Source organism: Amphritea balenae, from assembly GCF_003858655.1.
Taxonomy (GTDB): domain Bacteria; phylum Pseudomonadota; class Gammaproteobacteria; order Pseudomonadales; family Balneatricaceae; genus Amphritea; species Amphritea balenae.
This window is the reverse complement of record NZ_RQXV01000001.1, coordinates 574,626-689,968: the sequence shown is the minus strand read 5'-3', so window position 1 is coordinate 689,968 and position 115,343 is coordinate 574,626. Positions and strand designations below refer to the sequence as shown.

General features: G+C 48.7%; 93 protein-coding genes and 4 pseudogenes (1 of these 97 only partly in view). 48 read left to right on the top strand and 49 right to left on the bottom strand.

What is annotated here, in order from left to right; all coding sequences use genetic code 11:
- Positions 1–125: 125 nt before the first annotated feature.
- The 8 genes from EHS89_RS03110 to EHS89_RS03075 form a co-directional block, all read right to left on the bottom strand.
- Complete coding sequence (locus EHS89_RS03110; RefSeq protein ID WP_124924632.1) at positions 126–803, bottom strand: TorF family putative porin; 678 nt, start codon at positions 801–803, stop codon at positions 126–128.
- A gap of 447 nt (positions 804–1,250) precedes the next feature.
- A complete protein-coding gene (locus EHS89_RS03105) occupies positions 1,251–2,645 on the bottom strand; it encodes an aminotransferase (protein ID WP_124924631.1) in 1,395 nt (464 codons plus the stop codon).
- Between the two features lie 497 nt (positions 2,646–3,142).
- Positions 3,143–4,567 carry an APC family permease gene (locus EHS89_RS03100; RefSeq protein WP_124924630.1) on the bottom strand — a complete coding sequence of 475 codons (1,425 nt, stop codon included), beginning with the start codon at positions 4,565–4,567 and terminating at the stop codon, positions 3,143–3,145.
- A gap of 92 nt (positions 4,568–4,659) precedes the next feature.
- Complete coding sequence (argE, locus tag EHS89_RS03095; protein ID WP_124924629.1) at positions 4,660–5,835, bottom strand: acetylornithine deacetylase; 1,176 nt, start codon at positions 5,833–5,835, stop codon at positions 4,660–4,662.
- Positions 5,836–6,186: 351 nt separating this feature from the next.
- Positions 6,187–7,881 (bottom strand): DEAD/DEAH box helicase family protein, encoded by a 1,695-nt coding sequence (locus tag EHS89_RS03090; protein ID WP_124924628.1) that lies wholly within the window; start codon positions 7,879–7,881, stop codon positions 6,187–6,189.
- A gap of 166 nt (positions 7,882–8,047) precedes the next feature.
- Positions 8,048–8,719, bottom strand: a complete 672-nt coding sequence (locus EHS89_RS03085; RefSeq protein WP_124924627.1) for a DUF1028 domain-containing protein — start codon at positions 8,717–8,719, stop codon at positions 8,048–8,050.
- A gap of 3 nt (positions 8,720–8,722) precedes the next feature.
- Entirely contained in the window at positions 8,723–9,142 is a 420-nt protein-coding gene (locus EHS89_RS03080; protein ID WP_124924626.1) for a RidA family protein, read from the bottom strand.
- Between the two features lie 82 nt (positions 9,143–9,224).
- The gene (locus EHS89_RS03075; protein WP_124924625.1) at positions 9,225–10,499 is read right to left on the bottom strand and encodes a flavin-containing monooxygenase; all 1,275 of its coding nucleotides are present in this window, start codon (positions 10,497–10,499) and stop codon (positions 9,225–9,227) included.
- A 454-nt stretch (positions 10,500–10,953) separates the two neighbouring features.
- Here EHS89_RS03075 and EHS89_RS03070 point away from each other — a divergent pair, with 454 nt between their 5' ends.
- The gene (locus EHS89_RS03070) at positions 10,954–11,448 is read left to right on the top strand and encodes a cyclic nucleotide-binding domain-containing protein (protein ID WP_124924624.1); all 495 of its coding nucleotides are present in this window, start codon (positions 10,954–10,956) and stop codon (positions 11,446–11,448) included.
- A 250-nt stretch (positions 11,449–11,698) separates the two neighbouring features.
- Here the strand turns inward: EHS89_RS03070 and EHS89_RS03065 are convergent, their stop codons facing one another.
- The 4 genes from EHS89_RS03065 to EHS89_RS03050 form a co-directional block, all read right to left on the bottom strand.
- A complete protein-coding gene (locus EHS89_RS03065; protein WP_124924623.1) occupies positions 11,699–12,481 on the bottom strand; it encodes a 3-hydroxybutyrate dehydrogenase in 783 nt (260 codons plus the stop codon).
- Positions 12,482–12,904: 423 nt separating this feature from the next.
- A complete protein-coding gene (locus EHS89_RS03060; RefSeq protein WP_124924622.1) occupies positions 12,905–14,119 on the bottom strand; it encodes a glycine C-acetyltransferase in 1,215 nt (404 codons plus the stop codon).
- A 21-nt stretch (positions 14,120–14,140) separates the two neighbouring features.
- Complete coding sequence (gene tdh / locus EHS89_RS03055; RefSeq protein WP_124924913.1) at positions 14,141–15,166, bottom strand: L-threonine 3-dehydrogenase; 1,026 nt, start codon at positions 15,164–15,166, stop codon at positions 14,141–14,143.
- 2 nt (positions 15,167–15,168) lie between these two features.
- Positions 15,169–15,495 (bottom strand): hypothetical protein, encoded by a 327-nt coding sequence (locus EHS89_RS03050; protein ID WP_124924621.1) that lies wholly within the window; start codon positions 15,493–15,495, stop codon positions 15,169–15,171.
- 334 nt (positions 15,496–15,829) lie between these two features.
- Here EHS89_RS03050 and EHS89_RS03045 point away from each other — a divergent pair, with 334 nt between their 5' ends.
- Complete coding sequence (locus EHS89_RS03045) at positions 15,830–16,426, top strand: helix-turn-helix domain-containing protein (protein WP_124924620.1); 597 nt, start codon at positions 15,830–15,832, stop codon at positions 16,424–16,426.
- 149 nt (positions 16,427–16,575) lie between these two features.
- Here EHS89_RS03045 and speB read toward each other — a convergent pair whose 3' ends face one another.
- The 3 genes from speB to EHS89_RS03030 form a co-directional block, all read right to left on the bottom strand.
- Positions 16,576–17,553 (bottom strand): agmatinase, encoded by a 978-nt coding sequence (speB, locus tag EHS89_RS03040; protein ID WP_124924619.1) that lies wholly within the window; start codon positions 17,551–17,553, stop codon positions 16,576–16,578.
- A 135-nt stretch (positions 17,554–17,688) separates the two neighbouring features.
- Positions 17,689–18,615 (bottom strand): LysR family transcriptional regulator, encoded by a 927-nt coding sequence (locus EHS89_RS03035; RefSeq protein ID WP_124924618.1) that lies wholly within the window; start codon positions 18,613–18,615, stop codon positions 17,689–17,691.
- 113 nt (positions 18,616–18,728) lie between these two features.
- On the bottom strand, positions 18,729–19,739 hold the full coding sequence (locus EHS89_RS03030) for a TRAP transporter substrate-binding protein (protein WP_124924617.1): 1,011 nt from the start codon (positions 19,737–19,739) through the stop codon (positions 18,729–18,731).
- Positions 19,740–20,119: 380 nt separating this feature from the next.
- On the opposite strand from EHS89_RS03030, the gene mnmL reads away from it, so the two are divergent.
- On the top strand, positions 20,120–21,028 hold the full coding sequence (gene mnmL, locus EHS89_RS03025) for a tRNA modification radical SAM protein MnmL/YtqA (RefSeq protein WP_124924616.1): 909 nt from the start codon (positions 20,120–20,122) through the stop codon (positions 21,026–21,028).
- 151 nt (positions 21,029–21,179) lie between these two features.
- Positions 21,180–21,794, top strand: a complete 615-nt coding sequence (locus EHS89_RS03020) for a hypothetical protein (RefSeq protein ID WP_124924615.1) — start codon at positions 21,180–21,182, stop codon at positions 21,792–21,794.
- A gap of 240 nt (positions 21,795–22,034) precedes the next feature.
- On the opposite strand, the gene EHS89_RS03015 is transcribed toward EHS89_RS03020, so the two are convergent.
- On the bottom strand, positions 22,035–22,409 hold the full coding sequence (locus EHS89_RS03015) for a nuclear transport factor 2 family protein (RefSeq protein ID WP_124924614.1): 375 nt from the start codon (positions 22,407–22,409) through the stop codon (positions 22,035–22,037).
- A 147-nt stretch (positions 22,410–22,556) separates the two neighbouring features.
- Here EHS89_RS03015 and EHS89_RS03010 point away from each other — a divergent pair, with 147 nt between their 5' ends.
- Positions 22,557–23,456, top strand: coding sequence for a LysR family transcriptional regulator (locus EHS89_RS03010; protein ID WP_124924613.1), 900 nt, complete (start codon positions 22,557–22,559; stop codon positions 23,454–23,456).
- A 494-nt stretch (positions 23,457–23,950) separates the two neighbouring features.
- On the opposite strand, the gene EHS89_RS03005 is transcribed toward EHS89_RS03010, so the two are convergent.
- Positions 23,951–25,012: an alpha/beta hydrolase gene (locus EHS89_RS03005; protein ID WP_124924612.1), complete on the bottom strand. Its 1,062-nt coding sequence runs from the start codon at positions 25,010–25,012 to the stop codon at positions 23,951–23,953.
- 195 nt (positions 25,013–25,207) lie between these two features.
- On the opposite strand from EHS89_RS03005, the gene EHS89_RS03000 reads away from it, so the two are divergent.
- Both EHS89_RS03000 and EHS89_RS02995 read left to right on the top strand, forming a co-directional pair.
- The gene (locus tag EHS89_RS03000; RefSeq protein ID WP_211340276.1) at positions 25,208–26,260 is read left to right on the top strand and encodes an agmatine deiminase family protein; all 1,053 of its coding nucleotides are present in this window, start codon (positions 25,208–25,210) and stop codon (positions 26,258–26,260) included.
- 729 nt (positions 26,261–26,989) lie between these two features.
- Positions 26,990–27,925, top strand: a complete 936-nt coding sequence (locus EHS89_RS02995) for a DUF4917 family protein (protein WP_124924611.1) — start codon at positions 26,990–26,992, stop codon at positions 27,923–27,925.
- A gap of 374 nt (positions 27,926–28,299) precedes the next feature.
- On the opposite strand, the gene EHS89_RS02990 is transcribed toward EHS89_RS02995, so the two are convergent.
- On the bottom strand, positions 28,300–29,340 hold the full coding sequence (locus EHS89_RS02990; protein ID WP_124924610.1) for a GlxA family transcriptional regulator: 1,041 nt from the start codon (positions 29,338–29,340) through the stop codon (positions 28,300–28,302).
- A gap of 715 nt (positions 29,341–30,055) precedes the next feature.
- Here EHS89_RS02990 and glyA point away from each other — a divergent pair.
- From glyA to EHS89_RS02945, 9 genes are all read left to right on the top strand, one after another.
- On the top strand, positions 30,056–31,318 hold the full coding sequence (gene glyA / locus EHS89_RS02985) for a serine hydroxymethyltransferase (protein WP_124924609.1): 1,263 nt from the start codon (positions 30,056–30,058) through the stop codon (positions 31,316–31,318).
- Between the two features lie 138 nt (positions 31,319–31,456).
- Entirely contained in the window at positions 31,457–32,710 is a 1,254-nt protein-coding gene (locus tag EHS89_RS02980) for a sarcosine oxidase subunit beta family protein (RefSeq protein ID WP_124924608.1), read from the top strand.
- Between the two features lie 15 nt (positions 32,711–32,725).
- Positions 32,726–33,010 (top strand): sarcosine oxidase subunit delta, encoded by a 285-nt coding sequence (locus EHS89_RS02975; RefSeq protein WP_019620202.1) that lies wholly within the window; start codon positions 32,726–32,728, stop codon positions 33,008–33,010.
- 13 nt (positions 33,011–33,023) lie between these two features.
- The gene (locus tag EHS89_RS02970) at positions 33,024–36,041 is read left to right on the top strand and encodes a sarcosine oxidase subunit alpha (protein WP_124924607.1); all 3,018 of its coding nucleotides are present in this window, start codon (positions 33,024–33,026) and stop codon (positions 36,039–36,041) included.
- Entirely contained in the window at positions 36,034–36,705 is a 672-nt protein-coding gene (locus EHS89_RS02965; RefSeq protein ID WP_211340275.1) for a sarcosine oxidase subunit gamma, read from the top strand. Before EHS89_RS02970 ends, EHS89_RS02965 begins: the two co-directional genes overlap by 8 nt.
- 115 nt (positions 36,706–36,820) lie before the next feature.
- A complete protein-coding gene (gene purU / locus EHS89_RS02960; RefSeq protein WP_124924606.1) occupies positions 36,821–37,693 on the top strand; it encodes a formyltetrahydrofolate deformylase in 873 nt (290 codons plus the stop codon).
- Positions 37,694–38,171: 478 nt separating this feature from the next.
- Positions 38,172–39,551: an L-serine ammonia-lyase gene (locus EHS89_RS02955; RefSeq protein WP_124924605.1), complete on the top strand. Its 1,380-nt coding sequence runs from the start codon at positions 38,172–38,174 to the stop codon at positions 39,549–39,551.
- Between the two features lie 312 nt (positions 39,552–39,863).
- Positions 39,864–40,997, top strand: coding sequence for a choline metabolism transcriptional regulator GbdR (gene gbdR / locus EHS89_RS02950; RefSeq protein WP_124924604.1), 1,134 nt, complete (start codon positions 39,864–39,866; stop codon positions 40,995–40,997).
- A gap of 281 nt (positions 40,998–41,278) precedes the next feature.
- On the top strand, positions 41,279–45,664 hold the full coding sequence (locus EHS89_RS02945) for a hypothetical protein (RefSeq protein ID WP_124924603.1): 4,386 nt from the start codon (positions 41,279–41,281) through the stop codon (positions 45,662–45,664).
- A gap of 61 nt (positions 45,665–45,725) precedes the next feature.
- Here the strand turns inward: EHS89_RS02945 and EHS89_RS02940 are convergent, their stop codons facing one another.
- Positions 45,726–46,802, bottom strand: a complete 1,077-nt coding sequence (locus EHS89_RS02940) for a hypothetical protein (protein WP_124924602.1) — start codon at positions 46,800–46,802, stop codon at positions 45,726–45,728.
- 333 nt (positions 46,803–47,135) lie between these two features.
- On the opposite strand from EHS89_RS02940, the gene EHS89_RS02935 reads away from it, so the two are divergent.
- Positions 47,136–47,669 carry an NADPH-dependent FMN reductase gene (locus EHS89_RS02935; RefSeq protein ID WP_124924601.1) on the top strand — a complete coding sequence of 178 codons (534 nt, stop codon included), beginning with the start codon at positions 47,136–47,138 and terminating at the stop codon, positions 47,667–47,669.
- 44 nt (positions 47,670–47,713) lie between these two features.
- On the opposite strand, the gene EHS89_RS02930 is transcribed toward EHS89_RS02935, so the two are convergent.
- On the bottom strand, positions 47,714–48,652 hold the full coding sequence (locus EHS89_RS02930; RefSeq protein ID WP_124924600.1) for a DMT family transporter: 939 nt from the start codon (positions 48,650–48,652) through the stop codon (positions 47,714–47,716).
- Positions 48,653–48,797: 145 nt separating this feature from the next.
- Here EHS89_RS02930 and EHS89_RS02925 point away from each other — a divergent pair, with 145 nt between their 5' ends.
- Positions 48,798–49,787 carry an AraC family transcriptional regulator gene (locus EHS89_RS02925; protein ID WP_124924599.1) on the top strand — a complete coding sequence of 330 codons (990 nt, stop codon included), beginning with the start codon at positions 48,798–48,800 and terminating at the stop codon, positions 49,785–49,787.
- Between the two features lie 30 nt (positions 49,788–49,817).
- Here EHS89_RS02925 and EHS89_RS02920 read toward each other — a convergent pair whose 3' ends face one another.
- From EHS89_RS02920 to EHS89_RS02910, 3 genes are all read right to left on the bottom strand, one after another.
- Positions 49,818–50,471, bottom strand: a complete 654-nt coding sequence (locus EHS89_RS02920) for a protein-L-isoaspartate(D-aspartate) O-methyltransferase (protein ID WP_124924598.1) — start codon at positions 50,469–50,471, stop codon at positions 49,818–49,820.
- Positions 50,472–50,635: 164 nt separating this feature from the next.
- A complete protein-coding gene (locus EHS89_RS02915) occupies positions 50,636–52,000 on the bottom strand; it encodes a surface lipoprotein assembly modifier (protein ID WP_124924597.1) in 1,365 nt (454 codons plus the stop codon).
- The gene (locus tag EHS89_RS02910) at positions 51,987–52,937 is read right to left on the bottom strand and encodes a transferrin-binding protein-like solute binding protein (protein WP_124924596.1); all 951 of its coding nucleotides are present in this window, start codon (positions 52,935–52,937) and stop codon (positions 51,987–51,989) included. The genes EHS89_RS02915 and EHS89_RS02910 overlap by 14 nt, the downstream gene beginning before the upstream one ends.
- Before the next feature lie 339 nt (positions 52,938–53,276).
- Here EHS89_RS02910 and EHS89_RS02905 point away from each other — a divergent pair, with 339 nt between their 5' ends.
- The 12 genes from EHS89_RS02905 (at position 53,277) to EHS89_RS02850 (ending at position 67,040) form a co-directional block, all read left to right on the top strand.
- Positions 53,277–53,591: a DUF4389 domain-containing protein gene (locus EHS89_RS02905; RefSeq protein ID WP_124924595.1), complete on the top strand. Its 315-nt coding sequence runs from the start codon at positions 53,277–53,279 to the stop codon at positions 53,589–53,591.
- Between the two features lie 329 nt (positions 53,592–53,920).
- Positions 53,921–54,898 (top strand): dipeptidase, encoded by a 978-nt coding sequence (locus EHS89_RS02900; RefSeq protein WP_124924594.1) that lies wholly within the window; start codon positions 53,921–53,923, stop codon positions 54,896–54,898.
- Positions 54,899–55,077: 179 nt separating this feature from the next.
- Positions 55,078–55,608, top strand: a complete 531-nt coding sequence (locus tag EHS89_RS02895; RefSeq protein ID WP_124924593.1) for a 4-vinyl reductase — start codon at positions 55,078–55,080, stop codon at positions 55,606–55,608.
- A gap of 374 nt (positions 55,609–55,982) precedes the next feature.
- Entirely contained in the window at positions 55,983–58,046 is a 2,064-nt protein-coding gene (dgcA, locus tag EHS89_RS02890) for a dimethylglycine demethylation protein DgcA (protein WP_124924592.1), read from the top strand.
- 218 nt (positions 58,047–58,264) lie between these two features.
- Complete coding sequence (locus tag EHS89_RS02885; RefSeq protein ID WP_124924591.1) at positions 58,265–60,190, top strand: (Fe-S)-binding protein; 1,926 nt, start codon at positions 58,265–58,267, stop codon at positions 60,188–60,190.
- Positions 60,190–60,318: a hypothetical protein gene (locus tag EHS89_RS21450; protein WP_268239384.1), complete on the top strand. Its 129-nt coding sequence runs from the start codon at positions 60,190–60,192 to the stop codon at positions 60,316–60,318. The genes EHS89_RS02885 and EHS89_RS21450 overlap by 1 nt, the downstream gene beginning before the upstream one ends.
- Positions 60,318–61,580: an electron transfer flavoprotein subunit alpha gene (gene etfA / locus EHS89_RS02880; RefSeq protein ID WP_124924590.1), complete on the top strand. Its 1,263-nt coding sequence runs from the start codon at positions 60,318–60,320 to the stop codon at positions 61,578–61,580. Before EHS89_RS21450 ends, etfA begins: the two co-directional genes overlap by 1 nt.
- The gene (gene etfB, locus EHS89_RS02875; RefSeq protein ID WP_124924589.1) at positions 61,570–62,373 is read left to right on the top strand and encodes an electron transfer flavoprotein subunit beta; all 804 of its coding nucleotides are present in this window, start codon (positions 61,570–61,572) and stop codon (positions 62,371–62,373) included. The genes etfA and etfB overlap by 11 nt, the downstream gene beginning before the upstream one ends.
- Before the next feature lie 155 nt (positions 62,374–62,528).
- Positions 62,529–63,650 (top strand): S-(hydroxymethyl)glutathione dehydrogenase/class III alcohol dehydrogenase, encoded by a 1,122-nt coding sequence (locus tag EHS89_RS02865; protein ID WP_188885236.1) that lies wholly within the window; start codon positions 62,529–62,531, stop codon positions 63,648–63,650.
- A gap of 4 nt (positions 63,651–63,654) precedes the next feature.
- Positions 63,655–64,518, top strand: a complete 864-nt coding sequence (gene fghA / locus EHS89_RS02860) for an S-formylglutathione hydrolase (RefSeq protein ID WP_124924587.1) — start codon at positions 63,655–63,657, stop codon at positions 64,516–64,518.
- Positions 64,519–65,100: 582 nt separating this feature from the next.
- Positions 65,101–66,675, top strand: coding sequence for a BCCT family transporter (locus EHS89_RS02855; protein ID WP_124924586.1), 1,575 nt, complete (start codon positions 65,101–65,103; stop codon positions 66,673–66,675).
- A gap of 125 nt (positions 66,676–66,800) precedes the next feature.
- Entirely contained in the window at positions 66,801–67,040 is a 240-nt protein-coding gene (locus EHS89_RS02850; protein ID WP_124924585.1) for a hypothetical protein, read from the top strand.
- A 65-nt stretch (positions 67,041–67,105) separates the two neighbouring features.
- On the opposite strand, the gene EHS89_RS21555 is transcribed toward EHS89_RS02850, so the two are convergent.
- From EHS89_RS21555 to EHS89_RS02775, 18 genes and pseudogenes are all read right to left on the bottom strand, one after another.
- On the bottom strand, positions 67,106–67,201 hold the full coding sequence (locus EHS89_RS21555) for a hypothetical protein (RefSeq protein ID WP_420808873.1): 96 nt from the start codon (positions 67,199–67,201) through the stop codon (positions 67,106–67,108).
- A gap of 61 nt (positions 67,202–67,262) precedes the next feature.
- A pseudogene (locus EHS89_RS21550) lies at positions 67,263–67,433 on the bottom strand (TetR/AcrR family transcriptional regulator C-terminal domain-containing protein); the annotation flags it as partial.
- Between the two features lie 90 nt (positions 67,434–67,523).
- Positions 67,524–67,631 (bottom strand): annotated as a pseudogene (locus tag EHS89_RS21445) (DUF4399 domain-containing protein); the annotation flags it as partial.
- Between the two features lie 53 nt (positions 67,632–67,684).
- Positions 67,685–67,774 (bottom strand): DUF4399 domain-containing protein, encoded by a 90-nt coding sequence (locus EHS89_RS21440; protein WP_268239385.1) that lies wholly within the window; start codon positions 67,772–67,774, stop codon positions 67,685–67,687.
- A 711-nt stretch (positions 67,775–68,485) separates the two neighbouring features.
- Positions 68,486–71,188 carry a cation-transporting P-type ATPase gene (locus EHS89_RS02835; RefSeq protein ID WP_229753484.1) on the bottom strand — a complete coding sequence of 901 codons (2,703 nt, stop codon included), beginning with the start codon at positions 71,186–71,188 and terminating at the stop codon, positions 68,486–68,488.
- Positions 71,189–71,425: 237 nt separating this feature from the next.
- Positions 71,426–71,890 carry a hypothetical protein gene (locus tag EHS89_RS02830; protein WP_124924583.1) on the bottom strand — a complete coding sequence of 155 codons (465 nt, stop codon included), beginning with the start codon at positions 71,888–71,890 and terminating at the stop codon, positions 71,426–71,428.
- Entirely contained in the window at positions 71,887–72,213 is a 327-nt protein-coding gene (locus EHS89_RS02825; RefSeq protein WP_124924582.1) for a V-type proton ATPase subunit G, read from the bottom strand. The genes EHS89_RS02830 and EHS89_RS02825 overlap by 4 nt, the downstream gene beginning before the upstream one ends.
- The gene (locus EHS89_RS02820; RefSeq protein WP_124924581.1) at positions 72,210–72,830 is read right to left on the bottom strand and encodes a V-type ATP synthase subunit D; all 621 of its coding nucleotides are present in this window, start codon (positions 72,828–72,830) and stop codon (positions 72,210–72,212) included. The genes EHS89_RS02825 and EHS89_RS02820 overlap by 4 nt, the downstream gene beginning before the upstream one ends.
- On the bottom strand, positions 72,830–74,254 hold the full coding sequence (locus tag EHS89_RS02815) for a V-type ATP synthase subunit B (protein ID WP_211340288.1): 1,425 nt from the start codon (positions 74,252–74,254) through the stop codon (positions 72,830–72,832). Before EHS89_RS02815 ends, EHS89_RS02820 begins: the two co-directional genes overlap by 1 nt.
- On the bottom strand, positions 74,251–75,963 hold the full coding sequence (locus tag EHS89_RS02810) for a V-type ATP synthase subunit A (RefSeq protein WP_124924579.1): 1,713 nt from the start codon (positions 75,961–75,963) through the stop codon (positions 74,251–74,253). The genes EHS89_RS02815 and EHS89_RS02810 overlap by 4 nt, the downstream gene beginning before the upstream one ends.
- Positions 75,938–76,558 carry a hypothetical protein gene (locus EHS89_RS02805; RefSeq protein ID WP_124924578.1) on the bottom strand — a complete coding sequence of 207 codons (621 nt, stop codon included), beginning with the start codon at positions 76,556–76,558 and terminating at the stop codon, positions 75,938–75,940. Before EHS89_RS02805 ends, EHS89_RS02810 begins: the two co-directional genes overlap by 26 nt.
- A gap of 238 nt (positions 76,559–76,796) precedes the next feature.
- Positions 76,797–77,150 (bottom strand): ATP synthase subunit C, encoded by a 354-nt coding sequence (locus tag EHS89_RS02800; RefSeq protein WP_211340274.1) that lies wholly within the window; start codon positions 77,148–77,150, stop codon positions 76,797–76,799.
- A complete protein-coding gene (locus EHS89_RS02795) occupies positions 77,125–78,672 on the bottom strand; it encodes a V-type ATPase 116kDa subunit family protein (protein WP_124924577.1) in 1,548 nt (515 codons plus the stop codon). Before EHS89_RS02795 ends, EHS89_RS02800 begins: the two co-directional genes overlap by 26 nt.
- Positions 78,673–79,109: 437 nt before the next feature.
- Positions 79,110–79,388, bottom strand: coding sequence for a hypothetical protein (locus tag EHS89_RS02790; protein ID WP_124924576.1), 279 nt, complete (start codon positions 79,386–79,388; stop codon positions 79,110–79,112).
- Between the two features lie 84 nt (positions 79,389–79,472).
- A pseudogene (locus tag EHS89_RS21300) lies at positions 79,473–79,652 on the bottom strand (IS5/IS1182 family transposase); the annotation flags it as partial.
- A gap of 4 nt (positions 79,653–79,656) precedes the next feature.
- A pseudogene (locus EHS89_RS21295) lies at positions 79,657–79,892 on the bottom strand (transposase); the annotation flags it as partial.
- 137 nt (positions 79,893–80,029) lie between these two features.
- The gene (locus EHS89_RS02780; RefSeq protein ID WP_124924575.1) at positions 80,030–80,794 is read right to left on the bottom strand and encodes an NAD(P)-binding domain-containing protein; all 765 of its coding nucleotides are present in this window, start codon (positions 80,792–80,794) and stop codon (positions 80,030–80,032) included.
- Between the two features lie 177 nt (positions 80,795–80,971).
- Positions 80,972–82,246, bottom strand: coding sequence for an aromatic ring-hydroxylating oxygenase subunit alpha (locus EHS89_RS02775; protein ID WP_124924574.1), 1,275 nt, complete (start codon positions 82,244–82,246; stop codon positions 80,972–80,974).
- Between the two features lie 450 nt (positions 82,247–82,696).
- Here EHS89_RS02775 and EHS89_RS02770 point away from each other — a divergent pair, with 450 nt between their 5' ends.
- The 4 genes from EHS89_RS02770 (at position 82,697) to EHS89_RS02755 (ending at position 86,907) form a co-directional block, all read left to right on the top strand.
- Positions 82,697–83,824 (top strand): FAD-binding oxidoreductase, encoded by a 1,128-nt coding sequence (locus tag EHS89_RS02770; protein WP_124924573.1) that lies wholly within the window; start codon positions 82,697–82,699, stop codon positions 83,822–83,824.
- Between the two features lie 98 nt (positions 83,825–83,922).
- Positions 83,923–85,806: a putative nucleotidyltransferase substrate binding domain-containing protein gene (locus tag EHS89_RS02765; protein WP_124924572.1), complete on the top strand. Its 1,884-nt coding sequence runs from the start codon at positions 83,923–83,925 to the stop codon at positions 85,804–85,806.
- An 8-nt stretch (positions 85,807–85,814) separates the two neighbouring features.
- A complete protein-coding gene (locus tag EHS89_RS02760) occupies positions 85,815–86,522 on the top strand; it encodes a 3'-5' exonuclease (protein WP_229753486.1) in 708 nt (235 codons plus the stop codon).
- A 172-nt stretch (positions 86,523–86,694) separates the two neighbouring features.
- Complete coding sequence (locus tag EHS89_RS02755; RefSeq protein WP_124924570.1) at positions 86,695–86,907, top strand: cold shock domain-containing protein; 213 nt, start codon at positions 86,695–86,697, stop codon at positions 86,905–86,907.
- Positions 86,908–86,984: 77 nt separating this feature from the next.
- Here the strand turns inward: EHS89_RS02755 and EHS89_RS02750 are convergent, their stop codons facing one another.
- The 5 genes from EHS89_RS02750 to EHS89_RS02735 all read right to left on the bottom strand — a co-directional run bounded on the left by EHS89_RS02750 (position 86,985) and on the right by EHS89_RS02735 (position 94,366).
- Entirely contained in the window at positions 86,985–89,462 is a 2,478-nt protein-coding gene (locus tag EHS89_RS02750; protein WP_124924569.1) for a putative bifunctional diguanylate cyclase/phosphodiesterase, read from the bottom strand.
- A 4-nt stretch (positions 89,463–89,466) separates the two neighbouring features.
- The gene (locus EHS89_RS02745; RefSeq protein ID WP_229753487.1) at positions 89,467–91,101 is read right to left on the bottom strand and encodes a FecR family protein; all 1,635 of its coding nucleotides are present in this window, start codon (positions 91,099–91,101) and stop codon (positions 89,467–89,469) included.
- 400 nt (positions 91,102–91,501) lie between these two features.
- Positions 91,502–92,701 carry a formaldehyde dehydrogenase, glutathione-independent gene (gene fdhA / locus EHS89_RS02740; protein ID WP_124924567.1) on the bottom strand — a complete coding sequence of 400 codons (1,200 nt, stop codon included), beginning with the start codon at positions 92,699–92,701 and terminating at the stop codon, positions 91,502–91,504.
- Positions 92,702–92,950: 249 nt separating this feature from the next.
- A complete protein-coding gene (locus tag EHS89_RS21000; RefSeq protein WP_170167392.1) occupies positions 92,951–93,109 on the bottom strand; it encodes a hypothetical protein in 159 nt (52 codons plus the stop codon).
- Between the two features lie 9 nt (positions 93,110–93,118).
- Positions 93,119–94,366: a porin gene (locus tag EHS89_RS02735; protein WP_124924566.1), complete on the bottom strand. Its 1,248-nt coding sequence runs from the start codon at positions 94,364–94,366 to the stop codon at positions 93,119–93,121.
- 627 nt (positions 94,367–94,993) lie between these two features.
- On the opposite strand from EHS89_RS02735, the gene gbdR (EHS89_RS02730) reads away from it, so the two are divergent.
- The 4 genes from gbdR (EHS89_RS02730) to EHS89_RS02715 all read left to right on the top strand — a co-directional run bounded on the left by gbdR (EHS89_RS02730) (position 94,994) and on the right by EHS89_RS02715 (position 99,511).
- Positions 94,994–96,115, top strand: coding sequence for a choline metabolism transcriptional regulator GbdR (gene gbdR, locus EHS89_RS02730; protein WP_124924565.1), 1,122 nt, complete (start codon positions 94,994–94,996; stop codon positions 96,113–96,115).
- A 547-nt stretch (positions 96,116–96,662) separates the two neighbouring features.
- Complete coding sequence (gene dctP, locus EHS89_RS02725) at positions 96,663–97,607, top strand: TRAP transporter substrate-binding protein DctP (protein ID WP_229753488.1); 945 nt, start codon at positions 96,663–96,665, stop codon at positions 97,605–97,607.
- A 69-nt stretch (positions 97,608–97,676) separates the two neighbouring features.
- On the top strand, positions 97,677–98,213 hold the full coding sequence (locus EHS89_RS02720; RefSeq protein WP_124924563.1) for a TRAP transporter small permease: 537 nt from the start codon (positions 97,677–97,679) through the stop codon (positions 98,211–98,213).
- Positions 98,213–99,511: a TRAP transporter large permease gene (locus EHS89_RS02715; protein WP_124924562.1), complete on the top strand. Its 1,299-nt coding sequence runs from the start codon at positions 98,213–98,215 to the stop codon at positions 99,509–99,511. The genes EHS89_RS02720 and EHS89_RS02715 overlap by 1 nt, the downstream gene beginning before the upstream one ends.
- Positions 99,512–99,808: 297 nt before the next feature.
- Here the strand turns inward: EHS89_RS02715 and EHS89_RS02710 are convergent, their stop codons facing one another.
- Entirely contained in the window at positions 99,809–101,194 is a 1,386-nt protein-coding gene (locus tag EHS89_RS02710) for an aminotransferase (RefSeq protein WP_124924561.1), read from the bottom strand.
- 251 nt (positions 101,195–101,445) lie between these two features.
- Here EHS89_RS02710 and EHS89_RS02705 point away from each other — a divergent pair, with 251 nt between their 5' ends.
- The 9 genes from EHS89_RS02705 (at position 101,446) to EHS89_RS02665 (ending at position 112,446) form a co-directional block, all read left to right on the top strand.
- Positions 101,446–102,267, top strand: coding sequence for a helix-turn-helix transcriptional regulator (locus tag EHS89_RS02705; RefSeq protein WP_124924560.1), 822 nt, complete (start codon positions 101,446–101,448; stop codon positions 102,265–102,267).
- Between the two features lie 255 nt (positions 102,268–102,522).
- Positions 102,523–103,878 carry a Na+/H+ antiporter NhaC family protein gene (locus EHS89_RS02700; RefSeq protein WP_124924559.1) on the top strand — a complete coding sequence of 452 codons (1,356 nt, stop codon included), beginning with the start codon at positions 102,523–102,525 and terminating at the stop codon, positions 103,876–103,878.
- Between the two features lie 187 nt (positions 103,879–104,065).
- On the top strand, positions 104,066–105,340 hold the full coding sequence (locus EHS89_RS02695) for a Zn-dependent hydrolase (protein WP_229753489.1): 1,275 nt from the start codon (positions 104,066–104,068) through the stop codon (positions 105,338–105,340).
- A gap of 395 nt (positions 105,341–105,735) precedes the next feature.
- Positions 105,736–106,947, top strand: a complete 1,212-nt coding sequence (locus tag EHS89_RS02690; RefSeq protein WP_124924558.1) for a M24 family metallopeptidase — start codon at positions 105,736–105,738, stop codon at positions 106,945–106,947.
- 161 nt (positions 106,948–107,108) lie between these two features.
- On the top strand, positions 107,109–108,134 hold the full coding sequence (gene dctP, locus EHS89_RS02685) for a TRAP transporter substrate-binding protein DctP (protein WP_124924557.1): 1,026 nt from the start codon (positions 107,109–107,111) through the stop codon (positions 108,132–108,134).
- Positions 108,135–108,494: 360 nt separating this feature from the next.
- Positions 108,495–109,091: a TRAP transporter small permease gene (locus tag EHS89_RS02680; protein ID WP_211340273.1), complete on the top strand. Its 597-nt coding sequence runs from the start codon at positions 108,495–108,497 to the stop codon at positions 109,089–109,091.
- 95 nt (positions 109,092–109,186) lie between these two features.
- Positions 109,187–110,482 (top strand): TRAP transporter large permease, encoded by a 1,296-nt coding sequence (locus EHS89_RS02675; protein WP_124924556.1) that lies wholly within the window; start codon positions 109,187–109,189, stop codon positions 110,480–110,482.
- A 139-nt stretch (positions 110,483–110,621) separates the two neighbouring features.
- The gene (locus tag EHS89_RS02670; protein ID WP_124924555.1) at positions 110,622–111,188 is read left to right on the top strand and encodes an ACT domain-containing protein; all 567 of its coding nucleotides are present in this window, start codon (positions 110,622–110,624) and stop codon (positions 111,186–111,188) included.
- 13 nt (positions 111,189–111,201) lie between these two features.
- Complete coding sequence (locus tag EHS89_RS02665) at positions 111,202–112,446, top strand: MFS transporter (RefSeq protein WP_124924554.1); 1,245 nt, start codon at positions 111,202–111,204, stop codon at positions 112,444–112,446.
- Here the strand turns inward: EHS89_RS02665 and EHS89_RS02660 are convergent.
- Positions 112,411–113,331: a LysR substrate-binding domain-containing protein gene (locus EHS89_RS02660; RefSeq protein WP_124924553.1), complete on the bottom strand. Its 921-nt coding sequence runs from the start codon at positions 113,329–113,331 to the stop codon at positions 112,411–112,413. The two genes, EHS89_RS02665 and EHS89_RS02660, sit on opposite strands and share 36 nt — an antisense overlap.
- Before the next feature lie 219 nt (positions 113,332–113,550).
- On the opposite strand from EHS89_RS02660, the gene EHS89_RS02655 reads away from it, so the two are divergent.
- A complete protein-coding gene (locus EHS89_RS02655; RefSeq protein ID WP_124924552.1) occupies positions 113,551–114,666 on the top strand; it encodes a GlxA family transcriptional regulator in 1,116 nt (371 codons plus the stop codon).
- A 112-nt stretch (positions 114,667–114,778) separates the two neighbouring features.
- On the opposite strand, the gene EHS89_RS02650 is transcribed toward EHS89_RS02655, so the two are convergent.
- Positions 114,779–115,343, bottom strand: the 3' portion of a protein-coding gene (locus tag EHS89_RS02650; protein WP_124924551.1) for a GlxA family transcriptional regulator. Its footprint extends 476 nt past the window's final position; the window shows 565 of its 1,041 coding nt (coding positions 477–1,041); its start codon lies beyond the right edge, outside the window; the stop codon is at positions 114,779–114,781.

The following is a 115,343-nucleotide window of genomic DNA, read 5'->3' as shown; positions in this document are numbered from 1 at the left end:
CTGAATCATAAGAACAACCATAAGAATAAAGTATATCGGATATTTTAGTTTTAATTAGCTTTACTAATAATAAAAAACCGGTCAATAGACCGGCTTTTTATCTGTCCCGAAGGGGAATTAAGGGATCAGAAGGTGCGGGAAACCGTAAAGACTAAAGTGTTGTCGTCCAGGTCATCGGTGGTTGCACCTTTAACGTCGTTGGTCAGGTATGCCAGAGACAGGTCCAGGCCTGCGGCGCTGCCGGAAACGCCTACGGAGAAGTCGCTGTATTCAGCATCCTTATAAGCCTCACCTGAGGTATAACCGGCATGAAGATCCAGATTTACCTGCTCGGTAATTGCAGTGCTGTAATCCAGCGCTATGTATTGGTAGTCATCACCGCTGTTTATATAGTCAGGAGCGTAGGCGAATAACAGGGTGACATCTTTGTAGGATGCCCGCAGATCCAGCTCCGCGAAGTCGATATCGGTACCGTCGCTATAGCCGTGGTATTGGAAGTAATACAGGGTTGCGTCGTAGCTGAGCTCGTCAGTGATATCACCGTAGCGGCCAATGTAGTAATCGATCTCAAGGTTGGCATTGTCAGTATCGCTAAAGTTTACATTACTACCCCAGATACCGGCATAGACACCGTTATCAAAACCAACATCCAGGCTGCCTTGCAGGGCAGGATTCCCCGAAGTCTGCGAAACACCCCGGAAGCGGTAATCATTGGTGAAGGATACGGTGCCGGATACTTCGGCGGCCTGGGCAGAGAAGGTTGCAGCAAGCAAAGCGGCTGGAGCTAACCAGGTAAGTTTCATCTTCTTTCCTTATTATTTTATGGAGATATGACAGCGTTTAAACTGCATCAGCATAGGACTGATGCCATAAATATAAGGGGCTTTAGAGGGTAGATAAAATATTATAATTTAATGGTTTGTATTATAAAAAAGTATATAGATTTATCTGTTTGTCAGTGTTGTTTTTCTGGTATATCTGAATCGGTTTTATATTGTTGTTGGCCTGAAGGAAATACCTGGCTAACTGTTTAGCCGCTGGAAATTATAGCTGGAAATAATGAAGGCATAAAAAAAGGAGAGTTGAACACTCTCCTGTAAAACACAGAAATTGGCAACTCAGAATAATGGTGGATTATTCAGACTTTCTGTGGGAGTTCGATCTGGTTCAAGAAAACAGATCGTCGACGGTAACAGAACATACTAATAACCACCGGCATGGCCGGTGGTTAGGCGATGATGAAGTCAGGCTTAGATAAAGCCTTCCTGCTTCAGGTCTTCGGTGGTCGCTTCGATACTTTCACGCAGAGTCGCGACCAGGAAATCGATATTCTCTTTGGTCAGGGTCAACGGCGGAGACAGTACGTTCATATGTGCTAATGGACGAACGATCAGACCTCTTGCCTGGCAGTGATCAGCAATACGGTTGCCGACTTTTGCATCCGGGTTGATCAGTTCTTTGCTGTCTTTATCAGCTACGTTCTCGATGCACATCATGAATTTACGACCACGCACATCACCAACGATCGGTAGATCGATAAGACCCTTCACCTGTTCTTCAAAGTAAGTGCCCATATCTTTAACATGACCGCAGATATTTTCCCGCTCCATGATCTCGATATTTTTAACGCCGGCAGCACAGCTAACCGGGTGGCCGGAATAGGTGTAACCGTGGGTGAATAGTGCACCATCAGCCTGAGGCTTACTGATCACATCGTAAATCTCATCAGAGATTATGGTCGCGCCCAATGGCAGGTAACCGGAGGTCAGGCCTTTAGCGCAGGTGATCATGTCCGGCACGATACCAAACTCATCTTCCGAGGCGAACATGTGACCCAGGCGACCGAAAGCGGTTACCACTTCGTCAGATACATAAAGCACACCATACTTGCGGCATACATCCAGAGTACGTTTGTGATATCCCTCTGGTGGTACGATTACGCCGCCAGCACCCATAATTGGTTCAGCAAAGAATGCCGCTACATTGTCTGGGCCCAGCTCCAGAATCTTATCTTCCAGTTCTTGTACTTTTTCGTCACAGAACGCTTCGATACTTTGTTCTGCCGGGCGGCGGTACGGGTTAGGGCAAGAAATATGGTGTACCAGCTCTTCTTCAATATCGAAACCTATGTGATCAAACTTAACGCCGGTAATCGACATCGCCATATAGGTGCTGCCGTGGTATCCGTCGATGCGGGAGATGATCTTCTTCTTGCTCTGCTTACCTAGCTGATTAAAGTAGAAGTGGATCATTCTTACAGCGGTATCGTTAGCAACTGAGCCGCCACAACCGTAGAACACGTGATTCAGATTGCCAGGTGCCAGTTCGGCCAGTTTAGCGGCTAGTTCTGCAGCAGGTACCGTTGTGTGATGACCAAAACTTGAGTAGTAAGGGATCTTCATGATCTGCTCTGCAATGGCATCAGCCATCTCTTTGCGAGCATAGCCGATATTTACACACCATAGCCCACCGATGCCATCCAGGTATTGCCGACCTTCACCATCTGTTACATGAACGTTATCGCTGTCAGCGAGGATCATTGATCCGGTTTCTTTAAAGGTAGAAAAATCGGTCCATGGGTGAATATAGTGGTCTTTGTCCTGTTGCCATACTTGTTGCATATCGATGTTTTTATTATCGGACATTTTCGGGATCACTCCTCAGTTTGTAATTATTGCTATACCAAATGCTTGCATACTAAGTTAAGTGTTTAGCCGGTATAAATAAAATATTAATTTCTTTGCTTTAGTATTAAAAAAACAAATCTAGAGGTCAGTGTATTAATAAAACCTTAGCAGTCAGGTGACTGGCTGATACCTCTAAGTATAGTGTTGCTCGGGTGATTAATTCAGGTCTGCACTGACTAAAAAGTCAGGCCGGATATAGCGTCTGGTGAATAGCTTTTCTGATCGACTATTTTACGGATAGCCATTTGTAGATTGCCCTGTATCAAGTGCTGTTTATTCAGAACCGGGAGCATCTACATTTAACTGACTTATCAGGGTAAAAAAGGGGTGGCGGCCTATACCTGCCACCCCGATACCTGGCCGGAGTCAGGTTTGAACTGACTCCGGACAGTAACTTGCTTCGCCTGCCTTAGTTGCATTTTTTGCAGGCAGGGATGCTGTCATTCAGCTTTCCTTTATTCAGCTTCCAGGGCTTTCTCGATCGGTTCAGGTTTGAACAGATCCTTCTTCATTACTACTTTGACCCAGAATACGCCGATGACAGAAACAACCGCCAGAACAACACCGGTCGCTGTAAATATCTGATTACTTAGCTCGGGTGCAGGCGACGCGTAGATCACCGCATAGATCATACCTGCAATACCAATAATCTGTGGCAGAGGGTAGAACGGAGTCTTATAAGGGCGCTTGATATCCGGGTAACGTCGGCGCAGGGCGATAACATTAACGTGAGTAATGATGTAGGCCAGTAACCAGGCGATAGCCGCTGAGATCAGTAACAGGCCGATGGCATCTGGATTATCACGCATTACCAACATTGGCAGTCCGGTGATAGCAGCAACAAACAATACGGCAACCCATGGTGTTTTGTTCTTAGTCAGTTTTTTCAACTGTGGGAATGCCTGACCATTTTGTGCCATACCGTAGAGCATACGAGGTATCGCTGCCAGTGAAGTGTTAACCGTACTACAAGTCGCAGTAACAGCGGCAACAGCCAGGAAGCTAAGGCCAATATCACCAAATACTGCTTTAGCGAAGTCGTAGTGAGGCAGAGGCGAACCTGCCAATGCGTCGGCAGGGATATAGAGCAGTGCGCCTAAGCAATAAATCGCGATAGTCACAAAGATAACCGTAACGCCAATAAGCATAGATCTTGGGATGTTACGATTTGGATTTTTTGATTCTTCTACCAGAGGACAAACAAATTCTGCGCCCACATAACCCCAGATAGCCAGAGCAACCAGAGTGATTACCTCAGCGCCAAGCGGATTCCAGGTGCCGGTCAGATCGATACCTTCAGGATGCGGATTGGCAAAGCCACCTACAGCACTCAGGCCCAGAACCAGTAGTACAACAACCATGATGAAAGCCAGAGCTGACTGCAGCTTGGCGAACAGATCGATACCCATCAGGTTAAGTACGGTGAAAATACCCAGCAGGCCAAAACCTACAGCATATTGTGGGAAAGCGCCCGGGTAGATCTTTTCAATAATGAAATCGACCAGTAACAATTCGGCAGATAGCGCAAACATTGCAACTACAACGTAACCTGAGAATACCGCGAGAATCGCCGGGAAGTGGCCCAGAGCAACCTCGGTATAACTACTGAGACTACCTGCGCGGGGAATCATCAGAGACAGTTCTGAGAATGAGTAGATATAGGTTAGTGCCAGGATATAGCCGATTGCCAGCGGGATGATGAATCCCAGACCTGCGATACCAGCACCTTGAAGCATGAGAACCATAACACCCTGTGAAACGACCAGGCCAACGGCGACAGCTAGCAGTGAGCCTAGGCCCAGTACTCTGCTGAAGCCCGACTTCTGGCTTTTCTCAGCGCTGACGTCAGCGCTGGTGGCATATGTGGAGTTGTCAGACATTTTTCGCTCCTGAAATAGAGTTCTTATATTTTTGTTATCAGGTTAGTGTTAAGTATGAGCCATAATAAATGGCTCAGGTAAGTTGTTGTTATTTATCCTCCTTGGGATGTTGAAGTGCTGAGCTCGTTGATCAGGCGCGCCATAAAGGCTTCGCACTGTTGAAGTTGAGAGTTGTGGATGAATTCGTCAGGTTTATGGCCCTGGTCCATATTGCCAGGCCCACAAACAACGGTAGGTATGCCCAGTACATTACTGAACAGGCCGCCTTCAGTACCGAAGTTAATGTTGGCGTTAGCGGTGGACTGAGCCAGTTTTTTTACGAAGGCGACAACTTCAGCATCCTCTGCTGTGCTGAGACCTGGGTACTCGGTGGTAATCTCGATTGCGATATCGCAGTTTTGATCGGTAAGGCGCATTTCGGCTAAAAGCTCTTCAGCGTAGTTTTCAAATTGCGCTAATAAATCACGGGGATCTTCCTGGGCAATATTGCGGATTTCAAACAGGAACTCACAATGATTAGGCACTATATTCAGGGCAGTACCGCCTTTCACTGTGCCGGTATGTACTGTGCTGTGGGGAATATCATAGCCCTCTTCAAAGGGGCCAAAGTCTTCTTTATTCTGGGCTAGTTGCTCTAACCAGATAATCATACGGGCGGCATAGTTCACCGCATTGACACCCAAAGGCGCCATGCCAGAATGGCACTCTTTACCTGTGACAGTCACTTTCGCAGCCAGCTTGCCCTTATGTGCCGTTACCACCTGCATAGAGGTTGGCTCGCCGATAATGCAGATAGCCGGTTTCAGCGGTTGGTTTTGCATCGTATGAATCAGACGGCGTACACCGACACAGCCGATCTCTTCATCGTAGGAAAATGCCAGATGGATAGGGGTATGTAGAGTTTGATTAATCATTTGAGGAACGGCTGCCAGAACCACGGCAATAAAGCCCTTCATATCGGTTGTACCACGTCCGTAGTAGTAACCATTTTCTTCGGTGAGCTGATATGGCTGACGAGTCCAGTTCTGACCAGCAACAGGTACGGTATCAGTATGGCCAGATAGCATAACGCCGGCTTTATCCTGAGGGCCGATGGTTGCGTACAGGTTGGCTTTCTTCTCTTCAGCATCGTAGATCAGCTGACTAGTGACACCCAGGTTCTCCAGATACCCCTGAACATACGCCATCAACTGCAGGTTTGAGTTGCAGCTGGTGGTATCAAATCCGATCAATTGATCAAGGATCTCAAGGGTAAGTGGCTGTGCCATAGTAACTCCGCATTATTGTTTTGTTATTGTCGCCTTAGCGAAACCGCCTTCCCTGGCGGGTACTTACAGTCTTCCTGTACAGATGTTCTCAATGAGTAACTGACCGGTGTTGAGCCGTGAGGAACGCCGGCCAGATGAAGGGGGTAAAGATTGATATAAATCAATATTCCATCTGTCCACTGAGCATAAGGCGATTTTGAGTATCATTAAAATATTATTAATCTAACAAAAGGATAAGAAAAACCTATGCAGACGCTAAGACGTTTCTGTAAATGAGGGAGATACTAATGAATCAAGGAGATGCGTGAGGATCAAGGAGAGATCCGAAAGAGGAGGGTAGAGGAGTGAGGGCTAGTTATTCAGCAGTATGTTGAACAGATCATCCAGTTCAGCGCAACGGCGTAGAGCCTCCAATTGCGAGGTATTTAAAATACGCGTCTGTTTTCCTTCTATGACCAGATAGGGCTCTGAATCAGCTGCAGTGAGAAAATTAACCCTGGGTAAACGGCTGATGCACTGCCGCAGGAAGCCGCAATTATGACGGACATCAAACTGTTCGCTATCTGGGTAAACCTCTGCCTCATTTTCAGCGTAGATATTGATCTTTTGATAGCGTTCAATATTAATCAGCGCCATAGGGTCGATAATATTGAGTGCCTGTTGCGAGCCCCAGGCGATTGTTAGCGGTGATTCTCCTTTTGCGACGCTGTTGTCCATAAAGCTGAATTTGAATACTGGTTTGTCGTAGGCTAGCCATTTGAACAACAGTTTCGGCATACCGCTGTACGCTTCGACGCTGTGACCCAGAAAGTCTTCCACCGACTTATAGCGACCCCGTTCCAGTCCCCTTTGCCAGCCCCGCTCAACAGTGGCTTCTGGTGGCGTGATGATGAAGTACATATGCATAGTGTCGACGTAACTGGCATAAGTACCATGTAATACCTTTGCGATCTGTTTGGTGGTGAAACTGTCAAAACGGAAGCGATCAACAATCAGATGGGGGATCGAACGATCCTGTTGGGCTTTAGCCCGGATATAGCGATCAAGCTTGCGGTCAATAATGTTTACTTCATTGCTGGTGAGACGACCGGCATATTTATAATCTGAGCCCAGGCTATCGTAGTCCAGTAGCAGGCGTCGCCAGATATCCGGGCTGATAGTGCCAAAGCTTTCCGACTCAATACCTTGTTGTCGGATCACTTCATGTAATAACGGGCGCAGGGTACTCTTGCCAGATGCCGAAGCCCCTTTCAGGCTGATGAGTATGGGTTTCTCCGTTGGCAGTATCGTTTTATAGCCTTCCTGATGGATTGCCCGACGGATGATCGGGTCTAACATCTGGCCGATGAGTCGGCTGCCGTAATCGTTGCACATCTGTCGGCTGATCAGTGTGGTCAGCAAGTCGGGATCCCGGATGATGCGGCCGCTGGTCGTTGCCATGGCACTGAGAATGACATACAGGCTTTTGTACAGCGCTTTGTCATAGGGGCGACTGCTCTGTAGGCCCTGATCTTTGAACTGCTTAATGGTTAGATATTGTTGTTCTTCTATAGATAACAGGGGCCGGGCTGGCTGACGGCGCAAGCGCGCAAAGAAACCCTTGGATTGAACGGGCATGCTCGGGACCGGTTGAAACAGTGTTTGCTGCAGAATTTCCCGTACCTGAAGTTGTACTTCCTGCTGCAGCTTTTCAAAACAGTCTTCAAGCGCTTGTCGGGAAGGTGCAATGTACTCTGTCAGTATTCGGTGAGCTATCTGGCGAAAGCGTTGTCCCAGCATCTCTTCCTCGGGTCCTTCCTCTACCAGGATGTCAGCGGTGATCCGGATAATCAGTTCGTGCAGTACCAGTCGTTCAGGGGTAAAAGCGACCAGCCGCTCCTGTTTAATACCGGTTAGCCGGGTTAGTTCCTGAAGTTCTTCAAACCCGGTTGAGGTGTATGGCGACTGGTAAAGGGTTTCCAGTCGGAACAGACTTGAGGGTAGTTCAGTACTGATACCCGGATTCCAGGCATGGTATTCGCTCTCATGATGTTCTGTCCGGCGCATATCTCAATAGATCTTCTGTTGGTTGTATTGGAGGTGCTGGTAGTGAAGATTTACATAGTAGTCAGGATAGTACTGTTTTCCCGAACACGAAGAGAGTGTCATTGCGACTTTAAAAGGGCAAAAAAAACCGCAGTCAGAACGACTACGGTTTTTGAAATATGTCAGTCTATTCGTCCCCGGGTACACCATATGACTCAGCATTAGCCGGATCTTTGGCGCGGGTGATATAGGCATCCATCTGGGGCTGATAGTTACTCCAGACCATACGCAGCTCATGTATTGGCTCTATATGCCAATCCACCCGCAGGTCGACAACCGGCCAGTTGGGCTCTGCGGCAACCAGTAATCCGGCCGACTGAATAGGTCCCAGTTCACCACCGGCAGCAAGACCGGCTTCCAGTGCCTGAAGCAGACGCTCTGCCAGATGGCCGCTGCTGTTCTCAAAGCTATCAATCATCGCTTGTGGGACAGCGGTATTGTCCAGCAGGTTACCCATCGCGATGCAGTTTTTACCTTCGGCAGTTGCGAAGGTTCCCAGTGCTTCAGCGCCACTGAACGTAGCGCTTTGACCAGCCAGATTCAGCACGCCTAATTGACGCCACTGTACATTACTGTCTTCGTTCGCCAGTGCTTTCATCACGTCAGCTGGTGCTAGTTTTTCATTCATCAGATCCAGCGCCAGGGGGCCGAGGTCCGGATTAGTGATATTCTGTGTTAACGCAACACCGGTACCACTGCGGACGAAGGCACAACGACTTGCAACGCAAATGCTGGAAGAGGTGATGGCGCAGCCAACCATGCCGGTATCAGGGCAGACCCCTGCAACGGAAAATGTCATAACTCAGGCCTCATCGTCTGGGATCACGGCAATAATATCTATCTCCATCAGCCATTCTGGCTGGGCCAGCGCCTGAACAACCAGGCCGGTTGAGATAGGGAATACACCTTTGAACCACTTACCGGTCTCTTTATAAACCGCTTCGCGGAACCGGGGGTCGGTAATGTAAGTAGTGGTTTTAACTACATGGCTCATATCTGAGCCGGCTTCTTCCAAGAGCTGTTTGACGTTTTTCATCGCCTGTTCGGTCTGAGCACCCGGGTCGCCCAGACCTACCAGATTACCCTCGAAGTCGGTGCCAACCTGGCCCCGGACATAGACTGTGTTACCTGCGCGTACCGCCTGACAAAGATCGTTATCCAGAGTTTGATTCGGATAGGTCTCTTTCGTGTTGAACATACGGATTCGGGTATGAGTCGGCATCTGCTTACTCCAAATAAACTAAATTCTTAAAGGTAAAAAAGGGTAGCGCCAGTCGGCCTACCCTTGAACATATGCAGATGACTTACAGCTGCGAAGGATCACGATAAGCGCTGTATTTACGCTGCGTAGCGATATGATCTGCAATATGCTTCGCATCGTGCCATACACCCCAGATGAAGGTAGAACCACGGCGTGATAACCATGGCAGGCCGACAAAATAAACGCCCGGCTCGGTGGATACACCGCGCTGATGCGCCGGTTTACCAGCTTCGTCGAAGGCATTAACATTCAACCAGCTGTAATCAACCGCAAAACCAGTTGCCCAGATGATTGAAGTGATACCTGCTTCAGCCAGGTTCAGCTCAAGTACCGGATTGGTCATGCAGTCGGGTTCAGGCAGCATATTGCGTGCTTCAGGTTCTTCTGGCAGATCCAGGCCGTTACGTTCGATATAAGCGTCGGCTGCATCCAGAAGATCCAGATAATTTTTATCGCCGCGGTTAACGTTTTCTACCAGGTTTTCTTTAAAGCTCACGGTGCCATTGTTAAATGCTTCTGTCAGGCCAACCAGCGTAATACCCTGATGTGCCAGGGCACGGAAATCAACCGTACCTTTTTCACCATGGGCGCCGGTTACGGCAATGGTTACATGCTCGGTGCCAGGCTTCATCGCCTCGGCGTCCCATTCACCCAGTACACCCAACCACCAGACAAAGTCACGGTTACGGTATGAGCGTGGCGGACGGTCATGGGCACCTACTGAAAGATGAACCTGCTTACCGGCACGTTGTAGTTCATCGGCAATCTGTACGCCGGAAGAACCAGCACCGACTACCAGCACACCGCCTTCTGGTAGTTGGTCAGGATTACGGTATTCGGCGGAGTGGATCTGGGTGATACCTTCAGTCTTAGGTGCAATTGCTGGAATAACAGGGCGTTGGAAAGGTCCGGTTGCCGCAACCACACGATTTGCTTCGATCAGGCCTTCAGAGGTTTCAATTGTGAAGCCTGGACGGTCCACGTTACGTTCAACTTTCTTTACTTCAACGCCGGTTCTGATAGGCGCGTTGAATTTCTCCGCATAAGCAACAAAGTAGTCTGCTACCTGTTCTTTAGGAATAAAAGCTTCAGGATCGCCTTCGAACTCCAGTCCCGGGAAACGGTCATGCCATGCCGGACCGTTTGCTACCAGAGAGTCCCAACGCTCTGTACGCCAGCGTTCTGCGATACGATTACGTTCCAGTACCAGGTGGGGAACGCCGAGTTTACTCAGATGCTCGCTCATGGCCACCCCAGCCTGACCGGCGCCGATAATCAGCGTATCTATTTCTATTGTTTCACCTGTGCGTGTTGTCATTCTTATTCTCTCCAGTAATTAGCATCAGAGGCTTTGGTCAGTTTTTGTACAGCGTTCAGCATGAACTGTTGTTGTTATTGCAAGTGGCCTTATCGGGCTTGCTTGCCAGACATCCGGATAAACGATTGGATGTCGGTGTGAATCTGTATCCTGCGTATCTGTTCCGGTGCTAAGTGCTTAACGCACTGCCTGACTGGTTAGTCAGACGGGCTATATCTGCTTAATTGTCAGAAGCTACCGCGATCGCATCAGATCCTGTAATCAGGTTATGAAAACTCGCTGCATTATTAAAATATTATTAACCTTACAAATGTATTAAAAAAAACTATGCAAGTTCTTTTGCTAATCTGAATAGCATTCAGGGAGCTATTGTGAAGTGGGAGGAATCCCGGCTTTGAGGTGTCGGCTACTGTATAGACATAAAGTCTGTTGGTTAGCAGATGAGGAGTGCGTCATGCAGATACTTGAGTCGCAATCAATCATTGATGAACTCGGGTTGGACTACTTTCGTGGTCTGTCTACCTTTGGAGCGATCTCTGAAGCGGCCATTACTGACCTGATTAGCAAAGGTAGTGTCGTTTCGTTAACGCAGGGCGAGGTACTGAAAGGTTACCAGGCAGAGGTGACCGGTTTTACAATTGTGCTGCAGGGGGATATCGCTTTTTATAAACACTGTGAAGGGCACGATGTATTAACCCGACACTTTATTGCCGGTGAGCAGATCGGCTTTGATACCATGATCGCTATGATTCCCAATAGTGGCACCGAAATCGCTTTTGAAGACAGCATAGTGCTAGAGGTCAGCTCGACTCAGTTTTTCGATCTGCACCTGGATTACCCAGCAGATTTTGGTCTGTTTATGATTAATCTGGCGCGTGAACTATCCCGCGAAATCGCCATGCTGGAGGATGTGATCGGTAAAAGTACCGGTTGGCGGATCAATGAATAATTTCCTATCAATGACATGCTGTTTTAACGCTGTATCTGCCGTGACCCTTAGGTAAATAGTAATGTATGAGTAACGGGACTCAGGCTCTGTTTTGTTGTTTAAGGTAATACAGGCATATCTGATTATTCTAAAGAGCTCAGGCTGTTGCGTTATCTTGCTACCTGTTAGTGATCAGGCATTGGCTACGCGATAATCCATTATTCAAGCGTAGCAAATTGCTGGTTCTGATCTGTTAAGATGGCTCAATTGCTTATTGTGCTGTCCAGCCGCCATCCATGGGCAGAGCCGAGCCGGTAATGGCTGCACCTGCTTCTCCGCAAAGGAATACTGCAAACTCACCCAGCTGCTCGGTGGTAACAAATGTTTTATTGGGTTGTGCCGCCAATATTACATCGCGTCTAACTTCAGCTTCTGTGATACCCCGGGCTTTAGCCGTATCCGGAATCTGGTTGGCTACCAATGGCGTCATGACGTAGCCGGGGCAGATTGCGTTCACAGAAATACCCTGTTCGGCGGTTTCCAGTGCAACGCTTTTGGTGAGTCCGACTATCCCGTGCTTGGCAGCCACGTAGGCTGATTTATAGGGTGAAGCAACCAGTCCGTGGGCTGACGCAATATTGATAATACGGCCCCAGCCTTGTTGTTTCATACCGGGCAAGGCGCTTTGAATTGCGTGGAAAGCACTGGACAGATTGATGGCTATTATTGCGTCCCATTTCTCTGCAGGAAACTCATCTACGGGGGCTACATGTTGAATGCCAGCATTATTCACAAGAATATCGACTGTGCCAAAATGCTGGATAGCGGACTCTACCATTGACCGGATCTGAGCCGGTTGTGTCATATCGGCAGATGAATAAATGACCTCTACGCCATACTGCTTAGCGAGCTTTTGTCGGATTGATTCAATTTCAACCGGATCACCTAATCCATTTAACATAACGTTTATGCCAGACTTCGCGAATGCAGTGGCTATTCCTAAGCCAATTCCGCTTGTAGAGCCCGTTATAATTGCGTTTTTGCCCTGTAGCATAGATTAGTCTCCTGATATTTATTTATAGTTATATTCTAACTCGGTTTAAATTGGTAATACCAATGAGCCAGTGTTTGAGTGAAAAGTAGTCTATGTTTTTTTATCAGAAGTAACAAATGAAATTTTTAAGCGCGGTAATATCTTGATCGTCCCAGGGCAGGGATTAATGATTCATGCGCCTGGGTTATCTGTGCCAGGAGCGTTTGCAGTCAGGGTGCAGGTCGGTAGTTTGTCGGGCTTAATACTGGTTTACCGGGGAGAAACTGAATTGGGTCATACTGTCACATTGATTCTTATTAAATAGCTTTGTATTCGCTTGAATCAATCAGCCATAAAGGCTGCTTCCTCGCTAGAATCTACGGGATACAGCAGACTCCCAGCAAGGAAAGAGCGTTTTTATCTGAGCATTCGCCGCTCGGGCCATTAAATCCCCAGTTGTTTTTTTACTTTGCCAAAGGCATCAATCGCAAATTCCAGATCATCTTTAGTCAGGGCTGCTGACATCTGGGTACGAATTCGGGCTTTACCTTTGGGAACCACGGGGAATGAGAAAGCCACCACATACACGCCCAGTTCAAGCATGGCATTAGCAAACTGGCTTGCCAGTACTGCATCATGCAGCATAACCGGCACGATAGGGTGCTCACCTGGTAACAGGTCAAAGCCCTGTTTTGCCATGCCTTCTCGGAAGAGCGCGGTATTGTCCTGTAACTGGTTGCGAAGATCGGGTGATTCAGTCACCAGATCAATCGCCTTAAGTGCACCGGCGACTACCGGTGGCGCTACGGTGTTAGAGAACAGGTAAGGTCGCGAACGTTGACGCAGCAGCTCGACTACCTCTTTGCTGGCACTGGTATAACCGCCACTGGCACCGCCCAGTGCTTTGCCCAGAGTACCAGTGATGATATCGACCCGGTCCATACAATTGCGGTACTCATGGGTGCCACGACCACCGGCACCGATAAAACCGGTAGCGTGGGCATCGTCGAAATGCACCAGTGCATTGTACTTTTCAGCCAGGTCACATATCTCATCCAGGCGGGCGATATAGCCATCCATTGAGAACACGCCATCGGTGCTGATTAGCTTGAAACGGGCACCGTCTTTATCGGCCGCTTGTAGCTGTGCTTCCAGATCGGCCATATCGCTATTGCGATAACGATAGCGTTTTGCCTTACACAGCCGCACGCCATCGATAATACTGGCGTGATTCAGTTCATCGGAAATAACCGCATCTTCCGGTCCCAGAATGGTTTCGAACAGGCCGCCATTTGCATCGAAACAGGAGGGATAAAGGATAGTGTTTTGCATTCCCAGAAATTCGCTTAGCTTATCTTCCAGTTGCTTATGCAGCACCTGAGTACCGCAGATAAAGCGAACTGAGGCCATACCGTAGCCCCAGTTTTCCAATCCCTCTCTGGCCGCAGCGTTAACGGCCGGATGCTGTGCCAGGCCCAGATAGTTATTGGCACAGAGATTCAGAACCTCTTTTGTAGAGCTTTTATCTGAGTTGGCATCTGTATTAACGCCGACATGGGCATTTTGTGCGGTGGTGATAAGCCGTTCACGTTTATATAATCCGGCGGCTTCAATCGCTTCCAGCTCACTACCAATATGATCCTGAAATCTATTGTTCATACGTTTCTCCCGGACACTGGCTTATTCCCAGTTCAGTATTACTTTGCAGGCTTCGCCACTATTCATTACATCAAATCCCAGCTGAAAATCGGCATAGCCGAAGCGGTGGGTAATCACGGGTGAAATATCTAATCCGGATTCGATTAAAACTGACATCTTGTACCAGGTTTCATACATCTCCCGACCGTATATCCCTTTTAGCGTTAACATATTGAAAATCACCGTACTCAGGTCGATGCTGACCTCATCGGCTGGAATGCCGAGAATAGAAACCTTACCGCCATGACACATATTGATTAGCAGATCATTTAATGCGGCAGGGCTGCCAGACATCTCAAGGCCTATATCAAAGCCTTCGGACATGCCCAGTTTATGTCTGACATCGGCAAGGCTTTCCTGACTGGCATCGACAGTGCAAGTGGCACCTAAGCGTTTAGCCATAGCTAAGCGTTTGGCATTAATATCGGTAATAACTATGTGACGGGCACCGGCATGTCGGCAAACGGCTGCTGCCATTACGCCTATAGGTCCGGCACCGGTAATCAGTACGTCTTCGCCGAGCAGATCGTATTGCAGCGCGGTGTGGACGGCATTACCCAGAGGATCGAACAGGGATGCGATATCCAGGTCAATGCCGGGACGGTGTTCCCATACATTCGACATCGGTAGTACCAGGAATTCAGCAAATGCACCGGGGCGATTTACGCCAATACCGCTGGTATGGGCGCATAAGTGGCGTCGACCGGCCATGCAGTTTCGACAACGACCGCAGACCACATGCCCCTCACCGGAGACCAACTGACCACACTGAAAATCGTTTACATTGGAGCCGACCTCGATAATCTCGCCAACAAATTCGTGGCCAATGACCATAGGTACCGGGATCGTATTCTGGGCCCAGTTATCCCAGTTATAGATATGCATATCGGTACCGCAGATGGCGGTACGTTTAATTTTAATCAGCACATCGTTGATGCCCACTTCCGGGACAGGTACCTCTTCTAACCAAAGTCCCGGAGCTGACTCTCGTTTGACCAGTGCTTTCATATTCATGAAGCCTCCTCAAAGGCAGCCAGGGTTTGCAGGCTTGCGGCACCGGCATTGGCGTATTCCAATGCTTCGTTGAGTGTCAGAAACAGTCTTCTGGACTGGCTTTCCTGCTTACCAATATCGTAAACACTGACACAGTAGTAGTGTTTACGTCGTCGCGTATTCGTTGCTTTACTCAGATATACATATAGCTGTGACCAGCTGATCTGGAAAGTCAGCGCTTTAGATTGCCAGTTATCAGCATCGAGTGTTGTCACAACATTAGCCGGGTTAATTCCCAGAATAGGATCTTGTGCCGGTACAAAATAATCGATGATCTCGTTCATTATAGTCTTCTCTTCCAGCGCCTTATGGGGCGGTCTTATCAGCGGTAAACGGTATGCAGGTGTTTGATTCCGGTGCCAGATTTATAAATTAACCTGGTAAATGAAGCAGCGGTATCAGTAAGAGGGGCGTTTAGCTACACATTCGTTCAGGCAGGACCTGACCATCCGAGCGTTGCCGGAAAGCGATAAGGGGAGAGTCGACACGGCAATATAAGATGTCACAAGAGTGGCATTTGTTTGCGGTGATATTTAATATACAAGAAATCATTCCGGTATCTTAGAAGAATAAATTCCCGGATACAAGAAATAATTCCCTTATAGTGGATAGTTATAAATGAGCTCAGATAAAGTTAAAAAAAGTAATAAGGCCGACATAGACCCCGCCAGTCAGGTCTTGTGCAGCCGGGTGACAGAGCTAAGAAAGAAAAATAAACTGACGTTGGATCAGTTGGCTGCTGCATCCGGCGTTAGTCGTTCGATGCTGAGCCAGATTGAAAGAGGCCAGGCGAATCCCACCCTGGCGGTTACCTTTCGTATCGCGCAGGCCTTTGGTATCACTATCGGTGAGCTGGTTGATCAGCCATGGGCTGCATCGACTATTGAAGTAGTGCATGGCGATGATGCTAACAACCTGTTCCGTGCCGATGATGAGTGTCGGATTCGTACGCTCTCGCCGCTACACATGGAAAAGAATATCGAATTCTACGAGCTACGTATCGCACCCCAGGCTAGTCTGGTGAGCGCGCCACACTTTGAAGGCACTAAAGAGCTGCTGACAGTGACTAAAGGAGCAGCCCGGCTAACCGCCGGTGATAACAGCCGTAATCTGGCTGAGGGTGATTCAGCGCACTATCGTGGTGATCTTGAGCACAGCATCGACAACTGCGGCGATGATGAGCTCATCTGCTACCTGGTTGTGACCAGCCAGTAGCGCTACACAAATAGCACTTCTCTTAGCTGCTAGATTGCTGCTTGGAAACTTGTGAGTAGCCAGGGTAAACGAAAAGGCATTGCCCGATTGCCGGCGGAGCACCTCACCGCGATAATCGAAGTGAGATGCCATGTCTGCCTGGGGGTTGTCTATCGCTTCTGCTGATCAACTTTTTCAGCTAGCAGGCAGAGCATCTCCCACATCAAAGTGGCACCAACCAGGGCGGTAGCGCCGCTGGGGTCAAATGGTGGAGAGACTTCTACCAGATCTGCGCCGATCAGGTTTAGTCCACGTAAGCCCCGTACCATCTGTTGTGCTTCTACGGTTGTTAAACCTCCTATTTCCGGGGTACCGGTACCGGGGGCGAAGACTGGATCGAGGCAGTCAACATCGAAGCTTATATAGGTTGCCTGATTGCCGACCACATCACGGGCAATTTGCAGCGCCTTGTTGACACCCAATTCGGTAAACTCTTCCATGCGCATCACCCGAATACCTTGTTCCAGGCCCCAGTCATCGTCGCTTTCACTATAGAGTCCGCCCCTTATACCTATTTGAACGATCCGCTTGGGATCGAGTATTCCTTCCTCAATAGCACGGCGAAAGGGGGTGCCATGGGTATATTTACAATCACCAAAATATCGATCCCAGGTATCGGTATGTGCATCGAAATGTACCATACCTAAAGGGCCGTGTTTTTTGGCCAGTGCACGCAATACCGGCAGGCTGACCAGATGATCGCCTCCAGCCCCGAGTGGCATAATATTCTGTTCAACCATTTCAGAGACAAACTGTTCAATCATGTCCAGTGTGGGTTCTATCTGTAAAGGGTTGACCGGTGCATCGCCGAAGTCAGCACAGTTGGCGAGTTTGAAAGGGCTCAGTTTAAGTACCGGGTGTACTTTACGCATCAGAGCAGATGCATCACGGATCTGTCGTGGTCCATGGCGGGCACCTGCACGGTTTGTTGTACCGCCGTCCCAGGGAATACCATATAACCCAATATCAGCCTGCGGCGCCTGGGCAATAGTGTAATGGGGCAGGCGCATAAAAGTAGCAATACCGGCATAGCGGGGAACAGTTTCAGAAGCCAGAGGGCTAAAGCTAAGTGCTTGGGGATTAAGCATATCGGTACCTCAACAGAGTGATAAAGGTTTACTTTATGCTGTGAGGTGTGTGCAATAAATGGCAAATATAGCAGGTAAAGTTGCCTGAAAAGGAAACTGAATCTATCTACGAGTCAGGTCCTTTTTAAGGGCTCTTTAAAGTGGCGTAATATCAGATTCTTTAAAGGCTTTGAGTAGTGCCAGACGTAACAAGTTAGGACGGGAGTCCCGTCGGACAATGATTTTAAAGGGTACCTGATAGCTGAGTGTATCAGGCAGCAGAGCTCGTATTAACTGTTTATCATGCCAGAGTGCAGCGTAATGCTTTGGCAAAAAGCCAACGTACTGGCCGCTGAGAATCAGGGTTGCAATCCCTTCCACCTGATAAGAGGTGGCGCAGGCCTTTAGTTGAGGGAATTGCTCCTTTAGCATGACCGAATGGGTGTAACCAGGCGCAATAAAGTCATACTGGCTGATAGTATTTAGGCTGAGCCGGGCTGCCGGAGTGTTGAATAAGGGATGATTGTGGCCACAGTAGAATAGCGATGTTTCATGGTACAGGTCATAGTACTCTAACCCTGGTAGTTCATGATGCTGGGGCACTATACCGATATTAAATCGACCCTCTATAACAGCCCGCTCGACCTCATTAGGTGCGGCTACCTGTAGATTGATTTTGACCTCAGGCTCCTGCTGATGGAAAGCTCCCAGTACATCAACCACCGGTGAGTTGGGATCGGTGAGCATATTATCGGTCAGTCCCAGCGTCAGTTCGCCAATCAGGCGACTGTGGACAGCATTAACATTCGCCCGGAACTTCTCCAGATCAACCAACAGCTCCTGCGTCGCTTCATAAACCAGTCGGCCATGTTCAGTCAGCTGAAAGCCGGAACGACCTCGCTGACACAGGTGCATGTCCAGTCGGGTTTCTAAGTCGGACATCTGTCGGCTGATAGCGGAACGGCCAATATTAAGTTCGACTTCAGCGGCAGAAAACCCGCCGCATTCTACTACCGTTTTAAAGATGCGTAGTAGTTTCAGATCGATATCGGCAATCTGACCTGAGAGGCTGGATCGTTTCATAGGTAGTACTTCTGATGACTGGATAATCTTCAGGTTAACCGAAAAAAGCCCTGCAGGCATAGCCTGCAAGGTAACTCAGAAATGGTTATTTAGTATAGAAGCTAGCAGTCGACTTAAACTTCGTCCCGACCAAGCAGGCGTAGGATGCGGTTGAGTTTATCCTTACCACCAATGCTGTCGTAGTGTTTTGGCCATACCGCGGTGGTCGCCTTTTCTATCCACTCTTTTTCACCGTTTGCCGGATCGTTTATTACCATGCCTTTTTCGATAAGTTGCTGCTTAATCCGTGCCTCATTAGCGGTGAGGAACTCTGCGCTATGCTTGGTAGCGACTTTGCCTGCGGCAATAATTGCCTGTTGTATTTCAGGTGTTTGTGCCTGATAAACGCTTTCGCTCATGATCAACGGCTCGATAGAGAAGATATAGCGAATATTGGTCACATATTTTTGAACGGTGTCGAATTTCATAGCGTCGACTGTAACATAAGGGTTGTCCTGGCCATCAACGACACCCTGCTGTAACGCAGTAAAGGTTTCCGACCAGGCCATAGGAGTTGGATTTCCCCCCCAGGCCTTATAAGTATCAATCATGATCTCATTCTTCGGTACCCGAACAATGACCTGCTGCAGATCTTCTAATGTCTCGATAGGTTGCTTGGAGTTTGTTAATACCCGGAAGCCGGTATAGGCCCAGCCAACAATTCGAACACCGGCATCATTTACAGTGTTTTCAACCAGTTCGGCCCCAACTTCACCCTGAGTTAGGAGTTCGGCTTCTTCCAGGCTCTGAATCACGTAAGGCAGGGTAAAGACACCAACGGTCGGTGAAAATGGTGTGACGTTATTAATTGCCAGAATTGAAAAGTCCAGCGTGCCAAGGCCTGCTTCAACAACAGTATCCTGCTCGCTGCCCAACTGACTACTCATGAACAACTGGCCACTGAATTCGCTGTCAGTATTAGCTTCCAGTTGCTCCACAAACTTCAGTCCGAATGCGTGTTGTGAGCTACCTTCAGAATCCCCGCCTGCGATCTTCCAGGTTGTTGCAGCGAAGCCACTACTGCTACCTACCAGAAGTGCTGCGGTCAGGGATAACGCGATGGCATTATTATTTTTATATTTCATATCAACCTCAGTGTAGTTGTGTTTATCACCAGAGACCTGCGGCGGACTACTGCCCTGTATGACAAGTCTGGAATTATCCTGCGTTAAATGTTGATGTGAATAAATGCAAACATTCTGCTGTTTAGTTGCTTAGATTGGAAACTATAAACGGAAACAGACTTTGCCAGGCAGCCTGATTGCGGTTTCGATACTGGTCAGAACGTTGGTAGCTAGAAAAGCGTAAAGCCTTGTTTCCTGTATTTATCAGAGAAGAGTAAAGTCCGTTTTATAAGGTTTGGCTGACATTGATTTATTCCCGTTCTGATTAATATCAACGCTATTAATTCACAGATGCCTATGATGTTTCACCTTTAAACGTTGGCAGAGTATGTGGGTGTTATATGCAGTTATATGAACATATAAATGGCTTAGGCAGGGATCTGAAATCACGCTTTGGTGAGAAGGTTCATAAGCTGACCATCAATGCCTCTTTTACCTGTCCGAACCGAGATGGTACTTCCGGGCTGGGAGGCTGTACCTTCTGCAATAACGCCTCATTCAGTAGTAAAACCGGTTCTCAACTGAGTATTCGAGAGCAGCTGGAAAATAGTAAACCGGGTATGCGGGCTAAACGCTATCTGGCTTACTTTCAGACCTACACCAATACCTATGCGGAAGTTGAAGAGCTGCGGCGCCTTTATGAAGAAGCGCTGACCACCACCGATATTGTTGGACTTTGTGTCGGCACCCGACCCGACTGCGTTCCTGATGCCACACTGGATCTTCTGGCGGAGTATCAGCAACAGGGCTACGAAGTCTGGTTAGAACTTGGCCTGCAATCCTCATTTGATAAAACTCTGGACCTGATCAATCGAGGGCATCACTTTGACGCTTATGTGGATGCTGTGACGCGGGCACATCAGCGGGGTCTGAAAATCTGTACGCACTTGATTATAGGTCTGCCCGGCGAAGAGCCAACTGATAGCCTGATTACTCTCGATAGAGTATTAGACCTGGGCTGCGAAGGCTTAAAGCTGCATCCGTTGCATATTGTCAGGGGGAGTCAGATGGCCCGACAGTGGAAACATGGGGAAATCCAGGCCATTGCACAGCAAGACTATGTCGATGTGGCAGCCAGAATGATTCAACAGACGCCGTGGGACGTCGTGATGCACAGGGTCTCTGCAACAGCCCGCAAACCAACACTATTGGCGCCGGACTGGTGTGATGATCGCTGGCCGGTACTTAACCAGATAGCTCAGCGGCTGGTGGCCGAAGGTGGGCAGGGTAGTAGTCTTTTGCGCTGTTAGTCGGCCTGGCTTTTCCATTAACCAGATAGCACTGTAAATCTTAATTCTTTCCCCAACCTTACAGTTTTGTAATGTTGGGGAAATTCTCAAGCAATGTACGCAGGTTATATTTGCTTCACTGAAATATATCCATTGCTTGAGTGAGAATAAAATGAAAAACACAGTTAAGACACTAGCCAAAAAGTATGCCTGTATCGCAGCAGCATTAGTTGTAACGTCAGGCTGCGCCATCGCCGAACAAGGCGATAAGATGACAGTTAATCAGGTATTGAAAGCAGGCTCTCCATGGGCAACTACTGCTGTTTACCTACAGACTGATGGCAAAAGCGATAAATCAGCCAACCTGATCGGTGACAGTAATATATCTAAAGGGACTATCAGCTCAGCTCAGTACAGCGAAAAGAAATTCATGTTCATCGGTATGAGCGATTATACAAAAGGTACGTTCAATCAGGACAGTTTAGTTTCCTCTATCAATGCGGTAACCGATAGTGGTAGCAAGCCTAAAGGTTTTGCCCACGGTGATTATGCCGTTGTCAAAGACGACAAAGGCAGTACTGTCCGTCGTATTACTAATGCCAGCTTTGCGCCGTCTAAAGTAATTGATCGTACTGTGACAGTCGCTACGCCGGAAGAGTTTGGCTACACCTTTAATAAAAACGGTAATACATATTATGTTGAGCATAAGCCGTACGGATCTGCTTTTCCGGGAGTTACCTATCCAGCAGCGCTACAAACAGCGGTAGAATCGTTCTTCGCCAAGTAATCTGATATTAATCCAGTAGAGCAAACGCCTTTGGCTGGAATGTGGTTTTCGCCGCTTGTGAGAATCTAAGGTAAGCTTCATGCTATTCGTAAGATAGCTTTTAAAAAACCGCCGTTGGGCGGTTTTTTTGTGGGTGCTTTTTTATGGGAGCTTCAGGCAATATCGGGTAACTGAATGTAACCCAGGATGACTATGCCGCAATCATTATGCCGCTATCATTATGCCTTTATTGATATCGGACTAGCGTTCGCCCTGTACTTCGAAATCATCGGTGAGTAAGCGAGCTTCGCCATCTTCTTCGATGATCCAGTGTTCTCTGTGTACTACGCCAAAGGCTTTGTTCATGGTCCAGCTTGAACTGAGTATATAGCCCTGATCTTCTGCAGCTTCCCAGTTAACATCTGTGTACTCCACATCGGTAAAGCCCTTATCCATAATATCCTGCCAGAAAGCCTGAATTTCCTGACGCCCTTTGAAAGTACCAAAAGGGCGGGCATTCATAACGGAATCTGCCGTGTAGCGGACAGCGCAGCCTATGGCATCCTGCTGATTAAAGGCTTGCTGCCATGCGTTAATACCGGCCTGACATTTTGCTAATAGTTTTTGATCTGACATTCTGAATTCCTCTGCAAGCTTAAGCTCTGCGATTATTGAATTGATAAGCAGAGAGTAAAGATAATATTGAGGTAGAAAAACAAAGGTATTAGAATTTAATGTTCTGTTTTTACGGACAATAATTGCGGGTCATTTTAGGTAAATGTAATGAACCAACTTCGTCATATGTCAGTCTTTGCCCATATTGTTGAAACCGGGTCGATCACTACTGCCGCTGAATCGCTGCAGTTGTCTAAGTCGGTTGTGAGTCAGCATCTTAAAACCTTAGAGCAGGAATTGGGTATCACATTACTCAAGCGCACTACGCGTCGGCAAAGCCTGACCCCGGCGGGGGATGCTTTTTTTCAACAATGTAAGAAGCTGAATGAGATAGCCGATTCAGCCTGGCAACAGGCTCAGAATACTTTGCAGGTGCCACAGGGGTTAGTGCGCATTACTGCACCTAATGCACTGATGGACACTTTGATCGCTCCTGCTATCGGCAAACTGATGCAACAGTACCCGCTGCTCGAACCTGAACTGATCAGCAATGATCACCCGTTAGACCTGATGGCGAATGATATTGATCTGGCGATCAGAGTAGGCCCCTCGAATGACAGTAGCCTGAAGCAGAAGCGTATAGGTGAATTCCGAGATCAGCTGTGCGCCAGCCCGGCACTGATTGAGCGGGCAGATATTGAGTTGGGAGGCATTGACCAAGCACCTTATATTGCCAATACCTGGCAGGCGAGCCAGATAGCTCATGAGTTCAGGCGTATAGAAACAAATAACCCGGGAAAAACTAAACACAAGATCATTCGCTATGTAGCGCAGGCTCGCTGTAAAGCCGATTCATTTTATACCTGCCTGACCCTGATTCAATCGGGGGCCGGAGTCGGGATTATTCCAGACTTTCTGATAGATAATCTCCAACCGCAAGTACAACCGGTCTTTCCCGATTATCTGCTTCCGGTGAATCCGGTTTATGCACTCCATCCTTATAGTCAGAATCTGCCGCTGAGTGTCAGTGTGTGTCTTGATGCAGTTAGGGGAGCATTAAGCCGCTGAATAAATTGCTTCGCTTAGTTTACCAGACCCCTGAGTAAGCTGGCTGATCGTGACGGTGCCTCAGGCTAGCTGACCTTTGTTGCTTACGAGAAAAAATGCATAAGTCTTTATTAATATGAGACTAGTATGACTCATATTCATGTCCGTTGATCTGTATCAACGCTCTGATTCCATCAACACTCGAACTGCCCTTTTGTGGGGATTCTTTTAGCTCAACCTTTCTCGTATTGTTCGGCCTGAAAATTCTGACTGGTCGATAATGAATGCCTGGTTATTGGCATTACAGCTTTTCAGTCACTTAACATTCTATAAAAAGGTGGGAATATGCTCTCTAACGAAGAAATGGAAGATATTGAGGTAGCAATCGAAGAAGGGCAGGATAGCTTGTAAGTGGTATAAGTGGGTCAGAGTAAAATTAAAGTTGAGATGAGCTTGTCCCCGTCCCCGTCTTATAGTTCGCTCTACAACTCTGACCCCCTTGATCTGGTAACTGATTAGCTATGCTTGTTCAGAAATATACGGATCTGTTCAAAAGCATCTTTGGCTTCATCTAATTCGGGTTCAAACAGGTGCCAGTCGTGCATCATTTCCCGCCATATCTGCAAGGTTACATCAGTACCAGCGATGCGTGCTTTGTTGGTATAGCGTCGGGCATCATCGATCAGACATTCAGAATCACTGGCTTGTATCAGTAGTGGAGGGAGCCCGCTAAGGTCACCATGAATCGGTGATATAGCAGGATCATTAGGCCGAACCTGGGCATTAATCCAACTGGTTAATAGCAGCAGGGTTTTAGGGATGCGGACAATCGGTTTAAAGAAGTTTTGTAACATCGCATCGCGGTTTAAATTCTTAATAATGCTGGGGCTGGAAAGTGTGCTGTCAGTTGTCGGACTGAGTGCGATAGCGGCTGCGGGTGCCGGTAACTGATTTTCGCGAATCCAGGCTAACAGGGATAAGCACAGGTTAGCACCCGCAGAATCGCCGGCAATTATAAGTTGCCGTACCGGCTGTTCAACCTGCGGGCCATTATCCAGCAGCCAGCGATAGATATCCTGGCAGTCTTCGATACAGTCAAGACGGGCATTCTCAGGTATTTTACGATAGTTAACTGCAAACACCGCAGCGCCGCTGATTTCGGCAAGTTTACTGGTGATTATGCGATGGCTCTGGGGGCTACCCATCATAAAGCCACCGCCATGGATATAGAGCAATCGCTTATCCGGGTCTGCGTCTTCTGTCATAACCCATTCACCCTCAACCGGGGCTGCATCAGCACTAATGAATGATGCGGTTGTTGTACCTCTCAGGCCCGCTTTATCCATGGTTTTTCGCATTGCCAGCAGTTGCTGCTGTTTTGATAGTTTGGCAAATGTAGGATCTACATTAGTGAACTGTTTCTCAAGTTCAAAGTGGGGTGGTGACGCAGGCTTATCGTAAAACAACGGCTCAACCGGAGTGTCGTATTGTGACAGGTCTTCACCGGTGACGGCGATCTTTATGAAAGCCCAAAGCGCGATCAGCGAGATGATAAAAAACAGAGTAAACCAGAGCATAGATGTTCCTTCTATGGAATCGCTAGGAGAATGACCAAATACTTAACCTGTTGAAGAGTATAGCCTGAAGCGCTTAGCTTGAGTTAGAACGTCGAACAAGTTCGAATCGCTAGAAGTGGCTCCGTTACTTGCTAGAAAAAGCGCTATACATTAGGTAATGTTCGGCTTTTGATTATCTCGACTAGTGAGCTCCTGATGAATCTTATGCTAAACAGGCTTTGTGTTGCGCTTATGGCACTGTTCTTTTCGACATCGCCAGCGATAGCAGATCAGAAAGACTTGATTGTGATCGCTGCGCCTTCCATTGTGGATACAGAGGATGATCTCTATTACGCGGAGGTGTTCGATGACATTATCGAATTCGATATCGTCTATGCCAATGCGGTGCTAGGGCATGATGAGATCCTGATCCTGGTGGATGCTGAGACCCGACCTTATTTTACCGGAAGAGTACCGGAGCAGATTCTGATAGAGAGCGACCCGCAGCATATCTGGATGCGGGATTTCACAACCGTTAATCCATACCGTCCTGTTCAGTTCCGCTATACATCGGCGACCTTTGAAAATAATTACGCTGAAGCTGATGAGATTCAGGCAGACTTTAATTATCTCCTCAAGCAGGTTGGCATCGGTTTTGATCAAGCGCGTTATAAGAGTAAAAAATTGTTACTGGATGGCGGCAATATTGTCGATAACTACGCCGGTCGGGTGATCACCACCGAACGTTTTCTGGAAGATAATCGCTTAAGTCGTAAAGAGGGGATCGCCGCCCTGAAACAGCTCCTGGGGGCAACCGAAGTCGCCATTATTCCTGGCGATGACCCGGTGATGGCTCACAGCGATGGCATGGTGATGTTCAGTGATGAAAATACCCTCTTTGTTAACCGCTACGAAGGGACCTTTCGCACCCGGGTACTGGATGAATTGAAAAGTGCTTTCCCGGGTATCCGACTGATCGAGGTCGATGCTAAATGGGATGAAGGGGATAGTGAACTGTCAGTAGGCAGTGCCTGCGGTATCAATCTCAATGCCACTGTCACCTCTAACTTTATCTATATGCCTCACTTCGGTGATATCGAAAGCGACGATGTGATGAAACTGATCGCTAAGAATAGCGAAAAGACAGTGATACCAGTGCCTGCAAAGGGTGTTTGTAAACTGGGTGGATCGGTGCGCTGTCTGTCTTGGCAGCAGAGCGGTGATCGTACAGCGGAGGTTATTCGGAAGCTTCGCAGGTTTGAAAATTAGTAGTTAGATGTGACTTCGTCACTTGCTAGACGTCGCTAGGAAAAACGTAAAAGCCTTCTTTTCAGATTTATCAAAATTTACACACTGTAAGTTTAGTTTGGCACGGATAATTAACCCCCTTCTGTGCAGCTGAGCATTGGAGTTTATAAACAGATAGAGCGAGGACTGTTTGAGTGGGCGAAGCCTGCGAGTTTATAGACGAAAACGTCTACCCTTCGGGCCAGCTAAAGCTGTTCAGGCAAAGCCTGTCGCAGCGCTGTTTGTAAACGAAACGCGCAGGGGAGTTGGCGTAGCCAACCAAACAGCAGGGGCGGCTTTAGATTGTTAAGACCTTTGGCCGTTTAAAGGTCTTGGCTCGCCTTCAAGGCGAAATCAGACTTTCAGCAACTATCAATGCCAAAGATAAGCAACAAACCAAAATGAGCAATACCCGTTTCAGATCAATTGTCTATCAATCCATGATAAGGCACTATCAAGACAAAGGATACGCGCACCTACAAGTAACAAATACTGCGCAACTGATCAAATGAGTTTACTCATTTTCAGCGGACGAGAATGAAGTAATTTATTTAAAACTTTTTCTCATAACTTTAGCTTGAATAGTTTGTTAGAACCTATGGAACAGTGGGTATGTTTCGGTATTACGTTCGTTATTAATGTAGTTAAAGTCTCTGATTTTTTATTGAATAATTTTAATATCTAGTATTTGTATATAAGCTAAGGAAAGTAATGAGCAATCTTTTAATTGGTAACGGCCTTTCTATCTCAATATCAAAAAAATTTTCATATACATCGCTACGTGAGAGGGTTTCAGGTGGCCTTTCGCCAGCAGTAGAAAGACTTTTTAAACAATTTGACACTGATGACTTTGAACATCTTCTCACTAAAATAAAAGATGCACGTGATGTTATTGAGGCTATTACTGATGGGCAAGTAATAGTTAGCCAAAGTATCTCTGATGAAATTAAATCAAAATTAATTGAGGCAATAGGAGGTATGAACCCTAGAGGGCCAAGAGATGATGGACTTGATCCTCAAGCACTAAATTCAGCGCTAAAAAAATATTCTAATGTTTTCACGACTAATTATGATATTTACTTATATTGGGGGCGGAAGGGAAAAGATGGTTTTAATATAAATGATTTTTTCTTTAAGGGTGATTTTGATCTGAATAGAGCTGATCCGAATAATGGTGACTCAATATTTTTTTTACATGGGGCTTTGTTTGTATTTGACGAAGGGAACAAGGTTGTTAAAATTGGTAAAGGTGAGTTTATAACACTTGATGATGCAATTAAAGACAGGATAGTTAATAAAAACAGCTTGCCTTTGTTTATCTCTGAGGGTTCATCACAAGAAAAGTTATCTAGTATTAAGAAAAATGAATACTTATCATTCTGTTATCAAAACCTAAGAGGAATGAGTGGTGATCTTGATATATATGGGCATGGATTAAGTCCAGATGTTGATGGTCACATTGTTGATGCAATAAAGGCTTCTAAAATTGATGACATTACATACTATCAATATAATCTAGATCAAATGAATACTGGTGAAGTAGCTCATCTTCAAGCTACTTTGAATACTCGTTTAGGCAGAATTATTAAGTTAGTAGATTCTTCTAAGCACGAACTTTCAAACTGGAGTATTTGGGGTACTTCTTAAAGAAGAAGGGGAAAATGGGGGCAGAATAAAACTAAGGTAGATGCGATTAAGTAGCTTCTTTCGCTCAGGTGAGCCCCATCAGGCTATATCAGCCCGAAAAACCATAATTTCCGACCATTTACTCCCACCTGAATGCCTTTTCACGGTATTCAGGCGGACTTGTCCTACGTGCGCAGCATCTGACCCACTTTGACGATATTGGCCAAAGAAAAATGATTATTGGGGTCAGAGTAAATTAGTAATTGGCCTTTAAAACCTATCTTACGAAGCCACCAACTCCAGTCACACATCCACACCAAGCTAAGAAGGTTTCTTCTAGCAACTAGCAAGCAACGAAGTTGCGTCTAGCAAGCCGCGCAGCGGCGTTCTAGCAACTATTTTTTAGCCCTTGCCGTCGTAGGCGAAACCCCAAAGTAATCTTTGTAACAGTTACTAAAATGGCTGGTGCTGACAAAGCCGCTGGCCAGGGCGATATTGGTAATGGTCTCATTACTCTGTAATAACAGCCGCCGCGCGTGGGTGATGCGTAGTTCCAGATAATAGCGGGATGGACTGGTTTCCAAATGTGTTTGGAACAGACGCTCCATTTGTCGGCGGGAAATACCCACATGAGCAGCCAGTTCTTCCAACGTCAGGGGCTCTTCAATATTGTTGCCCATCAGCTGCATTAGCGTACGCAGGGTTTCGGGCAGGGTCGGATCATCACCGGCCTGAAGTTTCATTTTGCCGCTGCTTTCGGCGACCTGATCGCAACTGAGGATCTCACGGATCGCACGGGTGGTATCTTCGCCGTAATACTGATCAACCAGAGTTAGCATCATCTGCAGGGCGCTTACCGGGCCGGCACATGAGGCGCGTTTCTCAGCTACTACTAATGCGGTATCCGCCAGTTGAACTTTGGGGAACTGTTCACGGATATAGGCGTGGTTGTCGGGGTGGGCAGAGCAGGACTGATCGTCCAGCAGACCCGCATGAGCGATAGCGACACTGCCGTTCCATATGCCTCCCAGCGTGAGCCCTAGTTTATCGGCAGCTCTGAGGGTTTCGGTTAGTTTTGGGTTTTGTTCAAGATCACAGCGGAAGCCGCCACAGACAATCAGGATATCGATACTGCCGCGATGCTCGATAGCGAAGTGCTCCAAGGTGGCATTAGTAGCGATCTCAATACCCAGATCACTTAACGCTTTACGGGAATCGATACCCAGGGTGATATGTTCAAACAAAGGGGCGGTGCGGACCAGATTTGCGGTCACCAGGGTATCCACCGCAGCGGTAAAAGCCATCAGTGAAAAGTGTTCCAGCAATACAAAACCAATCTTAACCGGACGCTCCGGTGCATTGTCCGAAGGCAGGAACTGACTGTTACTGCTGCGCATGGTTGAGCTGAAATCACGTTTTTTCTGGTTATTGGCCATTACTGCCGCCCTGTCTTATTTGTGCGGACTATAGCCTGCATCTTAGATCAATTCTATCCCGAGGTACTGAAGAGGCCGAAGATCGGTGTTCAGAACCGCCTACAAAGTCAGTCACTTAGATAACTAATTCGTACTTTAGTAAGCAGGGTTCTATTAGTTACTAGCAAGTGAAGAAGTCATATATAGCGAGGCGTGCTTGTTCGGCGGTTTTGGTAACTGTCATTGGAGTATCCCAGTTGCGACGTGATTTTTTGGATTTTCGCGACTGTCGTAAATGGGCACACCCGGGACGCGTTCGAGCATAGCGACATTGCCGGGAGGGGCTAGTATCGCTGTCATGGAAGTTTTTTAGGGGATAGCCCGTTTCTATAGCGACTTCCCGGGTTGTCCCTAAAGACAACAAAAATAACAAAGGAAGGTACAAATAGGTCCAGATGGCCGTCTGCGGACACTGAAGTCTGCAGATGCAAGGCATAGATTGAAGTGAATGGCTGTAGTCCTTTATAAAATCTATAACGAAGCAGATGCTGGCTTCAGTGTTCGCCCTTCGGGGCTTTCTGAAAACTACAGACTCTGCGTTAGCACATATTGAAAGGTTGTAACATTCCTGCAAAGTGCTGCCTTGATTCTGAATTTTTCAGAACGCCAGATGGTTATCCGGGCCTGTTTGAACCTTCCCTAAGTCCGCCGTAATTGGCTAGGCGTGGAGATAAAGATGTTTACAAAGAATGACCAGATCCAGGGATACGATGATGCGCTGTGGGCAGCGATTGGTAAGGAAGAAGTTCGTCAGGAGGAGCATATCGAACTGATCGCTTCTGAGAACTATACCAGCCCTCGCGTTATGCAGGCCCAGGGTTCTGCGCTGACCAACAAGTACGCTGAAGGTTACCCTGAAAAGCGTTACTACGGTGGTTGTGAATATGTAGATATCGTTGAACAGCTGGCGCTGGATCGTGCTAAAGAGCTGTTTGGTGCTGAGTACGCTAACGTACAGCCACACTCAGGTTCTCAGGCAAACGCTGCGGTATACATGGCGCTGTGCGAGCCGGGCGACACTGTTCTGGGTATGAGCCTGGCACACGGTGGTCACCTGACTCACGGTTCCCACGTAAACTTCTCTGGCAAGATTTATAACGCTGTTCAGTACGGCCTGAATGAAGCAACCGGCGAGATTGATTACGACGAAGTAGAGCGTCTGGCGGTTGAGCACAAGCCGAAGATGATCGTTGCTGGTTTCTCTGCTTACTCTCAGATTGTTGACTGGGCGCGTTTCCGCGAGATTGCTGACAAAGTTGGCGCTTTCCTGTTCGTTGATATGGCACACGTTGCCGGTCTGGTTGCTGCGGGCCTGTATCCGAACCCGGTTCCTTTCGCTGATGTTGCGACTACAACCACTCACAAAACCCTGCGTGGTCCACGTGGTGGTCTGATCCTGTCCCGCGATAACGTGCTGGAAAAGAAACTGAATTCTGCAGTATTCCCGGGCGGTCAGGGTGGTCCTCTGATGCACGTAATCGCTGCAAAAGCGGTGGCATTCAAAGAAGCGCTGGATCCTGAGTTCAAAGAGTACCAGGCGCAGGTAATTAAGAACGCTAATGCGATGGCTGAAGTACTGATCGAGCGCGGTTTCGAAATCGTTTCCGGCGGTACTAAGAACCACCTGTTCCTGCTGAGCCTGATCAAACAGGGTCTGACAGGTAAAGATGCTGATGCTGCCCTGGGCCGCGCTAACATCACTGTAAACAAGAACGCTGTACCGGGTGATCCACAGTCTCCGTTTGTGACTTCAGGTCTGCGTATCGGTTCTCCGGTTATCACGACTCGCGGTTTCAAAGAAGAGCATTGCCGTACTCTGGCAGGCTGGATCGCTGATCTGCTGGATGTACTGAATCAGCCAGAAGCACTGGAAGCGAAGATCGCTGAAGTTAAGCAACAGGTTGTTGCACTGTGCGCTGACTATCCGGTTTATAAGTAAAAGAGTAAGTAAGAAAAGTATCAATAAGTCGGTTTACAAGTAAGCCGACCATTAATTTGAATTGAACACCTGGCAGTCTAAGTCTACTGATACCGATAATTATCAGAGCCGACTGCCCCTTTTGCGGGAGCTGATATTATGCAGCAATATTCAGGTTTCGGACTGTTTAAGCACAGTCTGAGTCATCACGAGAACTGGCAGCGCGCCTGGCGTAACCCTACGCCGAAGAAGAAGTATGACGTCATCATTATCGGTGGCGGTGGTCACGGTCTGGCGACTGCATACTATCTGGCGAAAGAGCACGGTGTAACTAACGTAGCGGTAATCGAAAAAGGTTATCTGGGTGGCGGTAACACTGCCCGTAACACCACTATCGTACGTTCTAACTACCTGTGGGATGAGTCTGCTCACCTGTACGAGCACGCGATGAAGCTGTGGGAAGGTCTGTCTCAGGATCTGAACTACAACGTTATGTTCTCGCAGCGTGGTGTATTGAACCTGGGTCACACCCTGCAGGATATGCGTGATATCGAGCGTCGTGTAAACGCTAACCGATTGAACGGTATCGATGGTGAAGTACTGGATCCGCAGTCGATCAAAGAGATCGTGCCGCACATGGATTGTTCAGCGAACAGCCGCTACCCGGTTATGGGTGCTTCATGGCAGCCACGCGGCGGTGTAGCCCGTCACGATGCGGTAGCCTGGGGCTTTGCCCGTGGTGCTGACTCTTTCGGTGTTGATCTGATTCAAGAGACCGAAGTAACAGACCTGATTATTGAAGACGATACGATTATTGGCGTTAAGACTAACCGTTACGGCGATATTATGGCCGATCGTGTTGGTTCTGTTGTTGCCGGTAACTCTGCTGTTATCGCTAAGATGGGTGGTTTTGAACTGCCGCTGGAATCTCATCCGCTGCAGGCACTGGTATCTGAGCCAATTAAGCCGGTTCTGGATACGGTTGTTATGTCAAACCATGTACACGGTTATGTCAGCCAGTCCGATAAGGGCGACCTGGTAATCGGTGCCGGTATCGACGGTTACACTGGTTACGGCCAGCGTGGTTCTTACCCAACCATTGAGCACACAGTGCAGGCGATTGTTGAGCTGTTCCCAATGTTCAGCCGGGTACGCATGAACCGTCAGTGGGGCGGTATTGTTGATACTTGTCCTGATGCTTGTCCGATCATCAGTAAGACACCGGTTAAGAACCTGTTCTTCAACTGTGGTTGGGGTACCGGTGGCTTTAAAGCGACTCCGGGCGCAGGTAATGTTTTTGCAGCGTCTCTGGCTAAGGGTGAAATGCACCCACTGGCAGAGCCATTCTCTATGTTCCGATTCCATGACGGCGCGCTGATTGATGAGCACGGCGCCGCTGGCGTAGCACACTAAACGGGAGACTATACGATGTTTCATATCTACTGCCCGCATTGTGCGGAATACCGAGAAGAAGAAGAATTTCACGCAGCGGGTCAGGCGCATATTCCGCGTCCTTTAGATCCGGAAGCCTGCTCTGATAAAGAGTGGGGCGAGTATATGTTCTTCCGGAAAAATCCACGTGGTATTCACCACGAGCTATGGGTTCATGCTGCCGGCTGTCGCAAGTTCTTTAACATGACTCGCAACACCCAGACTTACGAAATTAAAGAAGTCTACAAGATTGGCGAGCAGCCATCTGTAGTCGCTGAATAAGAGGAGCGGAATTATGACACAGCAAAACCGCCTCCAGAGCGGAGGTCGCATCGACCGTTCCAAGCCATTGACCTTTACCTATAACGGTAAGCAGTTCTCTGGTTTTCAGGGCGACACTCTGGCATCTGCTATGCTGGCAAACGGCATTGATGTCGTTGGCCGTAGTTTTAAATACAGCCGCCCTCGCGGTATCGTAGCTTGCGGCGCTGAAGAGCCGAATGCGGTACTACAGCTGGGTGCAACTGAAGCGACTCAGGTACCGAACGTACGTGCCACGCAACAGGAACTGTTTAACGGTCTGGTTTCAGCATCAACCAACGGTTGGCCGAGTGTTGATAACGATGTAATGGGCCTGATGGGTAAAGTCGGCGGCAGCATGATGCCACCGGGTTTCTACTACAAGACATTCATGTTCCCTCAGTCTCTGTGGGACACCTATGAGTCAATGATCCGTAAGGCCGCTGGCCTGGGTCGTTCACCGCTTGAAAGCGATCCGGATACTTACGATAACGTTAATCAGCATTGCGACGTTATGATCGTTGGTGCGGGTCCTGCGGGTCTGGCTGCAGCTCTGACTGCTGCCCGTGGTGGTGCGCGTGTAATCATCGCTGATGAGCAGAATGAATTTGGTGGCAGCCTGCTGAACACCAAAGAAACTCTGGACGGCAAGCCTGCTGCAGAATGGGTTAACGCTGTTGTTGCAGAACTGGCGACATTCGAAGACGTGATGATGCTGCCGCGTTCTACAGTGAACGGTTACCACGACCATAACTTTGTCACTATCCATGAGCGTTGCACCGATCATCTTGCAGACATTGCGCCGGTTAATCAGGCGCGTCAGAAGCTGCACCGTGTACGTGCTAAGTGGGTAGTACTGGCAACCGGCGCGCACGAGCGTCCACTGGTATTCTCAAATAACGATGTACCGGGTTGCATGGTATCTAATGCAGTTTCTACCTACATCAACCGTTACGGTGTTGTACCGGGTAATGAACTGGTACTGATGACCACCAACGATTACGGTTATCAGGCAGCTCTGGACTGGGATGATGCCGGTCGTAAGGTTGTTGCTATTGTTGATACCCGTGCCTCTGGTTGCGGTGCCCGTGCTGAAGAGGCACGTAAGCGTGGTCTGAACATCATTACCGGTTCTGCAGTCATTGAAGTGCAGGGTAGTAAGCGTGTATCCGGCGTATCTGTTGCTGCGATCAGCGCTGATGGTGGTAAAGTTATCGGTTCTGTGACTAAGCTGAAAACCGATACGGTTGCCTCTTCTGGCGGCTGGAGCCCGGTTATTCACCTGTCCAGCCATACTGGCAGCCGTCCTACCTGGGACGATAAGATTGTTGGTTTCGTACCTGGACCTACGGTTCAGAAGCAGCTGACAGCCGGTGGCATTAACGGCCAGTACGACACCGCTGTTGCACTGAAGCAAGGCTTCGATGCAGGCCAGAAAGCACTGACTGAAACCGGTCTGAGTGCGGCTGAAGTTGTTCTGCCTAAAGCAGAAACACTGAAGTCTGATACACCGATGACGCTGTTCCATATTCCGCATATCAAGCCAACGTCGGCTGCGCCTAAGCAGTTTGTTGACTATCAGACGGATGTAACAGCAGCGGGTATCGAAGTGGCTTGTCGTGAAGGTTACGAGTCTATCGAGCACGTTAAGCGTTACACCGCGATGGGCTTCGGTACTGATCAGGGTAAGCTGGGTAACATCAACGGTATGGCGGTTGCAGCCAAAGCGCTGAACAAGACCATTCCTGAGACCGGTACTACCATCTTCCGTCCGAACTATACGCCGATCTCTTTTGGTGCGATCGCTGGCCGTAACTGCGGTTCACTGTTCGATCCTGAGCGTTACTCTGCGATGCACAAGTGGCACGTTGAGCACGGTGCTAAGTTTGAGGATGTAGGCCAGTGGAAACGTCCATGGTACTTCCCGCAGGGCAATGAGACGATGCAGGAATCGCTGGATCGCGAATGCCTGGCAGTACGTGACAGCGTTGGTATTCTGGATGCATCTACCCTGGGTAAGATCGATGTTCAGGGTAAAGATGCCCGTGAATTCCTGGGTCGTGTTTACAGCAACGCCTGGGCTAAGCTGGCGGTTGGTAAGTGTCGTTACGGCCTGATGTGTGGCGAAGACGGTATGGTATTTGACGATGGTGTATCGGCTTGTTTAGGCGATAACCACTTCGTGATGACTACCACTACCGGTGGCGCAGCACGGGTTCTGGAATGGCTGGAAATCTACCACCAGACTGAGTGGCCTGAGCTGGAAGTTTACTTCAATACGGTTACCGATCACTGGTCTACACTGACTATCTCTGGTCCTAACAGCCGTAAACTACTGTCAGAGCTGACCGATTACGATCTGAGCAATGACAACTTTAAGTTCATGGACTGGAAACAGATGAAGGTTGCCGGCGTTCCTGCCCGCGTATTCCGAATCTCTTTCACCGGTGAGCTGTCGTTCGAGATTAACGTACAGGCGAATTACGGTACCCACGTTTGGGAGAAACTGTTCGAAGCAGGTAAGAAGTACAACCTGACGCCTTACGGTACTGAAACTATGCACATCCTGCGGGCTGAGAAAGGTTTCATTATCGCCGGTCAGGATACTGATGGCTCTGTTCATCCGTATGACCTGGGTATGGGCTGGTGTGTGTCTAACCAGAAGCCGTTCAGCTACATCGGTAAGCGCGGTATGAATCGTGAAGACTGTGTACGTCCGAACCGTAAGCAACTGGTTGGTTTGAAGACTAAAGATCCTAAAGCGGTGATTCCTGAGGGAGCACAAGCGGTACTGGATCCTAAAGCACCGATCCCGATGCCGATGGAAGGCCATGTTACCTCCAGCTACTGGAGTGCGAACCTGGGTCACTCTATCGCGATGGGCTTTATTAAAGGTGGCCTGGATAAGATGGGTGAAACTGTATTCTACCCACTGGCCGATGGCACTGTGATTGAAGCTGAAATTTGCAGCCCGATCTTCCTTGATCCGAAAGGGGAGCGTCAAAATGTCTGATTTGAATGTAATGACACCAGCAGAAATTGCAGCGACTAAAGCTGCAGTAATGGATCAGGTACCTGGTCCTGAAATTCAGGGGCAGTCTCCGCTGCACCATGCGGACCTGGAAAGCCTTGCAAAGCAAGGCCCTAAAACTGGTGGTGTTCACTTGCGTGAGCACAAACTGCTGGGTCATCTGACGCTACGCTGCAATCCTGAAAATGCTGATCAGCTGGCTGCTGTTGAGCGGGTGCTGGGTGTAGCTTTACCACTACAACCACTGACCTCTGCTGAAAATGGCGACTACTCCATTCGCTGGATGTCTCCTGATGAGTGGCTGATTCTGGTGCCGGGCCTCGAAGCATTTGATATCGAGTCTAAGTTCCGTGATGAGATGGGTGGTCACTACTCGCTGGTAAACAGCAGTGGTGGTTCAACCGTACTGGAACTGTCTGGTACTGATGTTGTTGAGCTGCTGAAGAAGTGTATCCCGATCGATCTGCACTCTAAGCACTTTCCTGTGGGTAAAGTGGTATCGACTGTGTTTTCTAAGAGCACAGCGATTGTCCGCCGCACCGGTGAACAGCGCTTTGAGTTGATCATTCGTCGCAGCTTTGCTGACTACATCTGGCTCTGGCTGCAAGATGCCAGCCGTGAGTTTGGTCTGGTAATCGAAGCCTGACTCTTAGCTCGAACTAACCGGTCTGCAACCGCAGACCGGTTTCTACTTCTTAACTTGCCTGTGACTGCTTTGCTAAAAAAGCCGTTAACGGCGTCCTATTGTCAGGAGAATGCATATGACCTCTACTAACCACGCTAAGCCATGGATCTTTACCGCCAGTTGCCCAAGTATTTTGGGTACGGTTGATGTGGTAACCCGCTATATGGCGGAAGCCGGAAACTATGTGGAAGAGATTCATTCGTTTGATGATAGCGAATCCAAAAATTTCTTTATCCGCATTGAATTCCAGCCGCAAAATGAGAACTTCAGCGCAGAGCAGTTTAATGCTGAGTTTGCTTCCCGTGCTGCAGAATTCGATATGGAGTGGCAGCTGACCGAGCCGCAACACCGTCAGCGTGTGGCTATTCTGGTATCTAAATACGATCACTGCCTGAACGATCTGTTGTACCGCCACCGTACCGGTCAGCTGAACATCGAGATTCCGGTGATTATCTCTAACCATCCTGACCTGAAAGAACTGGCTGAGTGGCACGATATTCCGTATTACCACTTGCCGATCAGTGCTGAGACTAAGCCGTATCAGGAAGCTGAGATCGTTAAATTGTTAGATCAGTACGATATTGAACTGGTAGTACTGGCCCGTTACATGCAGGTGCTATCACCCTGGATGTGCGAGCAGTTAAACGGCAAAGCGATCAACATTCATCACTCGCTATTACCGGGCTTTAAAGGTGCACGTCCTTATCATCAGGCCTGGGAAAAAGGTGTGAAGATGGTGGGTGCGACTGCGCATTATGTAAACAATGATCTGGATGAGGGCCCTATTATTGCCCAGGGAATTCAGACTGTAGACCACGCTTATTATCCTGAAGATCTGGTATCAAAAGGCCAGGATGTCGAGCGGGTAACGCTGTTTAATGCGATCCGATATCACATTGAGAAGCGGGTGTTCCTGAACGGTAGCCGGACGGTGATCTTTAGTCATTAAAAGCTACTGCGCTTGGAATTACTGCGTTAAAAGTTTACGGCTGGTGCTCACATAGCGCTGCTATGCTCCGCTCATCCGTAAACTTTGTGCCTTGCACTTCCATCGCTCGTAACGCTTTTTGTATGCAGTTCAGCACTCGTGATGCTCTTGGTACTAAGTGTTGCGATTGAGATTATAGCGAGTACTTTTAAAGTTTCGCAGCGTAATGTTTTTAAGTTTTTCGCTGTTCTGAATTACAGGACAGTGAACCCTTTTTGAGGCCGGCCTGAGCGGTGATTAGTTTTCCCCAAGAGAGTAATCATCGCTCTACTCACACGGGTCGGTCTCAATTCCTTCTGCTGATATTTACTATTCGCTACATAACGACCGTTTAAGAAAACTACAGGTCGTAAACTGGCATACGGTCTCAGTGACTCCGGCAGATAATTCATCCTTCAGAATAATAATCAGCGCTATGCATGCGCGGTGGAGACTTTCTATGTCTATTTCAGTATTTGATCTTTTTAAAGTAGGCGTAGGCCCGTCAAGTTCTCATACCGTTGGCCCTATGGTGGCGGCGGCTAATTTTGTCGAGTATCTCGGGCAGCAGGCACTGGTAAATGATGTGTCCCGGATTCAGGTTGATCTGTATGGATCCCTGAGTGCGACAGGTATCGGCCATGGTACTGATAACTCGGTAATCGTTGGTCTGATGGGCGAACGTCCCCACAGTATTGATCCTGAAATGATTTTGCCGGTCGTGGCGGGTCTGAAAGAAAGTAACAGTCTGAATCTGGCTGGTAGTCATCCGATCGAATTTATCTGGGATCGGGATATGAACCTGCTGGAAGAGAATCTTTCATACCATCCGAATGCGATGCGTTTAGCCGCGTTTGGCGCAGATGACAGCCTGCTGTACGAGAACACTTATTACTCAATCGGTGGCGGTTTTGTTATCGATGAAAGTGAAGCCACCGCCGATGCCCATCTGGTACCCCAGGTTGAGTTACCTTACGACTTTAATAATGCGGTCGAACTATTAGAGCTCTGCGAGGCCAATAACTTCAGTGTCAGCCAGCTGATGATGGAGAATGAAAAAGTCTGGCGTACCGAGCAGGAAATCCGTGATGGCCTGATGGATATCTGGGCGGCGATGAAAGAGTGTATTGCTACTGGCCTGCATAAAGAGGGTATCTTGCCTGGCGGTCTGAAGGTTAAGCGCCGGGCGATGAGTCTGCACAAATCTCTGATCCGTTCTACTAAGCCTAATGTGATCAGCTCTACTATGGGGGCGATGGACTGGATTAACCTGTATGCCCTGGCGGTGAATGAAGAAAATGCCGGTGGCGGACGGATGGTGACCGCTCCAACTAATGGTGCAGCGGGTATTATCCCCGCGGTGCTGATGTACTACACCGAGTTTACAGCTAATGCGACTGAAGAGTGCGTGGTTGATTTCCTGTTGGCTGCTGCAGCAATTGGCGCGTTGTGTAAGAAAAATGCTTCCATCTCAGGTGCTGAAGTCGGTTGTCAGGGAGAAGTAGGTTCTGCCTGTGCCATGGCTGCTGCTGGCTTGTGTGAAGTACTGGGCGGCTCACCTGAACAGGTGGAAAACGCCGCTGAGATCGGACTGGAACATAACCTGGGTCTGACCTGTGATCCTGTGGGAGGCCTGGTTCAGGTGCCTTGTATTGAGCGTAATGCAATTGGCGCGGTGAAAGCGATCAATGCAACACAGATGGCGTTGCGGGGGGATGGTGAGCATTTCATCTCGCTGGATAAGGTGATCAAGACTATGTCTGATACCGGCCGGGATATGCACGACAAATACAAAGAAACCTCCCGTGGAGGACTGGCGGTTAACGCGATTGAGTGTTGATTGGGGAATATGCTGAGCTTAACGTTAAGCGACAGTGAAAAGCCGGGATTGATGCTTCTCAACACAATTATCGAGCCTGACAGATTCATAAAGCACTGCCCCTGAGGGGGGCGGTGCTTTGTTGTTTTCAGCTATAGTGTATTGAGGTAAAGTCCACTATCTGAGTATGGTTTTTAAATTGATGCTTCTTTTGATATCGATTTTGCTATCTGATGAAAGATTATGATCTGCTTGTCGTTTCAGGAAGATCGACAATTATAATAATACACCCTGATAACTCGCTAAGAGCGCATTCTTAGTAAAGGTTCGCTTATGACTGACTCGCACAACAAACCGGCCACCGTGCGTACCCGCGCTATTGGCTTTCTGCTGCTGAATAACTTCACAATGATCTCGCTGGCCTCGGCAGTTGAAGCGTTGCGGATGGCCAATCAGCTCAGCGGTGAAGAACTCTATTCCTGGTTTACTTTAACGATGGATGGTCAGCCGATCAGTGCCAGCGATGGGATTAAAATCACTCCGGATGCGGGTGTTCAGCGTTGCCCCGATCTGGATACGGTGATTGTTGCGGGCGGAGTGAATGTACTTAAGGCCTACAACAAATCACATATCAGTTGGTTGCAGGAGATGGACCGTAAAGGCTGTAAGCTCGGTGGCGTATGTACCGGTGCTTATCTGTTGGCCGATGCGGGGCTGATGAATGGCTATGATTGCAGTACTCACTGGGAGTACCTGGCGTCATTGCAGGAAGCTTTCCCTAAAGTGAACTGCTCTAATCGTCTGTTCAGTATTGACCGCAATCGTATGACCTGTACCGGGGGCACAGTGCCGCTGGATATGATGTTGAATATGATCAAACAGGAACATGGCTACCAGCTTTCTGCAGCAATCTCAGAGATGTTTATCTGTGACCGGATTCGCGATGAAAGTGATCAGCAGAAAGTACCACTACGACATGTTCTGGGTACAACACAACCCAAACTGGTTGAAGTGGTTGCGCTGATGGAAGCGAACATAGAAGAAGTAATCGAGATGGACGAGCTGGCGCATTATGTCGACCTGTCCCGGCGTCAGTTGGAGCGTCTGTTCCAGAAATACCTTGATTGCTCTCCCTCAAAATACTACCTCAAACTCCGTCTGTTAAGGGCCCGGCAGTTGCTGAAACAGAGCACAATGCCAATTATCGATATCGCCGCAGCTTGTGGCTTTGTGTCGACGCCTCACTTCAGTAAATGTTACCGCGAACAGATGGGTATCCCGCCCAGTGAAGAGCGCGCAGCTCAGGGCAAAGGGCAGGACGAGAAACTGGTGGAGCCGGCCAAGCCTAAGCTCACAGTGACTACTAAGCCGGTACTGTCGGCTAAAGAATCTCTGGCCACTGGTGCTTTCTCCGAGGCGAAAGCTGAATCTACTTTTGGTTCGGTGAACCTGAAGGATAAGCCGTAATAGTCAAAAGTTTGTGCTTGGCCTGCACTACTTTTATTTACAATAAAGCTGAATAAGAATTAGTCCTATTTTCTAAACAACTGTTTGACTGTTGATTGTGCTGAACTAAATTAAAGGCTCGGGCAGGGATGCCGTAAGAAGCGAAGGATCGCGACTCAGTTTCAATCATTTCAGTACTCCCCGATCTTTTCTATAGACCTTTTCTCTGCCTTTTTATCGCAATGGAGCCTGCCCTCAGGTTGTTCCATTTGTGGGATCAGGACTATCAGGGAGGGTATACCATGGCCAGGCGTCCAGATAAAAAACCAGTTCAAGAGCGCTTATCGCAGCGTAGAAATGACGCGGATTTTGAGATAACAAAACCGAACCGGGAGTCTGAGTTACTTAAGGGAAAGATTGATGAGGCCCGGCATAACTTTCATAAGGTTGAAGCTGAGGTTAAAAACCTTAACGAAGAAATAGAGATGCTGGAAGCCAAAGGCGAAACAGAAGCTGCAGCTAAGATACGCATCAGGGCCACCCATGTCACTCAGGAACTGGGAAAGTTGCAGGATGCCGCAACCGAGGCTCCATTTCTTATGGATGCCTTTGGTTTAGGGCTTAATCAGCCGAGGGCGATTGAAGCGAATATCTCAGAAATAATTCAACCGACTGCAATCAAACACAATGAGATCCAGCGTAAGTTCAATAAGCAGCTGGGCTCTACAGTATTACCAAGTCAGGGGCCAAGGGAGCCGGTGAAACTGGTCGATGGATCTCTACAGGATGACCCGAAAGTTGGCAAACTGCGACTCAATATTGGGGATGAAACGGGTCAAATGGCAGCAAATGCCAGCTATAGCATCAGCGTTACCCTGGAGAATAGCGAAGAGACTGTTCAATTAAAGCAGGGGCGTACTGATACCAAAGGGTATTCTTCAGTCAGTCTTGGGCATATTGCTCTCAATGATATTACCGAGATGCAAATCAACGTTGTGAGTGATGATCAGCTGATTACCCGAAAATATGACAGGGTATTGCTTGGTGACCTTTTGTTGGGGCACTTGCCGATATTTGTGCCAGTACCGAAAAGCTTGATAGACAAGCTAAAAGACCGACTTAAAGATCATGATGGCCCGTTACCGGCCGGAACTATTGAAGATCCTGATGAAGCCGATCTGCAGGCATCACCAGAATCGTTCGGCCTTAATGAGGAGCATGTTGATGGCAATTGCTGCTTGCGTCCGAACAGTGAATTTGCCGCCAAAGAGTACCACTTCCGACAGATTGTCCGGCTGACCGATATTGAAGATGTGAAGCTGGTATTTGATGGTGAGAAAGAGATTGATCGCAAAGAGGTCGCCACAGCTATCCCCTTTGGTGATGACTCAGTTTCCAGCTATGCGGTATTGGGTGGCAATGTTCTGGTCGGTTTAGTTAATACCTACCGGCATGCTTGGTATCCGGCAGGCAGAGGACTGGGACGATTACTTTATTCCACTAGTCTGGCCCCCTGTGAAGAGATAAATCTGGCCTTTATTGACTGGTCACGCCGGGAAAGGGATAGCCGGAGAGAATCAAGGAGTCAGAGCGAGCAGGTGGAGCATGAACTCCAACACGATCGTTCTATTGATGAAGTCGTTGATGCGACGTTAACTGAACATCAGGATGGATCCTCAAGCTCGGGTGGCGGTGGTGCCAGCCTTGATCTGGGTATTTTTAGTATCGGTGGCGGGGGAGGCAGTACTTCGAGTTCTACTAATGGTCGCCGTGACTTGCACAGTTCTACGGTACAGGGCATTTCGGAAAGCATTAGTCAGAACTCATCTTCTATAAGACATCAGCGCGCCACTGTTGTGACGACGTCCTATCAGAAAGAGTCTGAGCGGATAAAGACCCGTACCATTCATAACCACAATATGAATCATATGATGAACCTGGAGTACTTCCAGGTAGTGGAACATTACAGCGTTAAAACTGAGTTGGTGGAAGAAAAACCAGTATTGCTGATCCCTTATGAAGTGGATCAGGATATGTTTGGTACCATCTCCAGCTTTGATAAATATGTGCTTAATCCCAGCGTTCCGGTTACCCGCTTTCTGGATCGACATCGCCGGATTCTCAGCCGACTGGTGCCGCGGCGCTATCGTAGAGCTTTCAAGGGATTATCCCGCTTACTGCATTGTCGTGATATCTATCAGATCGAGACACCTTATGCGACGTTCTCCAGTTGGGAGATAAAACTCAGTAATGCCTGGCGTCCGGGTATCAGTCTTCGTCTGGAAACTCATAGCGGCCAGAGTGTAAAGCTATATCCTGTGGGCGGCTCTTCTAGTTCACCACCCACCTATTTCCGTTCCAGTGCGGTGCGTGATAGTGATATCAGAGCACTGACCATTTCATTCGATTCCAATGCCGCAGTTCAGAGTCTGAATCTGCCGTCATTCCTGGAAAGTATTGTTGGGGACCTGTTGGAAGACGCGACCAAATTTAAACTTGAACGGGTTGATATGTCTGTGACGACTGACCGTTCCAGGTTTTTGTCCACCCCTCAGACCTATATCGTTGAAACCGTTGGTGTTAATACCACTCTGGGAGTTGATAACCCTTCTGTAGAGGTCGGGCTAACCACGCCAGAACCCGATTTCAGTAGCTACCGTGGTAGAGAGCATGAGGATTACTGTCAGCTGAAGGAGCTGATTGCTCATATCCAGTCCAACCCGATGCGATATATGCGGGCGATCTGGATGAGTGAAAATCCTGATCGTCGGGCGATTCGTTTCGATCGTTATCAACTCGATGATACCTCTCTGCTGGATCATATTATTAATCGTCCCAGAGGTGTATTGGGCAACTATGTTGCGTTTGAGTTATTGGACGGCCACCGCTTAGTTGCGATCAATAGTCCGGATTATGTGGTGTCTAACCGGGTTATTACGCTACCTACCCGGGGCGTCTTTGGTGAAGTATTCCTGTCTTGTTGTAATGCCACCGAGAAAAGGGATGTGGAGCGCTTTATTGACCCTGAGCGTAGCTGTCAGAGCAATGCTCCGGATATAACCGGCGTATCTCCTGGCTCCAGGGCTCAGCAGACTAATCTGTCACCGACGGATTTTGCAGCGCCGATTGTAAATCTTCAGACAGCCCCCTCACTGCCGGATCCCACCGGGACTGCCAATGCACTTTCAGTCTTGGGGACACCTGATATATTCCGAGATCTTTCTCATGGTGCCGAATTGTTGCAGTTTATTGATAATGCGACGAAGGAAGCCTTTACCAGTACCCGTCAACACCGTGCGGCGATGAATGCAATCGCAGGAGATGTAGTGCGAGGTTTGGTCAGTGCCTATACCGGAGTGCCTGTTGGAGGCAGTGGTAGCGGGGGGGGGCAGGCTGCTCAGTCTGGTACCACGGGTATTACTTCAACGCCAAGTGGTGCTACTGGTGCCGGCGCTCAAACAAGCACCGGTGGGCAGAGCGAAGCAGGTCAGATTCTCAATGGACAGATGGTGCGGCAGACTAACCCTACCCAGATTAGCGATGGTATCCAGACCATTCAGCGGGCAGTGGGTAGTGGTCAACTGACCCAGGAACAGGGTAATGCCGCTATCAATCAGTTAGTGGGAGGCACCACCGCAAGTAGTGACTTCAATGGTGCCGCTGCACCGGCCATGACACTGATTCAGCCAACCAGTGGATCAGGCCTGGCCTTTAATCCAACCGCTGGGGATAAGAGCAATGAGATCACTGTGGAAGTGGTGGTTAGTAATCAGCCTGTCGGCGGTCGGGTTGAGTGGAGTTGTATCGATCCGACCGCTGTTATATTCGATACGCCGGATCAACCTGTGACAAAGGTAACCGGGTTGAAGCCCGGATTACGCACAGTAACCTGTACTATGTATGACAGTAGTAATGTGCCTGTGACTGTGATCAATGTTCCGCTGAGTATTCCGCAGTTTGTGACCGTAAGGGAGGACGTCACTCAGTTTAATAATTCATTGGCTACTCTGGGACTGACGGCCCATAAAAATACCCTGTTGCAGGTCATGAAGACGGTTGCAGAGCGCTCGCTCTCTACCAGTAATGTAAGGCTGATCTGGGAGATGGCACCCCATAATGAGAGTCTGCCTTCTGTGCATTCGGGTGCTGGACTGGCATTTGGACATACCACCGATCTGACTATTTTCGATGTTGTCTCCGCAGGAACCCCCGGAGTCACAATATCTGGAGGTAGTGGTGTAGGCCCCGGCGCGTTTAATGAGCTGATTGGTGTTTTCCCTGGTGCGTTGGATGATCCTTCCGGAACGGTTCAGATAGACGATGCAATCCGTCAGATTGTGGCTGCCACGTCGGGCCCTTCTCCGGATGCGGCGCTGATGAATCTGAAGTGTGCCATGATTGCCCGCTATACCGGAGTGGTGCTTGCTCATGAGGTTGTACACAGCCTGATCGGCATGATTGTCAATCCAGACAGGACATCGACGCCACATAATACCCCACCTATACCTGGCTGCCTGATGAATACCGGTGATCAACCGACTACAACAGAAGTATCTGGTTTGGAGATAACTGATCTGGTTAATTTCCCTGATCCGGGTACTTTTACTGACAGGGGGGTCGCGACATTGCTGATACCTTCTGCCCATGTGCAGGCTCAGATCGATCTTAGTTTCCCGATCAGTATCTGAACCGGCCCTAAAAAAGCCCTCCGTATGGAGGGCTTTTCATTTCTCATTTAATTCAATCCGATCATTGCGCCTTTTTGGTAGTCTTGCGGGGGGCAGCTTTTTTTATTGGTTTTTTTAGCGACACGTTTTCTTTATTTAAGGATAGGGTAAACAGCTCTTTAATCGCTTCAGCGACAGCCTTATTAACGGCTTCCCCAACAGCCTCGGCGGCTTCAGCTACCGCGCTACCGATCTCTTCTGCTTCCGGTACTGCTGTACTGCTGGTTTCTTCGCCATGAACTTTGGCGGCAAGCTCCAGAGTTATCCTGCGAATAACGACAACTACGGTATCAGAGGCTTCGACATTGCAGGAAACATGGGCCGATACGGTGGTTTGGTCTTTATTGATTACTCCTGCCATAGCTTCAATCAGATGAGGTTCAGGGGTGCTGCCTGGCTGAGTTTTAAATTCGCCGGTGCGGTCGCTGGAACCATGGGGTTCCATAAAACTGCGGCCGCGATGGCCGCTGGGGACAGGGTCGGTAGAGTCCCAATTGTCGGCATCCCATCGATTTGGTGAAGACCGCTGATCCAACAGGGTGTCAATCAACAGTTTTTCCAGCTCAAACCAGGCTTTATTGTCGCCATCGCCGGGATCATCACAGGCCCAGAATCCGTCGATCATTAGCTTGGCTTCTAACTCTACGCCTCTGCCATTGCGCCCCTCGAACTGGATATTTAAAGCATCGATATTGATCTTAACTGTATTCCGGGCTTCTTCAAGAACACTTTGAATATCCTTCATCGTCTTGATGACTGTAGATACGACGCTTTGTGCATTTACAGGGACCCCGGCTGCGGCTCCTCCTATTTGAGAGGCTATACCGTTGGCTCCACCTATTAGGGAACCTACAACTGATTCGAACGCTTCGTAATCATCTTCGTCGCTTTCAGCGACATGCATATTAAGGTCCCAGGTAATAGTTCGGCTGGCAGAGGGTTTTGATGGATCAGGGGATACCGAAACAGCAGGTCGTGATTGCGGTAGTCCGGTGGTCTGATCAAATCCTGAACTAACCTGTTTAAGCAGGGATTTCAGATCGGAATTACCGAAAGCCCGGTGTGCTTCCTGGGTAGTAACTATTAGATTTATTGGCATAACGAATACCTCTAAGTGATTTCTGCACTTATGGCTAAGAGGTTTTTATAGGCTGGGAATACTAGTTTGTCTGGCCTTCATTCCTTCGAAGCCGGTTAGAATAGCTTATGCAATCGCATCCTTGTGGCGGCATCGTTAACAACGCAGATACAGATGCTTTTCAAGTATAGGATGTTTTATCAAATGTAGGTTTGAAACGTCTGTTTAGGGTGTTGTAGGTGTCTGGAGCTCCCTTTCGATCTACGGGCTGGTATTGATCACGCTTTTCTGACCTTCAACTATAATTCAGCAAGTTGTGTCTTTTCCGGTTGTTAAAAAGAATCAGGTGGGAATATGAAGATTATTGCATTTGCAGGGAGTAATCACCGGGCATCAATAAATAAGCAGTTGGTGGAGTACGCGAGCTCTTTTTTAAACGATGCGGATATTGAAGTGCTGGATCTGAATGACTACGAATTACCTTTGTATAGTCAGGATCGGGAACTGGAGATAGGACACCCCGCGCTGGCAAAGAATTTTCTGGCAAAGATCGGGGAGAGTGATGGTGTTCTGATCTCATTTGCGGAACATAATGGCTCATACTCGGCCGCTTATAAAAACCTGTTTGACTGGTGTTCCCGGATTGAGCCTAAGGTATTTCAGAATAAACCGATGGTGCTTCTGTCTACGTCGCCAGGTGCACGCGGTGGGGCAACAGTATTAGCCGCAGCGGTGGCCTCGGCGCCATTTTTTGCCGGTGAGGTAAAAGCCAGCCTGTCTATTCCCAGTTTTTATGACAATTTCGATTCGGACAATAAGCTGTTGAGGCATCCTGAGCTTAATGAACAGTTAAAGGATGCCGTCAGTTATCTTAATCATATGAAGTAGAAAACGCCTCTGAGCAATTCGGGGCGTTTTTATTGTTTCATTTCTTATCCCTTGCCCGTTGTTGTACGAAGCAGACGCCAACCGGGCAGGCGGATGCCCAGGATCAGTGCATTACCTGACAGCACCAACACCAGGCCGGTAAGACTGCTCAGACTCCATTGATAACCTTCAAAGACTGTAGACAGGCTTAGTGCGACGACCGGAAACATAACCGTCGCATAAGCTGCCTTGTTGGCGCCGATGCGGCCTACTAAGGAGAGGTAGGCGGTAAAGCCGATTATGGTGCCAACAATAGCCAGATAAAACAGGCTGCCGAGATAGCGTGGGCTATTGTCCCATACCAGGGGGGTGCCGGTGATCGCCAGTAACACTACAAGAAACAGGGTGCCGTAAATCATTGCATAGGCATTACTGGTCAGAGGCTTCAGACCCTTTTTACTGTGTCGTAGAGAAATCATATTGCCGAGCGAGAACAGATAGGTGCCCAGCATACCCAACCCGATTCCTTTAAGATCGCTGAGTCCGGTATTGCTTTGGCCCGGTTCCGGTTGACTAAGTTGCGGTTGATTAAGTTCCGGCCAGAACATCAGGCTCAGCCCGAAGACTCCGATAACACCTGCGATAAATACCACAGGGGTGGGACGCTCCCCCCAGAAAAGACGACTATTGAAGGCATTAAATAGCGTAGCGGAGGAGAATATCACTGATAACAGGCCGCTTGAGATGGTGAGGCCGGCGCTATAGAAACAGACAAAATTCATTGAGAATAAGCACATACCCTGCAACATCATAAAACCATGATCGTTACGGTTGGTCGTTTGCACCTTTCGGCTCAGGTAGAGTAGTGGCAGCAGCAAAGAGGCGGCGATGGCAAAGCGGTAAAAGACCGAAGCCAGAACCGGGACATCGCCAAGTTGCCAGTGGATAGCGATCCAGGTGGTGCCCCAGATCAGTACAGTATTCAGGTATAGAAATGCGTTCATAATGTTCTCCTGAGGCATATATTACGGTTGCCGCTTTGGCGGAGATATCACGATCTTGCGTTTTTGTTCTGATCTTGCGGTTGACTCAACCTGAGATGAATCATTATGCAGGCGTTGTGCAGCTCAGCGATGCTAGACTAGTCGAATGAATTGTCGAACCTCCTTACAACATGCACCCCGGCATCCGGTCTTGTCAGCAGAGCAACGCGTACTGCTGCCTTCGAGCCGGGTGGATGACACACTGGCGGCTTCCAATGCGGTGCGGCGTAATCTTTGTGAATTACCTGGCGGGGTGAGTTTCTCCCATTGGGCTAATGATTGGGATCGGGTTAGTTATCAGAACCTCAATCATCATACCCTCAGTATTTACCTGCAGGGCGGTGGATCGCAGATTCGACGCAGTGACCTACCGCAGCTAAAAGGGGAACCGGGCAGTGTATGCCTGTTTCCGGTAGGACATGATTCGCAGTGGGAGATCGATAGTCATCTGGAGTTCATACATCTCTATTTTAGTGATGATGCCTTGCGTCAGCTGGCTCTCACCGCACTGGATCTTGATCCGCGTTGTATAGAGTTGCCAGACCTGACCTACGCCAGTGATCCACAGCTGGTTCAGATGCTGCATCGTCAGGTGTTGGTGTTGCAATGGCAGGACAGTAGTGATCGTCTGGCGCTGCAGCAGAGTAGTGAGATGATGTTGCTACATCTGCTTAAGCACTACGTTCACCTCGGATCGGCACCGGAACTGTTTCGCGGAGGGCTGACTCGTGCAGTTCGGGATCGGGTCATTGAATATATGCGCTGTAATTTAGCACAGGCGATTTCACTCGAACAGCTGGCGCTGGTGGCGCAATTGAGCCAGTTCCACTTTAATCGAATGTTCCGTATCAGCATGGCCTGCACCCCGCACCAATATCTAACCCGGCTGCGGATCGAACATGCTAAACAGTTGTTAGAGACTTCAGCCTATAAAGAGCCTTCAGCTGGTGGAAAGCCTTCAGTTAATGAAGAGCATTATCTCTCGCTGGCAACTATCGGACAACTCTGTGGCTTCAGTAACCAGAGTCATTTCGGACGAACCTTCAAACAATATGTCGGTGTGACGCCGGCACAGTATCGTAAGACTTTAGGTTAGCACTGTATCTGAATTTCCTGACATCGTTTGTCAGTCCGGTTGAGTGCTGCTGGTCAGGGGAACAAACCTAACCCCTAGTCGCGACCTGGTATTAATCGAGCCATCCTTCGCTTTATGAACATCCATCAGCTGCTGGCCTATTCCCTGGAAGCCAACCGGAATGATCAGATGGCTCTCCGGTGCTAGCTGGTCGATCAGAGGTTGTGGGATCTCTTCCGGGGCGGCGGTGACGATGATGCCATCATAGGGCGCCTCATCTGCCCAACCAAAGTGACCGTCGGCCTGAATCACCTGCACATTATGGTAGCCCTGTTGTTTGAGTAGACGGTGAGCTCTGTCGGCCAGGGGAGAGATAATCTCCAGGCTGATGACCTGTTTTACTAATAGCGACAGCACTGCGGCCTGATAGCCACTGCCAAAACCGACTTCCAGAATTTTTTGATGGGGCTGCAGTTCCAGAAGATCAGTCATCACCGCGACCATGTAAGGTTGCGAAATGGTTTGCCCATAACCAATCGGTAAAGGGTTATTGTCATAGGCTTCATCCAGTAGACCGGGATCGACAAACAGATGACGGGGAACTCGACGCATCGCATCGATGACCCGGTCTGAAAGCCTGTGCCGACCGATCATATCGGCTGTGTAGCGGACTTCAGTTTCGATATCTTCGATCATCTGTCGCATAGGTATGCCTCGACTGGATCTCCAAAGCTTCACTGCCGGGTTGCTGCATCTTTAATGATAGGTCAGAGAAGCAAGTTACAGAATAGCTATATATGAAGGCGCTCAGCGAGAGGAGAGAATAGTTGTAATGGGGAGGTAATATTTATCACCTTCTGGATAAGCGGCTAAAATTCCTTTGTCAGACCAAGGCGTATATATTCTTGTCGATAACGATAAAGATCCAGGTTGGAATCATGCGAAATAATTCCGGCAATGAAACGCATGGCAAGACCCTGCCATTGCCAGTTTCGGTTAATTAGTTCGAACTCAATCAGTTTTTCTGTGTCATGGCGTTTAACGGCGAAAAATGGATCAATGCCAGCATAGGTAAAGTCGGAGTATTCCAGACTGATTTTTGTAATTAGTCCCCCCGGCCATTCATAAAGATATCTCCCAGATAGTACAGGTGATGTGAATGAATAGGCTTGTTCATCTGCATCGTTTTGTATCATCCCCAGACCCAGTTGCCAGCGGCTTACAGGCGTATCAGCATAAAACCAGTGGGCAGCAATGCTGTGATGTAAACTGGTCATATATGTATAGTCTGGGTAGTTCAGCTGTTTAAGGTCATAGCGTATCCCCCAGTCAGAGCTAACGCTGAGTTTATAAATATCAGAAACAGCTAAAGCCAGTCCATCGTATAAAAATCTGTCATCGTAGCGACTCGTGTGACCACCTGCTTCGGCTGTGAGAGTATGGTTTATAAATCGAAAATGTTTACCGCCCATCAGTTGTAAATAAGACCAGTTCAGCCTGCGGTCCTGAAATCTATTCGCCTCTAATCTGGCTCGGCTATATATTGACGGGTCAGTTGGTACCGGCCATTTTACATCGCCGGTGAAGGCCACTCCCCAAGATTTTCTGGCTTTGGCATTTTCATTCAGTCGATATTCAATGCCGGCAATATTGATGACCTCTGAAGAAGTTGAATGGGTGGGATTACTATCGGATATAAGATCTAAGGAAAAGGTAACCTTCATACTGCGTTCGCGTATATCTCTCAGGAAATTTCGAACATTCCAACTTACCTGTTCTGGCATAGGCGTCGCTAGTACCTGTTTAAAATGATAGCTGGCAGCTTGATAGTCTTTTGCTTTGTATAAGGTGCGAGCCAGCTCCAGGCGTGGCCGTAATAGCGAAGGATCGGAAATAAGCAGTTGCCTGAACTCAGCTGCGGCTGAGTTGTAATCACCCTCCTGATAATAGAGAGCGCCGGATAAGAAAATAATCTGGTTGGGAGGATCAGGTTTTTTTCTGATTGTCCGGATAATGGAGGCTGCCTCTGAAAAACGACCTGCCTCAAACAGTTGAGTTGCCAGACTTAACTGTTCACGAGTCGTTTGTCCGCTTGCCATTACAATAGTGGGAAAGGTCAGTATGAAGGATATAAACAGTAAAGTGAGTATAGTGAATGTGTTGTGAGAGAAAGTATTTTGCGGTGCAACTTCAGGATAGTTTATATCCCTCTGACGTTGATTAACGTTTGGCACCAAAGCCACCTAACATGCTTTCTGAGGCACTACCTCTAAGATCAAACGTTCCGCCTATCTCTTCAGCATTAGAACCATAGAATCGACCTGTAGCTGTACCATCAAGGTAACCGTTTGCTGTACTTAGGGAACCGGAAAATTGATTGCTACCTGAGTTATAAAACAGATTACCGCTAAGATTCAGACCGGGCTCTGAAGTAATATTAAGAGTGTTTTCGTTGATTGTAGTGGTAGCAGAGGTAGTAAAGCTTATGCTTCTTGCAGAGAAACTTGCTTGAGCTGACAGGGTAGAATCAAATAGGTGTGGATTACCATTTATATCTGAGAAAAAGCCAGAGGCTAATCCTGTATAGGTTGCGCTACCGCTTGTTGGAATGCCAGATACAGGTGAGACTCTTCCTAAAGAGGCAACACCCCTATGGTTCGTAATAGTTGTACCTGAAACAGAGGTATCCTGCCAGACACCAAAGGTTTGGTAATTCCAGTTAAGCGATGGGTCTGCCGGATCCGCAAGCACGAAGGTTTGTGAGCTGTCCGGGTTAGATATAAAGAAAGCGTCGCTCGAAATAAATAAACCAACACCGCTATTTAAAAATGTATCGCCACTGCTTTCAGTCCAGGACAGGTTAGCACTAGCTGATTCGACAGTTAATGTATTTAGATCCTTTACCGAGTCGAAACCCAGAGTCACCTCTGTAGTATCAGAATCTAATATTGCCGGAGATACATCGATAACCAGATCTGTGTCTGTATCAAGCGTTACCGTTGCTGCTTGAGAAATTCCTTCAGCAACTATTGTCTGGTCCGCTTTGATAGCAGGAAATGAGGAGAAGGGTAGTGTGGGTTTGGCAAATCCAGCACCGCTACCACCACAGGCAACCAGTGCCAGGCTACTGCTAATAGAGATTAAAATCGCACTGAAATTCTTATATTTCATAACTCCAGCCCTTACCAGAGGCACCAGGTTTATTGCTTTCGCTCACCGTATCACTTGGTTGGCCCGGGGTGACTACAACGAAATAAACTACCGTTCACGTTCAGGGAGTAATGCGATCAGCACTATTGAAAAGGTTAGTAACGATATCCACATAATGAAAGTGGGTATCTGTATAAGGTGCGGCTCACTGTAGAGGAAGCCCCTGTCGTTTAAAGAGAATCTCTGAAAAAATATCGTTCATGGTATTTTTTCGTAGTTGATATTTGTACGAAATAATTCCTTTTTTTCCGGGCTGTCCTAGTATTCAAGCAACAGGCCTTACCCTGAATGGAGAATGAAATGGATAACAGTGATGAAACCGCTGTAATAAGCAGTCCTGAAAAACAAAGTATCTGGTGGCGGGCGCTGTATATGCTGCTATTTGGTGTGCTTTATAGCGTGGCCGAAGTGGTGTTGGTCGTGGTGATAGTATTTCAGTTTATTGCATTGCTGGTGTTCAAGAGCCCTAACGGACGGTTACTGACATTTGGCCAGAGTCTGAGTACCTATATCTATCAAATCTTGTCATTTCTGACCTTTAATAGTGAAAGCCACCCCTATCCATTTGCGCCCTGGCCAAAAGGAGCCCCGGAGGCCGGCGATGAGAATGTCTGAATAGAGTCGTTCTGACTATCGGTGTCATTAGTGCCGTTTTATCCACTGTCAGTATTAACGCGCGTAGCTTTTCTGGTGACTAGTGAGCAACTTTTATCAGGTCACTTAACCCGCTCCAAACCAAGCTGAACTCAGCTAATACCCTTCAATAAAATGCCTTACGAACTCCTTTCGTCGCTTTTGGTATTGGGGTGGTCGTTTCCAGCCCCTTATCCTTTTTGTTGAAAATTTACACTGATCCGAACGCTGGGAAAGTCTCACACGGACTTTTCTGTACGCCGGGTTTATCGCCTGGCAGTGAAAAGAGTAAATGAAAAAGGATAACAATAATGAACGCAGCTGAACTGCACAAAGACGCCATCGTTATCGATGGTCTGATCTGCGCCAAGTGGGAGCGCGCCCTGTTTGAAGATATGGCTAAGGGTGGTCTGACCGCAGCCAACTGTACCGTTGCTTTCTGGGAAAATTTTGAAGGTACTATCCGCAACATCGTAGAGATGAATGAGCTGATCGAAGCGAGCAGCGATCTGTTGTTGAAGGTTCGTACCACTGAAGATATCCACCGTGCTAAGCGTGAAGGTAAGACCGGTGTGATGATGGGCTTCCAGAATGCTAACGCTTTTGAAGATCAGATCGGCTACGTAAAAGTATTTAAAGATCTGGGCGTAGGCATTGTTCAGATGTGCTACAACACCCAGAACCTGGTTGGTACCGGTTGCTATGAGCGCGACGGCGGTCTGTCCGGCTACGGTCGTGAAATTGTTGCCGAAATGAACAAGCATGGCCTGCTGTGTGACCTGTCTCACGTTGGGCCAAATACGGCCAAAGAAGTGATCGACGAATCAAAGCAGCGGGTTGCTTACTCACACTGTCTGCCTTCCGGCCTGAAAGAACATCCCCGTAATCGTTCTGATGAAGAGCTTAAATATATCGCTGATAACGGCGGCTTCGTTGGTGTCACTATGTTTACGCCATTCCTGAAGGCCGGTGTGAATGCGACAGTCGATGATTACGTTGAAGCGATCCGTTATGTCTACAACATCGTTGGTGAAGATGCGATCGGTATCGGTACCGACTTCACTCAGGGCCACGGTCACGACTTCTTCGAATACCTGACCCACGATAAGGGCTACGCCCGTCGTCTGACCCGCTTTGGCGAGATCATCAACCCTAAAGGTATCCGTACCGTCGGTGAGTTCCCGAACCTGACTGAAGCATTGCTGCGCGATGGTTTCTCTGAGAGCCAGGTGCGCAAGATTATGGGTGATAACTGGGTCGACCTTCTTCGCGACGTCTGGGGCTCGTAAAGCTACTGCGCTTGATGATACGGCGTTATCAGGCCGGTTCGCGATGCTCACTTAGTGTACTAAGCTCCGCTCGCTCACCGTCCAGATGCCTTGTCTCATCGGCGCTCGTTACGCTTTAAAAAGTAGATATTTGAATAGTAGTTGTTAGTAAAAATAAAAAGATTTTGAGGTAAAGAATCATGGGTGTACATGCGCCAGAAATGCCAATCGAAGTAAATGATGAAACCGGAGTATGGACCACGGATGCACTGCCAATGCTGTATGTGCCGCGTCACTTCTTTGTTAACAACCACATGGGTATTGAAGAAGAGATCGGTGCTGATCGTTATGCCGATATTCTGTACAAGGCGGGTTATAAGTCTGCTCATTACTGGTGTGAAAAAGAAGCAGCTGAGCACGGTTTCTCCGGTGCTGAAGTATGGCACCACTACATGAAGCGTCTGTCACAGCGTGGCTGGGGTTTCTTTGTCACTGAAGAGCTGGATCTGGAAGCGGGTACCGCCAAAGTACGCCTGGAAAATTCTGCCTTCGTTTATCAGTACGGCAAAGTTAATCGTAAAGTTGATTACATGTTCACCGGCTGGTTTGCCGGCGCTATGGATCAGATCGCTGAAAGTCTGGGCTATGAAGTTCGCACTAAGGCGGAACAGACCCAGTGTGCAGCGGAAGATGGACACGACGTGGGCTATTTCGAAGTAACCCCGCTTTAAAAGGCTGTTGAAAACTACTGCGCTTGGCTATAGGGCGTTAAAAGCCAGCTTAATATGCTCACTTACAGCTGTAAGCTCCGCTATTTCGCTGACTTTTGCCTACTCTAGCCTGCGCTCGTAACGTTTTCATTCATCTTTTAGTTTTGAAAAAAGACAAGAGTTTAAGCCTAAGGGCTTTTTTGAATAATAAATAAAACTGGCACTAGCTGAGGATTTAAAGCGTTACGAGCGAAGAACTGACAAGGCGTAAATCAAGGGGGAAGCGGAGCTTAGTGCGCTAAGTGAGCATTTCACATTGATTTACAACGCAGTCAGAACGAGCGCAGTAGCTTGAAACCGCAGCGACCAGATATTAAAGAGACAGGGGTACTATTATGTCCCAGTTTGACGTTCTGTTTGAACCATTAAAGATTAACAATCTGACTATCCGTAACCGTATCGTCAGTACCGCTCACGCCGAGGTTTATGCAACCGATGGTGGTATGACAACTGACCGTTACGTGAAGTATTACGAAGAGAAGGCCAAAGGTGGTTGTGGTCTGTCTATCTGTGGTGGTTCCAGTGTGGTGTCTATCGATAGCCCGCAGAGCTGGTGGAGCTCCGTCAACCTGTCGACTGATCGTATTATCCCGCATTTCCAGAATCTTGCCGATGCTGTACACAAGCACGGCGGCAAGATCATGATTCAGATTACCCACATGGGGCGTCGCTCCCGCTGGGATGGTGGTGAATGGCCTAACCTGATGTCTCCATCAGGTATCCGTGAGCCGGTTCACCGCGCTACTTGTAAAACCATTGAAGAAGAAGAGATCTGGCGTGTAATCGGCGATTTCGCACAAGCGGCCCGCCGCGCTAAAGAAGGTGGTCTGGACGGTGTTGAACTGTCTGCAGTACACCAGCACATGATCGACCAGTTCTGGTCGCCACGGGTTAACAAACGTACTGACCAGTGGGGCGGTAGTTTGGAAAACCGTATGCGCTTCGGTCTGGAAGTACTGAAAGCGGTACGTGCTGAAGTCGGTCGTGACTTCGTTGTGGGTATCCGTATGTGTGGCGATGAGTTCCATCCGGACGGTTTGAGCCATGACGACCTGAAACAGATTGCCAAGTACTACAACGATACCGGTCTGCTGGATTTCTTCGGCGTGGTGGGTTCCGGCTGTGATACGCACAACACCCTGGCGAACGTTATTCCTAACATGAGTTACCCGCCAGAGCCGTTCCTGCATCTTGCTGCGGGTATTAAGGAAGTGGTTGATGTACCTGTAATCCATGCACAGAACATCAAAGATCCGAACCAGGCTAAGCGTATTGTTGAAGCCGGTTATGTCGACTTTGTTGGTATGACCCGTGCGCATATTGCCGATCCGCATCTGATCGCTAAGATCAAGATGGATCAGGTTGATCAGATCCGTCAGTGTGTTGGTGCTAACTATTGTATCGACCGTCAGTACATGGGTCTGGATGTTTTGTGTATCCAGAACGCAGCGACCTCCCGCGAGCATAAAGGGATGCCGCATATTATTGAAAAAACCACCGGCGTTAAACGTAAGGTCGTGATTGTTGGTGGTGGCCCTGGTGGTATGGAGGCGGCGCGTGTTGCTGCCGAGCGTGGTCACGATGTAACGCTGCTTGAAAAAGCAGAAGAGCTGGGTGGTCAGATCACTATTGCTGCAAAAGCACCGCAACGTGACCAGATGGCGGGTATCACCCGTTGGCTGGCGATGGAAATTGAACGTCTGGGTGTTGATCTGCGACTGGGTACTGATGCCAATGCCGATGTTATTCGCGATCTGAAACCGGATGTTTGTATTCTGGCAACCGGTGGTCGTCCGTTTGTTGATCAGAACCCTGAATGGGGTGCTGAAGAAGGTCTGAGCGTATCCACCTGGGATATTCTGAACGGTAAAGTTGAGCCGGGTAAGAATGTTCTGATCTACGACACTATCTGTGAGTTCTCCGGTATGTCAGCAGCTGATTACCTGGCATCCAAAGGTTCGATGGTTGAGCTGGTAACCGACGATATCAAGCCTGGTGTAGGCATCGGTGGTACTACCTTCCCGACTTACTACCGCAACCTGTATGAGAAAGAGGTGATCATGACCTCTGACATGATTCTGGAGAAAGTCTACCGTGAAGGCGAAAGCCTGGTGGCGGTACTTGAGAACGAATACACCGGCCAGCGCGAAGAGCGGGTAGTGGATCAGATTGTGATCGAGAACGGTATCCGTCCTAACGAAGAGCTGTATTACGAGCTGAAGTCAGAGTCTCGCAATAAGGGCCAGATCGACAACGAAGCATTGTTTGAGTCTGCTGCTCAGCCGGTACTCTCTGAGTCAGGAGACGGCATGATTCTGTGGCGTCTGGGTGATTGTGTGTCGCAGCGGAATACTCATGCTGCAATCTATGACGCTCTTAGATTGTGTAAGGATTTGTAATTCTGTCTGAGCTATTGCGCTTGAAATAGCGGTGTTAAAAATCAACGGCTGGTGCTCACATAGCGCTGCTATGCTCCGCTCATCCGTTGATTTTTGCCTTGCTCTTTCTGCGCTCATTACGCTCATGGCAATAACTATTTGCGCCTGTTGTAAGACAGGGCATTAAGAATAACAGGGCAGGTATAACTGTCCGTACTCCTGCTAAAAGAGGAGAGAGTATGTCTTTTGAATGGTTACATCCTGTCCTGATTGCAACCGCGTTGGTGCTGGCTGCCGTTGGTGCTGTACGCCGGGTTAATCTATGGCGTGCCGGGCAAGCTGATCAGATCAATCTGATCGCTGGTCTGATGGCGATGCCGGGTCGTTATCTGCATGATCTGCACGATATCGTTGAGCGCGATAAATATATGTCCAAGACCCATGCCGCAACCGGTGGTGGTTTTGTTCTCTCTGCGGTATTGATCATCCTGGTACATATGCTGGGTATCAATAGCCAGATCCTGGCCTGGGCGCTGATGGCTTCACTGGTGCTGATGTTTGTCGGTGCGTTGTTCGTATTTAAGCGTCGACTGGATCCTCCGAGTCGTATCTCTAAAGGCCCGTGGATGCGGTTGCCTAAGAGTCTGTTGTCTTTTGCCGGTGCTTTCTTTGTCTTAACCCTGCCTGCCGCTGGTGTGCTGCCCGAAGGTACAGGTGGTGTGTTACTGACATTGTTCCTGACTGCTCTGATTATCTGGGGTATGGGAGAACTGTTCTTCGGTATGACCTGGGGAGGGCCGATGAAGCACGCGTTTGCAGGCGCTCTCCACCTTGCTTTCCATCGTCGTCAGGAGCGTTTCGGTGGTGGTCGCTCTACCGGGCTGAAGCCGGTTGATCTGAGCGTTGCTGCGGACCAGGGCAGTGTACTGGGTGTTGCTAAACCGACTGACTTTAAATGGACGCAGTTGCTGGGCTTTGATGCCTGCGTACAGTGCGGTAAGTGTGAGGCGATGTGCCCTGCATTTGCAGCGGGTCAGCCGCTCAACCCGAAAAAACTGATTCAGGATATGGTGGTCGGTCTGGCGGGCGGTAGCGATGCCAAATTCGCCGGTAGTGCATATCCGGGCAAAGAGATAGGTAACGCCAAAGGTGGTCCGAACCAGATTATCACTGAAGGCCTGATTGATCCCGAAACACTGTGGTCATGTACTACCTGTCGTGCCTGTGTCGAAGAGTGTCCGATGATGATCGAGCACGTGGACGCTGTTGTTGATATGCGCCGCTATCTGACCATGGAAAAGGGCAGTACTCCGAATAAGGGGGCTGAGGTACTGGATAACATTATCGCTACCGATAACCCGAACGGTTATGCGCCAGCGAGCCGGACTAACTGGGCTGCGGATCAGAATCTGAATGTGCTGAGTGATGTTAAAGAAACTGAAGTTCTATTCTGGGTCTCCGATGGTGCTTTTGATATGCGCAGCCAGCGTATCCTGCGTTCATTCGTGAAGCTGTTAAAAGCTGCTGATGTTGATTTCGCAGTACTGGGTGATGAAGAACTGGACTGTGGTGATGTTGCTCGTCGTTTAGGTGATGATGCGACCTTTCAGAGCCTGGCGAAACGTAATCTGGAAACCATGGCGAAGTATAAGTTTAAGCGTATTGTGACCACGGATCCTCATGCATACCACTGTCTGCGAAATGAATATAACGACCTGGGTTTCGATGGGTTGAAGGATGTTGAAGTACTACATCACACGACTTATCTGAATGAGCTGGTTCAACAGGGCAAACTGAAGCTGGATAACCTAAGCGCAGGCACTGTGACTTATCATGATCCATGCTATCTGGGTCGCTATAACGGTGAATACGAAGCGCCACGTGAATTATTACGTTCACTGGGTGTTGAGATAGCAGAAATGGAGCGCTCCGGTTTCCGGTCCCGTTGCTGTGGTGGCGGTGGTGGTGCCCCTATTACCGATATTCCCGGTGAGCGTCGTATCGCTGATATGCGGATGGAAGATGTAAACACCACCGGGGCTGAACTGGTAGCGGTTGGTTGTCAGCAATGTACTGCGATGCTGGAAGGTGTGGTTGAGCCGCGTCCAGAAGTGAAAGATATTGCTGAGATTCTAGCCGGTCAGCTGATCGAGGAGATGCATTAATGTCAGAACTCTTCAGAAGAGATCCCCGGGCTGAGTGGGGTTTTGTTCACGTCGTAACCGGTGCATTTGAAGTGAAAGATATAGCTCTGATTACGGCAGCAGGCCAGTTAATTGAGGAGGTTCACTGATGAGCGATATCATTAGAAGAGATCCCCGGACTGAATGGATCGCCCGTAACCGTCTGCATCCGTTGCACGGTACTGTTTCCGTTAGTGACGAGGTTGAGGTACGTGGGCCGTCCGGCCTGCTGCGTAAGAACCCGCATAAGGTTGGTTTCATTGGGCCAAACGGCATCAAGCGAATCGATCGTCTGAAAGGCAATGCGGCAGCATCAGGTAAAGGACGTAAGGGTGGAGCTGCAGCTGAAGTCCAGTTGCCGTTGCATCAGGTTGAAAATCCAGATTTCTACATTGTAGTAGTGCCGGATATGGTGGGTGGTCGTCTGACCGGCCACGATAAAGATATGATTGGGCAAGCACATAAGCTGATCAATGGTCTGCAAAGCAGTTCAGATGAGAAGGGTGCTGTACTGGCAGTTTGCTTCGGTGAAAGCAAAGAAGAAGGCTTCGATACAGCAGGTGTTGATCGTCTGCTACTGCTTAATGGAGATGAGTACCAGGGTTACTGTCCTGAGCAGCAACTAGCTGCGTTGGTTCAGGTTGAAAATACCTACCAGCCGAAGCACTGGTTGTTCCCTGATAGCGTCAATGGCGGTGCAGATTTAGGTTCTCGCCTGGCGGCACGTATTAATGAGCGGCCTGCGGTACAGGCATGGCTGGTGGACAACAGCACTACCCTGAGTCGGGGTGCTGGTGGAACAACTGACATTACCCGTGGGACTCCGCGTCTGCTGATGCTGGCGGAAGAGTGTGCCGAGCCGATTGATGAAACCCGCCATGAGGCATTGGATATTGAGTTGGAGCATATTCCAACGGTGATTGCACAGCTACAGGATCAGGGCCAGGTAGCAGTTGATCCAAATGCGATTCCACTGGGCGAAGCTGAGTTTATTCTGTCTGCCGGTAATGGTATCCATAACTGGGATCAGTTCCACGCTACAGCGACAGCATTAGGTGCAACTGAAGGTGCCAGCCGGGTAGCGGTGGACGATGGCTTTATGCCGCGTTTCCGTCAGGTCGGTGCTACGGGTACCTGGGTAACAGCCCGGGTTTATCTGGCGGTGGGTATCTCCGGTGCGATCCAGCATATGCAGGGTATCGGTCAGTGCGACAAGATTATCGCTATTAATACGGATGCCGGTTGTGACATGGTCAAAGGTGCTGCACTTAGCACCATCGGTGACAGTGAAGAGATTCTTGCTGAATTGAATAAACTGGCGGAAAACTTCCGTCAGCAGCAGGCTGATGGGAGTGACCAGGATGCAGCATAAGCAAACAGAGCAGCGTTTTGCCAACGATCTGAATATTGTTTCCCTGATTTCGGTGGGTAAGCATCCTCAGTCGGGTCGTGAGCGCCGTGCTGAACAGGATGGCCGTGCTGTGGAGTTGGGCATGAGCCTGAATGCAGAGAACCTTACAGTGCTTCATGCCGGTGACCCGCAACAGAATGCATTGCGTAGCTATGCCGGTATGGGCCTGAATTCAATTCGGGTGCTGGAGATGGATCCTGCAGCTGATGCGATTGCGCCTTTGAGTAGCTACCTTAAACAACATAGTCCGGATATTGTGCTGGCCGGCGTACGCGCCGAAAGTGGCGAGTCATCCGGTATGGTGCCTTATCAACTGGCAGAACAGTTAGGCTGGCCACTGGTATCACGTATTGCTGATATCATCTCTGTTGAAGGGGGCGTTGCTGAAATTCTGCAGGCACTACCAAGAGGCCAGCGTCGTGCTCTTAAAGTACGGTTGCCGTTTGTCGCCAGCGTTGATAATGCCGCGCAGGAAGCGCGTCAAAGTGCTTTTGGTCCTGCCAGTCGTGCGGCACTGGATCTGCAATCAACACAGAGTACAACCGATGTTATTCGTGATGAGTGGAGCGAAGCGCCTGCTCGCAAACGCCCGAAGCGCTTGAAAAAGGTTAAAGCTACGACCGCAGCGGAACGATTTAAAGCGGCAACTGCCAAAGCTCAGAGTGATGGCGGTAAAGTGATGAAAAATGAGCCAGCGGCCGAGCAGGCTCAGGCGATTTTTGATCTGTTGTTAGAAGAAGGTGTGTTGCGTTAATCTTACTCATCTGAGCTATGCCTCTGAGATTTGCAGATGCGGCCTTTTTTACCAATAAAAAAGTCGCATCTGCGCATACCTTTCTTTAATTCTTCTACTAGTCTGTCTGTTATTCGAATAATTCCAACTAAAAGTTTTGTGCTGGAGCGATCATGATTAAGTCAAAAGCTGCTATTGCCTGGGGCCCGGGCCAACCTCTGTCTATCGAGGAAGTTGATGTAATGCCGCCGCAAGCGGGTGAAGTGTTGGTGCGTATTGTAGCTACCGGTGTTTGTCATACCGATGCTTTCACGCTTTCAGGTGAAGATCCTGAAGGTATTTTTCCGGCGATACTGGGACACGAGGGTGGTGGTGTTGTCGAGCAGGTTGGCGAAGGTGTGACCAGTGTTGCGGTCGGTGATCATGTTGTTCCGTTGTACACGCCTGAATGTGGTGAGTGTAAGTTCTGTAAGTCAGGCAAGACTAACCTGTGTCAGAAGATTCGTGAAACTCAGGGTAAAGGCCTGATGCCGGACGGTACCACCCGTTTCTATAAAGATGGCGAGCCGATCTTTCACTACATGGGCTGCTCTACATTCTCTGAGTACACCGTACTGCCAGAAATTGCCCTGGCTAAAGTAAATAAAGAAGCGCCACTGGATGAAGTTTGCCTGCTAGGTTGTGGCGTGACCACCGGTATGGGTGCAGTAATGAATACCGCTAAGGTAGAAGAGGGCGCTACCGTTGCCGTATTCGGTCTGGGTGGTGTGGGTCTTTCTGCGATTATCGGTGCTGCGATGGCTAAGGCTGATCGTATAATTGCGATCGATATTAACGAGTCTAAATTTGATCTGGCGCGTAAGCTGGGTGCGACTGATTGTATTAACCCTAAGGATTACGAGAAGTCGATTCAGGAAGTGATCGTCGAGCTGACCGATGGTGGCGTGGATTACTCTTTTGAGTGTATCGGTAATGTACATACCATGCGCTCTGCGCTGGAGTGCTGCCATAAAGGCTGGGGAGAGTCTGTCATTATCGGTGTTGCGGGGGCTGGTCAGGAGATCGCAACCCGTCCATTCCAACTGGTTACCGGTCGGGTATGGAAAGGTTCCGCGTTTGGTGGTGTTAAGGGACGTTCAGAGTTACCGGGCTATGTTGATCGTTATATGGCGGGTGAATTCAGCCTGGATGACTTTATTACCCATCGTATGCCGTTAGAAAGTATCAATGAGGCATTCGATCTGATGCACGAAGGTAAGAGTATTCGTACTGTAATTGAATATGGTAAGAAGGACTGATTCCATGACCATGGAAAATATTTCAGCGAACCGTAGCTTTGGCGGTTGGCAGCGACAATATAATCATTACTCTGAAACACTGGGCTGTTCAATGCGCTTTGCCGTATATCTGCCACCTCAGGTAGAGCAGGGTGAACACGGCGAACCGGGTATTAAAGTACCGGTGCTGTACTGGCTATCGGGTCTGACCTGTACCGATGAGAACTTCATGCAGAAGGCCGGTGCGCATCGAATTGCGGCTGAATTAGGTGTGGCTATTGTCGCGCCGGATACCAGCCCTCGCGGTGATGGTGTGCCTGATGATGCAGAAGGTGCTTATGATTTTGGTCTGGGTGCCGGTTTCTATGTTAATGCAACAGAAGAGCCCTGGGCTAAGCACTACCGGATGTATGATTACATCGTTAATGAACTGCCACAGTTGGTACAGCAGGAGTTTCCGGTTACGGATCGCTGGAGTATCAGTGGTCACTCCATGGGTGGTCACGGCGCGCTGATGATCGGCTTGAAAAATCCACAGCAGTTCTGTTCTGTATCTGCGTTTAGCCCTATTTGTAATCCGATGCAGGCTCCCTGGGGGCAGAAAGCGTTTGCGAATTACCTGGGCGATGATCGCGAAGCGTGGCGTCAGTATGATAGCTGCGAGCTGATTAAAATTGCTAAATCTGTGCCTCCAATTCTGGTCGATCAGGGTAGTGATGATCAGTTCCTGACTGAGCAATTGCAACCCGAAAAACTGGTGCGGGCAGTTGCATCCAGCGGTCTTAATTTCGAGCTACGTATACAGCCGGGCTATGACCATAGTTATTACTTTATTGGCTCATTCATCGAAGAGCATATGCGCTTTCATGCTTCACATCTGAATAAATAGTTCGCTGAAATTATGCTCCAGTCTGTTAGATAAAACGTGCCTAAGGGCACGTTTTTTGTTGCGCGTGCGTAATAAAATCTTTTAAAAGATTGTAACGGGTCGCCATCTGGATGCTATTTGTCGCTAAACGGAATTTGCTGTTGTCCTACTCTCTGTAGTATTGATTCTGCTTCTTGCACTTGTTTCCGTTGAAACAGCCTGACCCGAAAGCGGATCCATTAACAGATCCCCACCAGGCAACTTGCCACTCACAGTTCACGGCTGTGAGTGGCTTTTTTTATGCCGTTCTGTCTCAGAGTAAGATCGCTTATTCTGCAAATAAACAAAAATATCCGGTGTCGATAACAGACAGGTAAAGGGTTTTTTTGTCGTTAAAAGTCAGTCTAAAATCCTCACCCTCCGTAATATAAAACAGACTTTGTTCAATCGGGGCCGGGATAAGGATTAGGAATATGGCGTTTTAATTCTGTTCCTGCCAACACAACACCGGTAGACGGGTTTTGCTTGCTTCTGGATCAACTCGCTTGGGGAGGGTTGTTTCAATTTAGCAGTCGATAAAATAAAAATAACTGGAGTAGTTCTATGAACCAACAAGTCAAAAGTGGCCCTAAGTCGTCGGAGTATACCTCTGACTACAAGGCCGGTCAGGATAACGTGCAGGTGATGGGGATGGATATCAACAATCCTGTATTCACCACCAGTGCGTTGGCAATCCTGACATTTATCGTACTTGCACTGATATTCCCCGCTGACGCCAAAGTGATGCTTGAAGGCGCACGTACCTGGTCGATCGAGACCTTTGACTGGCTGTTTATGATTGGCGGTAACATCTTTGTTTTATTCTGTCTGATGCTGATCGTCCTGCCGGTAGGTAAGGTACGTTTAGGTGGCGCTCAAGCGAAACCTGATTTTAGCCGGATGTCCTGGTTCTCTATGCTGTTTGCCGCTGGTATGGGTATCGGCCTGATGTTCTGGTCTGTTGCTGAGCCTGTGGCTTATTTTACCGACTGGTGGGGTACGCCGCTTAATGCTGCAGCAAATACTCCTGAAGGTGCCGCAGCCGCTATGGGTGCAACGATGTTTCACTGGGGTCTTCACCCTTGGGCTATCTACGGTGTTGTGGCGTTGGCGCTGGCTTTCTTTACCTATAACAAAGGTTTGCCTCTGACTATTCGTTCTGCATTCTACCCATTGCTGGGTGAGCGTGTGTGGGGACCGATCGGTCACGTAATTGATATTATCGCGGTACTGGCAACCATCTTCGGTCTGGCAACATCACTGGGACTGGGTGCTTCTCAGGCTGCCGGTGGTCTTAGCTTCCTGTTTGGTGTTGAAAACAATATATCGACTCAGATTGCTATCATCATTGCAGTGTCAGCGATCGCTATTTTCTCGGTGGTACGTGGTCTTGACGGTGGTGTTAAGCTGCTGAGTAATATCAATATGGGTATTGCCGGCTTGCTGCTACTGTTTGTGATCTTTGCTGGTTCTGTGACTGGTTTCTTTAGTAACCTGATGCTGACGGTGGGTAGCTATGCGTCAGATATCGTACCGCTGAGTAACTGGGTTGGTCGTGAGGATGATAAATTCTACACTGGCTGGACTGTGTTCTACTGGGCTTGGTGGGTATCCTGGTCGCCATTCGTAGGTATGTTTATCGCCCGTATTTCTAAGGGACGTACAGTACGTGAGTTTATGACGGCGGTACTACTGATTCCGACAATAGTTTCTGCTATCTGGATGGCTGCGTTTGGTGCTCAGGCACTGGATCAGGTTCAGGGTGGTGTAGGCCAGCTGTCGAATGGTCTGGGTGATGTTTCTCTGGCGATGTTCCAGATGCTGGAAAACCTGCCATTGGCCGAGATTACTTCTGCGTTGGCAATTATTCTGGTGCTGGTATTTTTCATTACGTCATCGGACTCAGGCTCACTGGTTATTGATTCAATTACCGCTGGCGGTAAAGTGGATGCACCGGTTCCTCAGCGTATCTTCTGGGCAGTACTGCAAGGTGTGATTGCGGGTGTGCTGTTATACGGCGGTGGCTCGGAAGCACTTAAAGCACTCCAGGCGGGGGCGATTACGACAGGTTTACCATTTACGGTTATTCTGTTGTTCATGTGTATAAGTATCTATAAAGGCTTGAAGACTGAAGTCTGATGGTATACAACTAAGGTCTAACCGAGTAAAAACAACAAGCCGGCATAGCGCCGGCTTTTTGTCCCTTTCAGGGGCGGTGAAGGAAAATAATAAAGCAACCGGAATTGTTGCAGGAGATACCAAATATGATGATTGCTGACCTGATTGATCAGGATGATTTCTTTGATTTTCTAAAGGGATCGGGGGTGCCGCTTGAAGACAGCTGGACGCCGCAGCAATGTAGTCAGGCAGCACTGGCCTGGCTGGTTGATCAGAATGATGTCATTCGTACTCAGTTTGCCGTATCTGTTGTTGAGTTGAAGGAACAGATTCCAGTCATGCTGCCCGAAGTTAAGGATGCTTTAATGATCCTTGTCGACGAGTAAGCTCCCGGTTTTAGATCATATAAAAAAAGAGACTATTGGGTCTCTTTTTTACGTTCTATGAGCTGTTATACGGCTTCTGTTTTATAAAAATTCAGAAACATACCGACCGAGTCATCAATGATTTTCTGGCACTGTTCCGGTTCTGGTAATGGTTGATTCATCAGCAGTTGAGGCCAGAAAGTAACACTCTTTATCAGTCCCATAAATTGCTACTGCAGCGTAGTGGGGATCGGTTTGTCTAAACTTATGGTCGTCTATTGCAGCTTTGATCCAGCTATCCAGCCCTTGTTCCTGTTCCTGGAATTGCTGCAGTGCTTCACTGATTAGCTCAGGTGAATGAATACACTCAGCAAAGATCACCCGTACCAGGCTGTTCATGTGGGGATCTTTCATCATCTGACTCAGTCAAAGATGAAAGCGTATAAAAAAGAGACCGTCAGTTCTCTTTTCTTGCATTAGAACTTTTGCATTAGAGTTATTCATTTATTTGACTGTGATAGTTATTTTCTCAGATACAACAGGAGGGTCATGGGGGATATGTCCTTTGTCACCCAGTATAAGTTGCACGGTGTGGGTACCGGGCGTGAGGGCTAGCGTTGTTTCAGTTTGCCCGCCGCCAAAATGTTGTACCTCTTTTCCAGGGCTTAATCCATCATCGGCATTTTTTCACCATCAATCAGCAGATGATGATGACCTGTTCCTGCCTTCTCGGTACCCGCAGGCGAAACCCCCATGCCACCAGGCCGAAAGTTACGGTAAAGGTTTTTGCAACGGTCTCATCATCCGTTGGTGCAATAATGTATACCTTTGTGCCTTCAGGGGCTGGTGAGAGTTTACTGTCGGCTATGGCAAAGTACTTATGATTATGGCCAGTCCTGCGGCCAATACTGTTTTAATCATTATTCTTCTCCTTCCTCTTTGCTTCTGCATGCCAAGCATAAACGCAGGTCTGCAAGAGGAGATCTACAGTTCTGTTTTATCAGACATAACTTAGTCCAGCTGACGCAAAGCTGCCCTGAATGGATTATTGATCGAGGGCTTAATCGATCACCGAATCAATTTCTTTTTTCCTGCTCTCTGTTTTTCCTACAGCTTCTAACTTTATGAAGAGGCTGTTTGCTGGCTGAACTGAATCTGCTACAGACAGCCAACAGATTCCAGACAATCTCCCATTGCCATTTCCGACAAACTTCGCCGGGATTAAATGAACCACTCCGGGAGGTGATCAATCGCCTTCGGTTTCTACAAAGCTCCTGATAGACGGCGGAGCAATGGACTTGGATGGTTTGATCAGCACGGATCGGAAACAAACCAGCCTTTTGATTTTATGATGGATTTCATTACAGCAGAAGATTTTCAATATTTACACTGCATAGCCAGTGTTCAGTAAGTACGATTGTTCGAGATTACTTCACCGTCATAAATCGAAAGATTTTTTGATTGGATTATAGCTTGGTTCTGTGCATCAACTTTTTTTCCAACTCGACCAGCAAGAACAGTATTGCACCTACTATCAGAATTCTCCCCCAGGAAGCCACACCAATATCGGTAGTATGGAAGAATGATTGCATAATGGGCAGATAGGTAAATGCCAACTGGAAAAACACCACCCAGCAAATGGCGTACAGAACATAGCGGTTCCCCAGTAAACCTTCTCGATTCAATACAGAGGCGATCTGGTAGCGGGAATTGAGAAGATAGAATCCTTCCAAAACGACCAGTGTATTGATGGCTACGGTGCGTGCTGTTTCGATACTTTCTCTATTGTTTAATTCCCATAGAAACAGACCGAATGTGCCAGTCACCATCAGTAGTGAAACAAATACTATTCGCCAGATCATAAAACGGGACAGGATTGGGGTGCGGGTGTTACGGGGGGGGCGTTGCATAACATCCGGTTCGGCTGGCTCAACCGTCAGCGAGAGTGCCAGGGTGACCGCAGTGATCATATTAACCCATAGGATCTGTGCGGGGGTTACTGGTAGCGTGGTACCCATAGCAATAGCCGCTATTATTGTCAGTGCCTGGCCGCCATTGGTTGGCAGAATAAAGAGGATAGACTTGCGGATATTGTCAAAGACTGTACGTCCTTCTTCTACGGCATGAGCGATTGAGGCAAAGTTGTCATCCGCCAGTACCATCTCTGACGCTTCTTTAGCCGCTTCTGTTCCTTTTATGCCCATCGCGGTGCCGACATTAGCGCGTTTTAGCGAGGGGGCGTCATTAACACCATCGCCAGTCATAGCTACTATGTGTTGTCTATCCTGCAGGGCTTCCACAATGCGCAGTTTATGTTGAGGGCCGGCGCGGGCGAATATATCGATAGACTCGACGGCGTCTCTCAGCTGTTCATCATTCATGGGTTCGATCTCTATACCTGTCAGGCTCCGCGGATGACTTGTAATACCCATTTGCATAGCGATGGCACTGGCCGTTGTCGCGTGATCACCGGTAATCATCTTCATTTTGATGCCGGCTTGGTGGCAACTGTATACCGCTTCGATTGCTTCATCGCGAGGCGGGTCAATAATGCCGACAACGCCTAACAGGATAAGCCCGCTATCGATTTCATTAAAATGCAGAATTCTATGGTTTTCCGGTACCGGTCGCATAGCAATTGCCAGGGTACGTTTGCCCTGGGCTGCGATTTGCTCTTGCTGGTTGAGCCAGAAATGTGGATCCAGTGGTTCGATCTTACCCTTACGTTGTTGCTTGTTACAGCGGGACAGAATTGCTTCGATAGCGCCTTTTACATAGATTATGCCATTCCCTGCATGGTCATGGTGCAGGGTCGCCATGAAGCAGTGTTCTGACTCAAAGGGAATCAGATCATCACGGGGCATCGTCTGAATTAGATTTTTTGGTTCAAGGCCTGATTTTGCCCCCAAAACCAGAAGTGCTCCCTCGGTCGGATCGCCCTCTATTGCCCATTCTTCATCTTTTTCAATCAGTGTCGCATCATTGCAAAGAATACTGGCACGACAGATTTCAAGTAACTCCGGCTGATGTTGTGGGCTGATATCCTGGTTGTTACAGGAGAAAGTGCCATGTGGGTTGTAACCGACACCGCTGATATTGGCAATGTATTGCGCCGTTACGACGGTTGTAACTGTCATTTCGTTGCGGGTTAGAGTGCCGGTTTTATCAGAGCAGATAATGGAAACAGACCCTAGTGTTTCTACCGCCGGTAAACGACGAATAATCGCCCTGCGGTTGGCCATACGCTGCACCCCAATTGCCAGGGCGATGGTGATAACTGCAGGCAGACCTTCTGGGATTGCCGCTACCGCAAGGCCAACTGCGGCAAGGAACATATCCCCCAGCGCATAATCCCGTACCCAGTAACCAAACATCATGGTGAGTGTCGCAATAAAAAGAATTGCACCGGTCAACCAGCGGCCGAAGTCATCAAGCTGGCGGGTAAGAGGTGTTGTCAGGGTTCTGACCTCTGACAGCATAGTACTGATGCGACCTATCTCAGTTTTGGCTCCAGTTTCTACGACGATACCGGTGCCCTGCCCATAAGTGACTAAGGCTCCGGAAAAGGCCATATTTCTACGATCGCCAAGAGGGGCATCAACGGCTACCGGTTCAACCTGCTTATGCACGGGTACGGACTCACCGGTAAGTAATGCCTCTTCGATATGCAGGTTCTTTATCTTGAACAGATGTAGATCTGCTGGTACCCGGTCTCCGGACTGAATAAATACAATATCACCAGGCACCAGCTCTTTGGCAGGAATCTGCATACGATGGCCATCGCGAATTACAATGGCTTGTTGGGAAAGCATATTACGAACCGCATCAATTGCTTTCTCAGCTTTACCTTCCTGAATAAACCCCACCAGAGCAGTAATCAGAACGACTGCGACGATTACTCCGGAGTCCACAGTGTGGCCGAGTAGTGCTGTAACCAGCGCGGCAATAATCAACACATAGATAAGCACATTATGAAACTGTGCCAGTAGACGCATCAGCCAACCTCGGCGGGGAGGCTCGGGAAGGCGGTTGGCGCCGAATTGGTTCAAACGCTTAGCAATTTGTTCAGATCGCAACCCTTCGTGTGTCGTGTGCAGCGTCTGGCAGACCTGATCAGTACTCATCGTATGCCAGTTAGACGGGCTGTCCATATTAATCTGAGTCTTCATGGCAACCAGCTTTTCTAGTTAACATAGTATATTGAGGATAGCTAATGTAAAAAAAAGTGCAGGTTGGGTGCAGTAATCAGGGTTATTTGGTTATAGGTATGACGGAAGAGGAGAGGGCTACCGACAGTTGGGAGGCCTGATTCTAAGTTACGCGGTATCCAAGCACCAACGCCCAGAGAAATAGTTCGACTACGCTTTGCCTCTTACTCTACAATCAACCGCGGTCGGGCAAGAGGGTCATGTAGGTCCGTGCGACGGACCTCTTTCTGCCCTCCAGGCACGTAACATCCGTGACAGCCAGGCGGCAATTTCATAGTGTTCATGGCGGGTCGCCAGCCAGGTCAGCAGGGCATCGATCAGTTCATCATCCAGGTTCATGTCGATGGTTTTACCGGTGAGGGCGGCGTGCCGTGCCGCTAAACTCCTGCTATGAGCATGTTCAGCCCGTTCCAGGAATTCATGGATCAACGGTTGTCCCGGCATGTTAATAAGGTGGAGTCGTAGATCCCGCAACGCTTGCTGCTCGATTTCCAGATGGGCCTCTACCCCTGAAGCTTGACGGTAGTGCCGTTGCCAGCTACGCCCTTTGACCACTAAGGGGCGTAGCTGAGGATCCAGCCAGTAGAGAAAGCGCTGCATTTCGCTATCGAAGTCGAGCAGGGGGCCCGCGCATTTAAGCTTGGCCCAGAGTGCTGCTTTCATGGTTGCGTTATCCGCTGTACCAACCAGTTCACTAACGATATTTGTTTCTTGGCATGACGTTGTCGAAGTCGTTCTATGCGCTCGGATGTTTCCAGCTCAAGCTGTTGCTGTTCGTTAGCCAGTTCTTCGAGGCAGAGCTGTTTCTCCTGTTTGAATGTTTGTTCCAACGCATTTAAATACTCCTGGTGCTCATGCTCTAATTGTTCGCGCCGGTTGCTCAAACGTTGTTCGGCATCGACTTCCGCCTGGCGGATTTTTTCAGCCGCTGATCGCTCCGCTTCCGACAACTGACTGACAAAGTGTTCAAGTTCGTTTTGTTTCATAGCAGTCGGGCCTTTAATCGCTTAACCTGAAAGATCGCTTCCCTTTCCTTCTCCTCCAGTCGCTGTTCGATACGGCTTTTTTCCTGAGCCAGTTCGGGAATAACAACCTGATTCAACGCATTTACCTGGCGGTGGCATTGCTTCAGAGAGTCTGCGATCCGGCGGATATTGGTTTCCAACGACATTAATGTCACAAGATCAGGCATCAGTTCCGCTAGCATACCCCGCATTTGTTCGGGGCGAATTCCGACCTGCGAGATTGACCCCAGCAATCTGAGGGGCTGCTTCTCAAGAGAGAGCTCCGCCAATTCGACCGACATCCAGCGACGGTTGCTGTCACCTGGTAATGCGGAGTGTTCGACTGCTTCAGCTAACCGCTTCAGTGTGTGGGGCGATTCATGTTCAAGCGTATCCTGCCAGTTATTATGGATCACTGCCCAGGCTTTGGTGACCTCCTGCCTCAGTGTTTTTGCCTGCCGGAGCTGTTTAAGGCCCTCCGCCATCAGCATGTCGCGCTTGCGCTCCAGCAGGTCCAGGCCATCCTGCGCAACTCTTAGCTCTATTTTGAGGCTGACCAGTTCCGCTTTAGTGGCCGGTCGGTGAACGGTAGTCGGCATCAGTCTTTCTCCCTTTCAAGGCCCTGATCCAGCTCCTCATCCAAAAGGGCTCCATGGGTTTCGATCAACTGGGTGCTCAACCGGGTCAACTCTTCTCTGGGCAGGCAGCCCAATACACGCCAACCAATATCGAGGCTTTCTTCGATGCTGCGATCATCGGTGATATCCTGTGCAATAAATAACCGCTCCAGACACTGGCCGAATTCAAGGTAGCATCTGTCGACTGTTGACAGGTCCTCTTCACCGACGATGCGGGTCATCATGCGAACCTCTTCGGCACGGGCATAGGCTGCATAGAGTTGTTCCATCAGAGGATGATGGTCACTGCGGGTCAAGCCTTCGCCAACACCGTCGGCCATGAGCCGGGACAGGGAAGGAGGCAGGTTGATAGGAGGATAGAAGCGCTGACGAAACAGGTCGCGAGAGAATACAATCTGTCCCTCGGTGATGTAGCCTGTCAGGTCCGGTATCGGATGGGTGATATCATTATTGGGCATGGTCAGGATCGGAATCTGGGTAATGGACCCGGGCTTGCCCTTGATTCGCCCGGCACGTTCGAAAATCGTGGCGAGATCACTGTAGAGGTAACCGGGATAGCCCTTTCGGGAGGGGATGTCCCCCCGCGCCGTAGCGACTTCCCGCAAGGCTTCGCCGTATACCGTCATGTCGGTGAGTATGACCAGCACATGCAGGCCCAGTTCAAACGCCAGGTATTCGGCTGCAGTCAGGGCTACCCGGGGCGTCAGCAGCCGTTCCATGACCGGATCGTCTGCCAGATTCAGGAAGGAGACCGTACGCCCGGATATCTCTTCGGCAAAACGTACGGCCACATCATGTTTGACGCCGATAGCCGCAAACACCACCACCAGTTCTTCACTGTCCTTTGCGCTACCGCTAAGGTCTGGACGTATCTTGGCCTGCTGGGCAATCTGGATGGCCAGCTGGTCATGGGGCAGTCCGGATGAGGAGAAGATCGGTAGCTTTTGACCCCGGACCAGAGCATTCATGGCATCAATGCCGGTGATGCCTGTCTGGATGAAATCCTGAGGATAGGCCCGTGCCGTTGGGTTGAGCGGACTGCCGTTGATATTCAGTGCTACTCCCGTCAAAGGCGGCCCCCCATCTATGGGCTCCCCCATGCCGTTAAGGCGTCGGCCGATGATGGACTCACTGACCGTTATAGTGATCGGATGACCGAGAAAGCGGATTCGTTCCGAGCCCTTGGCCAGTCCTGTAGTGCCCTGAAACACTTCGATCGTGACCTTGTCACCATCCAGCAGCGCCACCCGGCCATGGCGGATTCGTCCCTCCAGGTCGACCACCCGAACCGCTTCGCCAAAACCGATCCCTGGCAGTGCCGCCACAAGGGCGATCAGGGGGCCTTCAATCCGCTCCAGCTGTGTGTAGATGATAGGGTCTTTCATTGAACTTTCTGCCATGCGAGGATCTTTTCCGTTTCGTCTGATCCGAGTTCATCCTTTAGCCGGATTAGTTCATTCAGTTTGAATTTGGCAAACGCTTCCCGGGCCGGCGTTGTATCTTCGAGTAGGGCGCGGATCCGCCAGATGATTACCCTTAGCAGGCAGGCTTGTTTTTCCGGTGACGCAAAACGATCTTTGGGGCTGAAGGCTGACTGCTGTAGGAATCCCTCCTTGACCACACGTTCCGCCATCAGTGTCTTTCTCTGGTGATCGGATAATCCCTCTTCACCCAGAATTCTAACAATCCCCTTTAACTGGTCTGCGGCGATTAACAGACCGACTAGTTCGTCGCGATCCCGTTGCCAGCCGGGGGATACTTTTTCCCACCATTGTGCGAGATCCGATTCATATTCAGAGTATGACTCCAAGGGATGAATGGCTGGGAAGAAGCGAGCGTAGGCAAGGTTTTTGTCGAGCATCCAGTAGGCTTTTACAAAACGCTGGGTATGCAGGGTAACGGGTTCGGAGAAATCGCCCCCCGGGGGGGAAACCGCACCGATGGCGGTCACGGAGCCGGTTTCATCGGCCAGAGTACGAACTCTGCCCGCCCGTTCATAAAATTCAGCGGTACGACTCGGCAGATAGGCGGGAAAGCCCTCTTCTGCCGGCATCTCTTCCAGCCGCCCTGAAATCTCTCTCAGCGCTTCTGCCCAGCGTGAGGTAGAATCGGCCATCAGGGCTACGTCCAGTCCCTGATCCCGGAAGTATTCTGCTATCGTGATGCCCGTGTAGATCGACGCCTCTCTGGCTGCCACCGGCATGTTAGAGGTGTTGGCTATCATGACCGTGCGTTCTATCAGTGGTCGACCGGTCCTGGGGTCTCTGAGTTGGGGGAAGTCTTCGAGCACACCGGTTATCTCGTTACCTCGTTCACCGCAGCCGATGTAGATGATGATATCCGCGTCACACCACTTGGCAAGATTGTGTTGGGTTACCGTCTTTCCGGTGCCGAATCCTCCCGGCATGGCCGCTGTGCCGCCTTTGGCGATGGGGAAGAGGGTGTCTATTATTCGTTGCCCGGTAATAAGCGGCAGGTCCGGTGATAACCGTTGCTGTACTGGGCGTTTGATGCGTACGGGCCAGCGATGATAAAGGTAAACCGGGTGTTCCTGTCCGTTGGCACAACTGATTCGGGCGATGGGGTTCTCCAGGGTGTATTCGCCAGGCTCTGCAATATGGACAAGCTGGCCGGCGAGGCCAGGGGGGAGCAGAATTTTATGGCATACGGAGGGGGTTTCCTGCACCAGGCCGATAATGGCTCCGCCTGAGAGTTGGGTTCCTATCTCTTGCTGGGGGGTAAATGGCCAAGCCTGGGTCCGGCTCAACGCGGGCGCTTGTGCACCCTGGAGGATAGATGCCCCAAGCTGTTCTTGAATCAGGGCCAGCGGGCGCTGGATACCGTCATATATAGTGGTCAATAGCCCAGGGCCAAGCTCCACCGCCAGTGCCGACCCACTACCTGTAACCGGTTCGCCGATGAAGAGCTCAGTGGTGTCCTCATAGACCTGAAGAAAGCATTCCGTGGGTGTCAGGCGGATAACTTCTCCGATTAGACCGACTTTACCAACGGCAACGCGGTCGCCCATAGCGAACTGTTCTGCATGGTCACAGACGACAACGGGACCACTAATCCTGATCGTTCGTGCCGACATCTTTAAGCCACCGTTGCCATAGTTCAGGAATCAGCGCATGCAACCGTTGGTCCCAGGAACCGTCAATTTCGATATGAAACTCTTTATTTTGTAAGATTGCCCCACCGAGCATTGGAACTGGTGAGGTAGAGCTAATCTTCAAGTCGCTACGTCCCAAAGCGACTTCTTCCAAATTGATCCGCTTCGACCACTGAAGCGAGGTATTGAGGTGCCAGGCAGAGGCCGCTGTCAGTGATGGTGCGGCCTGCTCTATCCAGTCTTCCAGGTAGTTGCGGTCCGGCTGTTGTTGCTCCAGCAGATGACGCGTGTCTGCCAGAATCTCATCGATACAGTTCTGTTGGCAGCGCCAGAAACGCTGCTGTTGCAGGGTTTGTGTGTCTCGCATTGATTTGAGACGAAGTTGTCTCAGCCGATTGTCATGGCCCTGTCGTAGATGGTTGATCCGGGCTTGATAAGCACGCTGCTTTTCCTGTTCTAGATTCTTTGCGCGGGATTGGAAACGTTGCTCTATCTCATCCAGCTGTTGCTGGAGCTTTTGTTCAAGCTCCTGGTACAGCTTTGATAGGGTGTTGCTGGTGTCGGTGTCAGGGTTCATAGGCGCACCTCTCCCAGGCCTATAGCGCGGCCCAATTTTTTAGTCAGCTGGTCAGTTTCTCGAGAGGGGTGGGTAGGGTCTGGTAGCCTCATGTACGGTACCGGATCAGATTCTCCAGGAAGCGGTTCATTTACACCGAGAAATAGCGCGCAATGTTCATCGCCTTTTCTGGTGGCAATGCCGAGCAGTTGAAACAGCAACTGTTCCTCCTCTGTTCCCAGAATGCGCAGTTCCATCGTTACAGGGCTGCAATAATGATGATGGAGATGATCAGACCGTAAATGGCGATTCCCTCGGCCAGGCCTATAATCACCAGTACTCGTCCTAAGAGCTCAGGTTTTTCTGAAATTGCCGCCACCGCTGCAGCGCCCACCTGACTTACGGCAATACCTGCTCCGATACAAGATAGCCCCGTCGCCGCAGCCGCCGCCATGTAATAGCCCCAGTGAGGAAGTGTTTTGACTTCTTCCTGAGCGGTTTCCGCTGCCGCTTCGGGCAGAAAAAACAGCAGCAGACTGGAAAGCAGGACAAAAGAGCCTGCGGTGGCACAGAGCCCCCAAATCAATTTATTGGCCGATATCGACATAGTCATCAAAATGCTCCACGGAAAGTCTGAGGGGTACAAACGGAATGCCGCCTCCTGAGATAAATTTAGTAAACAATTCGTAAAAGTGCAGGCGAATCACCTGAATACAGACCAGGAACCCTTCAATGACAGTGATCAGAATGTTACCGATCACAAATATGCTCCAGGCCAGCCAGGCGTGGCCGGATAACAGCTCCACAATGATTACGAGTGCCATCGAGAGGGCTATATGCGCAAAAGTAAAGGCAGCTAAACGCACGAAGGATAGAGTATGAACCACAAACTTGACCGCAAAATCGTAGGTTTCCACGAGCGTTGCAAAGAGGCGTAACCCGATTGGTTCCTGCTCCATCAGGGCGAAGTTGCGTAAGGCCATGATGATCAGTCCAGCTGAAGCTAACGTCAGGCAGAGGTACTTCAGCCCAGTCCACTGCGCCCAATACCCAAGAGTCAGGCCGATAAGAGCAAGGTAGAACAGCAGACCGATGAGGCCAAAATTGTCCCACAGACGTTCTTTGAGGTGCCCACTTAACCAAGCGTTAAGCAAACCGATGAACATGCTTATGCAAAGTACGCCGATGCCGAAGATAACGCTGATGGCAAGAGAGAGGTACACCTCGTCCATCGGGTGATAAATAAGAGCGGGGATCCAGTCTTCTCGGGCGAACATACTTCCGAATAAGATTCCGAAAATGGCTGCTGAGAGTCCAATTGGCATCAACAGCAACCCGGCATAGTGCCTTAAAGTTGAATTAGACCTAGGCCAGCGTTGGCTATATAGCCAGAAACCCAGCAGGGATAAAAGCAATCCCTGCCCCAGGTCGGCAAACATCATTCCAAACATGAGCGTAAAGCTGATGGTCAGTAGCGGCGTCGGATCGAGTTCTCGATAACCGGTGATCCCATAAAGTCCCATCAAGGCCGCAAACCCCTCCAGGGCCTTGTGTCGACGGAATAGGCTGGGTACCCGGGTCAGTGAAACACCGCTATCTTCTGCAGGGGTCAAGGAGATGCACTCATGCTGCAATAGCTCACTGAATCTTTCCGTTTTTTTCCTGGGGATCCAGCCATCGATAATGGCCCAATCCTCGACGTGGCCGATCTGGTCTGCTGTGGCAAGAAGCAAGCGGCATTGATGCTCGGTGAGCGCCAGTGATGGCCGCTCGAGTGGAGGGGAGGAAGGTTTTAGATCGGCCGGTGGGTTGCACCCCACCCAGAGAAAGAGCTCGGCATCGATCTGAACCGCGCCTTGGGGAAGAGAGGTTGAGCTGGACAGTGTTCCTATCTCGTAGTTGAGCAGCGGCTTCTCCGGAAGGCCTTCGAGCAACTGCCCTGCGGCGCGAAAGCGCAGATATCGTTGCTCGGCCTGGAGCAAAAGCTTTAATGGCTGGAGATCCTCCAACTCTCCCAGCGAATGGCGGTCGATCGGTTGGAAGGCTTCCGTTTCAGCCAGCTGTTGGAGGCAGGTGGCCAGGCGTTCTTTGGAAACAATCCAAGTCAAACGTGTCATATCTTCCGGAAATAACACAGTTTTTCCTTTCCTGATGATACGGTGTGATTTATGTCGTTAGTGAGTCGTAGGTAAGATGAAGTATTGGTCAAGCTGGCTTATTGCGCAAATGCACCAGCCCTGCGGCCAATCATGTCCATGATGCTGCTCCTATCGAGAAGCGGAGGGAGAATACCCTTCGTACCCATAGGACAGGGCGACCAGGGATCACGGTGTTGTGAAGCTTGCTGCACCCATTACCGCGGCGAGCGGTTTAGTCCAGCGGCATAAAGCCGTCATAATCTAACCACATTTATAATGGTCAAAATCACTTTGTCGAAGACTTAATTGCCTGAATACATTAAAGCTAGATAGGTTGGCCTGTTCAGACTTATAAGCGTCTAGAGAACTGGGTCTATTCACAAACGCCTTCGGGTCAACAGAACGTAACCCTTTTCTATCAAGTGATCTTTTTCTTATTTAATAATCTTTTCCACTAGCTTTTCCAGACGCTGGGCAATCACATCCCAGATGTACATTGGACCAGTCATTTCCAGTGTTTTCTCTGAGCGGTTTTGCTCCAGTTCTTTAAGATAGTCAGCTAATTTGTTACGTTCTGATTTTAGCTCAGCAAGCTCGGCTAGGTGACTTTCTTCCTCCAGAGCGGCCGCCTGCTTAGCCAGTTCATCAATATGCTTTAAACGGGAGTTATATTCCTTTATATGCCGGTCAACCAAATCGTCTAACTTAGTCATAAATATCTCCATCATATCGCCCGGTTAGACATCAAATAATGGCGTTGGTGCATGGATAAATGCAGACAGACATATTCCTTCCATCCTGGCTCTATGAGCTTTTCCCACTCTGCGAACGGATTTCGGGCGTCCAACGGCCAACATTCGATTGAGAGCCGACACGCCGATGGTAGCTTCCGAGCGTTGACCATCCAGGCTACGTGCACGTAGCCGCGGACCGATGATCGCCTTATACCGCCCCATGGCGGTTTCCGTCAGCGACCGAGGGGAGGTGAAAAACCAGCCGCAGCATGAGACCTGCTTCAATTGCGGTATCAGAATAGCGTGCTTGGCTCCCTGGTGTCAGACGTGGTGCCGCCTGCCAGTTGGCAATGGCATCATCAGTTACCCATAAAGTGAGACTGCCGCGTCGGGAAGCCCCGCTTCATACCCGGCCCAGTTCGTTACTTTGAATTTCATCTTAGGAATGTGATGCTGACGAGCAGCATTGTGTTTGTTGGGCATGGAGAGCTACTGACAATAGGAAGCCTGATTCTAAGTTACGAGGTATCCATGCACCAACGCCTATTAAAACAGCCAGTACTACTTTTTGTTCTATGGTCTGGCCCTATGGCCTGGTTTTATGCCCGATATCATGGCTGCTATAGGCGACCGGTTTTATCCATCGCCTCTACCCAACTCTGAATCCCTCCGTTGTCCCGGATATGGTTAATCCCTTTGCGGGTATAGGTTCCAGGGGTTGCAATTGATTGCCCGATTTCGTCATAGTTGAGCTCGGGGCGGGATTCGCCAAAGGCTATAGCACTGCTGATTGAGTGCGCCACCATCGTTTTGGCGGTCTCTTTATCCATGCCCTGATTAACGCTCCAGTCAATCAGCTCCTGCACCAGAAAGTAGCTCCAGCCATGCAAGCATGCGTGGGCTAAAGCGGTATCGAAGAGCTCTTCTGACTCCAGCACTACGGCCTTACCTATACAACTAAACAGCGCCTCTGCCACTGGATTTGCAGGATACAGTGGTACAGGCCCAGCGCATATTTCGGCACTGGCGGAGGGCAGTGCACGTACCAGTGTCGCCTGTTTCAGCGCAGGATGTTGTCGAAGATGCTGCAGGCTTACGCCAGCAATAACGGAAATAATAAGTTGTCCGGGTTTAATTGATAATTCAGCTAGCAGGGTATCTAAGCTGTCGGGTCTTACTGACAGCAGAATAATATCTGAGTTATCCACTACCGTCTGATTGGTTTTAGCAATGGTACAGTCGCAGGCTTCGGCCAGCATTTTAGCCGTTTTTGCATTGCGCGGGCTCAGGGTAACTAGTCGTTGATCGCCACTTTTTCGCAGGCCCTTAATAGTGTAGGTCGCAAGGTGTCCGACGCCCAGAATGCCTAGTGATGCTGCCGTCATTTAAATTACCCCCAATCTCTATTAAATTTTGCTCTTATTAAGGCTCAGATTTGCAGATTAGTTTACTAAAATCAGGAGGATTTATCGTTCACATTACGACGTTATGGAACGATTCAGCGTTTTTTATTCAGGCATAAAAAAACCGCCGTTATGGCGGTTTTATTGTTAGGGTCATTCTTAACGCTTTTTCAGGTTCTGTTGAACTGTCTCGCTGTACCATTCCATAAAGTTAACGATACCAAATTCGAAAGACTCAGAATAAGGGCCTGGCTGGTAACCGATAGAGTTGATACCGCGCTGGTTCTCTTCTCCCAGAATACGGTCCTGTTCATTGGTTGCATCCCATACCTGACGCAGACGGGCAGGATCGTAATCAACCCCTTCTACTGCATCCTTATGTACGAACCATTTGGTGGTAACAATGGATTCCTGTGCCGAGATCGGCAGAACCCGGAACACGATAAAGTGATCAGACTGCATGTGATTCCAGGAGTTAGGCAGATGCAGGATTCGCATGGAGCCCATCTGTGGATTCTTGATACGGCCTAACAGCTTTTTGCAGCCGGCTTCGCCATCCAGGGTCATAACCTTGGTGCCTTTCTTCAGTGGCATCCGCACGATACGGTTACGCAGGCCCGGGCCAAAGCTCTGGTGCTCATGGGGAATGCCTTCAGCATCCCACTCAGCAGACTGAGTTGCATAGTGCTCTTTAAATTCTTCAGATGCCCGTGGGTCGTTAGTATCATCCCATTCCAGCAGTGTATTCAGTAGCTCTGGATGGTTACCGGCACAGTGGTAGCACTCGCGGTTATTTTCGATGACCAGTTTCCAGTTGGCTTTCTCGTACATGTTGGATTCCACCGCTAGTTTGGTGTTCTCCACATCGTAGGGCTCCATGTACTCTTCCAGCGTAGTCAGGAATTCATCGAAATCACCTTCAGGTTCTTCTTTACCCAGGCAGACGAAAACAAAGCCGCCGGCTGTTTTACAGTGGGCTTTTTTAAGACCGTGTTCCTGCTGCTCAAAAGAATCGCCCATTTCGGTACCGGCGAATAGCAGGTTGCCTTTGAGATCGTAGGTCCACTGGTGATAAGGGCATACCAGGTTAGCAACTTTACCGCGATGCTCAGTACAAACGCGGGAGCCGCGGTGGCGACAAGTGTTATGGAAAGCATTAATGCTGCCGTCAGCGTCGCGTACAACCAGCACCGGGTTCTGAGCAACTTCAACGGTGAAGTAATCTCCCCGGGCAGGAATTTCACTGCTCATACCAACGAACAGCCACTCTTTTTGAAACACTTCTTCAACGTCAACACGGAACATCTGCGGATCGTTATACAGAGGTTGTGGCAGAGAATAATTTGCCGGACGCGCTTCCAGCAGGTTGGCCATCTCCTGCCGGGCTTCGTGGATAGTTGCGCTGGTGGTATTCAGCAGATCGTTCTGGTTCATGATTTTAATCCTCAAACAATGCCGGAGGAGGATGAGTGAAAACTACTGCGCTTGTCTGATCAGCGTTAAAAACAGCCTCAAATTGCTCATCTACAAAACGCAGACTCCGCTTTCTCGACCGTTTTTGCCTTGTTCAGCCTTCGCTCATAACGTTTTCACACGTCCTCCAAGCGTATTTTTTATTGTATAACTACTGTGGTATTTCGATGCGCTAATGCTCTATCAAGGCAGGCTTTGGAGATTGACCGTTTACGACATCAACAGGTGCATAAATCGACCTGAAGCGCTTATAGCGTCGGGGATGGTCGCAATAAGCAAATAATTGTCGCTAGTGGTTAACATCTGAAAGGCGGGTCGACAGACAATGACGGGAAATGAGAACAACAGGGTGGGTTACTGTCTCTTTAACCCCCCAAGACTGCACCAGCGTGCATTGATGAGAGAAACGCCATGACAAATCCAGTACCAGCGACCGTTAGCAACGAGAGCTTTATCCCGGTAAATACCCAGACCTGGGTTAACGGTCGTCACAATGTTCGCTGCGTTAAAGTGATCAAAGAAACCTGGGATGTACGCACCTTCTGCTTTATGTCAGAACAGCCAGTGATGTATTTCTTTAAGCCGGGTCAGTTTGTCACGCTGGAGCTGGATATTGAGGAAAAGCAGGTGATGCGGTCCTATACCATCTCCAGTTCACCTTCTGTGCCATACAGCTTTTCTATTACTGTTAAGCGTGATCCTAATGGCCTGGTATCCAGCTGGTTACATAAAAACCTGAAAGAGGGTGATGAGCTGGCGGTGCACGGTCCGGTTGGAATGTTTAACTGTATCGACTATCCGGCTCGTAAGGTATTGCTGTTATCGGGTGGTGTCGGTATTACGCCGGTTATGTCGATGGCGCGCTGGTGGTTTGATACTAACGCCGATGTGGATATGGCGTTTGTACACAGTGCCCGTACGCCTCAGGATATTGTATTCCAGCGTGAACTGGATCACATGGCATCCCGTATCGGTAATTTCAGTCTACATCTGATCTGTGAAAAAATTGAGAATGGTCAGGCCTGGCATGGTTACCGCGGCTATCTGGATCAGGCCAAGCTTGAGTTAGTTGCGCCAGACTTTATGGACCGTGAAGTGTTCTGTTGTGGCCCTGGCCCTTATATGAAAGCAGTGAAGAAATTGCTGCAGTCGAACGGCTTCAATATGGAGCACTACCATGAAGAGTCCTTCGGAGCGACACCGATAGAGGTTGAAGAAGAAGCAATTGAGCAGGCGGGTATTGCCCAGGCCGACGCTGATGCATTGACCCAGTCTGATATGGTGCGGGTTGAGTTCGCCAATAATGGTAAGAGTATTCAGATTGCACCGGGTGAAACACTGCATGCAGCGGCTTCCCGACTGGATCTGCATATCCCTAAAGCTTGTGGTATGGGTATCTGTGGTACCTGTAAGGTGATGGTAAAAGAGGGTGAGGCGACCATGAATCATAACGGTGGTATCACCGATGATGATGTTGCTGCAGGCTATGTTTTGTCCTGCTGTAGTGTGCCGCAAACCGATGTGGTTGTTGAATTCTAAACCTCTGATAAATTAAAAATCGCCCGCGGGCGATTTTTTTTGTTGCACAATGATAAGCTGAAGCCAGGTTGGCAAACGGCCATTAAACGGAAGCGATGATGCAAGCAGAACAGATTGAAGTAGCGGGATTTCTTAAACAGTATCCGCCGTTTAATAGTCTGCCGGATGAGGTGGTGGATGACATCGCCTGTCAGGCCGAGATCTCATACTTCCGGACCGGCAGTGATATCTATCAGTTTGGCGATGAAATTCACGATCTCTGCATTATTCGCAGTGGTTCCGTAGAGATTTATCGTCGTAACGGTGATCTCTATAATCGCCTGAGTGAAGGTGATCTGTTTGGTCAGCTGGGCCTGTTGATGAATAACAAAATCCGGCTGCCGGCGCGGGCTTTGGAAGACTCGCTTATCTATTTTATCCCTGAAGCAGTGTTTACTGAACTCTGTGACCGTTTTGATTCCTTTGCCTACTTTGTTGAAATGGATGACAACCGTCTGCGTCAGGCGGTGTCCAGTAAGCAGGAAAGTAATGATCTGATGGCATCGAAAGTGACACGACTGATCTCCCGGGATCCTGTATGTCTTGATGCCTCAGCCACTATTCGTCAGGCCGCTCAGAAGATGACCGATGAATGTGTTTCTTCGATACTGGTCATGAAGGCGGCAGGCAGTAACAGGGAAGATGATGAACCAGAGCTATCGGTAGCGGGTATTCTTACCGATCGTGATCTGCGTATCAGGGTTGTGGCACCGGGGCTGAATCTGGACACCCCGGTGACCGAGGTGATGACCGCTGAGCCGGTCACACTGGATGAAGATGCCTATGCTTTTGAGGCGATGCTGACCATGCTACGCTTCAATCTGCACCACTTACCAATTCTGGAAAATGGTCATCCTATTGGTGTGCTGGCAACCTCAGATATTGTGCGCTACGAGTCCCAAAGCAGCCTTTACCTGGTGAGTAATATCCTGCGTCAGCAGAGTGTTGAAGAACTGGCCCAGTTACAGCCTCAGATCAGCGCTTGTTTTGTACGAATGGTCAATGAAGACGCTAATTCTCATATGATCGGTAGCGCCATGTCGGTTATCGGTCGTTGCTTTAAACAGCGGTTATTGGAGCTGGCAGAAGAGCAGCTTGGACCGCCGCCGGTGCGATACTGCTTTCTGGCGTTGGGATCGATGGCCCGGGATGAGCAGTTATTGATGACTGACCAGGATAACGCACTGATCCTGGATAATAGTTTTGATGTTACAAAGCATGGACAATACTTTGAACAGCTGGCCAAGTTTGTCAGTGATGGCCTGAATGCCTGTGATTATGTTTACTGCAGCGGCAATATCATGGCAACGAACCCGAACTGGCGTAAAACCCGTAAAGAGTGGGAAGCTATCTTTGCCGACTGGATTGAAAACCCGGATCCGGAAGCGCTGCTGAACTGTTCAATATTCTTCGATCTTGATGGTGTGTTTGGTAAAACAGGCTGGGCTGATCAGCTCAATACCTTTATTGTTCGCAAAGCCAAGCGCTCCCCTCGATTTCTTGCCAGCCTGGCCCGTAATGCCCTGAATCGCACACCGCCACTGGGCTTTTTCAAAAGCTTTGTGATGGAGAAGGATGGCCAACACCGTAATTCAATCAACCTGAAGCGACGGGGGACTGCTCCGTTGTCTGATCTGATCAGGGTGCATGCTCTGGCGGTGGGCTCCCGGGCTCAGAACTCATTTGAACGGCTGGATGATGTGGTCAAAGCTGGGATTCTGCCTGCGGGTCGTGAGAATGATCTGCGTGATGCGATGGAATTTATTGCCATGGTGCGTATCCGTCATCAGGCATTAGATGTGGAAACCGAACGGGAAGTCGATAACAATGTTGAGCCGGAAAACCTGACCGATTTTGAACGTCGAAATCTTAAAGAAGCTTTTCAGGTGCTGAGTAACAGCCAGCGTTTTCTCAAATTTCGCTATCCGTACACCCGTAAATAGTGGCTACTGTGACTGATTCTATCGCTGAAAACTGGTCTGAACTGTTTCGTGAACAAGCGCTTACCACGCAGGATGAGCGCTTAAGAGTGTTCTATGAACAGGGTACTGTGGCCGCAGATTCACCCCTGTCTGATGTCCCCTTTGTAGCGCTGGATTTTGAAACGACCGGACTTGATGCTGGCAGTGATGAGATTATCAGTATCGGTCTGGTGCCATTCGATCTGAACCGAATCCGTTTGCGTGATGCCAGACACTGGCTCTTGAAACCCCGTCGGGCGATGAAAGAGGAATCCATCGTTATTCATGGTATCACTCATACGGAGTTGAGTGATGCACCGGATCTTAACCGGATTCTAGGGCAGGTGCTGGAGGCGATCGCAGGCCGGATAGTGGTAGTTCATTATCGTTATATTGAGCGGGAATTCCTGGATGCTGCCCTCAAAAGGCGGCTAGGAGAGGGGATTCGTTTTCCGGTGGTGGACACCATGGCGCAGGAAGCAATGTTGCATCGTCAGGGGATCGGCAGCTTGCTTAAACGGTTAGTGGGAAGAAAACCTGAATCGATACGGCTGAGTGACAGCCGTAACCGTTACAACCTGCCACATTATGGCCAGCACCACGCCCTGACCGATGCGATAGCAACGGCGGAATTACTGCAGGCCCAGATTCACCATCGCTATAGCGAAAGTACGCCTATCAGCGATATTTGGATCTAACAGATCAAGCCACTTAAACATATGTTTGAGAATAGGATTTTTTCTTATATACGGTTAATCCCTAATTTCTGAAAATACTACTTAGAGTAGTTTTTCATCTATCTAAATGTTGTATGAAAGTTGTAATGCTCTTGTTCAGGCGTATTTCGCCGCGGTTTAGAAGGAGCATGGAATGCATACAGGTACAGTTAAGTGGTTCAATAACGCCAAGGGTTTTGGTTTTATCGTATCTCCGGATTACGATGTCGACTTGTTTGCCCATTATTCAGCAATTATTACCGAAGGCTATAAAAGCCTTAAAACCGGTCAGCTGGTTCAGTTTGAGGCATTGCCTAAAGATGCCGGTGTTCATGCGGTGAACATACAGCCGGTGGTTGAATCCTGATTCGATCTGACGGTTTTGACAAAGCGCCCTTTTATGGGCGTTTTTTGTTTACTATCAGTGGTTATTCTCTATTGTTATCAGAGCATAGGGTGTTTTGAACTGTCCTGACTTTCGCTTAACAGCTGTGTGATCTGATCGGCGGGAACGGCTCGGCTATATAGAAACCCCTGAAATTCATCGCAACCATTCTTACGCAGAAAACTGGCCTGTTCTGCTGTTTCCACGCCTTCTGCAATTATTCTCATTCCCAGGCGTTTGGCCATAGTCAGGATTGTCAACGTAATCTCTGTCGCATCTTTATTTTTACCAATTTCACGGGTAAAAGACTGATCAATTTTAAGGCGATCTAAAGGGAAGTGTCTCAGATTACTTAGCGATGAATAGCCTGTACCAAAGTCATCAATAGCAAGATCGACACCCTCGTGCTTAATTTTCTTCATAACTTTGATGGCACGATCCATATCCCACATTAATGAACCTTCGGTAATTTCAAGCTCAAGCTGTGCGGGATTAATACCGGAATCTTTTATGATCTTCTGAATACTGGATGTAAGGTCAGGATCGGCAAACTGTAGGGGGGATACATTGACTGCCAGACGCAGAGAGGGCAGCCCGATAGTCTGCCATTGTTGCAGTTGTTGGCATGCGGTGGTCAGAATCCAGTAACCAATGGTTCTGATCAGGCCGACGTGCTCAGCAACGGGAATAAAGGTTGCGGGTGAAATCCATCCCAGAGTGGGGTTGTGCCAACGAAGCAGGGCTTCTACTCCAACGATTTTACCGCTGCCAGCTTTTATCTGGGGTTGATAGTAAACCTCAAATTCATTACGTTCGATTGCATGTATCAGTGCCTGTTCCATCTGGGAACGGATCTTTACCTGCTTGCCGAGATCGGCAGAATAGATGCAGAGTTGTTCACTGTCATCGATGCGCGACTTAAACATTGCTGTATAGGCGTTGCGTAGAAGGCCGACGCCGTTATGTCCTTCACCGGGCCAGAGACTGACACCAATCTGAGGTGATAGCAGTAAATATTCCTGATTTAGCTGAAGGGGGGCCTGAAGCTCGTTGAGTAGACGGAAAGCGCTATCTAATACGAGATCAGGTTTACTGACTTTATCCAGCAGGATAGCAAAATCATCACCATTCATGTGGGCGATAAAGTCTGCATCGCTGGTGACTGTTTTAAGACGTTCGCCGATGGCCTTTAATAAGTCATCGGCTATCGGTCTGCCCAGCGTAGTCCCAGCTGAACCGGGCCAGTCAAAGTGAATGACCATGAGTCCGGTTATCTGATCATTGTGTTGCTCTGATGCGGCCAGTTGCCTTAGCCGGCTAGTGAGCATGCTGCTGTTTGGCAGACCAGTGGCTTTATGGTGGCGGGTCTGGTGTTCCAGCTGTTGTTGTAATTGTCGACGTAGCTGTGCATCAGCACTCAGTTGCCAGAAGCTCCAGACCGGCCATATCAGCATCAGTGGAATCAGGGGGGCTGTCGGAGGAAACCAGAGAAGCTTCGTTTGCAACAGGGCCAGACTGATAAGTGGTGTTGAAATGATCAATACCAGCGAACTAAAGAGTCCGCTTCTCAGTGGGAGCAAGAACACTGCAGCGGCACACAGGAGAGTGATGATACCACTCAGTATTTGTTGATTAAGCGGGGTCAGTGGCTGAATCGCTCTACCCTGTAGCAGAGCGTTTAATATATGGGCGTTCAGTTCAACCCCGGACATTCGTTGATGAGCCTCTGCTGCGGGGGTGGCAAATGCGTCACCCAGACCGGCTGCGGTAGCACCAATCAGTACATACTTACCAGCGATCTGCTCCGGGTTAACAAAGCCATTGGTAATATCTGCCCAGGAGATGATAGTCGGAGTCTGGGTCCGGGATGCAAAGGGAATTAGCATACTATGGCTGCGATTCCAGTGTTCTGATGACTGAAGTAACTGCGTTTGTTTGATGGGGAGTGAAGGTGCCCGTCCTGCTATTTCAAGCATAGCAAGAGTGAGTGTCGGCCAGCGGGTATCGTTTATACCGCTATATAAAAATACCCGACGGCAGCGCCCGTCCTGATCCAATTCAATATCTACATGGCCAATAGCCGCGGCACCCAAAGCCAACTCAGGCAGCGGTAGTAGTTCGATCATCATGCCATCGGCTAATAAATCGGGTGCTACACTGAGGGCCACCCGACCATTCTTAAGTATCGCCTCCGCCAGTTCAGTATCTGCCTTCGGCACACCTTGTTGAGGATCAGGGAATAGTATATCAATGCCAACTGCGGCTGCTTTATATTCAGTCAGTTTATTGATGAGTGCTGCATGAGTGCTACGTGACCATGGCCATCGGCCAAGTTGCTCCAGGCTATTATTATCGATAGCTATAATAACAATTTCGTTGCTCATTTCGGTGGCATGAAATGGCAGCATAAGATCATAAAATATCAGATCTATACGTTCACTGATCTTGCTGCTGTTGAGATATACGCCTGTGCTTATTAACAACAGAGTTAACAAACTGGCATAGATAAAGCTGTGCTGATACCTACTTAGTCCCATGTTTTTATAACAGCAGTAGCAGGACTGCGGCTCCAAGTATGGTTAGTGGCGTGTAGTCAGGAATCGGCATCACTTTCTGCACCGTTCCCCAGGGGCCTTCATAACCATCCGGTTCAATTGTTCGAACTCTCAGGTAGCGTATCCGGCCTTTTATGGGGGCAAAACTGAAGCCTGGCTCAGCCAGTGTCTGATCAGTTTCCAGCTCTGTAAACTTAGCATCATAGGCTAACTGGATCTGATAAGTTTGCCCCGGGCTACCGGCAGGCCAGCTGGCACTGAGCTGACCATTTTCCACAGCTGACATCGCTGTATCTGCTTGTTTCGGTATGGGTTTAACCTGCCAGTTTCGTTGCATACCGACCGGACCGATTTCTCCCTCGCTAGTGATGCTGGTAAGTCGCCAGAAATAATGGCCGGGGAGTGGCAGTGCAGATGTGTCAAAGCGACTTCCCTGTATATCGTCTCTGTCGAGTATCAGGCTCTGGAAAGCACTGTCGGTGGCTATTTCAAGTCGATAATAGTCAGCTTCTTCTGATTCGGTCCACTGTAACTGGGGTGCTGTACCCCGTATGCTTTTATTATCAGCAGGTGAAAGTTGAATCGGCGGCTGAGGGCGGGCATCCAGATCTAAAGCCGTTACATGATTCTCTCCCTCCAGGCCAAGCTGATCGACACCTCTTATACGAGCATAATACTGTCCATCAGGCAGGTCAGGCAGGGGGACTCGGGAGTAGGTACTTATCTGTTGCCATACCAGGGTGTTGAATTGTGGTTCTGTAGAAACCTCAATACGGTACTCTCGGGCCCCTTTTATGGAGGGCCAGCTTAGCATCTGATTGATACTGTGAATTGGCCCCTGAATAGGTTTCATTGCAGGAGGCGGCAACAATTTTTTTGCTGGGATCGGGGCTTCTCCCTGAGTTATCTGTGTGCCATAACCGGCCATTATCAATCGCTGCTTACTGGCACCGCTAACCGCCACGCTACCGTGCAGGACTTCGATATTGGATAGTTGCTGCTGTTCGTTAACTGCAGCGCGGTATTCCGTTCCCCTGACTGCGCTGATAGCTGAGGGTGTCTGAATCTGAAAACGTGATCCGGGTCCCACTGCAGGGGTTACCCGGGTATCCATTCTGCCTTTAAGAAGATGTAAGCGGGAATCCACCATACCGGTTGAACCATGAGCGCTAAGATGATCAAAGCGAATAAGGCTATTGCTATATAACGTTAACAATGAATTATCAGCAAACCGAATAGTGAGGCTACTGTCATCATGGGTGCGAATCTGATCACCTAACTGAATCAGGGTTTGGTCGCCGATGATTTCTGTTGTGCCGTCCGGATGAAGCAGGTGAGCCTTGCCCTGATGGGAACTTATTCGTGCCGGAACCGGGTTGCTGCGGATCCATTTCAGGGGAACTCTGAGGCGGGTTCCCGGCTTTATCTGACGAGGGTTTTCGATATTATTAAGTTGTTGCAACTGCTTAAATCGAGTCGCATTATCAAGATGTTGCTTACTGATATTCCATAAATTATCACCTGCAACAGTGGTATAGATCCACTCCTGAGCATGACTGATATTGATATAAAAAAAGCTATTGATAAACAGGCAGATTGATAGCAGCCAGCTTATTTTCATTAGAGTCATCCCTGATCAGTGTTTTGCCAACCGGATGTAGGATGAACCTACCACCGGATATCCCTTATAGTTCTGTGAACTACTGGCTTATTTCTGCGAACATCAGCATACACACCGCACAGGGTGTTCGGCATCACTCAGATTCCTGCTTTTAATATAGGCTAAGTTGCATACAGGTGATATGAATAATTTAGTATAAGGTAATTAGTAGGGGGGGCTATTGAACAAGCCCACTACTTTCTCAGTGCAAAGCCAATCGACTTATTCGCAGGCTCCTAAGGTGAAATGCTTAATTAAATTGCCAAAACCTTATTGCACAGATAGTGGTGATCAGAGTTACTGTCAAAAAACAAAAGGAGACGATTGTCTCCTTTAAAAATGAACTATTTATCTTGGCTTGTTACGCCGCGAAAGAACCATGCGGATCGATGACATACTTTTTAGCGGCACCGCCATCAAAGTCAGCATAGCCTTCAGGCGCCTGATCCAGTGAGATCATCTGTACGTTAACCGCTTTAGCAATATCGACCTTATCAAACAGGATCGACTGCATCAGCGCGCGATGATACTTCATAACCGGACACTGCCCCGTGTGGAAGGAGTGAGACTTAGCCCAGCCCAGTCCGAAGCGCATGCTCAATGCACCTTGCTTGGCAGCATCGTCCGTCGCTCCCGGGTCCTCAGTTACGTAAAGGCCTGGAATACCGATCTGACCACCGGCACGGGTCATCTCCATCGCCGAGTTCAATACGGTTGCTGGCGCTTCAACGCCGTGATTACAACCGCAAGCGTGGGCTTCGAAGCCTACGCAGTCGACGAAGGCATCGACTTCGCGTTCACCCAGAATGACTTCCAGTTTATCGGCCATTTCGCCTTCCTGGCGCAGATCGATAGTCTCACAGCCGAAACTACGAGCCTGTTCCAGGCGGTCTTCGATCATATCGCCGACAATAACGCAGGCGGCCCCCAATAGTTGAGCAGAGACTGCTGCGGCCAGACCAACAGGGCCCGCGCCTGCAATATAGACAGTAGAGCCAGGTCCAACGCCGGCGGTAACGCAGCCGTGGAAACCGGTAGGGAAGATATCAGACAGCAGGGTCAGGTCACGGATTTTCTCCATCGCCTGATCGGAATCCGGGAACTTGAGCAGGTTAAAGTCGGCGTAAGGTACCATTACGTACTCAGCCTGACCGCCGACCCAGCCACCCATATCAACATAGCCATAGGCAGCACCCGGACGGGCAGGGTTTACGCTGAGACAGATACCGGTATTACCCTCTTTACAGTTACGGCACCGGCCACAGGCGATATTGAATGGAACTGAAACAACATCGCCGGGTTTAAGAAATTCTACATCATCACCGCACTCGATAATTTGACCGGTGATTTCATGACCCAGAACCAGACCGGCAGGAGCGGTAGTCCGGCCCCGTACCATATGCTGGTCGGAACCACAGATGTTAGTTGTCAGTACACGAAGGATAACTCCGTGATTGCATTTGCGCTTGCCTAGCGACAGTTCCGGAAATGCGATCGACTCTACAGCGACTTCACCCGGTCCCTTATAGACAACACCTCGGTTTGCATGGTTGCTACACATGGTAACTACTCCTGTTATTTTTTATTATCAACACCCGTACAGATGTGTCGCAACAATAGCGTGGAGAGGCTGGTAGCGACTGACCGCAACCGCGCAGGTATTGATCAGAAGCGACAAATTATTCAGTAAGGAGTCAACGAGTAAGGACTTAGCGACTTGTTCTGCCGGGTATAAGCCGTTCTTCTTATTGCTGTGTAGAGGGATTAGAAAAAGGAGGCCGAAGCCTCCTTTGATTGATGTGTGAGTTTGTTACTCAGGGGTAATGCTGAACTCACCATCCTGACCGCTTAGTAGTCCAGGGCCTGATGGTTGTTCAAGCTCGTTATTATATTGATAGTACTGTCCAGAGCTGCAGCCTAATAAAGACAGAAACAGTAATGTAATACTTAACCTTAAAAAACAAGACATATCAGGCACCTAGAATTTTATTCTGGCACCGGCAAGGAAGGCGTTAATGTCCTGTAGATCACTGCCAACCCGATCCAGTTCATATGTACGCCAGCCGAAGTAGGCTTCGGTTGACCAATTATCGATTTTCTGGACTAGCTGTAATCCAACTCCTGTAGCTTCATCGCCTGCGACATCGACATCTTCGGCAACATTGTAATCAATAGAGAATGAGGTTGTACCAAAATTGTTCATCCTGGTCTGGTAGCCTAGTTTTGCATAGTAGAAGCTAGGATCCGGGCCACTGGTGGCAGACTCTTCTCCGGCTGCAAGAGTCAGGTTGAGCCCTCCGTGAAGGCGAACAGATACGGAACCATTAACCTGAGAATCGACAGTGTCAGAGCTAGGATCTGAATAAGCTATCGCTCCGGCAACTTGGGTGCCGTCGTAATCGGCGGTGTAATTCATGGCTGCATCCCAGGCATCTTTTTCGATCACGCCAGCAGATAAGACAAATCCACCAAAAGCCGGAGTATCATAACGGATCCGGTCTGCCCGGCCGCTTCCATCCATATTGTTGAAGACTGAGCCGACGTTTGTCATCGTCAGTGAGCCGCCAGAATCTCGAAATAAAATGGCGCCAGCTAGCACTGACATATCTGAGTAGCCGGCAAGAGCTGTACCAGATAAGTCTACTTCTGAACTGCCTTCAGACGCATTCCAGCCCTGGCCAATCCAAAGCTTACCGTACTGCTTATTATCAAAAAATACTTCTAACCGGCGCTGAGTGAAGCTATCAGTGCTTGCTGTTTCATCAAGTTGACTAACTTTGGCTGTAGAGTTGGATTCAAACTGGACTTCAATAGCGGTACCCACAGTCAGGTCATCAGTTACATCAGCTTCGCCGATAATTCGCATACGGGTTGAAGATGCATCGTTATCTACATGATAGAGGTTGTCTTTTTCACCATCGTCGGCCCACATAACACCCCTGTTAACATGACCTGACAGGGAGACCCGAACGTTATCATTACCAGATTGAATGCCCTTGTTTGCACTGCTCTGGCTAGCCATTTGTGCTTTCTCTTCGGCTGCAACGGCAATTTTTTCAGTATTTGCTGATTGCTTTTCGAGTTGATCCAGCCGTTTGGTCATTGCTTCAATCTGTGCCCTCAGGGCTTCGACTTCGGTATGTCCTCCGGCCAGGGCGGACGTCGTTGAGAAACAAGCCAGTGATGCAGCAATAGATACTGTGAGGAGTTTAATATGCATTTTCATAGGGTTGATCTACCTGTTCGTTTACTAAACTGCCCGGAAACGATAAAAGGTACAGGCTGTAATTTATTCAAACAGCTATTCTCGTAAGCCGAGCGCGGCTTCCCACCCCGATAGAGTTAAGTAATAGCAGGGAATAGCCTGTTGTCTAATAATTAACCAGATTCGTCCTGTTTTAAGCTCGAAAGGCTGTAAATATAGGGCGGAGGAGCTTTTGTAAGGGTCTTTCTCACTTCACTTTAGCGATGCAAAAAACAGATTATTTATGTCTTTTTGCGACACTTGTAATGATTGGTCTGCTGTCGTCTTTTGATTTGTATCAATGAAAAGCGGTAGGTGATGTCGCTTTTGGATAGGTTGTGTCGGCTCTGGGTCGTTTTTGGGTATTCGAAGCTTGATTTAAATCACTAATATGGATGCTGTCGGTTTTGCCACATCAGATTGCAGGCAACCTATGAAAGCAGAACAATAACGACACAGGTTGGCGACCGAATGAGCACTCACTTTTAAGCAGAGCTTTGCCTTTTCTTCGCTTCTACAATCAGTCCTACATAATAAAAAAATAACGTCTCACTAATGTATCGGTGTTAATCACTGATAGATCAGACGTGCGTTAAAGAGGGCATTATTATGACTTCAGCTGTTGCTCTGAATCCGGTTAAGGATTCTAAAAAAGTTACTCGGGTAGGTTTTTTGTTGCTCGATAATTTCACCATGATCGCACTGGCTTCGGCGGTAGAGCCGTTGCGGATGTCGAATCAGCTATCAGGTTCTGAACTGTATAGCTGGCATATGGTGTCGGAAACCGGTGCGCCGGTGAGTGCCAGTGACGGCTTAAGTTTTACCCCTGACTTCTCTATTGCCGATGCACCGGAATTTGATTTGGTGATCGTTTGTGGTGGCGTAGATATTACCCGTAGTTACCGACCAAAGCAGATTAGCTGGTTGCAGCTGCTCGGACGCCGGGGTGTGACTCTGGGTGGAATATGTACCGGAGCCTACGTTCTGGCCCATGCCGGGTTATTGAATGATCATGATTGCAGTGCGCATTGGGAGTGTATGGCTGCTCTGCAGGAACGTTACCCGAAGGTGCGTTGTAATAACCGGCTATTTACGGTGGATAAAAATCGTATGACTTCATCCGGCGGTAATACGCCGATGGATATGTTCCTGCATATGGTATCCCTGCAGCACGGGCCTAAGCTTTCCAGTGCCGTATCCGATATGTTTATCTGTGATCGGATTCGCAGTGAGTTCGATCAACAGCGTGTCCCTTTGCGACAGTTACATAACAGTGGTGAATCCAAGCCTAAGCTGGTGGATGTTATCGAGCTGATGGAAAATAACCTGGAAGAGCCGATCGGACTGGACGAGCTGGCCTTTTTTGTTGATGTATCACGTCGGCAGTTGGAGCGGATGTTCCATAAGTACCTGAACTGTTCGCCTTCACGGTATTATCTCAAACTGCGGCTCGATCGGGCCCGGCAGCTACTGAAGCAATCCAGTATGTCGATTGTTGAAATATCTGCAGCCTGTGGTTTTATTTCCACACCGCATTTCAGCCGCTGTTATCGAAAGCATATAGGTATCTCACCCCGGGATGAGCGTAAAGGTGTCTGGGCTGCTGCTGATCAGCATAATATGATTCGTGAACCGTTACAGGATGATGGCTTTTTTGCCAGTATGAAGCGTTCAGCCTCGGCATTGAATCATGCTCAGACTGAACCGAGTTATGGTTCGATTGCTATATAAAAGCCTGGTTATTTACATCAGTTACTAACCTCGGTTATTCACACTGATTATTTAATTTTGTTATTAAAAAAACGCGCCTTTGGCGCGTTTTTTTGTTGGCTGGATGAATTATTCCGTCTGTTATTTATTTGTAACTCCTCAGGGCCACCGTCTCAAATAGCCCGTTTTTATCCTTTTCAAAACCGTTTCAGAAACGACACTTCGCCTACCTGTTTGCGAAAGAGATGACGTAAACAAACAAGTGAAAGTAATTGCCATACAAATAATACGTGAAATATTAATATGAATAAAATCTAATATATAGTTCTTTTAACTGTATCTTAGATTTTCTATAAGTGTTTTTCTCTGCATAACCTGTGGTTTGACCGTTGATATTTGTAACTGGTACCTATGTGCCCCACAACGACAAACAGGCGCTATCGCACACTGCTGTGGCGTAAATATAAAAACAACAACCGCGAGTAAAAACATGGCTAAGACAACATTCGCAAGAAAAAATAAGGGCTTTCGTTCGCTCCTGACCGGTCTGGTAACCGCAGGTGTTCTGATGACGGGATCCGCCCAGGCTGCAACCCTGAAAATGGCGACTGACTCAGGTGCACAAGGTTCCCCTGCCGGCGACACGCTGGACCGTTGGGCTGAACTGATTGAAAAAAATTCTAACGGTGATATCGACGTTAAAGTGTTTTACCAGAATGAGCTGGGTAGTCAGAACGAAGTATTCGATCTACACGTTGCAGGCGATGTTGACGTGATGTTGAACTGGCCAATGACCTCTTATGACAAGCGTATCGGAGTTATCTATACGCCGTATATGACTTTATCCTGGGATGAAGCGCTTAAGGCATATAGCCCGGGTGGCTGGGTTAATAACATGCTGGGCGGTATCTACTCAGATATCGGTCTGAAGTTCTTCGGCCCCTGGCCAGAAGGGTTCAACGGTGTGGCAACGCGCGGCAAATACGCGACTAATATTGCTGAAGCTGAAGGCCTGAAAGTACGGACTATGACTGTATTCCCTGCGCCGCAGACGATGCAGGCACTGGGTTATCAGACTGCTGCAATCGACTGGGGTGAGGTTTACACCTCTCTGCAGACCGGGGTAGTTGATGGTGAAGCGGGCAACGTAATCTACTGGGATTACGAATACTTCCGCGATCTGCTGGATTACTATGTTCGCTCTAAGCACTTCTTCATGACCGGCGTACTGAGTATGAATCAGGAGTCTTTCGATGAGCTGAACGAAGAGCAACAGAAGGTTGTGGCTGAGGCAGCAAAAGAAGTAATGATGGCGCAATTTAAAGCCGCTAAAGAGCAGGATCAGCACTACGTTAAGGAAGCTGAAAAAGCGGGTATGAAGTACTTTGAGCTGTCAGATGAGCAGATTGCTGAATTTGCCCGTGCGGCGCGTGAAAAAGTATGGCCGCTGATGGATGCAGAGATCGGTTCTGAAATTATGGATACCATCCGGGCGAACGCAACCAAGCTGTAAGGTTTCGTATGCCATATACGGCGGGCTGTTTACTGGTCTGCCGTTTCTGTTTTCTGAGGTAGTAGTCCCATGATTGTGCGTTTCTTTACTGCGTTGGACCATAAGATCGGTTGGTTTCTCAATGCTACAGCTTTGATCAGTAGTCTGATGTTAGTCGGCCTGATGCTGTTTCTGGTCGCGGCCCGCTATATTTTTGGCTGGTCCATCGTCGGTCTGCTTGAGCTGATTATGATGTTCGGTATGTGGCTTTATATGGTGGGCAGCCTGATAGCCAGCCGTAAGCGTGAACATCTGGTGGTGGATTTTATTCAGACCAATATTCGCGACCGGCAAATACGCCGGATACATCAGGGTTTCCTGTCGCTGGTAACCCTGGTGATTACCTTGTTCTTTGTTTATCTGTCATACCGGATGCTGAAGTGGGGCATGCGTCGCCCACAGCATACGCCGGGTCTGTCGCTTCCGTTATGGATACCCCAAAGCGCCATCATGTTTGCCAGTGTAGGTTGTGCGGTTTATGCGTTGCGGGACTTTATTCAATCTGTGATCGGTTACCATCCGGAGCCGGTTGTCGTAGCTGAAACAGATCAACAGGAGACGAACTGATGGAAGGTTTAATCGCAGTCGGTATCCTGCTGTTTTTGATGATAGTGGGTATACCTGTCGCCTGGTCATTTGCCGGGGTATTGGCTTATCTGGCATTTATCTATGATGCCAATTTCAACACACTGATGTTACAGGGCTATCGATCTATTGATTCGGTGATTCTGATAGCGTTGCCGTTATTTGTACTGACCGGTTATCTGATGCAGAGCGGTGGTATTGCCCATCGGTTAGTTAACTTTATTGAAGTGTTAGTGGGTAAACGTAAAGGTGGTATGGGGGCTTCAATGGTGCTGGCATCAGGCATATTTGGTGCTATTGCCGGTACTGCTACAGCGGCTGTCGCTTCTATCGGTACCATTATGGTTGGGCCGTTAGAAAAGCGTGGTTACCCGCGGGGCTATTCTTCAGCATTGCTGGGTATTTCATCGTTATTGGGTATTCTTATACCGCCCTCTATTACGATGATTCTGTTTGCTGTTGTTACCCGACAATCGGTCGCGGCATGTTTTGCAGCTTCTATCGGCCCTGCACTGTTGTTGATTGCGGGTCTGATTATTGCGAACCGTTTTAGCGTCGGACGTCTGTTTAATGAAATTGCAGTCGGTGCTCAAGAGGGGATGTCAGAGCAGCCCTCAAGAGGTAAAGCGGCCTGGCGGGCACTGCCTGCACTGTCGTTACCTGTGGTGATTCTGGGTGGTATCTACGGGGGTGTTTGTACACCAACGGAAGCTGCAGCTATTGCTGCATTTATGGCGATAGTGATCGGTTTTTTTGTCTATAAAGACCTGACCATTAATCGTTTTGGTAAAAGTGTTATCGCTGCCGCTGAAACTACCGGTACGGTTATTCTGATTCTGTTGTTCAGTTTCATGATCGGTCGGATTCTGGCATCTGAACGGATTCCCCAGGAACTGACTAAGACCATTACTGAGCTGGTTCAGGATCCGATGATGATTCTGATTGCGGTCAATATCTTCCTGATTATTACCGGCATGATTATGGATGATGTATCAGTGACGGTAGTCGTAGCGCCATTGTTTATGCCATTGATGGTTGCCAGTGGCGTTGATCCGATTCATTACGCTTCGATCGTTGCCTGCTCAGTGGTGATTGGTGCTAACAGCCCCCCGGTGGCTCCGATTCTCTATATGGCTTGTCGCATAGGTCAGGTACCTATACACAAAGCGGTCATGCCTGCGATCGCACTGATGGTTTGCGTTGGTCTGCCGGTAATGGCTGTCACCAGCTTTGTACCCGAGTTGTCGTTGTTCTTTCCACGTCTATTAGGGCTGATTTAACAGAATACTTTTAAACCGGTTTTAATCTGTCTGGAGAGACACAAATGGGAGGCTTAGCCTCCCATTTTTATCTCTTTTTTATTTGCTATTTTATTGAGCAGAAGAGTGAATGCTATGAGAAAAACACTCGAGTACCTTTTGTTTTTCACTTTGTTTGTCGGGGTTATCTGGTTATTTATGTCAGATCACTATTCGACATAGAAGGGGTAGTGAGTGACTGAATAAACGAACTCCGTAACAGATCAACCATTATAGAGCTCGTTTATTCATAACGGCTAACTTGGATGAATCGTAAAATCAGCCAAGTCCAAGTTCCTGTGTAACAGCAGCAATACTTTCATACAAAGCATTGAACAGAATGTCAGTCTGATCACGGGTCATAACCAGTGGTGGTGACAGTACTATGACATCACCGACCGGGCGGACGATGACGCCCCTTTCCTGGCAGTGTTTAAATACCCGCTGACCGATACCAGCCGTGACCGGGAAACGGGACTTTTCAGCTTTATTGCTGACCAGTTCTATACCCACCATAAAGTGACTGCCACGAACATCTCCGACAATTGGCAGATCGGCTAGCTTTTGTGCCTGCTCAAAAAAGTATGGACCTACTTCCTGTACATGCTCGCAAAGCTTTTCCTGTTCCATAATCTCAATGTTTTTAAGTGCTGCTGCACAGGCAACCGGGTGTCCCGAGTAGGTAAAACCGTGGCTCAGAAGGCCACCTTCACATTGAGGCTTACTGATAACCTGGTATATCTCATCAGACAGCATCGTGGCGCCTAACGGAATATATCCAGAGGTCAGTCCTTTCGCCATGCAAAGCATGTCAGGGGTATAACCGTATAACTCTTCAGACGCGACCATTGCGCCTAAACGACCAAAAGCTGTGACCACTTCATCAGCGATAAATAGCATGTCGTATTTCTTACAAGTGTCATACATACGTTTGTGATAACCCGCAGGTGCTACCAGAACGCCGCCGGCGCCCATAATAGGTTCGGCGATAAACGCTGCTACATTATCAGGACCCAGCTGCAGAATATGGTTTTCAAATTCATCGATTAGAAAGTCGCAGTACTGCGCTTCGGTCAGATCTTCAGCGCCAACAGGGCGGCGGTACATATTGGCAGCAGAGATATATTCCACCAAATTATCAGCTGCATCAAAGCCGTATTTAGTACCCTGAATGCCGGTTAGAGCGGCGGCTAGGTAAGTGCTGCCATGGTAGCCGTCACAACGGGATATTATCTTCTTCTTGCTGTGCAACCCTTTCATATTGAAGTAGTAGTGCGCAAGGCGAACGGCGGTATCGTTGGCGACTGATCCACCACAACCGTAGAACACATGGTTCAGATTTCCGGGCGAGAGTTCGGCCAGTTTTGCAGCCAGTTGAGCGGCGGGTTTATTAGTACTGTGACCAAATGGATTATAGTATTCCATGGTTGTCACTTGGTTGCTTATGGCCTCAGCCATCTCTCTGCGGCCGTGGCCTATATTGACGCACCAGAGTCCGGCGATACCATCCAGATAAGGTTTACCTTCGGTGTCAGTGACATATACCCCTTCAGAATGGCTGATAACCTGGCTACCTTCGTCCTGAAAGGTGCTGAAATCGGTGTAAGGATGGATGAAGTGCTGCTTATCCATTTCAAAGAACTCGGTATGGGTGAATTCAGACATATGCCCTCACTTATTTATTATGTTGTTTATACAGTTCGATCAGGAAAAGAGTGAATAAGAGGCTTACGTACATTTCCCAGGATCTCTCTATCAAACCAAATGAGGCTGGGTTTGCGGAACATCCCAAAAGTTATATACCTTTAGCTATATGGTCAGAACGGAACCATCAGGTATGGTAGGCATTCATTTAAAGTCAGTTGCAATGTAACGCTATACTGACAACCGGAATAAGCGATAAGCGAAGAATCTGTATGCGATTATTTGATGGTCTGAGTCATAAAGAACTTGCTGAATGGCATAAACAGCTGGCGCGATTAAGTAGTGCGCTGCGTTCTGAGTCATTCTGTAGTGTGCTGGTAGAGACGCTGGGTAAGCTGATTAACTTTCAGGGCGTTGTCATTATTACCTACAAGAATAATCACCGGCCAATATCTATCTATGACAGCTATCTGCCTTCAGAACATAAACAAGTAGTCGTAAAGTATCTTGATGGTGTATATGCACTGGACCCGTTTTATACCGCATTGAATAGACATATTGCGCCGGGTGTATACCGGCTAAAAGAGATGGCGCCAGACTCTTTTGAGCAGAGCGATTATTATCTGCAGTACTATCGAGGTTTAAATAACATCGATGATGAGGTGGGACTTTTTATTGATCTGCCCGACGATGTTGTGATGATTATCTCCCTGGCACGAATTTCCGAAATGGAATCTCTGACCCGCAGTGAGCGTAATGTCTTAAATAGCATATTCCCACTGATACGGAGCTTAGTTCGAGAGTTTTGGGCGCTACAGTCAGTGAAGTTTGTGAGCGGGGCCGATGATGCTGATCCTGTGGAAAAAGCATTTAAAACCTTTGGTAGCGGAACGTTGACTGAACGTGAGTTGGAGATTATCAGTCTTATTTTGCAGGGGCACTCGAGTAAGTCGGTCGCCAGTAGCTTAGGTATCACACCAGGAACCGTGAAAGTTCATCGAAAAAATATTTATACCCGTTTGAATGTTTCAACCCAGTCTCAGCTGTTTTCATTGTTTCTGAATCATCTGGCAATGGAAGCGTCAATGGAGTGATCAACTATGAGCTAAAGGGGCGCAGAGCCCACCAAAAGCTGTTTATTCCTTATACCTGTTAGTGCCTTCCGTAGATCTTTCACCTCGCAATGACTGTTTTATATTAACCTTTAACTGATGATGCCTGATTTTGCGGGAACATGAAAAGCCGCGCTATTCCTTTTGGTATATGTTCGCCCGTGCGGCTGCAGTATTAACCTGACTCTGAGAGTTTGATTTTAGAAAAAAAATAAGACAGAGAATAAGGTGTAAATTATGGAGTCTTTTGGAGCAATAGCGCTTATACCAACGATCATCGTGCTGGTCGTTGCCCTGATTACCCACCGCACGATCGAGTCCCTTCTAGCCGGTGTGATTATTGGATTACTGATTACCTCTCCCACTGAAGTGGTGAGCGAATTTGCTTCGACAGCCCTTACTGTGATGGGGGATGGAGTTATCGGCTGGATCATTCTGGTGTGTGGCTTATTCGGCAGCCTGATTGCGTTGTTGGTAAGAACCGGTAGTGCGGTATCTTTCAGTGAGTTTATGATTCGGTTTGTTAAATCACAGCGTAGCAGCCTTGTAGTTACCTGGATTCTGGGTCTGATCATCTTTATTGATGACTACCTTAATGCACTTGCTATTAGCTCTTCTATGAAAAAGGTTACTGATAAATACAAAGTATCGAGAGAGATGTTGGCTTATATCGTAGATTCAACCGCTGCACCTATCTGTGTGCTGGTACCTTTCTCTACCTGGGCGATTTTCTTTTCTGGTTTGTTAGAAGACAACGGTGTTGCGGAGCAGGGGCAGGGACTGACAGTTTATATTCAAGCAATTCCTTATATGTTCTATGCCTGGGTTGCCGCAATCATTGTTCCGCTGGTAGCGATGGGTAAATTCCCCTTATTAGGCGCGATGAAAACAGCTGAGCTGCGGGCAAAAGGTGGTCAGGTAATTCCGGATGGTGCCGATGGTATTGAGCTGATTGGCGGTGAAAGTCTGAGCTCTGCTCGCACTCAGCCACACTTGCTGAACTTCTTTATTCCGATCGCATCGCTGATCTTTTTTACCTGGTATTTTGATGTCGATATTCTGATGGGGGTATTGGTATCACTGGCTATTACAATCGTTCTGTATGCTGGTCAGCGTCTTCTTTCCTTCGATGAAACCTTCGATACCATGATGGATGGTTTCAAATCTATGTTGATTCCACTGGGTACCGTAGTTGCCAGCTTCATGCTGAAAGAGGTCAACGATTCTCTAGGCCTGACGCTATATGTTATCGATTCAGTTAAGCCTATGATGACGCCTGAATTGTTGCCGATGATGGTCTTTCTGGTCATGGCGCTTATCGCATTTGCGACCGGTACTTTCTGGGGCATGTTGGCGGTAGCACTGCCTATTGTTGTGCCGCTGGCTGTAGCGATGGATGCCAATATCCCGCTTATACTGGGTGCTTTGATGTCCGCAGCAGCATTCGGTAGTCATGCATGTTTCTATGGTGACTCTACTGTTCTGTCTGCTCAGGGCAGTGGTTGTACTGCTATGCAGCATGCACTGACACAGATGCCATATGCGCTTATTGCGGCGGCGGTCTCAAGTGTACTGTTCCTGGTAGTGGCATAACTTTAGTAACCGGGCTCTACGGAGCCCGGTTTTCTTTCCTTACTTTTTCGTACTGGCTACTTCCTTTTGATCTTTCTCCCAACTTATCTAATCACGGCTAAGGCAATGTCTCAGCCCCGTAGATAAATTGCTTTAGCCTGTGCGAGGCGGTCCTGATAATGAAGGAATGCGGTCAGGAAGTTAAAAAATGAAATACAGCGTGGCAGGTATTAGCGAGGTAATTATGATTCCTGAAATTAAGATAAATCAACAACGGATCTGGGATAGCCTGATGACGCTGGGTCAGATCGGTGGTACCGAGGAGGGTGGCTGCTGTCGGCTGGCGCTAACTGAGCTTGATCGGCAAGCCCGGGATACTTTTATCAACTGGTGTAAAGATGCCGGTTGTGAGATTAGTATCGATCAGATCGGTAATATTTTTGCCCGACGTCCAGGTACGAATCCTGATGCGGCAGCGATTACTACCGGCAGCCATCTGGATACTCAGCCAACCGGCGGTAAATTTGATGGTATCTATGGCTGTCTCGCTGGACTGGAGGTGATCAGAACGCTGAACGATCACAATATCCAAACTTTTCGTCCGGTTGAAGTGTCAGTCTGGACTAATGAAGAAGGCTCACGATTTGCGCCGGCGATGATTGCGTCTGGAGTGTTTTGTGGTGAGTTTGATATCGACTATGGCTTGAGCAGGGCCGACTCCGAAGGGGTTACCATTGGTGAAGCCTTGAAGCAGATAGGTTACGACGGAGCTGAACCTGTTGGTCAGCGTGATATTCATCGTTTCTTTGAACTGCATATAGAGCAGGGGCCGGTATTAGAGCAAGAAAAACTGGATATCGGCATCGTGACCGGGGTACTGGGTATGCGCTGGTACGATCTGGTGATTAAGGGGACCTCCGCACATGCAGGCCCAACACCTATGGCGTACCGCCAGGATGCGCTGTATGCATCGGCCTGTATGATTAAAGAACTGTTTGAGCTGGCCCATAGTAATGAGGAAGGTAACACTCGCTCTACCTTTGGCTGTCTGGATGTTATTCAGCCATCCCGAAATGTTATTCCGGGTGAAGTACGTTTAACGGTCGATCTGCGTCATAGCGATCTGGATGGTTTACAGAGTCTGGAGCAGAAAGCCCGGGAAATTATTGCTGCCATAGCTGAGCAGAGCGGTACCACTGCAGAGTTGAACTGTATCTGGGACAGTCCACCCACCGCCTTTGCACCTGAATGTATTGAGGCGGTAGGGAATGCAGTAAAAGATACCGGCTTGAGCTATTGCGAACTGGTTAGTGGCGCGGGTCATGATGCGGTTTACCTATCCCGTAAGGTACCAACATCAATGATCTTTGTCCCTTCGGTAGGAGGGATCAGCCATAACGAAGCAGAATGGTCGACCATCGAGCAGATAGGTGCAGGTACTCAGGTACTGTTTAATGTAATGCAGACTCAGGCGAATATTTAACAGTCTGGCGATCATCTTTTGAATGTTATTAAGGGGAAGCGAAAGCTTCCCTTTTTTTATGCCTGCAGAGCTCTTAAAAGGAGCTCTATAGCAGGTCATTATGTCTGCTAACTCTCCTCCGGTACACACAAGATCGCTCTAAATAGCAGCGTATTTATCTTCTACAAGTCTCCGGATAAATCTTCTTTTTGGACTGATTCATGGCTCTGGCTATTGTCATTGCTACCTCATTTGCATTGTTAATGATTACATTAAAACTATTGATTTCTGTTATGAGTTGGTAGCGGCTAATCTGATTTTCCAGCAGCAGAGTGCTTGCTGATATCACGTTCAGACCAGCGACAGTGCCATTGGTCATACGTAATAAAAATTACAAAAATAAGAGGATTTCAAATATGCAGATGCCACACACTTTGTCGATTCCAAACGGCGAAAAGGTGCAGCCTACGTTTTCTAAAGAGGAGCTGGGAGCTCGTCTGGCAAAGCTGCGTCGCTATATGGCTGAAAACGACCTGCAGGCGGTGTTGTTTACTTCTTACCACAACATCAATTACTACAGTGACTTCGTTTACTGCCGTTTTGGTCGTGATTATGGCCTGGTGGTTACTCAGGATACTTACACAACCGTTACGGCGAACATCGATGGCGGACAGCCGTACCGTCGTAATCAACTGGGCGATAACGTTGTTTATACCGACTGGCAGAAAGATAACTTCTTCTACGCGCTGAAAAATCTGGTTAAAGATGGCAGCAAGATCGGTGTTGAATACGATCATATGCCACTGCAAAACCTGGAAAAAATGAAAGCCGCATTCCCATCGTCTGATTTCGCCGATATCGGTGTACCGACTATGAAAATGCGCATGATCAAGTCAGATGAAGAGATCGCTGTTATTAAAAACGGTGCTCGTGTTGCAGATATCGGTGGTGCTGCTATTCGTGATGCGATCGCAGTTGGAGTGCCTGAGTATGAGGTTGCATTAGCCGGTGTACAAGCGATGGTGCGAGCGATTGCTGATATTTATCCTCATGGCGAGCTGATGGATACCTGGGTTTGGTTCCAGTCTGGTATCAATACCGACGGCGCGCATAACCCGGTGACCAGCCGTAAAGTTGAAGCCGGCGATATTCTGAGCCTGAATACTTTCCCGATGATCGCCGGTTACTACACCGCGCTGGAACGTACTTTGTTCAGTGAGTTTGCCTCTGATCGTCATCTGGAACTGTGGGAAATTAACTGTAAAGTGCACCGCCGTGGTCTTGAGTTGATCCGTCCGGGTGCTCGTTGCAGCGATATCGCCGCCGAGCTGAACGAAATATTCCTGCAGCATGATGTATTACAGTACCGCACCTTTGGCTATGGCCATTCCTTCGGCACATTGAGCCACTACTACGGCCGCGAAGCAGGACTGGAGTTACGTGAAGATGTCGACACAATCATCGAGCCGGGCATGGTGGTTTCTATGGAACCTATGCTGATGTTACCTGAAGGTAAGGCGGGCGCCGGTGGCTACCGCGAGCATGACATTCTGGTAGTAGGTGAGGACAGTGTTGAAAACATCACTAAGTTCCCATTCGGTCCGGAGCACAACATCGTTAAATCCTGATAACTGATCCAGTTAACTGTCCCCCGTACAATCTTATTGTTTAAGGGGGCAGATAGACCTGCGCCTGTCAGCTCAACGGAGGCAGAGGCAGGGGATACCCTGCTGTTACGGCAGACAATGCAAGATCCTGTTCCACTAATAAAAATAATAGAGGTGGTCAAATGACCCGATTTAGCAAAAAGTTTACCGGGGTGCTCGCCGCAGCAGCCCTCTCCGCAAGTGCGTTAACTGCAACACTGCCGACTCAGGTTCAGGCAGCTGAGAATGGCCATATTCTGGCCCATGTAATGCCAACCGATCATATCTTTAACAGTGTCTCTGAACAGTTTATCAGCAAGCTGGATGAGTTGTCTGGCGGTACTGTCAATATTGAATATCATCCGGGTGGCGATCTGGGTGACTGGTCAACTATTACCGAGCAGGTAATGCAGGGCGCTTTACCTATGACGATGGCCTGGTCTAACTCCGAGCTGGATCCGCGCCTTGATATTGCCAACCTGGGTTATGTTGCTGATGACTGGCCGAGTGCGACAAAAGTGTATGGTCCGGGTAGTCAGATGGATAAGCTCTTCGCTGAGATCTATGACGGCCTGAATGTTGAACTACTGGGCACGTTGCCGACCGATTTTACCGGTTATGTGGTACGTAAAGGCGTTGATGTTCCGGTGAAAATTCCTCAGGACGCTAAGGGCTTTAAGATTCGTGTGCCTAACTATCCTATGGCGATCGATCGTTACAGTGCTTTGGGTTTCTCCGTAGTGCCGATGGCATTTTCTGAAGTGCATACCGCTTTGCAAACAGGTGCGATCGATGGTCGTGCGTTCTCTCCACCGTATGAAGTGTTGATGTTCCGTGATGTTCTGCGAGCTTATGTTTATACCCGTGAATCTTTCGAGCCGACTTTCTGGATCGCAAGTAAGAGCTGGTTGGCAGGTTTGAGTGATCAGGAGCGTGCATGGGTACGGGAAGCCGCTGACTATGCGACAGGCTGGGCCTGGGATAATGCTGAAGAGTTCAGCCAGGGTTGGTTGGATAAAATTCAGGCTGCAGGTATTGAAGTACTGGAGCAAGATCCTGCACAAGCTGCTGCATATAAGCAGACTGTAATGGAAGTTGAATGGCCGATTATGGAAGGCCTGTTGGGTAAAGAGATCATGTCTGATCTTAAGCAAACTGCCGGTCTGTAATAGCCCGGGGTAGTTCTAAAGAGCCTGCGAACTGCATTAGCAGGCTCTTTTTGTAAGGGAACCGGCGAATAAGTCCTAAGTTTTCTCAGTGGACAGTAAATTGACTTAGTGTGCGAAAGGCTGCGCAGCGGAATGACGAGTCCTTTCCAAGTGGCCTGACAAAGCAGTAAGTCAATTTAATGCCCACCCTTCTTTTTAAAGAAAAGGGGGCTAGCAGAGCGATCCAATTTCTTTGTTAACGATTTTCGACAGGCAACCAGCATGTCTGTAATCGCTGCCTCGAACTTGAACCGCTCTGTAAGCCTGAGGTGCTTGGGACTTGTTCGCAGATTCCTAAGAGCACTCAACGGGAGTTTTATTATGAGTATCGAGTATACCCATCCGGATGAAATGATCGGACCGGCTTACATTAAAGCTGTACCGGGGGACGCTAAAGCCAGGCAAAGCTTATTTTATCGGGTTGAAGCCCGGTTGGCACAAGTGATTGCTATAGCGATGGTTATCGCAACCATTGCGCTGGGTTTGCTGATGGCGGCACAGGTAGTGATGCGCTATGGCCTGGAATCGCCTTTTCTGGGAATTGAAGAGCTGGCACCGATGCTGGCGCTGTGGGCCTATTTTCTGGGCATGATCTACGCGACCCGGGATCAGGACCATATCTCCGGGGGCATTATCGCCCTGATCTTTAAAAATCGCACGCTGATTCAGGCGATCCGCCTGGCGGGCTCTGTTGCCTGTTTGTTAGCCGTCTGTGTGTTTGGTTATTTTGCGCTGAAATTTGCACAGTTCAATCTGGATCTGCACCGCAAAAGTATCTATATGCGCTGGCCTAAATATCTATGGGATTTCAGCATGGTTACGGGCTTTGCACTGATGGCGTTCTATTACTGCCTACAGATTATTGCGGAAGTGCGGGATCTGAAAAATGGTCCTGATAATGGTTCAGAGCAAAAGTAGATCTGAACAGCAGTGTTGAATGTTAGCTCTGTAGATTAACTCTGGATATCAGCCCTGAACAGGGCTAAGCAAAACAATAAAAATAAGGTGTGGTCATGACAATATTCTTCCTGACTATTGCGATTGTCGTTCTGCTACTGCTACTTGAAGTACCAGTAGGTTTTTCTTTCGGCCTGGGAGCGCTGTTTTACGGTATTCAGTCCGGTACTGATATTTCTTTCCATGCCGGCTATGGCTACTCCCAGATCGGAGCATTCTCCCTGTTAGCACTTCCACTGTTTGTTCAGGCAGGCACTCTGATGGGTACCGGAGGGATATCTGAGCGGTTATTGGATTTTGTGAACGCGTTTGTGGGTCGTACTAAAGGTGGTTTAGGTGCGGTAACCGTGCTCAGTTGTGCCATGTTTGGTGCGATTTCCGGTAGTGCTTCAGCGGCTATTGCTGCGATCGGCAAAATTATGGTTCCGCGGATGATCAGGGAAGGTTATCCCGAAGGTCATGCAACAGCCCTGGTTGCCGTATCTTCGGTACTGGCATTGATGATACCGCCGAGTATTCCGATGATTGTATTCGCAATAGCGACCCGTCAGTCTGTTGCTAAAGTTTTTCTTGCGACGATGTTACCGGGCATTCTGTTGGCCCTGGTGTATTGTGCGCTGAATTTCTGGTTTCTGCGTAAAAATACCACCATCAAGGTGTCGCCAAAGCTGCCTATGCGTGAAGTAGGTAGTGAAATCTGGAATGCCGGAAAGCGTGCGACTCTGGCGATTATCATGCCGTTTATTATTCTGGGCGGTATCTATAGTGGCATAGCTACACCGACCGAAGCCGGGGCCGTGGCACTGGTTTACACACTGTTTGTCGGTTTTGTTATCTATCGGACAATGACCATTCGGAACCTGTTTGAATCGAGTAAGGATGCGGCCATTCTGACCGGCTCGGTGATTATGGTGTTGTTCTTCCTGTTTATCCTTAGCCGGGGCATGATTCTGGCTCAGATACCCAATCAGTTTGCCGAGCTACTGTTAAGCATCTCAGATAATAAAATTGTGCTGCTACTTATTATCAATCTGTTATTACTGCTAATGGGCATGATCGTTGATGATGTATCCGGTGGTGTCTTAGCAGCGATTATTCTGATGCCGGTAGTGCAAAAAATCGGCATAGATCCTATCCATTTTGCAGCCATTGTTGGTACTAACCTTGGGCTGGGTAATATCTCACCACCTTGTGCTCCATTGTTGTATATGGCCGGGGGAGTGACCAAATTATCACTGGATAAATATATCGGGCCGACCATGAAGTTCCTGTTACTTGGACATCTGCCGATGGTGTTTATTGTGACTTTCATACCCGAGCTGAGCCTGTGGCTGCCAAGCCTGTTGGACTAGTTCTCTGAGCTCGTTTTTCTAAATTCTGTTTTCAAAAGTCATCGCTAAGACGGATATCAGATAAGTCTGGTATCCGTTGCTTATTTCACTAGTGCAGCGTTGTTAATAAACGGCTGTACTTCTTCGCAGGAGTGTTGCTATGGCGACCTGGTTATTAACAGTGACGGGCAATGATCAGCCTGAACAATTAAAAAAGTTTTGTGAAACGATTGCGTTGATGGAAGGCGTTTTTCTCGATAGTCAGCAAACTGTCATGGCAGGCCGGGTAATGGCGCTTTATAAAGTGTGCCTGCCTGATACTCATATCCCTTTTGCCCAAAAAATGTTTGCTGAGTTTGCACTGAAAGGGGTTGAAGTCATTGCTATTGATGAGTTGGATGAGCGTTCTGAATATAAGCGTTCTGAGTATAAATGCGCAGAGCAATCAGACAGCTACCTGGTATTGGATCTCAAAGGTCAGTATCGCTTCGGCATAGACCATGATATCCGCATGATTTTAGAGTGCCATGGCGCAGAGACTGAACAGTTGAATCAGCAATATCTGGGGCGCTCATTGGTAGGTGAGCAGCAGTTCAGTGCCCGTATCCGTGCCAGAATGTCCCGTTTGTTATCCGAGCCTGACCTGCTGCAGGCGCTGCATAGACTGTCCCCCGGACTGAGTATTCGGCTCAGCGTTATCGAACCCACCAATGCACTTGCCTGTTGAAGGTGTTCAGTGAATGGTTGAGCTGGCGATACTCTGTGCTGCATACGCCATCAGTCTGTTCTATCGCGGTATGCTGGCGGTCATAGCACCAGAGCTAACAGCAGAGTTATTACTGGATGAGAGTCGTTTAGGGTTACTGGCATCGGCATTTTTTATTAGCTTTGCTATCGCCCAGATTCCCTGTGGCATTGCATTAGATAAGTTTGGTGGGCGATTGACTATCGCCGCTTTTTTGTTGTTTGCGGTATTGGGGACTTTGTTATTCAGTGTTGCAGATAGTTACTCCCTGGCGTTGTTAGCCCAGAGCTTGATAGGAATCGGCTGTGCGCCGGTATTTACCGGTACTATGCTGTTTATCGGGCGTTGCTTTGAACCATTAAGGTTTGCTTATATCACGGCGCTGGTGATTTCCATCGGCAGTATTGGTGATCTGCTGGGAACAACACCGCTGGCGTTGCTTGCGCAAACGATTGGTTGGCGTGGATCGATGCAGTTGATCGCTCTGATTACAGGATTGGTTGGACTACTGTGTTTCTTTGGTTTGGGATCTGATAAACCTTCAAATAGCGATGAAACGCTGACAAGAATGCTAATGGGTATGGCAAGTATTCTTCGGATCCGGTCGCTGTGGTTGCTGTTGCCAATGTTCCTGGCCAGTTATGCTGTATTGATGGCTATAAGGGGCGTCTGGAGCGGCCCTTATCTGGCCGACATATATCATTCAGATCCTGCAGAACGGGGACTGGTTCTGATGGCGATGTCTGTGGCAATGGCGCTGGGAACCTTTATGCTGGGTTGGCTTGATCACCGGTTAAATTCTACCAAGCTGGTGGTTCTGGCCAGCGCGATGCTGGCAGTGATTCCTTTTGTTGCTTTGGCCTTTTTTCCAAGGACCAGTGTCTGGTTTGCGATGTGGGCTTTTGTGCTTATCGGTTTGTTTGGTTTTAACTATCCATTGTTGATGTCCCATTCCCGAACATTTCTTGCCCCTGAATATCTGGGGCGGGGGATGGCGGTACTGACGGCGGTGAGTATCGCAGGTGTTGCTCTGATACAGGCGATAAGTGGTTGGTTGCTGGAGTGGGGAGCGGCTGCTCAACTATCTCTGCCTGAACAGTATCGGCTGTTATTTACTATGCTGGGGCTAACGTTATTACTGGCATCGCTGATCTACAGTTTTAGCCGTCGCGAAGGAGATAAAGATCAACCTTCGGTCCGGATATTAGCGAGCGGAAAGATAGCTGTTGCCAGTAGCTGAAGGTATTTTTAATGATGCAGGATAATCCTGACTTTGCTTCAGTCCGCGGCGCAGAAAGTCCAGTAGCAGAGTTGCGGCAGGGGACAGGCTGTTCTGATCATAATTAAACCCTATAGTAACTTTGCCCAATTCAGGGAGATTGTTATAGGTTTGTTCAGCCTGAAATATTTCAGGGATAGTATTGAGTACCAGTGCGCTAATACCTAAGCCGGCTTTAATTGCGGACTGGATGCCCAGCAGACTCGAAGAGCAATAAAGTACTCGCCAGGGAATACCCGCTTCGTTCAGAGCATCGGTAATATGCTTTCGATAAATACAACCCTGAGGGTAAAGCACCAGTGGCACTGGCTGACTTCGGTTCAGATTAAAACCCGGATCAGCAATCCAGGATAGTGTCTCGACGATATAGTCATCGTCGGCAAAGCCGTGTTCAGGAAACTCATCCATCGACATGACCATGTCGTAAGAGCCTTTCTTATATCCATCACGAAGGTTAATACTAACATCGGAAGTTACATCCAGTGTCACATCCGGGTAGGCACGGGAGAATTTAGATAGCAGTACCGGCAGAAAAGAAACTTCAAAATCATTGGGGGTACCTAAGCGTACGGTACCGCTGACAGAAGGTGCTGATAACTGGGATACCACTGCATCATTCATCTCAAGAATCTTGCGTGCTGATTCGTACAGCATACGGCCCTCTTCGGTCAGTTTTAGCCCGCCCGCACGGTTAAAGAGCTGGATATCCAACAGCTCTTCTAATCGTTTTACCTGCAGACTGATGGCCGGTTGTGAACGACCTAACAGTTCGCCAGCCTGAGTAAATCCCCCCAGGTCATTGATGGTAGTAAAAGTGCGCAACAGATCCATTGGGAGGTTTTTCATGACGACTGACCGTGGTTTTATTATTGTCTCGGTGTTCATTTTGAAAATACCCCTTAAGCATAAGTAATGCAAATGATGTCATTAAAACTATTGCTTGGACTAATGATGTCTAAGTTTTTAGCATTCTATATCTGTGCTTGATTGTGATGATTCACCCTTATCACCGTCTGTATTAATAACGAGAACAACTGCACGGAACTGATCAGGAGAATAATAAGAATGCTTAAGCATATTGATCATACCTATGACGCACGAAAAGTTTTGCCAGATCACGTCAAACCAGTACAACTGGATAATAAAAGACATTTCAGTCAGCTGTTACGCGAGACTAACCGGGCATTTCTACCGGATAGCGGGACAACTGCGACCATAAAGCGAGTTGGCTTTATACTGCCGGAACATTTTTCAATGATGGCATTCACCGCGGCGGTAGATGCTCTGGTAACGGCTAACCTGGTACATAGTGAGCCGTTGTTTAATTTTTCTACCTACGGCATAAAGGCGAATAAAGTCAGGAGTGATCTGGGTATTGAAATCTCAACTGATGGGGCTTTGGGGGAAATAAAGCCAGCATTTATGGGGGGCTTTGATCTGCTTATTGTCTGTGGCGGATACCGCTGTTCAATGGCAGAAAACAGTGTTCTTAGCAGTGTCCTGAAGTCTGCTGCCAAGAGCGAGACTATATTTGCCGGAATCTGGAACGGTGCTATTCCTCTGGCCTATGCCGGACTAATGGATGACGTTCGCTGTGCTCTGCATCCTGACAATCATGCTTTTATGCGAGAGCGATTCCAAAGTGTTGCAGTAACTGATAATACTCTGGAGATCGGTTCTAAGGTTGTTACCAGTGCCGGTCCTGCCAGTGCTTTGGAGATGATGCTACAACTGATCGATCGGCTACAGGGAAGGGATATAATGCGGGCCATCAGGGAGATACTCAGTTGTGATCAGGTGGCGGAGCAGGGTAGTAATAAATTAAACGGTAATACCGATAATCCTGCTATGCCGCAAAACCTGCAGGATATTATTCAATTGATGCGCTCAAATATTGAAGATCCGTTGGGTATTGATGATCTGGTGGCCTGCATCGGTATCTCCCGGCGTCAGATTGAACGTCTGTTTCAGAATCATCTGGATACCTCACCGGGGCGTTATTATCTTGAACTGCGTATCACCCACGCCCGACGGTTGCTGATACAAAGCAATGCTTCAGTAACCGACGTAGCGTTGGCCTGTGGCTTCGTAACCTCGAGCCATTTCAGTAACTGCTTTAAGGATTACTTTGGATTCTCTCCCACACATGTCCGGGAACGCTATAGGAATAGTTTAAGTTAAAACATTTGTGCATGATTGGATAAGTGAAATAGTACTGTATCAGCTCTGATAATTGACGCAGTACTCACTGATTAAGCCAGAGCAGAGATTTAGACCAGCTTATCTCCTCTGTTTAGTTCCGGTGTTGTTCTCTGGCAAGGCTGGGTGAAAGACCAAAATAATCTTTGTAACAGTTGCTGAAATGGCTGGTGCTGACAAAGCCGCTGGCAATTGCAATATTGGTGATCGATTCGTTACTTTGCAGCAGTAACCTGCGTGCATGAGTAATGCGTAGTTCAAGGTAATAGCGTCCCGGCGAGGTATCCAGATGGTTCTGAAACAGACGCTCTATCTGACGTCGGGATATTCCGATACAGGTTGTTAGTTCATCTACGCTGATCGGCTCCTCAATGTTAGCGGCCATAAGTTCCAGAATATCGCGCAGATTTTGCGGCAGGCAGGGATCATCACCCGGCTGGCTGATGCGGATATTGCTATCTTCGGATATCTGATCACAACTGAGTATCTCTCTGATAGCCCGGGTGACTTGTGCACCTCTGAGTTGGCTGATCAATTGCAACATCATCTCCATAGCGCTGACAGGGCCAGCACTGGTCAGGCGGTTACCTTCGCTTACAATAACCTGTTCGCTGACACTTACGTGGGGAAATTGCTCACGCATATAGGCATGGTTATCC

Bases quoted from the DNA above. Each gene is read 5' to 3' on its own strand.
- EHS89_RS03110 (WP_124924632.1), bottom strand. From the start codon at position 803: ATGAAACTTACCTGGTTAGCTCCAGCCGCTTTGCTTGCTGCAACCTTC.
- EHS89_RS03105 (WP_124924631.1), bottom strand. From the start codon at position 2,645: ATGTCCGATAATAAAAACATCGATATGCAACAAGTATGGCAACAGGAC.
- EHS89_RS03100 (WP_124924630.1), bottom strand. From the start codon at position 4,567: ATGTCTGACAACTCCACATATGCCACCAGCGCTGACGTCAGCGCTGAG.
- argE (WP_124924629.1), bottom strand. From the start codon at position 5,835: ATGGCACAGCCACTTACCCTTGAGATCCTTGATCAATTGATCGGATTT.
- EHS89_RS03090 (WP_124924628.1), bottom strand. From the start codon at position 7,881: ATGCGCCGGACAGAACATCATGAGAGCGAATACCATGCCTGGAATCCG.
- EHS89_RS03085 (WP_124924627.1), bottom strand. From the start codon at position 8,719: ATGACATTTTCCGTTGCAGGGGTCTGCCCTGATACCGGCATGGTTGGC.
- EHS89_RS03080 (WP_124924626.1), bottom strand. From the start codon at position 9,142: ATGCCGACTCATACCCGAATCCGTATGTTCAACACGAAAGAGACCTAT.
- EHS89_RS03075 (WP_124924625.1), bottom strand. From the start codon at position 10,499: ATGACAACACGCACAGGTGAAACAATAGAAATAGATACGCTGATTATC.
- EHS89_RS03070 (WP_124924624.1), top strand. From the start codon at position 10,954: ATGCAGATACTTGAGTCGCAATCAATCATTGATGAACTCGGGTTGGAC.
- EHS89_RS03065 (WP_124924623.1), bottom strand. From the start codon at position 12,481: ATGCTACAGGGCAAAAACGCAATTATAACGGGCTCTACAAGCGGAATT.
- EHS89_RS03060 (WP_124924622.1), bottom strand. From the start codon at position 14,119: ATGAACAATAGATTTCAGGATCATATTGGTAGTGAGCTGGAAGCGATT.
- tdh (WP_124924913.1), bottom strand. From the start codon at position 15,166: ATGAAAGCACTGGTCAAACGAGAGTCAGCTCCGGGACTTTGGTTAGAA.
- EHS89_RS03050 (WP_124924621.1), bottom strand. From the start codon at position 15,495: ATGAACGAGATCATCGATTATTTTGTACCGGCACAAGATCCTATTCTG.
- EHS89_RS03045 (WP_124924620.1), top strand. From the start codon at position 15,830: ATGAGCTCAGATAAAGTTAAAAAAAGTAATAAGGCCGACATAGACCCC.
- speB (WP_124924619.1), bottom strand. From the start codon at position 17,553: ATGCTTAATCCCCAAGCACTTAGCTTTAGCCCTCTGGCTTCTGAAACT.
- EHS89_RS03035 (WP_124924618.1), bottom strand. From the start codon at position 18,615: ATGAAACGATCCAGCCTCTCAGGTCAGATTGCCGATATCGATCTGAAA.
- EHS89_RS03030 (WP_124924617.1), bottom strand. From the start codon at position 19,739: ATGAAATATAAAAATAATAATGCCATCGCGTTATCCCTGACCGCAGCA.
- mnmL (WP_124924616.1), top strand. From the start codon at position 20,120: ATGCAGTTATATGAACATATAAATGGCTTAGGCAGGGATCTGAAATCA.
- EHS89_RS03020 (WP_124924615.1), top strand. From the start codon at position 21,180: ATGAAAAACACAGTTAAGACACTAGCCAAAAAGTATGCCTGTATCGCA.
- EHS89_RS03015 (WP_124924614.1), bottom strand. From the start codon at position 22,409: ATGTCAGATCAAAAACTATTAGCAAAATGTCAGGCCGGTATTAACGCA.
- EHS89_RS03010 (WP_124924613.1), top strand. From the start codon at position 22,557: ATGAACCAACTTCGTCATATGTCAGTCTTTGCCCATATTGTTGAAACC.
- EHS89_RS03005 (WP_124924612.1), bottom strand. From the start codon at position 25,012: ATGCTCTGGTTTACTCTGTTTTTTATCATCTCGCTGATCGCGCTTTGG.
- EHS89_RS03000 (WP_211340276.1), top strand. From the start codon at position 25,208: ATGAATCTTATGCTAAACAGGCTTTGTGTTGCGCTTATGGCACTGTTC.
- EHS89_RS02995 (WP_124924611.1), top strand. From the start codon at position 26,990: ATGAGCAATCTTTTAATTGGTAACGGCCTTTCTATCTCAATATCAAAA.
- EHS89_RS02990 (WP_124924610.1), bottom strand. From the start codon at position 29,340: ATGGCCAATAACCAGAAAAAACGTGATTTCAGCTCAACCATGCGCAGC.
- glyA (WP_124924609.1), top strand. From the start codon at position 30,056: ATGTTTACAAAGAATGACCAGATCCAGGGATACGATGATGCGCTGTGG.
- EHS89_RS02980 (WP_124924608.1), top strand. From the start codon at position 31,457: ATGCAGCAATATTCAGGTTTCGGACTGTTTAAGCACAGTCTGAGTCAT.
- EHS89_RS02975 (WP_019620202.1), top strand. From the start codon at position 32,726: ATGTTTCATATCTACTGCCCGCATTGTGCGGAATACCGAGAAGAAGAA.
- EHS89_RS02970 (WP_124924607.1), top strand. From the start codon at position 33,024: ATGACACAGCAAAACCGCCTCCAGAGCGGAGGTCGCATCGACCGTTCC.
- EHS89_RS02965 (WP_211340275.1), top strand. From the start codon at position 36,034: ATGTCTGATTTGAATGTAATGACACCAGCAGAAATTGCAGCGACTAAA.
- purU (WP_124924606.1), top strand. From the start codon at position 36,821: ATGACCTCTACTAACCACGCTAAGCCATGGATCTTTACCGCCAGTTGC.
- EHS89_RS02955 (WP_124924605.1), top strand. From the start codon at position 38,172: ATGTCTATTTCAGTATTTGATCTTTTTAAAGTAGGCGTAGGCCCGTCA.
- gbdR (WP_124924604.1), top strand. From the start codon at position 39,864: ATGACTGACTCGCACAACAAACCGGCCACCGTGCGTACCCGCGCTATT.
- EHS89_RS02945 (WP_124924603.1), top strand. From the start codon at position 41,279: ATGGCCAGGCGTCCAGATAAAAAACCAGTTCAAGAGCGCTTATCGCAG.
- EHS89_RS02940 (WP_124924602.1), bottom strand. From the start codon at position 46,802: ATGCCAATAAATCTAATAGTTACTACCCAGGAAGCACACCGGGCTTTC.
- EHS89_RS02935 (WP_124924601.1), top strand. From the start codon at position 47,136: ATGAAGATTATTGCATTTGCAGGGAGTAATCACCGGGCATCAATAAAT.
- EHS89_RS02930 (WP_124924600.1), bottom strand. From the start codon at position 48,652: ATGAACGCATTTCTATACCTGAATACTGTACTGATCTGGGGCACCACC.
- EHS89_RS02925 (WP_124924599.1), top strand. From the start codon at position 48,798: ATGAATTGTCGAACCTCCTTACAACATGCACCCCGGCATCCGGTCTTG.
- EHS89_RS02920 (WP_124924598.1), bottom strand. From the start codon at position 50,471: ATGCGACAGATGATCGAAGATATCGAAACTGAAGTCCGCTACACAGCC.
- EHS89_RS02910 (WP_124924596.1), bottom strand. From the start codon at position 52,937: ATGAAATATAAGAATTTCAGTGCGATTTTAATCTCTATTAGCAGTAGC.
- EHS89_RS02905 (WP_124924595.1), top strand. From the start codon at position 53,277: ATGGATAACAGTGATGAAACCGCTGTAATAAGCAGTCCTGAAAAACAA.
- EHS89_RS02900 (WP_124924594.1), top strand. From the start codon at position 53,921: ATGAACGCAGCTGAACTGCACAAAGACGCCATCGTTATCGATGGTCTG.
- EHS89_RS02895 (WP_124924593.1), top strand. From the start codon at position 55,078: ATGGGTGTACATGCGCCAGAAATGCCAATCGAAGTAAATGATGAAACC.
- dgcA (WP_124924592.1), top strand. From the start codon at position 55,983: ATGTCCCAGTTTGACGTTCTGTTTGAACCATTAAAGATTAACAATCTG.
- EHS89_RS02885 (WP_124924591.1), top strand. From the start codon at position 58,265: ATGTCTTTTGAATGGTTACATCCTGTCCTGATTGCAACCGCGTTGGTG.
- EHS89_RS21450 (WP_268239384.1), top strand. From the start codon at position 60,190: ATGTCAGAACTCTTCAGAAGAGATCCCCGGGCTGAGTGGGGTTTTGTT.
- etfA (WP_124924590.1), top strand. From the start codon at position 60,318: ATGAGCGATATCATTAGAAGAGATCCCCGGACTGAATGGATCGCCCGT.
- etfB (WP_124924589.1), top strand. From the start codon at position 61,570: ATGCAGCATAAGCAAACAGAGCAGCGTTTTGCCAACGATCTGAATATT.
- fghA (WP_124924587.1), top strand. From the start codon at position 63,655: ATGACCATGGAAAATATTTCAGCGAACCGTAGCTTTGGCGGTTGGCAG.
- EHS89_RS02855 (WP_124924586.1), top strand. From the start codon at position 65,101: ATGAACCAACAAGTCAAAAGTGGCCCTAAGTCGTCGGAGTATACCTCT.
- EHS89_RS02850 (WP_124924585.1), top strand. From the start codon at position 66,801: ATGATGATTGCTGACCTGATTGATCAGGATGATTTCTTTGATTTTCTA.
- EHS89_RS21555 (WP_420808873.1), bottom strand. From the start codon at position 67,201: ATGAATCAACCATTACCAGAACCGGAACAGTGCCAGAAAATCATTGAT.
- EHS89_RS21440 (WP_268239385.1), bottom strand. From the start codon at position 67,774: ATGGGGGTTTCGCCTGCGGGTACCGAGAAGGCAGGAACAGGTCATCAT.
- EHS89_RS02835 (WP_229753484.1), bottom strand. From the start codon at position 71,188: ATGAAGACTCAGATTAATATGGACAGCCCGTCTAACTGGCATACGATG.
- EHS89_RS02830 (WP_124924583.1), bottom strand. From the start codon at position 71,890: ATGAAAGCAGCACTCTGGGCCAAGCTTAAATGCGCGGGCCCCCTGCTC.
- EHS89_RS02825 (WP_124924582.1), bottom strand. From the start codon at position 72,213: ATGAAACAAAACGAACTTGAACACTTTGTCAGTCAGTTGTCGGAAGCG.
- EHS89_RS02820 (WP_124924581.1), bottom strand. From the start codon at position 72,830: ATGCCGACTACCGTTCACCGACCGGCCACTAAAGCGGAACTGGTCAGC.
- EHS89_RS02815 (WP_211340288.1), bottom strand. From the start codon at position 74,254: ATGAAAGACCCTATCATCTACACACAGCTGGAGCGGATTGAAGGCCCC.
- EHS89_RS02810 (WP_124924579.1), bottom strand. From the start codon at position 75,963: ATGTCGGCACGAACGATCAGGATTAGTGGTCCCGTTGTCGTCTGTGAC.
- EHS89_RS02805 (WP_124924578.1), bottom strand. From the start codon at position 76,558: ATGAACCCTGACACCGACACCAGCAACACCCTATCAAAGCTGTACCAG.
- EHS89_RS02800 (WP_211340274.1), bottom strand. From the start codon at position 77,150: ATGACTATGTCGATATCGGCCAATAAATTGATTTGGGGGCTCTGTGCC.
- EHS89_RS02790 (WP_124924576.1), bottom strand. From the start codon at position 79,388: ATGACTAAGTTAGACGATTTGGTTGACCGGCATATAAAGGAATATAAC.
- EHS89_RS02780 (WP_124924575.1), bottom strand. From the start codon at position 80,794: ATGACGGCAGCATCACTAGGCATTCTGGGCGTCGGACACCTTGCGACC.
- EHS89_RS02775 (WP_124924574.1), bottom strand. From the start codon at position 82,246: ATGAACCAGAACGATCTGCTGAATACCACCAGCGCAACTATCCACGAA.
- EHS89_RS02770 (WP_124924573.1), top strand. From the start codon at position 82,697: ATGACAAATCCAGTACCAGCGACCGTTAGCAACGAGAGCTTTATCCCG.
- EHS89_RS02765 (WP_124924572.1), top strand. From the start codon at position 83,923: ATGCAAGCAGAACAGATTGAAGTAGCGGGATTTCTTAAACAGTATCCG.
- EHS89_RS02755 (WP_124924570.1), top strand. From the start codon at position 86,695: ATGCATACAGGTACAGTTAAGTGGTTCAATAACGCCAAGGGTTTTGGT.
- EHS89_RS02750 (WP_124924569.1), bottom strand. From the start codon at position 89,462: ATGGGACTAAGTAGGTATCAGCACAGCTTTATCTATGCCAGTTTGTTA.
- EHS89_RS02745 (WP_229753487.1), bottom strand. From the start codon at position 91,101: ATGAAAATAAGCTGGCTGCTATCAATCTGCCTGTTTATCAATAGCTTT.
- fdhA (WP_124924567.1), bottom strand. From the start codon at position 92,701: ATGTGTAGCAACCATGCAAACCGAGGTGTTGTCTATAAGGGACCGGGT.
- EHS89_RS21000 (WP_170167392.1), bottom strand. From the start codon at position 93,109: ATGTCTTGTTTTTTAAGGTTAAGTATTACATTACTGTTTCTGTCTTTA.
- EHS89_RS02735 (WP_124924566.1), bottom strand. From the start codon at position 94,366: ATGAAAATGCATATTAAACTCCTCACAGTATCTATTGCTGCATCACTG.
- gbdR (WP_124924565.1), top strand. From the start codon at position 94,994: ATGACTTCAGCTGTTGCTCTGAATCCGGTTAAGGATTCTAAAAAAGTT.
- dctP (WP_229753488.1), top strand. From the start codon at position 96,663: ATGACGGGATCCGCCCAGGCTGCAACCCTGAAAATGGCGACTGACTCA.
- EHS89_RS02720 (WP_124924563.1), top strand. From the start codon at position 97,677: ATGATTGTGCGTTTCTTTACTGCGTTGGACCATAAGATCGGTTGGTTT.
- EHS89_RS02715 (WP_124924562.1), top strand. From the start codon at position 98,213: ATGGAAGGTTTAATCGCAGTCGGTATCCTGCTGTTTTTGATGATAGTG.
- EHS89_RS02710 (WP_124924561.1), bottom strand. From the start codon at position 101,194: ATGTCTGAATTCACCCATACCGAGTTCTTTGAAATGGATAAGCAGCAC.
- EHS89_RS02705 (WP_124924560.1), top strand. From the start codon at position 101,446: ATGCGATTATTTGATGGTCTGAGTCATAAAGAACTTGCTGAATGGCAT.
- EHS89_RS02700 (WP_124924559.1), top strand. From the start codon at position 102,523: ATGGAGTCTTTTGGAGCAATAGCGCTTATACCAACGATCATCGTGCTG.
- EHS89_RS02695 (WP_229753489.1), top strand. From the start codon at position 104,066: ATGAAATACAGCGTGGCAGGTATTAGCGAGGTAATTATGATTCCTGAA.
- EHS89_RS02690 (WP_124924558.1), top strand. From the start codon at position 105,736: ATGCAGATGCCACACACTTTGTCGATTCCAAACGGCGAAAAGGTGCAG.
- dctP (WP_124924557.1), top strand. From the start codon at position 107,109: ATGACCCGATTTAGCAAAAAGTTTACCGGGGTGCTCGCCGCAGCAGCC.
- EHS89_RS02680 (WP_211340273.1), top strand. From the start codon at position 108,495: ATGAGTATCGAGTATACCCATCCGGATGAAATGATCGGACCGGCTTAC.
- EHS89_RS02675 (WP_124924556.1), top strand. From the start codon at position 109,187: ATGACAATATTCTTCCTGACTATTGCGATTGTCGTTCTGCTACTGCTA.
- EHS89_RS02670 (WP_124924555.1), top strand. From the start codon at position 110,622: ATGGCGACCTGGTTATTAACAGTGACGGGCAATGATCAGCCTGAACAA.
- EHS89_RS02665 (WP_124924554.1), top strand. From the start codon at position 111,202: ATGGTTGAGCTGGCGATACTCTGTGCTGCATACGCCATCAGTCTGTTC.
- EHS89_RS02660 (WP_124924553.1), bottom strand. From the start codon at position 113,331: ATGAAAAACCTCCCAATGGATCTGTTGCGCACTTTTACTACCATCAAT.
- EHS89_RS02655 (WP_124924552.1), top strand. From the start codon at position 113,551: ATGCTTAAGCATATTGATCATACCTATGACGCACGAAAAGTTTTGCCA.